This is a genomic window from Rhizobium sp. NPDC090275 (assembly GCF_044772225.1).
Lineage (GTDB): Bacteria > Pseudomonadota > Alphaproteobacteria > Rhizobiales > Rhizobiaceae > Rhizobium.
Genome location: NZ_JBIVYL010000005.1, coordinates 221,086 through 331,767 on the forward strand (window position 1 = coordinate 221,086; position 110,682 = coordinate 331,767).

General features: G+C 63.2%; 113 protein-coding genes (2 of these 113 cut by a window edge). 53 read left to right on the forward strand and 60 right to left on the reverse strand.

The annotated features are described in order from the left end of the window. A protein-coding gene (locus ACIQUB_RS14920; protein WP_113235927.1) for an RsmB/NOP family class I SAM-dependent RNA methyltransferase crosses the window boundary here: on the forward strand, positions 1–34 show its end. Its footprint begins 1,256 nt before the window's first position; the window shows 34 of its 1,290 coding nt (coding positions 1,257–1,290); its start codon lies off the left edge, out of view; the stop codon is at positions 32–34. Between the two features lie 15 nt (positions 35–49). On the opposite strand, the gene ACIQUB_RS14925 is transcribed toward ACIQUB_RS14920, so the two are convergent. Next, complete coding sequence (locus ACIQUB_RS14925; protein ID WP_402930448.1) at positions 50–556, reverse strand: HPP family protein; 507 nt, start codon at positions 554–556, stop codon at positions 50–52. Between the two features lie 213 nt (positions 557–769). Here ACIQUB_RS14925 and ACIQUB_RS14930 point away from each other — a divergent pair, with 213 nt between their 5' ends. The 4 genes from ACIQUB_RS14930 to ACIQUB_RS14945 are packed head-to-tail and all read left to right on the forward strand — an operon-like array spanning position 770 to position 5,901. Continuing rightward, complete coding sequence (locus ACIQUB_RS14930; RefSeq protein ID WP_113235925.1) at positions 770–2,050, forward strand: imelysin family protein; 1,281 nt, start codon at positions 770–772, stop codon at positions 2,048–2,050. 47 nt (positions 2,051–2,097) lie between these two features. Further along, complete coding sequence (locus tag ACIQUB_RS14935; RefSeq protein ID WP_113235924.1) at positions 2,098–3,633, forward strand: di-heme oxidoredictase family protein; 1,536 nt, start codon at positions 2,098–2,100, stop codon at positions 3,631–3,633. After that, on the forward strand, positions 3,633–4,799 hold the full coding sequence (locus ACIQUB_RS14940) for an imelysin family protein (protein WP_113235923.1): 1,167 nt from the start codon (positions 3,633–3,635) through the stop codon (positions 4,797–4,799). The genes ACIQUB_RS14935 and ACIQUB_RS14940 overlap by 1 nt, the downstream gene beginning before the upstream one ends. Before the next feature lie 4 nt (positions 4,800–4,803). Beyond that, on the forward strand, positions 4,804–5,901 hold the full coding sequence (locus ACIQUB_RS14945; protein WP_113235922.1) for a DUF1513 domain-containing protein: 1,098 nt from the start codon (positions 4,804–4,806) through the stop codon (positions 5,899–5,901). Here the strand turns inward: ACIQUB_RS14945 and ACIQUB_RS14950 are convergent. Further along, a complete protein-coding gene (locus ACIQUB_RS14950) occupies positions 5,887–6,963 on the reverse strand; it encodes a DUF2252 family protein (RefSeq protein WP_113235921.1) in 1,077 nt (358 codons plus the stop codon). The two genes, ACIQUB_RS14945 and ACIQUB_RS14950, sit on opposite strands and share 15 nt — an antisense overlap. A 136-nt stretch (positions 6,964–7,099) precedes the next feature. Here ACIQUB_RS14950 and ACIQUB_RS14955 point away from each other — a divergent pair, with 136 nt between their 5' ends. After that, on the forward strand, positions 7,100–7,552 hold the full coding sequence (locus ACIQUB_RS14955; RefSeq protein ID WP_026283153.1) for a TspO/MBR family protein: 453 nt from the start codon (positions 7,100–7,102) through the stop codon (positions 7,550–7,552). 11 nt (positions 7,553–7,563) lie between these two features. Further along, on the forward strand, positions 7,564–8,196 hold the full coding sequence (locus ACIQUB_RS14960) for a nucleotidyltransferase domain-containing protein (RefSeq protein ID WP_113235920.1): 633 nt from the start codon (positions 7,564–7,566) through the stop codon (positions 8,194–8,196). On the opposite strand, the gene ACIQUB_RS14965 is transcribed toward ACIQUB_RS14960, so the two are convergent. Then, entirely contained in the window at positions 8,193–8,654 is a 462-nt protein-coding gene (locus tag ACIQUB_RS14965; protein ID WP_113235919.1) for a GNAT family N-acetyltransferase, read from the reverse strand. The two genes, ACIQUB_RS14960 and ACIQUB_RS14965, sit on opposite strands and share 4 nt — an antisense overlap. A gap of 141 nt (positions 8,655–8,795) precedes the next feature. Here ACIQUB_RS14965 and ACIQUB_RS14970 point away from each other — a divergent pair, with 141 nt between their 5' ends. From ACIQUB_RS14970 to guaA, 3 genes are all read left to right on the forward strand, one after another. Continuing rightward, on the forward strand, positions 8,796–9,245 hold the full coding sequence (locus ACIQUB_RS14970; RefSeq protein WP_026283151.1) for a PaaI family thioesterase: 450 nt from the start codon (positions 8,796–8,798) through the stop codon (positions 9,243–9,245). After that, positions 9,242–9,880 carry a 5'-methylthioadenosine/S-adenosylhomocysteine nucleosidase gene (locus tag ACIQUB_RS14975; RefSeq protein ID WP_113235918.1) on the forward strand — a complete coding sequence of 213 codons (639 nt, stop codon included), beginning with the start codon at positions 9,242–9,244 and terminating at the stop codon, positions 9,878–9,880. The genes ACIQUB_RS14970 and ACIQUB_RS14975 overlap by 4 nt, the downstream gene beginning before the upstream one ends. A gap of 124 nt (positions 9,881–10,004) precedes the next feature. Beyond that, entirely contained in the window at positions 10,005–11,567 is a 1,563-nt protein-coding gene (gene guaA / locus ACIQUB_RS14980) for a glutamine-hydrolyzing GMP synthase (protein ID WP_018899307.1), read from the forward strand. A gap of 82 nt (positions 11,568–11,649) precedes the next feature. Here the strand turns inward: guaA and ACIQUB_RS14985 are convergent, their stop codons facing one another. The 4 genes from ACIQUB_RS14985 to ACIQUB_RS15000 form a co-directional block, all read right to left on the reverse strand. Further along, positions 11,650–12,081, reverse strand: a complete 432-nt coding sequence (locus ACIQUB_RS14985; protein WP_113235917.1) for a type II toxin-antitoxin system VapC family toxin — start codon at positions 12,079–12,081, stop codon at positions 11,650–11,652. After that, complete coding sequence (locus ACIQUB_RS14990; protein WP_113235916.1) at positions 12,078–12,377, reverse strand: hypothetical protein; 300 nt, start codon at positions 12,375–12,377, stop codon at positions 12,078–12,080. Before ACIQUB_RS14990 ends, ACIQUB_RS14985 begins: the two co-directional genes overlap by 4 nt. A gap of 295 nt (positions 12,378–12,672) precedes the next feature. Then, positions 12,673–13,233, reverse strand: a complete 561-nt coding sequence (locus tag ACIQUB_RS14995; RefSeq protein WP_113235915.1) for a methylated-DNA--[protein]-cysteine S-methyltransferase — start codon at positions 13,231–13,233, stop codon at positions 12,673–12,675. 111 nt (positions 13,234–13,344) lie between these two features. Continuing rightward, entirely contained in the window at positions 13,345–14,574 is a 1,230-nt protein-coding gene (locus ACIQUB_RS15000) for a glycosyltransferase (RefSeq protein ID WP_113235914.1), read from the reverse strand. A 105-nt stretch (positions 14,575–14,679) separates the two neighbouring features. Here ACIQUB_RS15000 and ACIQUB_RS15005 point away from each other — a divergent pair, with 105 nt between their 5' ends. The 5 genes from ACIQUB_RS15005 to ACIQUB_RS15025 all read left to right on the forward strand — a co-directional run bounded on the left by ACIQUB_RS15005 (position 14,680) and on the right by ACIQUB_RS15025 (position 18,629). Continuing rightward, positions 14,680–15,315, forward strand: coding sequence for a 2'-5' RNA ligase family protein (locus ACIQUB_RS15005; RefSeq protein ID WP_402930454.1), 636 nt, complete (start codon positions 14,680–14,682; stop codon positions 15,313–15,315). 44 nt (positions 15,316–15,359) lie between these two features. Next, positions 15,360–16,439, forward strand: a complete 1,080-nt coding sequence (locus ACIQUB_RS15010) for a succinylglutamate desuccinylase/aspartoacylase family protein (RefSeq protein WP_402930456.1) — start codon at positions 15,360–15,362, stop codon at positions 16,437–16,439. 29 nt (positions 16,440–16,468) lie between these two features. Beyond that, positions 16,469–16,819 (forward strand): ArsC family reductase, encoded by a 351-nt coding sequence (locus ACIQUB_RS15015; RefSeq protein ID WP_113010919.1) that lies wholly within the window; start codon positions 16,469–16,471, stop codon positions 16,817–16,819. A gap of 4 nt (positions 16,820–16,823) precedes the next feature. Next, entirely contained in the window at positions 16,824–17,297 is a 474-nt protein-coding gene (gene ybaK, locus ACIQUB_RS15020; protein WP_113235911.1) for a Cys-tRNA(Pro) deacylase, read from the forward strand. Positions 17,298–17,375: 78 nt separating this feature from the next. Further along, positions 17,376–18,629: an aminopeptidase gene (locus tag ACIQUB_RS15025; protein WP_113235910.1), complete on the forward strand. Its 1,254-nt coding sequence runs from the start codon at positions 17,376–17,378 to the stop codon at positions 18,627–18,629. On the opposite strand, the gene ACIQUB_RS15030 is transcribed toward ACIQUB_RS15025, so the two are convergent. After that, positions 18,604–19,524: an EamA family transporter gene (locus tag ACIQUB_RS15030; RefSeq protein ID WP_113235909.1), complete on the reverse strand. Its 921-nt coding sequence runs from the start codon at positions 19,522–19,524 to the stop codon at positions 18,604–18,606. The genes ACIQUB_RS15025 and ACIQUB_RS15030 overlap by 26 nt on opposite strands. Positions 19,525–19,621: 97 nt before the next feature. Here ACIQUB_RS15030 and ACIQUB_RS15035 point away from each other — a divergent pair, with 97 nt between their 5' ends. After that, positions 19,622–20,104 carry a MarR family transcriptional regulator gene (locus ACIQUB_RS15035; protein WP_113235908.1) on the forward strand — a complete coding sequence of 161 codons (483 nt, stop codon included), beginning with the start codon at positions 19,622–19,624 and terminating at the stop codon, positions 20,102–20,104. A 21-nt stretch (positions 20,105–20,125) separates the two neighbouring features. Here the strand turns inward: ACIQUB_RS15035 and ACIQUB_RS15040 are convergent, their stop codons facing one another. Further along, entirely contained in the window at positions 20,126–20,479 is a 354-nt protein-coding gene (locus tag ACIQUB_RS15040) for a hypothetical protein (RefSeq protein ID WP_162737375.1), read from the reverse strand. A 186-nt stretch (positions 20,480–20,665) separates the two neighbouring features. After that, positions 20,666–22,270: an exodeoxyribonuclease VII large subunit gene (gene xseA / locus ACIQUB_RS15045; protein WP_113235906.1), complete on the reverse strand. Its 1,605-nt coding sequence runs from the start codon at positions 22,268–22,270 to the stop codon at positions 20,666–20,668. Positions 22,271–22,488: 218 nt separating this feature from the next. Between xseA and ACIQUB_RS15050 the strand changes: the two genes are divergently transcribed. Together ACIQUB_RS15050 and ACIQUB_RS15055 are read left to right on the forward strand one after the other, a co-directional pair. Continuing rightward, positions 22,489–22,752, forward strand: a complete 264-nt coding sequence (locus ACIQUB_RS15050; RefSeq protein WP_402930461.1) for a hypothetical protein — start codon at positions 22,489–22,491, stop codon at positions 22,750–22,752. A 115-nt stretch (positions 22,753–22,867) separates the two neighbouring features. Beyond that, positions 22,868–23,104, forward strand: a complete 237-nt coding sequence (locus ACIQUB_RS15055) for a hypothetical protein (RefSeq protein WP_113235905.1) — start codon at positions 22,868–22,870, stop codon at positions 23,102–23,104. Between the two features lie 22 nt (positions 23,105–23,126). Here the strand turns inward: ACIQUB_RS15055 and ACIQUB_RS15060 are convergent, their stop codons facing one another. After that, a complete protein-coding gene (locus tag ACIQUB_RS15060; RefSeq protein WP_113235904.1) occupies positions 23,127–24,968 on the reverse strand; it encodes a hypothetical protein in 1,842 nt (613 codons plus the stop codon). Positions 24,969–25,144: 176 nt separating this feature from the next. Between ACIQUB_RS15060 and ACIQUB_RS15065 the strand changes: the two genes are divergently transcribed. Genes ACIQUB_RS15065 through ACIQUB_RS15080 form a run of 4 tightly spaced genes read left to right on the forward strand, consistent with a single transcriptional unit; the run spans position 25,145 to position 27,641 of the window. Beyond that, positions 25,145–26,149: a glycosyltransferase gene (locus ACIQUB_RS15065; RefSeq protein WP_113235903.1), complete on the forward strand. Its 1,005-nt coding sequence runs from the start codon at positions 25,145–25,147 to the stop codon at positions 26,147–26,149. A 28-nt stretch (positions 26,150–26,177) separates the two neighbouring features. Next, positions 26,178–26,882, forward strand: a complete 705-nt coding sequence (locus ACIQUB_RS15070) for a class I SAM-dependent methyltransferase (protein WP_113235902.1) — start codon at positions 26,178–26,180, stop codon at positions 26,880–26,882. A gap of 11 nt (positions 26,883–26,893) precedes the next feature. Then, positions 26,894–27,256, forward strand: coding sequence for a transporter (locus ACIQUB_RS15075; RefSeq protein WP_113235954.1), 363 nt, complete (start codon positions 26,894–26,896; stop codon positions 27,254–27,256). Beyond that, positions 27,249–27,641: a GtrA family protein gene (locus tag ACIQUB_RS15080; protein ID WP_113235901.1), complete on the forward strand. Its 393-nt coding sequence runs from the start codon at positions 27,249–27,251 to the stop codon at positions 27,639–27,641. The genes ACIQUB_RS15075 and ACIQUB_RS15080 overlap by 8 nt, the downstream gene beginning before the upstream one ends. Here the strand turns inward: ACIQUB_RS15080 and ACIQUB_RS15085 are convergent, their stop codons facing one another. Beyond that, complete coding sequence (locus ACIQUB_RS15085) at positions 27,642–28,628, reverse strand: Gfo/Idh/MocA family protein (RefSeq protein WP_113235953.1); 987 nt, start codon at positions 28,626–28,628, stop codon at positions 27,642–27,644. A 193-nt stretch (positions 28,629–28,821) separates the two neighbouring features. On the opposite strand from ACIQUB_RS15085, the gene ACIQUB_RS15090 reads away from it, so the two are divergent. Further along, positions 28,822–29,772, forward strand: a complete 951-nt coding sequence (locus ACIQUB_RS15090; RefSeq protein WP_113235900.1) for an aldo/keto reductase — start codon at positions 28,822–28,824, stop codon at positions 29,770–29,772. 678 nt (positions 29,773–30,450) lie between these two features. Here the strand turns inward: ACIQUB_RS15090 and ACIQUB_RS15095 are convergent. Further along, positions 30,451–31,071, reverse strand: a complete 621-nt coding sequence (locus ACIQUB_RS15095) for a hypothetical protein (protein WP_113235899.1) — start codon at positions 31,069–31,071, stop codon at positions 30,451–30,453. A 77-nt stretch (positions 31,072–31,148) separates the two neighbouring features. Continuing rightward, entirely contained in the window at positions 31,149–32,039 is an 891-nt protein-coding gene (locus ACIQUB_RS15100) for a LysR family transcriptional regulator (RefSeq protein ID WP_113235898.1), read from the reverse strand. A 122-nt stretch (positions 32,040–32,161) separates the two neighbouring features. Between ACIQUB_RS15100 and ACIQUB_RS15105 the strand changes: the two genes are divergently transcribed. The 3 genes from ACIQUB_RS15105 to ACIQUB_RS15115 all read left to right on the forward strand — a co-directional run bounded on the left by ACIQUB_RS15105 (position 32,162) and on the right by ACIQUB_RS15115 (position 34,027). Further along, complete coding sequence (locus tag ACIQUB_RS15105) at positions 32,162–33,157, forward strand: aldo/keto reductase (RefSeq protein WP_113235897.1); 996 nt, start codon at positions 32,162–32,164, stop codon at positions 33,155–33,157. Between the two features lie 141 nt (positions 33,158–33,298). After that, the gene (locus ACIQUB_RS15110) at positions 33,299–33,586 is read left to right on the forward strand and encodes a hypothetical protein (protein ID WP_018899281.1); all 288 of its coding nucleotides are present in this window, start codon (positions 33,299–33,301) and stop codon (positions 33,584–33,586) included. Between the two features lie 81 nt (positions 33,587–33,667). Continuing rightward, positions 33,668–34,027 carry a nuclear transport factor 2 family protein gene (locus tag ACIQUB_RS15115; RefSeq protein ID WP_026283148.1) on the forward strand — a complete coding sequence of 120 codons (360 nt, stop codon included), beginning with the start codon at positions 33,668–33,670 and terminating at the stop codon, positions 34,025–34,027. A 214-nt stretch (positions 34,028–34,241) separates the two neighbouring features. Here the strand turns inward: ACIQUB_RS15115 and pheT are convergent, their stop codons facing one another. The 6 genes from pheT to infC form a co-directional block, all read right to left on the reverse strand. Beyond that, positions 34,242–36,677, reverse strand: coding sequence for a phenylalanine--tRNA ligase subunit beta (gene pheT, locus ACIQUB_RS15120; protein WP_113235896.1), 2,436 nt, complete (start codon positions 36,675–36,677; stop codon positions 34,242–34,244). Positions 36,678–36,692: 15 nt separating this feature from the next. Beyond that, positions 36,693–37,775, reverse strand: a complete 1,083-nt coding sequence (pheS, locus tag ACIQUB_RS15125) for a phenylalanine--tRNA ligase subunit alpha (protein WP_113235895.1) — start codon at positions 37,773–37,775, stop codon at positions 36,693–36,695. A 40-nt stretch (positions 37,776–37,815) separates the two neighbouring features. Beyond that, entirely contained in the window at positions 37,816–38,652 is an 837-nt protein-coding gene (locus ACIQUB_RS15130; RefSeq protein ID WP_402930466.1) for a serine/threonine protein phosphatase, read from the reverse strand. 114 nt (positions 38,653–38,766) lie between these two features. Continuing rightward, on the reverse strand, positions 38,767–39,171 hold the full coding sequence (gene rplT / locus ACIQUB_RS15135) for a 50S ribosomal protein L20 (protein ID WP_018899276.1): 405 nt from the start codon (positions 39,169–39,171) through the stop codon (positions 38,767–38,769). A gap of 38 nt (positions 39,172–39,209) precedes the next feature. Continuing rightward, positions 39,210–39,413: a 50S ribosomal protein L35 gene (gene rpmI / locus ACIQUB_RS15140; protein ID WP_007813308.1), complete on the reverse strand. Its 204-nt coding sequence runs from the start codon at positions 39,411–39,413 to the stop codon at positions 39,210–39,212. A gap of 356 nt (positions 39,414–39,769) precedes the next feature. Next, positions 39,770–40,306, reverse strand: coding sequence for a translation initiation factor IF-3 (infC, locus tag ACIQUB_RS15145; protein ID WP_037111403.1), 537 nt, complete (start codon positions 40,304–40,306; stop codon positions 39,770–39,772). A gap of 175 nt (positions 40,307–40,481) precedes the next feature. Between infC and ACIQUB_RS15150 the strand changes: the two genes are divergently transcribed. Together ACIQUB_RS15150 and ACIQUB_RS15155 are read left to right on the forward strand one after the other, a co-directional pair. Further along, positions 40,482–41,282, forward strand: coding sequence for an alpha/beta fold hydrolase (locus ACIQUB_RS15150; protein ID WP_113235893.1), 801 nt, complete (start codon positions 40,482–40,484; stop codon positions 41,280–41,282). A gap of 239 nt (positions 41,283–41,521) precedes the next feature. Next, positions 41,522–42,121: a transglutaminase-like cysteine peptidase gene (locus ACIQUB_RS15155; protein WP_113235952.1), complete on the forward strand. Its 600-nt coding sequence runs from the start codon at positions 41,522–41,524 to the stop codon at positions 42,119–42,121. 59 nt (positions 42,122–42,180) lie between these two features. Here the strand turns inward: ACIQUB_RS15155 and mbfA are convergent, their stop codons facing one another. Beyond that, positions 42,181–43,164 carry an iron exporter MbfA gene (gene mbfA / locus ACIQUB_RS15160; RefSeq protein WP_113009517.1) on the reverse strand — a complete coding sequence of 328 codons (984 nt, stop codon included), beginning with the start codon at positions 43,162–43,164 and terminating at the stop codon, positions 42,181–42,183. Positions 43,165–43,496: 332 nt separating this feature from the next. Here mbfA and ACIQUB_RS15165 point away from each other — a divergent pair, with 332 nt between their 5' ends. Beyond that, the gene (locus tag ACIQUB_RS15165) at positions 43,497–43,847 is read left to right on the forward strand and encodes a helix-turn-helix domain-containing protein (RefSeq protein ID WP_026283144.1); all 351 of its coding nucleotides are present in this window, start codon (positions 43,497–43,499) and stop codon (positions 43,845–43,847) included. Positions 43,848–43,877: 30 nt separating this feature from the next. Here the strand turns inward: ACIQUB_RS15165 and ACIQUB_RS15170 are convergent, their stop codons facing one another. From ACIQUB_RS15170 to ACIQUB_RS15190, 5 genes are all read right to left on the reverse strand, one after another. Next, positions 43,878–44,081 (reverse strand): hypothetical protein, encoded by a 204-nt coding sequence (locus ACIQUB_RS15170; protein ID WP_113235892.1) that lies wholly within the window; start codon positions 44,079–44,081, stop codon positions 43,878–43,880. A gap of 167 nt (positions 44,082–44,248) precedes the next feature. Then, entirely contained in the window at positions 44,249–46,144 is a 1,896-nt protein-coding gene (locus ACIQUB_RS15175) for an adenylate/guanylate cyclase domain-containing protein (RefSeq protein WP_113235891.1), read from the reverse strand. 209 nt (positions 46,145–46,353) lie between these two features. Beyond that, the gene (gene dnaJ / locus ACIQUB_RS15180; RefSeq protein ID WP_018899266.1) at positions 46,354–47,481 is read right to left on the reverse strand and encodes a molecular chaperone DnaJ; all 1,128 of its coding nucleotides are present in this window, start codon (positions 47,479–47,481) and stop codon (positions 46,354–46,356) included. A gap of 85 nt (positions 47,482–47,566) precedes the next feature. Further along, positions 47,567–49,483 carry a molecular chaperone DnaK gene (gene dnaK, locus ACIQUB_RS15185; protein WP_112981660.1) on the reverse strand — a complete coding sequence of 639 codons (1,917 nt, stop codon included), beginning with the start codon at positions 49,481–49,483 and terminating at the stop codon, positions 47,567–47,569. A 236-nt stretch (positions 49,484–49,719) separates the two neighbouring features. Next, positions 49,720–52,242: a transglycosylase domain-containing protein gene (locus tag ACIQUB_RS15190; RefSeq protein ID WP_113239409.1), complete on the reverse strand. Its 2,523-nt coding sequence runs from the start codon at positions 52,240–52,242 to the stop codon at positions 49,720–49,722. A 305-nt stretch (positions 52,243–52,547) separates the two neighbouring features. On the opposite strand from ACIQUB_RS15190, the gene ACIQUB_RS15195 reads away from it, so the two are divergent. Together ACIQUB_RS15195 and ACIQUB_RS15200 are read left to right on the forward strand one after the other, a co-directional pair. Then, on the forward strand, positions 52,548–52,871 hold the full coding sequence (locus tag ACIQUB_RS15195) for a GCG_CRPN prefix-to-repeats domain-containing protein (protein ID WP_112820452.1): 324 nt from the start codon (positions 52,548–52,550) through the stop codon (positions 52,869–52,871). Between the two features lie 198 nt (positions 52,872–53,069). Continuing rightward, positions 53,070–53,252, forward strand: coding sequence for a hypothetical protein (locus tag ACIQUB_RS15200; RefSeq protein ID WP_026283142.1), 183 nt, complete (start codon positions 53,070–53,072; stop codon positions 53,250–53,252). A 200-nt stretch (positions 53,253–53,452) separates the two neighbouring features. Here the strand turns inward: ACIQUB_RS15200 and ACIQUB_RS15205 are convergent, their stop codons facing one another. Further along, entirely contained in the window at positions 53,453–54,361 is a 909-nt protein-coding gene (locus ACIQUB_RS15205) for an SH3 domain-containing protein (protein WP_162737607.1), read from the reverse strand. A 479-nt stretch (positions 54,362–54,840) separates the two neighbouring features. Continuing rightward, positions 54,841–56,229 (reverse strand): dipeptidase, encoded by a 1,389-nt coding sequence (locus ACIQUB_RS15210; protein WP_113239482.1) that lies wholly within the window; start codon positions 56,227–56,229, stop codon positions 54,841–54,843. Between the two features lie 194 nt (positions 56,230–56,423). Here ACIQUB_RS15210 and ACIQUB_RS15215 point away from each other — a divergent pair, with 194 nt between their 5' ends. Continuing rightward, positions 56,424–58,814 carry an EAL domain-containing protein gene (locus ACIQUB_RS15215; RefSeq protein WP_113239410.1) on the forward strand — a complete coding sequence of 797 codons (2,391 nt, stop codon included), beginning with the start codon at positions 56,424–56,426 and terminating at the stop codon, positions 58,812–58,814. An 85-nt stretch (positions 58,815–58,899) separates the two neighbouring features. Continuing rightward, positions 58,900–59,439, forward strand: coding sequence for a ribonuclease H (locus ACIQUB_RS15220; protein WP_113239411.1), 540 nt, complete (start codon positions 58,900–58,902; stop codon positions 59,437–59,439). On the opposite strand, the gene greA is transcribed toward ACIQUB_RS15220, so the two are convergent. After that, positions 59,423–59,905, reverse strand: coding sequence for a transcription elongation factor GreA (greA, locus tag ACIQUB_RS15225; protein ID WP_113239412.1), 483 nt, complete (start codon positions 59,903–59,905; stop codon positions 59,423–59,425). The genes ACIQUB_RS15220 and greA overlap by 17 nt on opposite strands. A 110-nt stretch (positions 59,906–60,015) precedes the next feature. Beyond that, entirely contained in the window at positions 60,016–61,266 is a 1,251-nt protein-coding gene (locus ACIQUB_RS15230; RefSeq protein ID WP_113239414.1) for a D-arabinono-1,4-lactone oxidase, read from the reverse strand. A gap of 135 nt (positions 61,267–61,401) precedes the next feature. On the opposite strand from ACIQUB_RS15230, the gene ACIQUB_RS15235 reads away from it, so the two are divergent. The 4 genes from ACIQUB_RS15235 (at position 61,402) to ACIQUB_RS15250 (ending at position 64,249) form a co-directional block, all read left to right on the forward strand. Further along, positions 61,402–61,824, forward strand: a complete 423-nt coding sequence (locus tag ACIQUB_RS15235; RefSeq protein WP_113239415.1) for a DUF1801 domain-containing protein — start codon at positions 61,402–61,404, stop codon at positions 61,822–61,824. A 46-nt stretch (positions 61,825–61,870) separates the two neighbouring features. Continuing rightward, the gene (locus ACIQUB_RS15240) at positions 61,871–62,332 is read left to right on the forward strand and encodes a cupin domain-containing protein (RefSeq protein ID WP_113239416.1); all 462 of its coding nucleotides are present in this window, start codon (positions 61,871–61,873) and stop codon (positions 62,330–62,332) included. A 113-nt stretch (positions 62,333–62,445) separates the two neighbouring features. Then, complete coding sequence (locus ACIQUB_RS15245; protein WP_113239418.1) at positions 62,446–63,702, forward strand: sensor domain-containing diguanylate cyclase; 1,257 nt, start codon at positions 62,446–62,448, stop codon at positions 63,700–63,702. A gap of 145 nt (positions 63,703–63,847) precedes the next feature. Next, a complete protein-coding gene (locus tag ACIQUB_RS15250) occupies positions 63,848–64,249 on the forward strand; it encodes a hypothetical protein (protein WP_113239420.1) in 402 nt (133 codons plus the stop codon). Between the two features lie 54 nt (positions 64,250–64,303). Here ACIQUB_RS15250 and ACIQUB_RS15255 read toward each other — a convergent pair whose 3' ends face one another. Further along, the gene (locus ACIQUB_RS15255) at positions 64,304–64,720 is read right to left on the reverse strand and encodes a MarR family winged helix-turn-helix transcriptional regulator (protein ID WP_018899251.1); all 417 of its coding nucleotides are present in this window, start codon (positions 64,718–64,720) and stop codon (positions 64,304–64,306) included. A gap of 366 nt (positions 64,721–65,086) precedes the next feature. Further along, on the reverse strand, positions 65,087–65,527 hold the full coding sequence (locus ACIQUB_RS15260) for a hypothetical protein (protein ID WP_047506782.1): 441 nt from the start codon (positions 65,525–65,527) through the stop codon (positions 65,087–65,089). A 180-nt stretch (positions 65,528–65,707) separates the two neighbouring features. Between ACIQUB_RS15260 and polA the strand changes: the two genes are divergently transcribed. From polA to ACIQUB_RS15275, 3 genes are all read left to right on the forward strand, one after another. Beyond that, complete coding sequence (polA, locus tag ACIQUB_RS15265) at positions 65,708–68,707, forward strand: DNA polymerase I (RefSeq protein WP_113239422.1); 3,000 nt, start codon at positions 65,708–65,710, stop codon at positions 68,705–68,707. Between the two features lie 273 nt (positions 68,708–68,980). Beyond that, positions 68,981–71,683, forward strand: a complete 2,703-nt coding sequence (locus ACIQUB_RS15270) for a DNA translocase FtsK (protein WP_113239423.1) — start codon at positions 68,981–68,983, stop codon at positions 71,681–71,683. Between the two features lie 469 nt (positions 71,684–72,152). After that, complete coding sequence (locus ACIQUB_RS15275) at positions 72,153–73,523, forward strand: MATE family efflux transporter (protein WP_113239424.1); 1,371 nt, start codon at positions 72,153–72,155, stop codon at positions 73,521–73,523. Positions 73,524–73,589: 66 nt separating this feature from the next. On the opposite strand, the gene ACIQUB_RS15280 is transcribed toward ACIQUB_RS15275, so the two are convergent. Further along, a complete protein-coding gene (locus ACIQUB_RS15280; RefSeq protein ID WP_402930480.1) occupies positions 73,590–74,546 on the reverse strand; it encodes an AraC family transcriptional regulator in 957 nt (318 codons plus the stop codon). Between the two features lie 122 nt (positions 74,547–74,668). Here ACIQUB_RS15280 and ACIQUB_RS15285 point away from each other — a divergent pair, with 122 nt between their 5' ends. Further along, positions 74,669–75,706 carry an aldehyde reductase gene (locus tag ACIQUB_RS15285; protein ID WP_113239427.1) on the forward strand — a complete coding sequence of 346 codons (1,038 nt, stop codon included), beginning with the start codon at positions 74,669–74,671 and terminating at the stop codon, positions 75,704–75,706. 35 nt (positions 75,707–75,741) lie between these two features. On the opposite strand, the gene ACIQUB_RS15290 is transcribed toward ACIQUB_RS15285, so the two are convergent. From ACIQUB_RS15290 to rsgA, 11 genes are all read right to left on the reverse strand, one after another. Next, positions 75,742–76,224, reverse strand: coding sequence for a GFA family protein (locus tag ACIQUB_RS15290; RefSeq protein ID WP_113239429.1), 483 nt, complete (start codon positions 76,222–76,224; stop codon positions 75,742–75,744). A gap of 67 nt (positions 76,225–76,291) precedes the next feature. Then, entirely contained in the window at positions 76,292–76,822 is a 531-nt protein-coding gene (locus ACIQUB_RS15295) for an AAA family ATPase (RefSeq protein ID WP_113239431.1), read from the reverse strand. Between the two features lie 736 nt (positions 76,823–77,558). Further along, the gene (locus ACIQUB_RS15300) at positions 77,559–78,080 is read right to left on the reverse strand and encodes a GrpB family protein (RefSeq protein WP_113239432.1); all 522 of its coding nucleotides are present in this window, start codon (positions 78,078–78,080) and stop codon (positions 77,559–77,561) included. Between the two features lie 5 nt (positions 78,081–78,085). After that, entirely contained in the window at positions 78,086–78,700 is a 615-nt protein-coding gene (phnN, locus tag ACIQUB_RS15305; protein WP_112534993.1) for a phosphonate metabolism protein/1,5-bisphosphokinase (PRPP-forming) PhnN, read from the reverse strand. After that, positions 78,697–79,836, reverse strand: coding sequence for an alpha-D-ribose 1-methylphosphonate 5-triphosphate diphosphatase (locus ACIQUB_RS15310; RefSeq protein ID WP_018899243.1), 1,140 nt, complete (start codon positions 79,834–79,836; stop codon positions 78,697–78,699). The genes phnN and ACIQUB_RS15310 overlap by 4 nt, the downstream gene beginning before the upstream one ends. Before the next feature lie 14 nt (positions 79,837–79,850). Further along, complete coding sequence (locus ACIQUB_RS15315) at positions 79,851–80,546, reverse strand: DUF1045 domain-containing protein (RefSeq protein ID WP_113239434.1); 696 nt, start codon at positions 80,544–80,546, stop codon at positions 79,851–79,853. A 120-nt stretch (positions 80,547–80,666) separates the two neighbouring features. After that, positions 80,667–82,013, reverse strand: coding sequence for a phosphonate ABC transporter, permease protein PhnE (gene phnE / locus ACIQUB_RS15320; RefSeq protein WP_113239436.1), 1,347 nt, complete (start codon positions 82,011–82,013; stop codon positions 80,667–80,669). Next, positions 82,013–82,993 carry a phosphonate ABC transporter, permease protein PhnE gene (phnE, locus tag ACIQUB_RS15325; RefSeq protein WP_018899240.1) on the reverse strand — a complete coding sequence of 327 codons (981 nt, stop codon included), beginning with the start codon at positions 82,991–82,993 and terminating at the stop codon, positions 82,013–82,015. The genes phnE (ACIQUB_RS15320) and phnE (ACIQUB_RS15325) overlap by 1 nt, the downstream gene beginning before the upstream one ends. Positions 82,994–83,063: 70 nt before the next feature. Further along, positions 83,064–83,975, reverse strand: coding sequence for a phosphonate ABC transporter substrate-binding protein (gene phnD, locus ACIQUB_RS15330; RefSeq protein ID WP_018899239.1), 912 nt, complete (start codon positions 83,973–83,975; stop codon positions 83,064–83,066). A gap of 87 nt (positions 83,976–84,062) precedes the next feature. Next, positions 84,063–84,908 (reverse strand): phosphonate ABC transporter ATP-binding protein, encoded by an 846-nt coding sequence (gene phnC / locus ACIQUB_RS15335; protein ID WP_112534996.1) that lies wholly within the window; start codon positions 84,906–84,908, stop codon positions 84,063–84,065. 150 nt (positions 84,909–85,058) lie between these two features. Then, positions 85,059–86,078 (reverse strand): ribosome small subunit-dependent GTPase A, encoded by a 1,020-nt coding sequence (gene rsgA, locus ACIQUB_RS15340; RefSeq protein WP_113239437.1) that lies wholly within the window; start codon positions 86,076–86,078, stop codon positions 85,059–85,061. A gap of 259 nt (positions 86,079–86,337) precedes the next feature. Here rsgA and ACIQUB_RS15345 point away from each other — a divergent pair, with 259 nt between their 5' ends. Continuing rightward, a complete protein-coding gene (locus tag ACIQUB_RS15345; protein WP_113239438.1) occupies positions 86,338–87,261 on the forward strand; it encodes a DMT family transporter in 924 nt (307 codons plus the stop codon). Positions 87,262–87,323: 62 nt separating this feature from the next. On the opposite strand, the gene ACIQUB_RS15350 is transcribed toward ACIQUB_RS15345, so the two are convergent. The 7 genes from ACIQUB_RS15350 to phnG all read right to left on the reverse strand — a co-directional run bounded on the left by ACIQUB_RS15350 (position 87,324) and on the right by phnG (position 92,843). Next, positions 87,324–87,944 (reverse strand): DapH/DapD/GlmU-related protein, encoded by a 621-nt coding sequence (locus ACIQUB_RS15350; protein ID WP_113239439.1) that lies wholly within the window; start codon positions 87,942–87,944, stop codon positions 87,324–87,326. Beyond that, positions 87,941–88,651: a phosphonate C-P lyase system protein PhnL gene (gene phnL / locus ACIQUB_RS15355; protein ID WP_018899233.1), complete on the reverse strand. Its 711-nt coding sequence runs from the start codon at positions 88,649–88,651 to the stop codon at positions 87,941–87,943. The genes ACIQUB_RS15350 and phnL overlap by 4 nt, the downstream gene beginning before the upstream one ends. Positions 88,652–88,716: 65 nt before the next feature. Continuing rightward, the gene (gene phnK, locus ACIQUB_RS15360) at positions 88,717–89,493 is read right to left on the reverse strand and encodes a phosphonate C-P lyase system protein PhnK (RefSeq protein ID WP_113239440.1); all 777 of its coding nucleotides are present in this window, start codon (positions 89,491–89,493) and stop codon (positions 88,717–88,719) included. A 235-nt stretch (positions 89,494–89,728) separates the two neighbouring features. After that, positions 89,729–90,610, reverse strand: a complete 882-nt coding sequence (locus tag ACIQUB_RS15365) for an alpha-D-ribose 1-methylphosphonate 5-phosphate C-P-lyase PhnJ (RefSeq protein WP_018899231.1) — start codon at positions 90,608–90,610, stop codon at positions 89,729–89,731. After that, positions 90,607–91,716, reverse strand: coding sequence for a carbon-phosphorus lyase complex subunit PhnI (locus ACIQUB_RS15370; protein WP_113239441.1), 1,110 nt, complete (start codon positions 91,714–91,716; stop codon positions 90,607–90,609). The genes ACIQUB_RS15365 and ACIQUB_RS15370 overlap by 4 nt, the downstream gene beginning before the upstream one ends. A 3-nt stretch (positions 91,717–91,719) precedes the next feature. Continuing rightward, on the reverse strand, positions 91,720–92,358 hold the full coding sequence (phnH, locus tag ACIQUB_RS15375; protein WP_113239442.1) for a phosphonate C-P lyase system protein PhnH: 639 nt from the start codon (positions 92,356–92,358) through the stop codon (positions 91,720–91,722). Continuing rightward, the gene (gene phnG, locus ACIQUB_RS15380; RefSeq protein WP_113239443.1) at positions 92,358–92,843 is read right to left on the reverse strand and encodes a phosphonate C-P lyase system protein PhnG; all 486 of its coding nucleotides are present in this window, start codon (positions 92,841–92,843) and stop codon (positions 92,358–92,360) included. The genes phnH and phnG overlap by 1 nt, the downstream gene beginning before the upstream one ends. Before the next feature lie 116 nt (positions 92,844–92,959). On the opposite strand from phnG, the gene phnF reads away from it, so the two are divergent. Beyond that, the gene (phnF, locus tag ACIQUB_RS15385) at positions 92,960–93,691 is read left to right on the forward strand and encodes a phosphonate metabolism transcriptional regulator PhnF (RefSeq protein WP_113239444.1); all 732 of its coding nucleotides are present in this window, start codon (positions 92,960–92,962) and stop codon (positions 93,689–93,691) included. Positions 93,692–93,699: 8 nt separating this feature from the next. Here phnF and ACIQUB_RS15390 read toward each other — a convergent pair whose 3' ends face one another. Beyond that, positions 93,700–93,858 carry a hypothetical protein gene (locus ACIQUB_RS15390; RefSeq protein WP_402930489.1) on the reverse strand — a complete coding sequence of 53 codons (159 nt, stop codon included), beginning with the start codon at positions 93,856–93,858 and terminating at the stop codon, positions 93,700–93,702. A gap of 82 nt (positions 93,859–93,940) precedes the next feature. Further along, positions 93,941–94,807, reverse strand: a complete 867-nt coding sequence (locus tag ACIQUB_RS15395) for an oxidoreductase (RefSeq protein WP_113239445.1) — start codon at positions 94,805–94,807, stop codon at positions 93,941–93,943. A gap of 87 nt (positions 94,808–94,894) precedes the next feature. Between ACIQUB_RS15395 and ACIQUB_RS15400 the strand changes: the two genes are divergently transcribed. Next, positions 94,895–95,308, forward strand: coding sequence for a helix-turn-helix domain-containing protein (locus ACIQUB_RS15400; RefSeq protein ID WP_112945178.1), 414 nt, complete (start codon positions 94,895–94,897; stop codon positions 95,306–95,308). Positions 95,309–95,370: 62 nt separating this feature from the next. Here the strand turns inward: ACIQUB_RS15400 and ACIQUB_RS15405 are convergent, their stop codons facing one another. The 7 genes from ACIQUB_RS15405 to ACIQUB_RS15435 all read right to left on the reverse strand — a co-directional run bounded on the left by ACIQUB_RS15405 (position 95,371) and on the right by ACIQUB_RS15435 (position 102,109). Then, positions 95,371–96,006 (reverse strand): 2,3-bisphosphoglycerate-dependent phosphoglycerate mutase, encoded by a 636-nt coding sequence (locus ACIQUB_RS15405; RefSeq protein ID WP_018899221.1) that lies wholly within the window; start codon positions 96,004–96,006, stop codon positions 95,371–95,373. A gap of 21 nt (positions 96,007–96,027) precedes the next feature. Then, positions 96,028–96,852, reverse strand: coding sequence for a 4-hydroxy-tetrahydrodipicolinate reductase (gene dapB, locus ACIQUB_RS15410; RefSeq protein ID WP_113239446.1), 825 nt, complete (start codon positions 96,850–96,852; stop codon positions 96,028–96,030). A 23-nt stretch (positions 96,853–96,875) separates the two neighbouring features. Continuing rightward, the gene (locus tag ACIQUB_RS15415; protein WP_111563123.1) at positions 96,876–98,663 is read right to left on the reverse strand and encodes an ABC transporter ATP-binding protein; all 1,788 of its coding nucleotides are present in this window, start codon (positions 98,661–98,663) and stop codon (positions 96,876–96,878) included. Between the two features lie 116 nt (positions 98,664–98,779). Continuing rightward, a complete protein-coding gene (locus tag ACIQUB_RS15420) occupies positions 98,780–99,811 on the reverse strand; it encodes a glucokinase (protein WP_113239447.1) in 1,032 nt (343 codons plus the stop codon). Between the two features lie 33 nt (positions 99,812–99,844). Continuing rightward, a complete protein-coding gene (locus tag ACIQUB_RS15425; protein WP_047506724.1) occupies positions 99,845–100,228 on the reverse strand; it encodes a methylglyoxal synthase in 384 nt (127 codons plus the stop codon). A 105-nt stretch (positions 100,229–100,333) separates the two neighbouring features. Beyond that, the gene (gene mepA, locus ACIQUB_RS15430) at positions 100,334–101,407 is read right to left on the reverse strand and encodes a penicillin-insensitive murein endopeptidase (protein ID WP_113239448.1); all 1,074 of its coding nucleotides are present in this window, start codon (positions 101,405–101,407) and stop codon (positions 100,334–100,336) included. Positions 101,408–101,536: 129 nt separating this feature from the next. Continuing rightward, complete coding sequence (locus ACIQUB_RS15435) at positions 101,537–102,109, reverse strand: hydrolase (RefSeq protein ID WP_113239484.1); 573 nt, start codon at positions 102,107–102,109, stop codon at positions 101,537–101,539. A 51-nt stretch (positions 102,110–102,160) separates the two neighbouring features. Here ACIQUB_RS15435 and ACIQUB_RS15440 point away from each other — a divergent pair, with 51 nt between their 5' ends. From ACIQUB_RS15440 to ACIQUB_RS15480, 9 genes are all read left to right on the forward strand, one after another. Next, positions 102,161–102,775: a TetR/AcrR family transcriptional regulator gene (locus ACIQUB_RS15440; RefSeq protein ID WP_113239449.1), complete on the forward strand. Its 615-nt coding sequence runs from the start codon at positions 102,161–102,163 to the stop codon at positions 102,773–102,775. 114 nt (positions 102,776–102,889) lie between these two features. Then, a complete protein-coding gene (locus ACIQUB_RS15445) occupies positions 102,890–104,728 on the forward strand; it encodes an extracellular solute-binding protein (protein WP_113239450.1) in 1,839 nt (612 codons plus the stop codon). Between the two features lie 158 nt (positions 104,729–104,886). Beyond that, positions 104,887–105,978 (forward strand): microcin C ABC transporter permease YejB, encoded by a 1,092-nt coding sequence (locus ACIQUB_RS15450; RefSeq protein WP_113239451.1) that lies wholly within the window; start codon positions 104,887–104,889, stop codon positions 105,976–105,978. Then, a complete protein-coding gene (locus tag ACIQUB_RS15455; RefSeq protein WP_113239452.1) occupies positions 105,978–107,126 on the forward strand; it encodes an ABC transporter permease in 1,149 nt (382 codons plus the stop codon). Before ACIQUB_RS15450 ends, ACIQUB_RS15455 begins: the two co-directional genes overlap by 1 nt. Positions 107,127–107,196: 70 nt before the next feature. Next, on the forward strand, positions 107,197–107,475 hold the full coding sequence (locus tag ACIQUB_RS15460) for a hypothetical protein (RefSeq protein ID WP_113239453.1): 279 nt from the start codon (positions 107,197–107,199) through the stop codon (positions 107,473–107,475). Then, positions 107,475–107,942 carry a type II toxin-antitoxin system VapC family toxin gene (locus ACIQUB_RS15465; protein WP_113239454.1) on the forward strand — a complete coding sequence of 156 codons (468 nt, stop codon included), beginning with the start codon at positions 107,475–107,477 and terminating at the stop codon, positions 107,940–107,942. Before ACIQUB_RS15460 ends, ACIQUB_RS15465 begins: the two co-directional genes overlap by 1 nt. Continuing rightward, positions 107,942–109,570 carry an ABC transporter ATP-binding protein gene (locus ACIQUB_RS15470; protein WP_113239455.1) on the forward strand — a complete coding sequence of 543 codons (1,629 nt, stop codon included), beginning with the start codon at positions 107,942–107,944 and terminating at the stop codon, positions 109,568–109,570. The genes ACIQUB_RS15465 and ACIQUB_RS15470 overlap by 1 nt, the downstream gene beginning before the upstream one ends. 21 nt (positions 109,571–109,591) lie before the next feature. After that, positions 109,592–110,545: a glyoxylate/hydroxypyruvate reductase A gene (locus ACIQUB_RS15475; protein ID WP_113239456.1), complete on the forward strand. Its 954-nt coding sequence runs from the start codon at positions 109,592–109,594 to the stop codon at positions 110,543–110,545. A gap of 85 nt (positions 110,546–110,630) precedes the next feature. Continuing rightward, positions 110,631–110,682: the beginning of a hypothetical protein gene (locus ACIQUB_RS15480; RefSeq protein ID WP_113239457.1), read on the forward strand. 260 nt of this gene lie beyond the right edge of the window; 52 of the gene's 312 nt are visible here — the first part of the coding sequence; it begins with the start codon at positions 110,631–110,633; the stop codon falls past the right edge of the window.

The window sequence follows — 110,682 nt, forward strand, 5'->3', positions numbered from 1 at the left end:
CTTCTTCTTCTGCCGGATGAAGCGCAAGAGCTAATTCAAAAAGCCGGGATCAGTTGGGCGCCCGCAGCGGATATTGATGCCGCGGCGGGATGAAGTGATGCAGCACTGCAATCGCGATCAGCAGCGCGCTGCCGAAACCGACGATCAGAAACAGCATCGGTCCGCCCATATGCGAGCCGAACGCCACCAGCGGCACGGCGCCGGCCGGCGGATGGGTGACGCGCAGCATCAGCATGCCGGCGATCGTCAGCCCGACAGCGATCGCGCCGACCCACCAAAGCCCCGGAAACAGGAAGACCGCCAGGCCGCCGATCAGCGCCGCCAGAAGGTAGCCGCCGATGACATTGGCCGGCTGCGCGAGCGGGCTCTTCGGCTGACCGAAGATCAGAACCGCCGTGGCGCCAAAGGGCGCGATCAGCAGCGGAATGCCGGTGAAAACGGTGAGCGCGCCGACCGAGTCCATACCGATCATGGCGCCGATGCCGGATTTCAGATGGAGATGAACGGTCCCCTTCGGCTCATGGCGGTGGGTGAAATGCTTGAGATGTCGGCGCATACGCGGTCAATCCGGACAATGTTTATGCAGTTGCACAGTGATTACTCATATATCGCCCATTTTCCAAGCAATTCGATTTCGATTTCATGGCCTTTCGGCGGAATTCGTTTCCTTAAAACCATTCCAAACTAGAGTGTTTGACACCAGTTTGCTTTTGGGCGAAGACATTTTCGCCGGGTGTCATACGGGATGCCCGTCACAGGAGAGGATCCCATGAAACTCAACAAAAATTTCTGCGCAGCCCTGGCGCTGGCGGTGGCCCCAACCGCTCTGTCCGCCATTCCCGCTTACGCGGCCCCGGATGCTGCTGCCGTTGTGAAATATTACACCGAACTCGGCCATGCGAAGTATGAAGACGCGCTGACCACGGCGAAGGCTCTCGACGCGGCGATCGACGCCTTCTTGAAGGAGCCGACGGACAAGACGCTGGAAGCCGCGCGCGCCGCCTGGATCAAGGCTCGCGTTCCCTACCAGCAGACGGAAGTCTATCGCTTCGGCAACCCGATCGTCGATGACTGGGAAGGCAAGGTCAACGCCTGGCCGCTCGACGAAGGCCTGATCGACTATGTCGACGCCTCCTACGGCACCGAGAGCGACGAGAACTCGCTTTACGTCGCCAACGTGATCGCCAACAAGACGATCAAGATCGACGGCAAGGATGTCGATGCTTCGAAGCTGACGCCCGAATTCCTCTCCGGCACGCTGGCGGAAGCCGGCGGCGTGGAAGCCAATGTCGCGACCGGCTATCACGCCATCGAATTCCTGCTCTGGGGCCAGGACCTGAACGGCACCGGCCCAGGCGCCGGCAACCGCCCGGCCACCGATTACGACCTGAAGAATTGCACGCACGGCAATTGCGACCGCCGCGCCGAATACCTGAAGTCGGCATCGACGCTTCTGGTCTCCGACCTGCAGGAAATGACCGACAACTGGAAGCCGGATGGCGAAGCCACGAAGCATGTCGAAGCCGATCCGAAGGCCGGCCTCGTCGCCATCCTGACCGGCATGGGCTCGCTCTCCTATGGCGAACTCGCCGGCGAGCGCATGAAGCTCGGCCTGATCCTGCACGATCCGGAAGAAGAGCATGATTGCTTCTCCGACAACACCTACAACTCGCACCTCAACGACGCTGTCGGCATCGCTGCCGCCTATACGGGCAACTACACCCGCGTCGACGGTACGAAGATGAAGGGTCCGTCGCTGCACGATCTCGTCGCCGCCAAGGACAAGAAGCTCGACAAGGAAATGCAGGGCAAGCTCGACGCGACGCTGAAGGCGATGGCGATCATGGCCAAGCGCGGCCAGAACGTCGAGAAGTACGACCAGATGATCGCCGAGGGCAACAAGAAGGGCAACGCTGTTGTCCAGGCTGCCATCGACGGCCTCGTCGACCAGACGAAATCGGTGCAGCGCGTGATCGCAGCCCTTGATCTCGGCACGGTCAAGCTTGAAGGTTCCGACAGCTTGGATAATCCTGGCGCGGTCTTCAAATAAGTGAAAAGGCGGGCCGCTTCGTTTCCCGAGGCGGCCCGAACTCCGAAATGTCGCCTTTCCCGGCCCGTCGTCTTCTCTTCAGCGCAACCATATGCGCCACGATCGCCGGCCTTTCCGCCGCCCTTGCGGATAATTTCGACCTTCCCACCAAGCGCACCGATCTCACGGAAGCCGACGCCAAGCGCGTCGCCGATGTGACGCGGCCGACCACCGATTTTTCCAAGGCCGAGCAATACGAGGCCATGCAGGCGGGCGGCGCGACGTCGATCGATCCGGTGACGAAGAATTCCTTCTCGCATATCTCCGCGAATATCCCTTTCGAGGAGGAGCAGCCGTTCAAGCTCGGCAATGCGCTCTTCAAGAAGCTCTGGGTCTCCGCCCCTTCCTCGACGCAAGCCTCCGACGGGCTGGGACCGCTTTTCAACGCGCGCTCCTGCATGAACTGCCACCTCAATGACGGGCGCGGCAAGCCGGAGCCCGACGCCAGCACCAGCTCGATGTTTCTCAGACTGGCGCGGACGGCCAAGACGCCCGACGAGGAGCGCGCCGTCGCCAATGCCGAGACCATCAACTTCCCCGATCCCGTGTACGGCCACCAGCTGCAGGATCGCGCGGTACCCGGCCTTCCCGCCGAGGGGAAGATGACGGTCGAATACACCGAGGAGCCGGTGACGCTCGCCGGTGGCGAGACCGTCTCGTTGCGGCGGCCGCGCTACGCGATCGACGACCTCGGTTACGGCCCGCTCGATCCAGCAACGACGATCTCGCCGCGCGTGGCGCCGGCGATGATCGGGCTGGGGCTGATCGAAGCCATTCCCGAGGCCGATATCCTCGCGCATGCCGACGCGGACGACAAGGACGGCGATGGCATCCACGGCAAGGCGGCGATCGTGCGCGACCACCGCACCGGAAAGATCGCGCTTGGCCGCTTCGGCTGGAAGGCGCAGAATTCAAGCGTTCGCGACCAGAGCGCCGACGCGTTCCTGAACGACATCGGCATCTCCACTCCCGACCAGCCCGACCCGCATGGCGATTGCACCGAGGCGCAGACCAAGTGCAAGGCGATGCCAACGGGCGTGCAGAAGCGGCTTGGAAACGAGGAAGCGCCAGGGCCGATCCTCGACCTCGTGACCTTCTATTCCGCCAATCTGGCCGTGCCGGCGCGGCGCAAGGCGAGCTTTCCCGAGACGCTGAAGGGCAAACAGGTTTTCTACGAGAGCGGCTGCACGGCCTGCCATGTTCCGAAGTATGTGACGCGGCGCGACAGCCTCGACAAGGCGCAGTCCTTCCAGCTGATCTGGCCCTATTCCGACTTCCTGCTGCACGACATGGGCGACGGGCTGGCGGACGGACAACAGGTTGGACTTGCAAGCGGACGTGAATGGCGCACGCCGCCGCTATGGGGTATAGGTCTCACCAAGACTGTCAGCGGACATAGCTTTTTCCTTCATGACGGCCGGGCCAGAAACCTCACCGAGGCGATCCTCTGGCATGGCGGCGAAGCACAAAAGTCGCGCGACGCATTTGCCTCCCTGCCTGCGGATAACAGGCAGGCACTGATTACGTTTTTGGAGTCTCTTTGATGCGCCTTTGGTACCCTCTGGTTCTCTCCCTTGCCCTTGCCTCCCATGCCGTGGCGCAGACGGCCGCTCCGCAGGCGGGGCAGACCCCAGCACCGGCGGGTCAGGCTGGCCAGGCTGCCGCTCCGGCCGGCCAGGCTAGCGCCCAGCCGGGATTGAACGAGGAGGCCGTGCCCGCCGTCATGCAGCGCGCTGTCGACGAGGTGATCCGCCCGGGTTACCGCAACGCCCAGCAATCCGCGGCGCGACTGACCACGGCGATGAAGGATCTCTGCGACAAGGGCACGCCCGGCAGCCTCGACAAGGCGAAGTCGGCCTTCGACGACATCATCCGCTACTGGTCAGCGATCGAAATGGTGCAGGTCGGCCCGGTCATCCAGGACAATCTCTTCGAGCACATCCTGTTCTACCCGGATCGCAAGGGCGTGGGCCTGAGACAGGTGCAGACGCTGATCGCCAAGGCCGATCCCAAGGACACGACGGTCGATGCAATCGCCTCCAAGAGCGTTGCCCTGCAGGGCCTGACGGCGCTCGAATACGTGCTCTATGGGACGGGATCGGAAGACCTCACCAACCAGAAGAGCGGTTTCCGCTGCCTCTATGGTGCGGCCGTGGCCGGCAACATCCAGCGCGAGGCAGCCGAAGTGGTCGCCGCCTGGGAAAAGCCTGACGGCATCCAGGCGAGCTGGAAGCATCCCGGCCCGCAAAGCGCCGATTTCATGGACAACAAGGAAGCCGTGACCGCGCTGCTCGGCACTCTCGTGCATGGCGCCGAGAATGTCCGCGATCAGCGCCTCGAGCAATTCTACAAGGGCAAGGACACGACGCCGCGCCCAAAGATGGCGATTTACTGGCGCTCCAAGAACACCTGGAAGTCGATGACATCCAATCTGGAGGGGCTGCGCAACCTTTGGCAGAAGGCCGAAATGGCCGACCTCTTGCCTGCGGACAAGAAGCCGGTTGCCGACGCGATCGACGCCAAGCTGAAGTCACTTCTGGAAACGGTGCCCAAGCTCAACCCCGATATCGAGGTCGCCACCAGCGATGCCGAAAAGGCAAAGCTTGACCAGCTGCTGGTCGATACGCGCGACCTCGTGACCATGATCAGCGACAACTATGGTGCTGCGATCGGCCTCTCGGCCGGCTTCTCCTTCTCCGACGGCGACTGAGCCGATGATCAGGAGTGCCGCGATCAACCGGCGCAGCTTCGTCAAGGCGGCCGGGCTGACCTTCCTGGCCGCCCTGCAGCCGCGTGCGCTGATGGCGCTCGAGCGCGCCGACGCCGTCTATGCCTCCGGCGTGCGGCAGGCCAATGGATCCTTCGCGGTCGCGACCGTTTCCGAGCGCGGCGAGATCATCGATCAGGTGGCTCTGCCGGCACGCTCGCACGGCATGGCCTTCAGCGCCGCCACGGGCAAGACCGTCGCCTTCGCGCGTCGGCCCGGCACCTATGCGATGATCTTCGACCCGCACGGAAAAGCCAAGCCGATCGTGATCACGGCCGCCGAGAACCGGCATTTCTACGGCCACGGCGCGTTTTCGCCCGATGGGCGCATCCTTTACGCCAGCGAGAACGATTTCGACGGCAATCGCGGCATGATCGGGCTCTACGACGCCACCCATCGCTTCGAGCGGATCGGCGAATTCGAGACCTATGGCGTCGGCCCGCACGACATGACCGTCAGCGACGACGGGCACATGCTCATCATTGCCAATGGGGGGATCGAGACGCATCCGGATTTCGGGCGCACCAAGCTGAACCTCGGCAACATGCAGCCCTCGCTGACGATCGTGGATGCCGCAACCGGCGCTCTGATCGAGAAGCACACGCTGCCCGCCGAATGGGCGCAGGTTTCGACGCGCCATGTCGATGTCGACGACAGCGGCCGCATCTGGTTTGCCTGCCAGTATGAAGGACGCCGCAACGATCTGCCGCCGCTGGTCGGCTCCTTCGCCAAGGGCGAGGATCTGCGCTTCGTCGACCTGCCCGAAGAGACCACCCGAAGGCTCGCCAACTATGTCGGCGCCATTGCAGTCAACCGCAAGGACGGGCTGGTGGGCGTGACTTCGCCCAAGGGCGGGGCCTCGGTGACGATCGATGCCATAAGCGGCCGGGTGCTGCGCGAGGAGATCGTGCCCGAGGCGGCCGGCATCGCGCCCGCGAGCACCGGCTTTGCCGTTTCCTCCTATGACGGCGATTTCCTTGGCAAGCGCAGCAGCGTGGCCTGGGACCAGCACATCGTCAGGATCGCGCCCTCACGACGCGTGTGACCATGTTTTCTGCTCGGCGCCGATCTGCGCCGCCGCAGCCTTCGCGTCTTCCACCAGCCAGCCCGGCTTGCGCGCCTTGAGGTCGCGCAGGATCGCATCAACGGCTGCGGGATCATTGGCGTGGCAGTTGCCGATCTCGAAGCCCATCAGGTCAAGCATATCCGGCGAGAGCAGCAAATCGGAATTGCCGTCGATCTCGATCTTGGTGCTGCTCGGCGACAGCCGCCGCACCAGAACCGAGCCGATCAGCCGGTAGTGCGGATCGGGAGACCGCATGTGGCCTGTCGCGATCTCGACGGCATGGATGGTGCGATCATCTGGCGCGTGGGCGAGCGACCATGCCGATTGCAGCATGGCCTTGGCCTCGCGCAGCACCGGCCCGCCCCGCCAATCCGTGTAAGCGATGAAGCGCGGACGCCCGAGGCTGCCGGTGCCCGCGGTGCGCGGCTTCGGAACATAAGCGGCATGGCCCGGCGGCAAGGACGCGTCGAGCGCTTCGGCATAGGCTGACGGCGCAGGCTTTTCGCCCGGCGCCAGGCTCGCGAATTTATCCCAGAAGGCGCGGCGCTCGCTATCGGGCAGGGTCAGCGCCTTGCGCAGCCATTTGTGATCGCGCTCGAGAATGACGGGCGTGGGCGTCTGTAGCGCCCTCAGATAGCCCGTCAGCACCGAGGCCGCGATCGTCTGGGCCGGCGGGCCGCTCTCGGTGACCGCCAGGAGCGCGCTTGCCGTCAGCCGGATGAGATCGAGCGCATAGGACATGACTGCCGCGTCGTCGAAATCATTGGCGCCCCATACGAGGCGTCCCTCGACATCGCGCCAGGTACCGAAATTTTCGAGATGCGTGTCGCCGATCGCCAGAACCTTTGGCGCGGCGGCAGCGTCGGGGCAGATATCGAGGATGGTTTCCGCAAAGCGCCAATAGGTGGCGCGCAGGAATGAAAAGCTGCTTGATCGCATCTTCATGTGCTTGCGCAGGAGGTCGCCTTCGACCAGATCGGCCCCGAGCTGGCCGCGAAGCCAGCTTTCGTAGGCCTGTGTGGACTGCACGATACCGGCCATTTCGAAGCACTCCAATTTCCTGCTTCGCCAAGCATATCCCGAAGCGCATGGCGGGCAATCGGGATCATTGCACGATCATTTGAATCGTATGCGATATGGCTCTGGCGAGGCGAACGCCGCGCCCTATCTCCGCCGCATGAGCAAAGCCCTGACCTACATCATCTTCGTTGCGATCGTGCTTGGCGGCGGTCTTGTGATCGGCGTCAACAATCTTCCGGGCGAGTGGTATCAATCGCTCGCCAAGCCGCCCTTCAATCCGCCGAATTGGGTGTTCGGGCCGGCCTGGACCATTCTCTACGTGCTGATCGGGCTTGCCGGCGCGCGCACCTGGATGCGCGGGCATCTCTCCGTGGGGATGCTGATCTGGGCGGGACAGATGGTGGCGAATTTTCTCTGGTCGCCGTTCTTCTTCGGCCTGCAGGTGCCGACGGTAGCGTTGATCGTGATCCTCGCGCTCCTCGCGCTGATCATCGCCTTCATCCTCAACCGCTGGAATGCCGACCGCATCGCCGCGCTGCTCTTCCTGCCCTATCTCGCCTGGGTTTCCTTCGCGACGCTGCTCAACGCCTCCATCGTCTATCTCAACTGAGATTGCCCTTGATGCCGCGCCCCGCTAACACGGGCCGCATGGAGACACGACCGATCCCCGATCACGGCGCATGGGACGCTTGGCAGCCTACGGAACTCGCCTTGCGGCTCGGCGGGATTGCGAAGCCATGGTGCGTGGTCGGCGGCTGGGCGCTCGATCTCTGGCATGGAGAGAAGACGCGCGATCACGAGGACCTGGAGTTCACCGTGCTGCGCGACGACGTCGCGATGTTTCGCGCGGCGCTCGGCGACATGGACTTTTACGCCGTCGGGAGCGGCGTGGTCTCGCCCCTTCCGGCTGATGCAGCGCCGCCCGCCGGGATCGCGCAGATATGGTGCCATGATCGCGCCGCCGGCCGCTGGCGCGTCGACATGATGATCGAGGAGGGAACGGCCGATCGCTGGGTCTACAAGCGCGATCCCTCGATTGCGTTTCCTCGCGCCGAGATGATCGCGACCACCGCCGACGGCATACCCTATCTCAGGCCGGCGGGCGTGCTGTTGTTCAAGGCCAAATACCTGCGCGACAAGGACGAGATGGACTTTGCCAAGGCGCTGCCGAAGCTTGCAGCTTCGGAGCGTGACTGGCTGAAGGCCATGCTGGGACAAGCGCACCCCGGCCATGCCTGGCAGGAGCGGCTCTAGAGAAATTTCTCCATGCGGAAATTGGTGAGGCGCTGGCCGCGCTTCTCGACGCTCTGGCGTGCGATGACAGTGAAGCCGCGACGCTCGAAGAACGGCCGCGCGGTGAGGCTTGCCTCGGTGAAGATGCGGCCGATACCCTGCTTTTTCGCTTCCTCCTCGACCATCGCGAGCAGCAGGCTGGCGACGCCGATGCCCTGATGAGCGGGGTGGACGAACATCATGTCGAGGTGACCGTCGGGTTCCAGATCGGAAAAGCCGATCGCGCGTCCCGCGTGTTCGGCGACGAAGGTTGGCCGGCTGGCGCGGCGTTTCGCCCAGGCGGCGCGATCCTCGACCTTCGCCCAGGCTTCGATTTCAGCCGGGCTGTAATCGCGCGACGCCACCTCGCGGATCGCCGCCAAGAAGATCGCGATCGTGTCGTCGCAATCATCAGCCGTGTAACGCCTCACCTGCAGCACGCCGACCTCCCCTTCATCTCAACCCCGATCTAGCATGTCCCGCCGCCAGCGTTGAGTGCACAATCGTACCGGCCATTCCGCCATTGCGCTTGTGTGGCGCGGCGACGCATGGCACTTTCCGGCTCGCACGAGGGCAGACAGATGACCAATACCGATAGCGGCGATTTCCGCGATCGCATCCAGACCAATTTTTCGCGCCAGGCGGCGCTGCACACGATCGGCGCAGAACTCACCCGCGTGGAGCGGGCGATGGTGGAGATCGAGCTTCCGTTCGACGTGAAGCTGACGCAGCAGCACGGCATCCTGCATGCCGGCATCATTTCGGCGGTGCTGGATTCGGCCTGCGGCTTTGCCGCCTACAGCGTCATCGACCCCGACGCCTCGGTGCTGACCATCGAGTTCAAGGTGAACCTGCTCTCGCCCGGGCGCGGCGAGCGCTTCCTGTTTCGCGGCGAGATCACCAAGCCCGGCACCAATATCATCGTCGCCGACGGGCGCGGCTACGCCATCAGCGACGGCCCGGCCAAGCTGATCGCCTCGATGACCAGCACCATGATGATCATACGCGGCAGAGAGGGCATTACTGGATGACGTTCGAACTGAAATCGGTCGCGGGAAAATCCATCCTGTTCGTGATGGCCGCCGAGGCCGAGTACGGCCCCTTCTTGCGCTCGCGCTTCGAGCCGCTGATGACAGGCGTCGGCCCGGTCGAGGCCGCCGTGGTGCTGACGCGCACGCTGGCGGCCCTTGAGCACCAGGGAGAGCTGCCGCAGCTCGTGGTCTCTCTCGGTTCGGCAGGCTCCGCCAAGCTCGAGCAGACGGCGGTCTATCAGGTGACGTCGGTTTCCTATCGCGACATGGATGCCTCGCCGCTCGGCTTCGAGAAGGGGCGCACGCCGTTTCTCGACCTGCCTGCGGTGATCGACCTACCGCTGCGCATTCCCAGTGTTCCCGAAGCGACGCTGTCGACGGGTGCCAACATCGTGTCGGGCGCTGCCTATGCCGGCATCGATGCCGATATGGTCGACATGGAGACCTTCGCCATCCTGCGCGCCTGCCAGGCCTATAATCTGCCGCTGATCGGCCTGCGCGGAATTTCCGACGGCGCCGAAGAGCTGCAGCACATCTCCGGCTGGACCGAATATCTGCATGTGATCGACCGCAAGCTATCGGATGCCACCGACAGCCTGTTCACCGCGCTGGAAGATGGGGTATTCTGGTTCTAGCGCTCTCGGCGCCCAAGAAAACCAGCTTCAGGCCCTGCGAAAGCGGGACAATCGATGCAATAAAATCCCGCGGCGGCGGATTTCCCGCATTGCAAGACCGGGTGCTTTTCATTAAAGGCTCGCCATGACCCAGACAGCACATCCCGACAGCGTTCTCATCGTCGATTTCGGCAGCCAGGTAACCCAGCTGATCGCGCGCCGCGTGCGCGAAGCGGGCGTCTACTGCGAGATCGTCCCCTTCCAGTCCGCCGAAGAAGGCTTCAACAGCCTGAAGCCGAAGGCCGTGATCCTGTCCGGCAGCCCGGCCTCGACGGTCGATGAGGGTTCGCCCCGCGCCCCCCAGATCATCTTCGACAGCGGCCTTCCCGTTTTCGGCATCTGCTACGGCCAGCAGACGATGTGCATGCAGCTCGGCGGCAAGGTTGAGAGCGGCCATCATCGCGAATTCGGCCGCGCCTTCCTCGAAGTCGACGAAGACAGCGAATTGTTCGAAGGCCTCTGGTCGAAGGGTTCGCGCCACCAGGTGTGGATGAGCCATGGCGACCGCGTCACCGCGCTTCCCGAAGGCTTCAAGGTCGTCGCCACTTCGCCGAACGCACCCTATGCCTTCATCGCCGACGAGAAGCGCAAGTATTACGGCGTGCAGTTCCACCCCGAGGTGGTCCACACGCCCGATGGCGCCAAGCTGATCGGCAACTTCATTCACAACATCGCCGGCATCAAGGGCGACTGGTCGATGTCTGCCTACCGCCAGAAGGCGGTCGAAGAAATCCGCAAGCAGGTCGGCGACAAGCGCGTGCTTTGCGCTCTTTCCGGCGGCGTCGACAGCTCGGTCGCGGCTCTGCTGATCCACGAGGCAATCGGCGACAAGCTCACCTGCGTGCTCGTCGACCACGGCCTGATGCGCAAGGACGAGGCGGCCAATGTCGTCGCCATGTTCCGCGAACATTACAATCTGCACCTGATCCACGTGGATGCGGCCGACAAGTTCATCGGCGAGCTCGAAGGTGTTTCCGATCCCGAGACCAAGCGCAAGATCATCGGCCGCCTGTTCATCGAGACCTTCGAGGAAGAGGCCAAGAAGCTCGGCGGCGCCGATTTCCTCGGCCAGGGTACGCTCTATCCCGACGTAATCGAAAGCGTTTCCTTCACCGGCGGCCCGTCGGTGACCATCAAGTCGCACCACAATGTCGGTGGCCTGCCTGAACGCATGAACATGCAGCTCGTCGAGCCGCTGCGCGAACTCTTCAAGGACGAAGTGCGCGTGCTCGGCAAGGAGCTCGGCCTGCCTGACTCGTTCATCGGCCGCCACCCCTTCCCGGGCCCCGGCCTCGCGATCCGCTGCCCGGGCGGCATCACCCGCGAAAAGCTGGAGATTCTCCGCGAAGCCGACGCCATCTATCTCGACGAAATCCGCAAGGCCGGTCTCTACGACGCGATCTGGCAGGCGTTTGCCGTCCTGCTCCCGGTACAGACCGTCGGCGTCATGGGCGACGGCCGCACCTACGAATTCGTCTGCGCCCTGCGCGCCGTGACCTCCGTCGACGGCATGACGGCGGATTTTTACCACTACGACATGGAATTCCTCGGCCGCGCCGCCACCCGCATCATCAACGAGGTGCGCGGGATCAACCGCGTGGTGTATGATGTGACGAGCAAGCCGCCGGGCACGATCGAGTGGGAGTGAAGGTTCGGGGCTGATTGCCTTGCGCTGACAATGATGCCGCCGGCGTGATGCGCCTGGCGGCATTTTTGTTTGTGGGGTGGTGTCAGACGGTGCCGCGCATCGGATTGATGTAGTCGATCCCGTCGAAGTCGCGCTCGTTGTCGGTGACGACGATGCAGCCGTTGGCCTCGGCGATGGCGGCGACAATCATGTCGAGAGCACTGCGCGGCCGCCCCCTCGCCTTACCCTCGGCCATCAGCCGCCCCCAAACCAGGCTTGCCGCCTCATCGAAGGGCAGAATGCGGCCGGAGAAGAGCGACATGGGCCCTTCCGGCCCCGCGAACCATGTTTCCAATTGGTCGCGTTTCTTTCCCGCTGGCTTTTCCAGGACGCCTTTGCGGATCTCTGCGATCGTCAGCGACGCGATGAAGAGATCGTCGTCCATTTGCGCCGACATCCATTCCAGCAGAGCCTGCGATGGCATCGGCTTGGTGATGTTGCTGATGATGTTGGTGTCGAGCAGGAAACGGGTCAAATATCGACCTCTCGCCCTTCTTCACGGGGACGATCGAGATCAAGTTCGGCACCCACCAGAGGCGAGCGCCTCAGCGCTGCCAATATGCCGCCCTTTGCCGGCGGCTCGCCCGATATGGATCGGCTGACAGTCGCACGCAGATCCGAGGCCTCAGGCGTGTCTTCGGCAAGACGGCGGGCGAGCGAGCGTATCAGATCGCGATCCTCATCACGCCCGAGCACCTCGAAGCGCGACAGGCCGCGCTCGCTAAGGCGCGAGCGGTAATTCTGGATGGCGCGTTTCTGCGAGCTGCTCATGAGAGGCCTCCCGATATTTCCAGTAATATAGCCGGAATGGTGAGCGCGCTCAAGAGTGCCTGAGGATACCGTCACGCCAAGCGTCCATTCATGTTGAGCCAGCTGAGGCGTGCGCAGATGCTCGGCACAAGACCGAGCATGACGGTGGAGTGTGTGCGCGCCATACGTCTCAATGGGTTACGCGCGTTTCCGCCTACTCAGCCGTCATACTCGGGCTTGTCCCGAGTATCTAAGCACGCCTCAAGAGGTTCAACGTGCATGGCTGAAGCGGGTAGCCGGAACTAGCCACCGCTCCTCAAAACAACGACTGCTGCACCGGCTTCGGCGGCGCCAGCTTGACACCTTCCAGTTCCAGCATCCTTGCCTTCGACACCGAGCCGCCCGGTGCCGAGAAGCCGCCGATCTTGTTGCCGGCTGCGAGAACGCGGTGGCAGGGGATGATCAGCGCGACGGGGTTTTTGGCCATCGCCTGGCCGACGTCGCGGGCGGCTTCATGGCCATGGCCGAGCTCTTTGGCGAGCGCGCCGTAGGTGGTCGTTTCGCCCCAGCGGAGGCGGCGGGCGGCGGCGTAGATGTCGCGGAAGAAGTCGTCCTGGCCGGCGAGATCGAGCGCGAGATCGGAGAAGTCGATCGGCTCGCCGGCGAAGTAGCGTTTTACGGCGGCGATGGCTTGCGCGATGTCAGGCGTCGGGGATGCCGGCTCGGCATCGGGGACGCGGCGCAGCAGCAGGCGTTCGGTTCCGTCCGCGTTTGATGTCGGCAGCTGGAAGCGGGTGATGCCGATGGCGTTCCATGCGATGCCGCAGAAACCGCCCGCGGTTTCGAAGATGGCGTAATGCTGTGCTTGTTGGGCCATGGGTCTCGCCTCCCGATATCGAAGCTTGCCGACCTCAAGATCGGCCTCACCCGAAAATCGTGCCTGCCGGCCAAGAATTCAACCCGTTTCTTGCGCGTGGCGAACTGGCGGTCAGCCGTGTGCCTGGCGAGGTTCGGCGTCTTCCTGCGGTGGCTTTGCCAGATCCGGGCGCAGCTTGGCGAAAACGACGTCGAAGCCGGCGGCGATCTTTTGCGGCTCGTAGCGGCGCGCGGCCTCTAACGCTGCGCGCGACAGCGCGGGAATGGCCTCTGGTTTCGCCGCCATGGATGCGATCTCGGCGGCCAGCGCCTTGTCGTCGCCGGGGTCGAAGAGATAGCCGTCCTTTCCCGGATCGATCGATTCCGGAATGCCGCCGGAGCGGGCGCCGATGACGGGGACGCCCTGCGCGAAGGCTTCGATCACCACGCGGCCGAAGGGCTCGCGGAAGAGCGAGGGCACCACGAGCACGTCGATCTGAGGGAAGAAATCCTCGGGCTTGGTCCAGCCGAGGAACTTCGTGTTCTCGCCGGGAAACTTCTGCGGCAGCGACTTCGAATAATCGCTCTTGGCGCTGCCGGCGATGACGAAGCGGACGTTCTGGTCATTCACCAGCCGATGGGCGGCGCTGGCCAGCGTATCGAGGCCCTTCACCGGATCATGCACGCCGATGAAGCCGAAGCGCATCGGCCCCTCGGGTGCCTTGCGCGGTTCGCTGCGGGCAGCCGGCAATACGGCGCCGGGCACGCGGTGGGTGCTGGCATTGGGGAAATAATCATGCTCGGTGTGGCGGCCGATGATGAAATCGGTTTCGCCGATCACGGCATCGACATAGCGCGAGAAGAACTTCTTGCCGTAGGACGAAACCTGGCAGGAGGAACAGGCGCGCACGCAATTGTCGTCGCCGCGCCGCATGCTGGCCTTCCAGCACAAGAGGAAGGCGCTGCGCAGGATATGGCAGACCGGCACGCCTGAACGCTTGGCCGCCGCCCAGGTGGCGACGTTGATGTTTTCGATGCTGTCGGTCAGCACGATATCCGGCTTGAAGCGGCGGATTTCGCGGCGCATGACGAGGTAGGCGCGCGGATTGAAATTCTCCAGCGCGTGCCAGATCAGCTTCTTCCAGCCCGGCCGGGGAAGCCGGTAGTTCCAGTCGATATTGAGCGTCTTCAGGCGGTGCACGGGCACGCCGTCATAGACCTCGTGCCTGTCTTCGCCCGAGACGTTGACGACTTCGAGGTCGTGACCAGCCGCGATCAGGAGCTTGGCGACCATCATCGCCGAGATCGGGCCGCCGCCATCGATAAAGGGCGGAAAGGCCGCGCAGGCCATCAGGATACGCATGAACAAACTCCCGGCATCGATATTGAATGTTCTTCTTTTGTTCTTGATTTCCTCAATTCACCTGCTACCATCCCTGCGTTCCCTGGATAGACAGAGGCGGGGCGGATGCTCCGGTGGTTGGTCATGCACGAACAGAACACGCAATCGTCCTTCGATTTCGCAAGCCGCACGATGCGCCCGAAATCGTCAAGATTTGGCAAAGAAACCCTGTTTTTCGCGATCCTGCCGGATCCCGAAGCGCGACAATCCTGTATGGAGATACAGACCCGCCTGCAGAGGGAGCACGACGGGCTGCTCTCGCCCATGACGCCCGAGCGGTTGCACGTTTCGCTCTATGGAGTCGCCAGCGCCGAGAAGATCAAGGACGAGATGATCTTCGCGGCTTGCCAGGCAGCGTCGGCGGTCGATGCCTGCCGGTTCGATCTCAGCTTCGACCATGTCGCGACGTTCAGGACGGCGTCGCGCAACGCCATCGTGCTCTCGGGCAATGGCGGTCGGGAACTGTTGCGACAGCTGCATATCCAGATCGGTATCGAGATGCATGCGATCGGCTGCGACCCGCATGTGAAAGCCGATTTCCAGCCGCATGCGACGCTGTTTTACGCCGACGAGACGGTGGCAAAGACGACGCTTGCGACGCCGGTCGTCATGCCCGCGCGGGAGTTCGTGCTCCTGCACAAGCGGCCGGGTGAGCCGACTTACGAGCATGTGGAAAGCTGGCCGCTCAGCGAACGCGGCTGACACCTTGCCTCATGCATCGGAACGCGCTTAAAGCTGCTGCAGCAATGACAGCAGCAGCGGAGACAAAGATGGATAGGTCCGAGATCATCATTTCAGGCGATACGGCGGGAATGGAGTGGCGGCTGCCGGTGCTGCGCTTCAAGGGTAGCGACCCGAAGGCGCCGAAGATCTATATCCAGGCGGCTCTGCATGCCAACGAGCTGCCGGGCACTGCGCTGGTGCATTTCCTCTGCGAGAAACTGCGCGCGGCTGAGAGCGCCGGCGAAATCCGCAGCGATATCACGATCGTTCCACACGCCAATCCTGTTGGTGCGGCGCAATCGCATTTCGGCGAGCTGCAGGGCCGGTTCGATCTTGGGACGCGCACCAATTTCAACCGCGAGTTCCCGCTGATCTCGGTCAAGGATCGCGACGGGCTGGTGGCCGAGCTCGACCGCTACAACGCCGTCGATCGGCTGAAGCGGCAGCTGATGCATATGGCGCTCGAAGCGGATCTGGTGATCGACCTGCATTGCGACGATGAATCGCTGCAATATGCCTATATCGACGAGGCCTTCTGGCCGGAAGCGGCCGATCTCGCAGCAGCACTCGACATGGAAGCGGTGCTCCTGTCGGATGGCGAAAGCTCGGCCTTCGAAGAGGCGATCGGCTATGCCTGGAAGCACGAAACGCAGGAAAAGAAGACGCGGCTGCCGGGCAAGCTATCGGTCACCGTCGAGCTTCGCGGCATGCGCGACGTCTATCCCGAGATGGCGAAGAAGGATGCCGAGGGGCTGTTCAACTTCCTCGCCGCACGCGGCGCCATCGCTCATCAGGTTACGCTTGCGCCCTTCACCGGCCCTGCCGTGCCGCTCGACAATATCGAGATGATCCGCGCGCCTGAGGCCGGCACTGTCCTGTTCCATCGCAACATCGGCGAGGAGATCAAGGAAGGCGATCTCTTGGCGACCATCCTCACCCGGCCGGGCATGGCCGATGGCGCGATCGACGTGCGCGCGCCGCAGGCGGGTCTGATCGTCACCCGCACCTCGTCGCGCCTGGTGCGCCGCCGCGCCGACCTGATGAAGATCGCCTGTGGGGCGGCCAGCAAGGTCGTGCGCAAGCCGGGCGCGCTGGAAAACTGAACGCCTTAGAACCGATTGGGAAGAACCGAATGACCGTCACCATCTATGGCATCAAGAACTGCGACACGATGAAGAAGGCCCGCACCTGGCTGGAAGAGCACGACGTCGCCTATGATTTCCACGACTACAAGGCTTCAGGTATCGACCGGGCGCATCTGGAAAAGTGGACGCAGGAAGCGGGCTGGGAAACGGTGCTCAACCGCGCCGGCACGACCTTCCGCAAGCTGCCGGATGACGCCCGCGAAAACCTTGATCGCGAGAAGGCGATCGCCCTGATGCTGGAGCAGCCGTCGATGATCAAGCGGCCTGTTGTCGAGGCCGACGGCAAGCTTCTGGTCGGCTTCAAACCGGAGATCTATGGCGGGTTCTTCAAGGGCTGATCGGATGTCGAAGACGACGCGGGCAACACAGGTTCTGGAGAAGGCCAAGGTGGCCTTCACCGTCCACACCTATGAGTACGATCCGAACGCCGAGCGGATCGGTCTGCAGGCGGCCGAAGCGATCGGCGAGGAGCCACACCGCGTGTTGAAGACGCTGATGGCAGAGGTGGACGGCAAAGCAGTCTGCGTCGTCGTCCCCTCCGATCGCGAGGTCAGCATGAAAAAGCTCGCCGCTGCCTTCAAGGGCAAGTCGGCGAACATGATGAAGCCGGCGGATGCCGAGCGACTGACCGGCTACCATGTCGGCGGCATCAGCCCGTTCGGCCAGAAGAAGCTCGTGCCGACGGCGATCGAGGAAGCGGCAATGACTGAAGCCCTCGTCTACATGAATGGCGGGCAGCGCGGATTGCAGGTGCGGCTCGCGCCGAAGGATGCGCTCGACGTGTTGAAAGCGACGGCCGCGGCGCTCGTCGCCTGATTGTCTTCGAGCTTCAATTTCGCCGCAAAGGGGTCTAAGTCTGATGCCCTGTCCGTTCGTTTCAGAAGGTGATCGATCATGAACTACATGCCGCAGGGCGATAACGCCGTGGACCCCATCAAGCTCGACAAGCTCGCCGAAGTCGCCGTCAAGGTCGGGCTGCAGCTTCAGAGCGGCCAGGATCTCGTGATCACCGCGCCGGTCGTGGCGCTGCCGCTGGTGCGGCAGATCACCAAGCATGCCTATATGGCGGGCGCGGGTCTGGTCAGCGCGTTCTATTCCGACGAGGAATCGACGCTGGCGCGCTATCAATATGCCAATGACGCGAGCTTCGACCGGGCGTCCAGCTGGCTCTACGAGGGCATGGCGAAGGCCTATGCGAACGGGGCGGCGCGGCTCGCGGTTGCCGGCGACAATCCGATGATGCTCTCCGAGCAGGACCCCGCCAAGGTCGGCCGCGCCAACCGGGCGATGTCGACGGCCTACAAGCCGGCGCTCGAGAAGATCTCCAACTTCGACATCAACTGGAACATCGTCTCCTATCCGAACCCGGCCTGGGCAAAGCTGGTGTTCCCCAACGATCCCGAGCCGATTGCGGTCGCCAAGCTCGCCAAGGCGATTTTCGCCGCCTCGCGCGTCGACGTCGAGGACCCGATCGCCGCCTGGGCGGAGCATAACGCCAATCTCAGGAAGCGCTCCAGCTGGCTGAATGGCGAGCGCTTCTCGGCACTGCATTTCACCGGCCCGGGCACGGATTTGACGGTCGGGCTCGCCGATGGCCACGAGTGGCACGGCGGCGCCTCGACCGCCAAGAACGGCATTACCTGCAACCCGAATATCCCGACCGAAGAAGTGTTCACGACGCCGCATGCGCTGCGCGTCGAGGGTTATGTGTCGAGCACCAAGCCGCTGTCTCACCAGGGCACGCTGATCGACAACATCCGCGTGAAGTTCGAGGGCGGCCGGATCGTCGAGGCGAAGGCGTCGCGCGGCGAGGAAGTGCTGAACAAGGTGCTCGATACCGATGAAGGCGCGCGCCGGCTCGGCGAAGTGGCGCTGGTGCCGCATTCCTCGCCGATTTCGGCCAGCGGCATCTTGTTCTACAACACGCTGTTCGACGAAAACGCCTCGTGCCACATCGCGCTCGGCCAGTGCTATTCCAAGTGCTTCCTCGATGGCGCCAACCTCAGCCAGGAGCAGATCAAGGCGCAGGGCGGTAATTACAGCCTGATCCACATCGACTGGATGATCGGCTCCGACAAGGTCGATGTTGACGGCATCAGAGCCGATGGCTCGAAGGTTCCCGTCATGCGGCAGGGCGAGTGGGCGTAACAGCCGGCTCGACAACCGATTTGGCTTCCAACCTGGCGGGCATCGAGACCCGCTGACTGAACCAGACGCTCGCCAGCACCATTGCGAAACCGCAAAGCTGGGCGGGCGTCAGCACCTGGCCGAGCGCCAGCCAGCCTAGAAGAGTGGCGACGACGGGGCTCAAGAAGCCCAGTGAGGATGCCGCCGACGGCTCGATGCGGGCGAGACCGCGAAACCACAGAATATATGTCAGCGCGGCGCCGATCAGGCCGAGCCAGGCCATGCCGAGCACGTTTTCGAGCGTCGGCTGCGGCAGAGCGGGCTCGGCGATCAGCGCCACCGGCACCAGCAGCAGGCCGCCCGCCGTCAGCTGCCAGGCGGTGAAGGTGAGGCTTGATACCGGTGGTGTCCAGCGGCGGGTGAGCACCGTGCCGCAGGCCATGGAGATGGCGCCGGCAAGACCCGCAAGAACCCCGACCGGATCCAGTGCGGCGCCCGGCGTCAGCACCAGCAGCCCCACACCCGCCATGCCGACAAGGCCGGCTAGAACCGCCAGCGCCTTGATCGGCCGGCCAAGCACGAGGCGCGAGAGCAGGATGACGATCAGCGGCTGGATGGCACCAACGGTCGCGGCGACGCCGCCGGGCAGCCGATACGCCGAGACGAAGAGCATGGCCCAGAAGAACGAGAAGTTCAGCGCGCCGAGCACGAAGGCATGAAGCCACCAGATACCCTGAGGCAGCCTGCGAACGGCCGCGAGCAGCAACAGCCCCGCCGGCAGCGCGCGCAGCATGGCAACGGTCAGCGGATAGCCATGCGGAAGATAGGACGTGGTGACGAAATAGGTGCTGCCCCAGATAGCCGGAGCGAGCGCGGTGGCCAACACATCGGCGGCGTATGTCGTGTTTTTCTTCATATCAAGTATCTCTACCTCAAGATAAATCCAGCCTACGCCGATTTATCTTGACGTCAAGACATATTGCGGTAGAGCTCAATCAGCATGGAGTGAGCCGATGGACCGCGTCGACAGGATATTGCAGCAATGGGCCCGCGAGCGGCCTGAACTCGACACCCAGGCGATGGGCCTGCTCGGGCGCATGAAGCGGTTGGCGACGCATCTCGGGCGCGAGGTGGAGCAGGTGCTGCAGAGCCACGGCCTGTCGTCATCTTCCTTCGACGTGCTGGCGACGCTGCGCCGCTGCGGCGCGCCCTACCAGATGTCGCCGGGCGATCTGCTTGAAATGACGATGGTGAGTTCCGGCACGATGACCAACCGCATCGACCAGCTGGAGAAATCAGGCCTGGTGGAGCGTGTGGTCAATCCGCATGACCGGCGTAGCGTGCTGATCGCGCTGACCGGCAAGGGGCTGAGCCTCGTCAACGAAGCTGTCGGCGCGCATGTCGCCAACCAGCAGCGGCTGACGGAGACGCTTGATCAGGACGAGAAGGCAGCGCTCGATGCGCTGCTCCGGAAGTTCCTGGCGGCGTTCGAATAAAACGCCGCCCTCGCTTGGTGATCAGCGGTAGTAGATCACGTGGCCGCCGTTGAGCGCCCGCTGCACCTGGATGACATTCTTCAGCGCGATACCACGATCGGCGATCGCCTGCATCAGATGCCTGTCGGCGCTGACGGTTGCCTGCGCCTCGCGGATGCCTGATGGCATGGGGTGGCGCAGCGAAAGCGGCAGGGATTGCTCGCGCTGGGACAGCGAGGTGATGCGGATGGCGGTGACGCTGTCGTTGTAAGCCTTGCCGAAGATGACCTCGGACACTTTCGACTGACCCGCCAGCGCCGGCGCGGCAGGCAAAGCGCCGGAGAGCGCACCGGCAAGGGCGCTAACCATCAGAAGAGCGGGCAACATTCTTTTCAAGGTATTTCTCCAGTCTCAAATATCAGAGCGGCCGCCATGGGCGGGCCATATCAAACGCGCGACGCACCGAAAGGTGGCCGCCTCAGCATCCAGATAAGCACTTTGCGGCAATTTTTAAACGCCGAGAAATGGGGCGCGGCCACGATTTGGTGATCGCCCAATGTCGCCTCAAAGAAGGGTCAATGATCAGAACAGGCTGCCCTGCTTCGGCGGCGCTGCGGGATCGGCTGCCTTGGGCTCCGAGGCTTTGGTGCCGCGCTTTCTGGCGCCGGCTGGCGGCTCGCCGCCCTCGGTGGTGATCGCGCCGATGCGGCCATCGGAAAATTCGATCGAGATGCCTGAGCCCGCCGACAGCATCGCCGCCTCGGATACCGGGCGGTTGTCCTCGTCGCGAATGACGGCATAGCCGCGCTTCAGGACATTCTTGTAGGAGAGCGATTGCAGCATGCGCTCTTGCGCCGAAAGCTCGCCGCGCGCCCGCACCAGCTGGTGGCGCACCGCCGTGTCGGCGCTGCGCGAGAGATTGGCGAGGCGGTCGCGCATGCGCGACGTCTGGCTCTTCAGCCGCGATGGCAGCGAGGCGAGTGCGGCGTCGGCGCGGCCGATGCGCGATTTCGAGCGATCGATCAGCCGCTCGACGGTGCGCTCGGCCCGTGTCATGCGTTCAGCCAGCATCTGGCGGCGCTCGGCGATCCGGTTCGACAGCATGTCGGGGCGCAGATGCGCCGCCGTACGCTCGAAGCTGCGGCGCTTGTTCAAGGTGTTGAGCTCAAGGCCACGGCCAAGGCCTGACGCGGCCTCGTCGAAACGGCGGCGCGGCAAAGCCAGGAGCTGGTCGAGTGAGGGTAGTGCGCGCATCAGCGCTCGCACCTGCTGCCGGCGCTGGTCCATCTGCCTCAGCGTGCTGCCCTGCAGGCGGGCGGCGAGACCCGAAAGCTGCGCCTCAAGCTCGGCCTTGACCGGCACGGCCATTTCGGCGGCCCCCGTCGGCGTCGGGGCGCGAAAGTCGGCGGCGTAGTCGATCAGCGTCCAGTCGGTCTCGTGGCCGACGGCCGAGATCAGCGGGATCCGGCTTTCGGCGGCGGCCCGCACCACGATCTCGTCGTTGAAGCTCCAGAGGTCCTCAAGGCTGCCGCCGCCGCGCGCGACGATCAGGACGTCGGGACGCGGTGTCGGCCCATTGGGCTCGAAACTATTGAAGCCGCGAATGGCGTTCGCCACTTCCTCGCCCGAGCCCTCGCCCTGCACCTTCACCGGCCAGACGACGACATGCACGGGGAAGCGATCGGATATGCGATGCAGGATATCGCGGATGACGGCGCCTGTCGGCGAGGTCACGACGCCGATCACCTGGGGCATGAAGGGCAGCGGCCGCTTGCGGGCGGGATCGAACAGGCCCTCGGCGCCGAGCTTGCGCTTGCGCTCCTCGATCAGCGCCATCAACGCGCCGGCGCCGGCCGGCTCCAGCGTCTCGATGACGATCTGATATTTGGAAGAGCCCGGGAAGGTGGTGATCTTGCCTGTTGCGATCACCTCCATCCCCTCTTCGGGGCGAACCTTCAGGCGCGAAAAGCTCGTCTTCCAGACCACGGCGTCGATGCGGGCGCGATCGTCCTTCAGTGAGAAATAGGCGTGTCCCGACGAGTGCGGGCCGCGATAGCCGGAGATCTCGCCGCGCACGCGCACCTGATCGAAGGCCGTCTCGACGGTCCGCTTGATCGAACCCGACAGTTCCGACACCGAATATTCGGTGAGATTGCTCGGCGAATCATTGTCGAAGAAGCTGCTCATGGCGCTGTTCTAGCTGAAGAAGCGAGTAAAGGCAGCCCCACGGGCGGGGAGGTTTTTTGTTCGTCGGCGCTGTTCGATGCGCCATTTCGATGAAAACAATATCGCTGTTTCAATAACTTGATGGATCAGCATGGCCGTACCGCACGTCAACGCCGCTCGTGATTTTCCCCGTTTTGCGTGATGGCAGCATGATTGCGCAAGCAACCAAGGAGCTTCCCATGTCCGATCGCTTTGCATCCCACACCCCCTCGCTCACAGGCCCGGCCAGTGGCGGCTTTCCGATCACGCCCGACGACACCATGGCGCTGCCGGAAACCACGCGCGCGCTTTATGTCGGCGGCGGCGGCAGTCTTGCGGTGGAGATGGCGTCTGGCGCGGTGCTGACCTTCGAGGGCGTGGCCGACGGCATGCTTTTGCCGCTGCGGGTGTCGCGCGTTCGCGCATCGGGCACCACGGCCAGCGGTATCATCGGTCTCGTTTGAGTTTTCCGGTGATGTTTTTCGCGCAAGCCAAATATATGGAACCGCGAATATTGCCGGTGCGTTAATTGTTCGTCAAAGCCAGCGGACGTATAGTGAGGTGATTCGGGAGACCCTGATGATTGCTCTGACCGCAACAGCAATTGGCATCGCAACCGCGCCGATGCGCAACATATTTTCCATGGTTCTCGTGGGCTTGCTCATCTGCGGAAGCTATATCTGTGCGGCGCTTTTCGGGCCGACCTCGATCATCGATCTCGCCGTCGCCATCGTCTTCTACAACATCAGCCTGCTTGCCTGCCTTGTCGGGCTGCACCTGATCGGGCGCGCCCGCAAGAGAGCGCGCCTCGTTTAATCCGCTCACAATCCGCCGATAATCACGATCCGCTCGGCACGTAGCGGAAGAACTGCACTGGCGAGCCCTCGGGCTTGGGCAGCGGCTGCAGGTAAGATGGGACGTTGCCCTTTTCCAGCTGCGCGTAGAGGCCATCCGGCTTGAGTTTCGCGATCTCCAGTGTCATCGGAAAATCCCGGCAGAAGGCGAGCGTCGTCACACCGGTTCCACGGATAAAAGCTTCCGCATCCGCCGGCGTCGCAAGGCCGATATGTATCTCGGTCAGCATGCCACCCTGGTTTCGGTGGTATGGCGCAGCCAGAACCCGGTTCTGGGTGAAGCGCAGGATCGAAACACCCATGTCCGAGGGCGCTGAGACGAGGCCTGGCGGCAGGGATGCCAGCGGCGCGATCATCTCGGGCGAGGCGCAGCCGGGCTTCTCCTTTGCCTCGGCCAACTCGGCCTGGCTGTTGTCGATCCGCGAGCCGATAAAGCCGCCGACCAGACCCCACACAGAGGCGACGCTCAGGAGCACGGTGAGGATGTAACTCAGCGCGGCGGCGCCATTTTCGGTATCGGCGTTGGACACGCGGCGCATGTCGATGATCAGCAGCGCCAGAGGAAAGATGGCAAGCTGATTGGCGAAGGTCGAGCCGCGGATCTGGAAGGCGGCGATGGCCCAGCTGAGGCCGAGCAGGCACAAGAGAATGAGATGAATACGCACGCGATCGGCATGGAGAAGCCGGAAGATGCAGACGGCAATGCCGAACAATCCCGTCGCGTAGAAGAAGCCGAGCGTATAGGGATCCTGATGCATCGCACCGACGATGGATTGCGCCTCCTGGATATTGTTCAGCCAGAGATCGATCAGCATCGGGTCGAGATCGGACAGCGGGTTGTGCAGGCATTGTGGCGCAATGACGATTGCCGACGCCGCCACCGCCACGCCGATACCGCCAAGGGCAACGAAGCGCAGGGCGCGGCTGACACCGCTGGCGAAAGCCGCCGCGAACAGGAGCAGGCCGCCGCCAATCGCCGCAAGGCTGTAATAACCGAGCGAGAGGTTGTCGCAGGTGACGGCTCCGTAGAGCCTTGGCGGCACCGTGCCGAAGAAGAAGAGGCTGATCGACAGCGCCAGCGTCAGCCCGAATGCCTTGGCGGCGGGCGCGAAAGGCTTGCCATCCCAGGCCCACGCCAATGAGACGATGAGGCAGACGCAGGCGACGAAAGGCGTCGTCTCGACGCCGATCGCAATGGCAAGTGCGGCCAGGAAACCCGCGACCGCGTAGCTGATTGGACGATGATCCTCATCGAGCAGCATGGCCGTCATGATCGCCACCAGGGCGAACTGAACGTTGTGATGATCGATGGAGCCCGGCAGAAAGCGGTTGCTGGCAACCAGCAGGAAGACGGTGAACCCCAGCGCGATATGCATGCCGAGCACGCCGCCGATACGCCGGCCGGCAAGGCCCATGCCCCAAAGGCTCGGGATGACGAGCGAGAGCGGCCAGATGAGCAGCGCCACCGCTTCAGCCCGCTGTTCGGGCAGGAAGAGCGAAAAGAACCTGATGAGCGAGGCGATGGGGAGGTCGATCAGCCGCGACCAGTGCATCATCGTGCCGGCACCGAGGCCCATGCGATACTGCATGAGATCGAACCAGCTCTGCCCGTTCAGGAAGTCGCGCACTTCCACAAGCCGCATACCGTCGTCATTGTCGGCACCGACATAATCCTTGGCGTTCGGCAGGTACATCACGACGATCGCGATAATCAGCAGCACGCTGTAGAAGAAAACGGAAGGCCAGAGCCGCATCGCCTGCAGTTGCAGCTTTTCGCGGAGGGACATGGATGTTGGTTCACCAGTCATCGGGGCAACAGTCGACATGAAGCATATCTCGTCATTGAGTGCGGCGAGACTCTACGATCTGCGTATCAAGAAAGCGTAAAGTAGCGGCGCGGACTTACCTTCTCCGCCGCGACCGTGATCCTCGCCCTCGTCATAGGCACTTGTTAACGGCCCTGCTTTAGACTTGCCGCAAACTCCTCCTGACTGGTGTGATCATGACCGGATCGCGTATCGACAATCTGAGCATCGCCGTATTGCTTCCCTGCTATAACGAGGCGGCAACGATCGGCGCTGTCGTGCGCGGCTTCAAGGCTGCGTTGCCGGATGCCATGATCCACGTCTACGACAACAACTCCACCGATGGCACCGCGCTGCATGCGATGCTGGCGGGCGCCCATGTCGTGCGCGAGCGGCGCCAGGGCAAGGGCCATGTGGTGCGCCGCATGTTCGCCGATATCGACGCCGACATCTACATCATGGCCGATGGCGACGGCACCTATGCACCCGAGGACGCGGAGGAGCTGATACGCACGCTGCTGTCCGAGCGCGCCGACATGGTCGTCGGTACCCGCCGCGGCGTGCACGACGACGCCGGCCGCCACGGCCACGCCTTCGGCAATCGCATATTCAACATCTTGTACCGCACGATCTTCGGGCCCGATTTCACCGATATCTTCTCCGGCTACCGGGTGTTCTCACGCCGCTTCGTCAAGAGCTTTCCGGCAGTCTCCGCCGGCTTCGAGATCGAGACCGAGATGTCGGTGCACGCTTCGAGGCTGAAGCTGCCCGTGAGCGAGCTGGAGCTCGATTACGGCCGCCGGCCGGAGGGCTCGCACTCGAAACTCTCGACCTTCAAGGATGGCGCCAAGATCCTCTGGATGTTCGCGATGCTGATGAAGGAAACGCGCCCCTTCGCCTTCTTCGGCATCCTCAGCGGCCTGTTCATGGCAGCGAGCCTCGGCTTCATGACGCCGGTTCTCGCCGAGTATTTCGCCACCGGGCTCGTCAACCGCATGCCGACCTGGGTGCTTTCGATGGCGCTGATGATGATCTCCTTCATGGTGTTCACGGCCGGCCTGATCCTCGATTCGCTCGCGCGCTCGCGCGCCGAGCAGATGCGCATCCACTATCTCAACGTCGTCGTTCGCCCCTATGAGGCGTCGATATCGACCGCCGCCGAGATCGTCCGCCGCCGCGACGGGACCGCCCGTTTCCAGTGATTGGTTCCGCCAAAGGGGACACAGCTTCATGAACAGAGAGACCACCAACCGGATCCGCTTCGTGCTGGAAGACATCCTGCCGCCGATCCTGCGCGATTCCGGCGCTTTCCGCTGGGCCGCGCAGCGGGTGTGGGGCGATCATATCAGCCACCTCGCACGCTTTCGCGAGCGCGCGCCGTTTCTCTCCGCGGAGGAATATGCCGACCTCTATCGCAACCATCCGCGCGTTCACGAGGGAACGGATAATTCCGCCGCCTGCATCGAGCGCATTCTCGCAACGATCGAGGGCGACAGCGTCTGTGATATCGGGTGCGGCACGGGCGCGCTTCTCAGCCGCATCCAGTCCACACATCCGCACCTTAGCCGGCTAACCGGCGTCGATTTCGTCATCGACGACGCATCGCGGCTAGAAGGCATCGAATATGTGGCAGCCAAGGTCGAGACCCTACCCTTTGCCGACGGCGAATTCGACACCGTCATCTGCACGCATGTGATCGAGCATATTCTCGAATACCGCCAGGCGATCGCCGAGCTGCGCCGCATCGCCAGAAAGCGCCTGATCATCGTCGTGCCCAGGGAGCGCGAGTACCGCTACACGTTCAATCCGCATTTCAACTTCTTCCCCTACACCCACTCGTTCCTGCGCGCGGTTCATCCGGTGCCGCCGGTCCATGAATGCGAGGATATCGGCCGCGACATCTTCTACAGCGAAAAGCCGGACGCACTCGCTTGAAGGACGGTTCGATGCTCTCCACCTTTTCGCTCGGCACCTGGATTGGCCTGATCGGAACGCCGCTTTTGATCGCCTCCGGGCAGGTTCTCTTCAAGCTGACGAGTGCGACTGCCGGTACGTTCAGCCTGCGCAACGTTCTGGCGCTGCTTCTGAACCCCGTGCTTCTGGCGGCGTTGCTGCTCTACGGCCTCGGCACGATCATCTGGATCTATGTGCTGAAGGCCGTGCCGCTGACGATCGCCTATTCCTTCATGGGTCTGACCTTCTGCTTCGTGCCGCTTTTAGCGCAGCTCTTTCTCGGCGAGCAGCTGACCTTGCGCTATGTCATCGGCGCCGTCTTCATCGTGGCCGGGATGATCGCGATCAATGGCTGACGACCGGCCTGCACGAGGCGCGCCGCTCCTGCGCTTTGCGGCGCTTTTGCTTGCGGGGCTCACGGTTGACGCGGCGTTGACATGGCTGCTTCTCGACCTGACGCCATGGCCCGGTCTCGCGCGAACAGTCGGCCTCGCTGCCGCGCTTGCGACACAGCTGATCCTCCTGCGCTTTATCGACGTGACCGCGCAGGGCCGTCTTTCGATCGGCCGGACAGGCATCACCGCGATCATCGTGATCGCGATCGTCGTCAATATCGGGCTCTACGCCGCGCTGACCGCGACCCTGGGCGATCTGCAGCCGATGGCAGCGACGGTGTTTGCCGCCATCGCCGCGATGTTCTTTGCCCTAATCGGCTATGCTCGTTTCGCCTTCAGGGCCTGATCACACCGTCTCCCAGCCGTCCTTCTCGCTGGCGCGATAGATCGCGTCGATGAATGCCTGGCTGAGCCTGGAGCTCTCGAGCGACACGATCTCCTGCGCCTCACCCTTGGCGGCGCGCGCGAAAGCTTCGGCCTCGCGCTTGTACTGGCGGCTGTCGGGGAAGCGGAAGGTGGTGGATTCGTTGTGGCTGCGGTTGCTGAGTTCGATCTCTTCGGCGCCCCAGCGGTCGGCATTGAAGGGCGACTTCACCTCGATGAAGCCTTCGCTGCCGTGGAACACCATGACCTGGCGGTTCGCCATCTGGGTGGAGATGTAGAAGCTGAGCTCGAAGCCGCCGAAATCCGCCTTGACGCTAGAATAGATGTCGGTGCCGAAATCAGGATCGCGGCGGGTGACGGCCTGCACGCGGCGCGGCTCCTCGCCGGTAACGAAGCGGGTGGTGATGGTCGGGTAGACGCCGATATCGGGCAGTGCGCCGCCGCCGAGTGCGGGAATATTGCGCATGTTGCCGGGGTCGCGGTTGAAGTAGGTGAACGCGCCCTGCACATGCAGCAGCGTGCCGATGGCGCCGTCCTTGATCAGCTGGCGCACCTTCAGCCACACCGGCGCGTAGGTGACCATGTAGGCCTCCGTCACCAGCACCTTGTTGCGGTCGCGCGCGGCAATCAGGCTGTCGATCTCGTCCGCCTTCAGCGCGATCGGCTTTTCGCAGAGCACATGCTTGCCGGCATCCGCCGCCTTGATCGTCCATTCCACATGCTGGGCGGTCGGCAGCGGGATATAGACGGCGTCGATCTTGTCGGAGGCCAGCATCTCCTCGTAGGAGCCGAAGGCGTGCGGCACCGAGAAACGGTCGGCCATCTCCCTTGCCTTGCCGAGATCGCGGCTGGCGATTGCCGTGACGACGCAGTTTTCCGCATCCTGGATGGCCGGAACCACGAGCTCGCGGCCGATCTTGGCGGTCGACATGATACCGAAGCGCAGCATGGTCATTTCCTCTCCTCTACTGATTTTGAGGGGAGATTAGAGACGGCGGCCCCGCGGCGCAATGGCGCGATCACAATTCGCGGCGCTGGTTGCGGCGCAGGTTTCCATCCGTCCTGATGCGCACTAGGTTACATCAAAGCGGCGTCCTGCCGTGGTCCGAATTTCACCAGATTGAAGATTTCAGGAGTATCTCATGGAATTGCGTCGCCTTGGAAAAACCGGCCTTTCGGTCGCGCCGATCGTGTTCGGCGGCAATGTGTTTGGCTGGACGGCCGACGAGAAAACCTCTTTCGACATCCTCGACGCCTTCTTCGACGCCGGCTTCAACACCATCGACACCGCGGATGTCTATTCGGCCTGGGTGCCCGGCAACAAGGGCGGCGATAGCGAAGAGATCATCGGCAAGTGGCTGAAGCAGAACAAGGTCGCCCGCGACAAGGCCGTGATCATCACCAAGGTCGGCTCCGAGATGGGTCCGGGCAAGAAGGGGCTGAAGGAGCAGTACATCCTTGAGGCAGTCGAGGCCTCGCTGAAGCGGCTGCAGACCGATTATGTCGACCTCTACCTCTCGCACTGGCCGGATGCCGAGACGCCTTACGAAGAAACGCTCGGCGCCTTCGCCAAGCTGAAGCAGCAGGGCAAGATCCGCGCCATCGGCTGCTCCAACCTCGACGCCACGCAGCTGCAGGCCTCCTTTGACGCCGCCGAGAAAGCCGGTCTGCCGCGCTATGATGTGATCCAGCCGGAATATAACCTCTACGACCGCGCTCCCTTCGAGGGACCGCTGGCCGATCTCTGCGTGAAGGAAGATATCGGCGTCATCACCTATTTCAGCCTCGCGGCCGGCTTCCTGTCGGGCAAGTACCGCAGCAAGGCCGATACGGAAGGCAAGGCACGCGGCGGCAAGGCGGCCGGCTATCTCGACGACAAGGGCCTGAAGATCCTTGCGGCGCTCGACACGGTCGCCACCGAGACCGGCGCAAAGCCGGCCGAGATCGCGCTTGCCTGGCTTCTGCGCAAGAAGGGCGTCACCGCCCCGATCGCCAGCGCCACCAGCCTTTCGCAGCTCGACAGCCTGACGAAATCGGCGACACTTTCGCTCAGCGACGAAGCGATGGCGCTGCTCGACAAGGCTGGCGCCTGAGGGGAGGATCGGGGGGCACGCTGGCCTCATCGGTGGCGAGCGCCCCTATTCTCGACGTCATGCTCGGGCTCGTCCCGAGCATCTAAGCACGCCTCGACTGGCTCAACGTGCGTGGATTACTCGCCAACGCAGGGTCCATGACCGTTGCATTCCGGGCAACGTACTTAGATCCTCGGGACGAGCCCGAGGATGACGCCGCGTGCGGAGTTAGCGGCGTCGTTTCAATGACTTAGAAGGGAGCAGAGTCTCGGTGGCACCATGCGCGTTCCAAGCTCACATTCAAACCAGGCTCACATCACCACTCTGCGGACACCCCACCCTCGACGTCATGCTCGGGCTCGTCCCGAGCATCTAAGCACGCCTCGGCTGGCTCAACGTGCGTGGATTACTCGCCAACGCAGGGTCCATGACCGTTGCATTCCAGGCAACGTGGTTAGATCCTCGGGACGAGCCCGAGGATGACGCCGCGTGCGGATTTAACTTTTTCGTTTCAATGGCTTAGCAGGAGAAAATCTCTGTGGCGCCATGCGCGTTCCAAGCTCACACTCAAACCAGGCTCACATCACCACCCTGCGGACACCCCACCCTCGACGTCATGCTCGGGCTCGTCCCGAGCATCTAAGCACCCCTCGGCCGGCTCAACGCGAGTGGATCGCCTTCCCCTGAACAATCCCACCCTCAAACACCCCGCAATAGAGGAAAACCCTCGTACCACTTAGAATGCTCGCCCTCCCAATTCTCCATCCCCGGCTTGGTCAATATGCCGCGCCGGCTGACATAGCTCTGGATCACCCGGCGCGGGCGTTCGTGCCACTGGATGTTGAAGGCCCATAATTTCGGGAAGAAGCAGAGCGAGGCGTAGGGCAGATGGTCGTGGATCCACCAGGCGAGCCGCTGCCAATCTTCCAGCGCGTGATAGCGATCAACCACCCAGGGAACGACGACGCAGGCCGCGGCACCCATGTAGCCATCTGCATCGCGCATGTCCCAGATGTGGTGGGCTGCGGTCGATGCGTTGGTGGAGCAGTTGAGCTTGTTCTGGTTGCCGAAGCGGTTGACCTCGGGCGAGCGGTAGCCGGAGCGGATGTGCAGGCGGCCGAAGGTCTCCTGCAGGGGTTCCAGCAACTCCTCGCAAAGCCTCCTGCCGGTTTCGATGGCGAGATCCGGGTCGTCAGGGATATTCGGGATGCGATAGAAATCGGCGATTTCGGAATGCAGGAAATCGCGCAGGAAGAAATTCTTCGACAACCGCGCCCGACCCAGATCCTCCAGTGCTTTCATCGATCCCGGCTTTTTCATAAGCGACCTCCCTGCCCTGCTGACAACTTTTGCAGCATCTTCCGGAAATCGCCACCCGAAATGAATGCCGGATCGCCTCAGCCCGAGTAACGGAAGAAATCGATGAAGGCGCGCAAGGCCGGGCGCATCTGGCGGCGGCTTGGATAGTAGATGAACGGGCCAGGATAGGGCGCGCACCAATCCTCCAGCACCCGCACCAGCTTGCCGCTTGCAAGCTCATCCTCGACGCGCAGGTCAAAGAGATAGGCGAGGCCGACGCCGTTCAGCGCCGCGATCAGCGCCAGCCTGTCCTCGCTGACGATCAAGGGGCCATCGACGGGCACGACCAGTTCCCGGCCATCCTTCTCGAACTCCCAGCGGTAGATCGTGCCATTGGTGAAGCGCCGCTTGATGCAGCGGTGGTTGACGAGGTCGGAGGGATGCAGCGGCTTGGGGTGGCGTTTGAAATAATCCGGCGAAGCGGCGATCACGGTCGTGAGATTCGGCGAGGCGCGCACCGCGATCATGTCGACCTCGAGGCTTTCCTCCAGCCGGATGCCGGCGTCGAAGCCCTCGCGGACGATGTCGATGAAGCCATCCTCGTTGGCGATTTCGAGCGTGATATCGGGATAGCGGTTGTGGAATTCGCCGAGGCGCGGCGCGAGCAGGATATCGGAGGCGAAGCGCGGTGCGGTCACCCGCAGCGTGCCGGCCGGCCTGCCGCCCGCCTCGCTGACGGCTTCGAGCGCGATGCCGATCTCATCCAGCGCCGGCTTCAGCCGCTGCAGAAGCAGTCTCCCCTCCTCCGTTGGCGCGACGCTTCGCGTCGTTCGCGCCAGAAGGCGGATGCCCAGGCTCTCCTCGAGGCTGGAAACGGCATGGCTCACAGCCGAGGGCGCGATTTCCAGCTCCTTGGCGGCGGCGCGGAAGCTGCGGCGCTCGGCGACAGTGGCGAGAACGGCGAGTTGGGCGAGCTGGGTCCTGTTCATTGATCTATTTGTTAGAACAGCCTGTGCCGCATTGCACGTATTTTTTGAAAGCTCCCGGCGCGCTAGGTTTGCCTCGTGCCGCTCAAAGGGCGGCCTCACTATTTGCTCGAAGGGAGCCAGACATGAAAACCCGCACACTCGGACAGGACCTCGAAGTCTCCGCCGTCGGCCTCGGCTGCATGGGCATGAGCTTTGCTTACGGCGCCAGCGACGAGAACGAGTCGATCCGCACGCTTCACCGCGCCGTCGATCTCGGCATCACCTTCTTCGACACGGCCGAAATGTACGGCCCCTACACCAACGAGCAACTGCTCGGCCGCGCCCTGAAGGCGGTGCGCGACCGCGTTGTCATCGCCACCAAGTTCGGCTTCAAGTTCGACCCTTCGAAATCCGGCGCGGCGGCGCTGACGGGCGTCGACAGCCGGCCGGAGAATGTGAAGCGCGTGGCGGAAGCGTCGCTGAAGCGGCTCGGCACCGATGTCATCGACCTCTATTATCAGCACCGCGTCGATCCCAGCGTTCCGATCGAGGAGACCGTCGGCGCCATGGCGGAGCTGGTGCGCGAGGGCAAGGTGCGGGCGCTGGGCTTGTCGGAGGCCGGCAGCGCCACGATCCGGCGGGCTCATAAGGTGCATCCGATTGCGGCCGTGCAGAGCGAATATTCGCTCTGGTCGCGCGATCCGGAGCATGACGTGCTCGCCACCTGCCGGGAGCTCAAGATCGGCTTCGTGCCCTACAGCCCGCTCGGCCGCGGCTTCCTGACGGGGGCGATCCGCAAGCCTGATGATCTCGGCGCCGACGATTTCCGCAGCCAGCTCCCGCGCTTCCAGGCCGACAATTTCGATGCCAATGCCGCCCTTGTGGCCAAGCTCGAGGCGCTGGCGAAAGACAAGGGCGTGACCACGGCGCAGTTGGCGCTCGCCTGGGTTCTGCATCAGGGCGAGGACATCGTGCCGATCCCGGGCGCCCGCAAGGTCAACCATCTCGAGCAGAACGCGGCCGCCGCCGATATCGCGCTCTCGGCCAGGGAGCTCGCCGAGCTCAGCGCAATCATGCCGCTCGAAGAGATCGCCGGCAAGCGCTACTCCGAGGCATCGCTGGCGATGACCAATCTCTGATGAGCGATAGCCGCCCCGAGGCACCGCACCGGGGCGGTCCGACCACAGATCAGAAAAGAGATTTGGCTTTGTTCAACTTTGGGTCTTCTCCTCGCGCATATTAGCACTAGGTAAACTTTCCGTTGAGAGGAAGGGAACCCCATGCCAGATGCCAAGGACAAAGGGCCGGCCGATCCAGGCCTGTCCGACATAAGAGGACGCATGCTTGTGCTTGAAGTGGTGGCGATGACCTCGCTGGCACTGGTTCTGGACACATCCGGCGAGGATGGTGGGAAGATGGGGCGGGGTATCCTGCACCTCATCCGCGAGGCCGTCGGCAACAAGTGCGACGAGATGGGTCTGTCCGACAACGCCTCATCGACCGCGCAGGCCTATGCCGAGGAACTGATCGGTACCGCCCTGGCCACGCTCTACCCATCCACCCATTAAAGCAGGCACAGTCCCGCAACGACTTTGCGCGTCGCGCGCTCCGCGCTATACTTCAGCATCGACACGATCGAGGTACGGACCATGACGGACCGGCAGGCGATAGAGGCAGTCGTGCATCTCTATGTCGAAGGCATGACCTTCGCCAACGAGGCGGCGCTGCGCAAGGCGTTTCATCCAAAATGCGCTGTCATCGGGCATTACGAGAGTGCGGTTGAGTGGTCGACCCGCGACGAGTTCATCGCCGCCATCGTGGCCGAGGGCTCGGCCCCGCCGGGCACGCAGCCGCATATGGACATCCAGACCCTTGATGTCATCGGTGATGCCGCCAGCGTCAAGGTGAGCGACGACTTCGCCGGCATGCGTTTCACCGATTATCTCTCGATGCTGAAGATCGAGGGGCGGTGGACGATCGTGAATAAGGTTTATTATCTGCACGATTGATGGGGGTCATTCACTCTCCTCATTCCTTTGCCCAGGCTTCGCCCGTGCGACGTGACAGGAATCCAGCCACGGCGCGTCCGCGCCGTGAATGACCGTTCAGATCATGTCAGCAAAAAGAGTCTCTCCGCCGCGCGTCGGCTGGATCCCCGCCACGAGGGCGAGGATGAGGGAGAGTGGCGTGCGACTGCCGAGGCAGATCGACCCGCCGATTTCATCAGCCGCGCAGGACGCCGCCCGTGGCCTTGGTGACGCTGGCGACGATCTTCTGCGTCAGGGCCTCGAAATCCTCGTCGGTCAGCGTGCGCTCGACCGGCTGGATCTGCACCTCGATGGCGACCGACTTCTTGCCCTCGCCGACCGAGGCGCCCTCGAAGATATCGAAGACGTTGACACCGGCGACCAGCTTGCGGTCGGCACCGGTGGCGGCCTTGATGATGGCGCCGGCTTCGACCGCCTTGTCGACGACGAAGGCGAAGTCGCGCTTGACGGCCTGGAACTGCGACAGCTCCAGCGCCGGCTTGGTGCGGGTCGCCTTCTTCTTCGGCTCGGGCATGGCGTCGAGATAGACCTCGAAGCCCGCGAGTGCGCCGGAGACGTCGAGCGCCTCCAACGTCGAGGGGTGGAACTCGCCGAAATAGCCGAGCACGACCTTCGGGCCCATCTTGATGGTGCCGGAGCGGCCGGGGTGGTACCATTCCGGACCGCCCTGCTCGACCTGGATGTTGGTCATCGGCAGGCCGCAGGCCTCGATCACGGCAAGCGCATCGGCCTTGGCGTCGAAGACGTCGACCGGCTTGCCGCCGCCCTTGGACGCGTTCGACCACATGCGGCCGGAGCCTGCCATCGAGGCGGTACCGCGACGGATGCCGCCGGCAACGCGGCGCTGGCCTTCCGGCCTGTCGTTCTCATAGGTGCCGGAGACTTCGAAGATCGCGACGTCACCATAGCCTTTGTCGGCATTGCGCTGGGCAGCCGTGAGAAGACCCGGCAGCAGCGAGGGGCGCATGTCGGACATTTCGGCTGCGATCGGGTTCGCCAGCTTCAGAGCCGGCGAACCGCCGCCGAAGAGCTTCGCCTGATCTTCCGAAATGAAGGACCAGGTGACGGCTTCCAGCATGCCGCGCGAGGCAAGCGCGCGCTTGGCGGTGCGGGTGCGGATCTGCAGCGTGGTCAGGATGCGGCCGTTGACTTCGGTGTGGCTTTCCAGCGGCGCCGGCTTGATGTTGTCGACGCCATGGATGCGCATGACCTCTTCGACGAGATCGGCCTTGCCATCGACATCGGGACGCCAGGAGGGGACGGCGACCGAAACGCGCTCGCCTGAACCGGTGACCTTGAAACCGAGGCGGGTCAGGATCTCGACGCTCTCCTCGGTGGAGACTTCGAGGCCGGTCAGGCGCTTCACTTCCGAGAAGGGGAAGTCGACGACCTTGGGGTCGTAGCCCTTGTAACCCACGATCTCGGCCTTGGCGGCCGTGCCGCCGCAGAATTCGAGCACCAGCTCGGTGGTACGCTCGAGGCCGGGGACCATGTATTCGGGATCGACGCCGCGCTCGAAGCGATAGCGGGCATCGGTGATGATGCCGAGGCCACGACCTGATTTGGCGATGTTCATGGGGTCCCACAGAGCCGATTCGATCAAGACGTCGGTGGTGTTTTCATCGCAGCCAGAATGCTCTCCGCCCATGATGCCGCCGATCGACTCGATGCCGTTTTCGTCAACGATGACGACGTTGTTCGGGCCGAGCTTGTATTCGCGCTGGTCGAGCGCCAGCACCGTCTCGCCGTCTTTCGCGCGGCGAACGGTGAGGTTTCCCTTCACCTTGGCGGCGTCGAAGACGTGCATCGGCCGACCCTGGTCGAAGGTCATGTAGTTGGTGATGTCGACGAGCGCGTTGATCGGACGCAGGCCGATCGCCGTCAGGCGCTGCTGCACCCACTTGGGGCTCGGGCCGTTCTTGACGCCGCGCACCAGGCGCAGGCCGAAGCCCGGGCAGAGCTTGTCGTCATCGAGATCGAGCGTCAGCTTGACCGGCGTATGGCCTTCGACGGCGAAAGACGGCGCGGCGCGCGTCTTCAGCGTGCCGAGGCCGGAAGCGGCCAGATCGCGGGCGATGCCATAGATCGAGGTGCAATCCGGACGGTTCGGCGTCAGGTTGATCTCGATCATGGGATCGTCGAGATGGGCGTAGGCGGCAAACGAGGTGCCGACAGGGGCATCCTCGGGCAGGTCGATGATGCCGTCGTGGCTGTCGGACATGTTGAGCTCCTTTTCGGAGCACATCATGCCGTGGCTTTCGACGCCACGGATCTTGCCGACGCCGAGCGTGACATCGATACCCGGCACATAATCGCCCGGCCGCGCCAGCGCGCCAACCAGGCCGGCGCGCGCATTCGGCGCACCGCAGACGATCTGCAGCGGCTTGCCGCCGTTGATATCGGGGCCGGCATCGACCGACAGAACCTTCAGGCGATCGGCTTCCGGGTGCTTTTCGGCCGAAAGCACGCGCGCGATGACGAAGGGCTTGTAGGCCGCCTTGTCGTCGACATCCTCGACCTCAAGGCCGATCTCAGTCAGGCGCTTGCAGATTTCATCCAGTGTGGCGTCGGTCTCAAGATGATCCTTGAGCCAGGAAAGCGTGAATTTCATGATCTTTATCCTCCCTTACGCGCTCAACCCGCCGAACAGCGTCGGCATGTCGAGTGGGCGGAAGCCGTAGTGGGTCATCCAGCGGACGTCGGCGTTGAAGAAGTCGCGCAGGTCGGGCATGCCGTATTTCAGCATGGCGATGCGGTCGAGGCCCATGCCCCAGGCAAAGCCCTGGTACTCGTCGGGATCGAGGCCGCCCGCGCGCAGCACGTTCGGGTGCACCATGCCGCAGCCCAAAATCTCCATCCAGTCGGTGCCTTCGCCGAACTTGACGATCGGGCCGGAGCGGTCGCACTGGATGTCGACCTCGAAGGACGGCTCCGTGAAAGGGAAGAAGGACGGGCGGAAGCGCATGGTGACGCTGTCGACCTCGAAGAAGGTCTTGCAGAACTCTTCCAGCACCCAGCGGATGTTGGCGACATTGGCCTTCTTGTCGACGACGAGGCCCTCGACCTGGTGGAACATCGGCGAGTGCGTCGCGTCCGAGTCCTGGCGATAGGTCTTGCCGGGGATGATGATGCGGATCGGCGGCTTCTGCGCTTCCATGGTGCGCACCTGCACCGGCGAGGTGTGCGTGCGCAGCACCTTGCGCTCGCCGTTCTCATCCGGATTGAAGAAGAAGGTGTCGTGCATCTCGCGGGCCGGATGGCCCTCGGGGAAATTCAGCGCCGTGAAGTTATAATAGTCGGTCTCGACATCGGGACCTTCGGCGATCGAGAAGCCCATGTCGGCGAAGATCGCGGTGATCTCGTCGACGATCTGGCTGATCGGATGGATGCGGCCACGCTCGGCGGGCGAGGAGCGGACGGGGAGCGAGACGTCGACCGTCTCGGCCTTCAGCCGGGCATCGATCGCCGCCTTCTTGAGATCGGCCTTGCGGGCGTTGATCGCGTCGGTCACGACCGTCTTCAGCGCGTTGATCGCCGCACCGCGCGTCTGGCGCTCTTCAGGGGTCATCGAGCCCAGCGTCTTCAGGAGTTCGGAGACCGACCCCTTCTTGCCAAGGGCCGCGACGCGCACGGCTTCGATCGCCGGTTCATCGGCGGCGGCCGCGACATCGGACAGGAGTTGCTTTTCCAGGGTTGCGAGTTCGGTCATCTTTTCCTGCCTTCAGGGCGTCCAGTCTTTGAGGGACACTTCACGAAACATGCTTCAGATAGCTGGTCGCCACGATGAAACGTCGCAGATCACTACCCATGTGTACGCGGCCAATCAACCGGGCAGCCGACAAAAAGCCGCCGAGGAAGCCGGTAAGCTTGCGCAGTTCGGCAACGGCTGCCGGTGGCGCCACTTCGGCCCAGGCCTTGTAGGCCCGGTCGTGCGTTTCGCCGCCAAGCTTGGCGCGGGTCGCGACCTGCAAAAAGAGCAGCCAGATATCGCGCGCCTGGGCGACTTCCAGCGGCATCACCCGGTCGGGCTCTTCCTCGAAATCCATGAAACCGACGCGGCCGTCCTTCAAAAACATGTCGCGCGGATAAGGCCGGCCATGGCACAGGCCCTTTGCATGCAGCCGTCCGAGTTCGCCGGCGCAATGGACGAGCATGTTGTCGTGGGCGACCGGATCGTTGTTCAGCACGTGATAGAGCTGGCGATCGACGGTTTCGCCGGCATCGCTGAAGACGACCGCGGCACCCGAGGAATAGATGACACGGGCCGTCGGCACGTCTTGGGCTGAAAACTGGGCGATGCGGCGGATTTCGCGCGCAGCCATGCCCTCGTCGGCCAAAAGCGGCGACGGACGCAGGAAGGGCGCGCGGATGAGATTGGCGAGCATGCGCTGCAGCACCATCCAGCGCGAGGCGCGCTCGGTGCCATAGCGCTTGATCCAGACCGCACCGCTGGAGAGCGCAACACGCTCGACGCGCTTGGAGCCGCGCAGCAATGCCGCGAGCAGAACCGGAACGTCCTCCTCGCCCAGCCCGCCTTCGGCAAGCAGGTCGCGATCCGTCGTCGAATGTCCCAGATCTTTCGCCAAATCGTGTTCGTTCGCCACTTCAGGCGTCCCTATCCCGGTAAAACGAAGAAACCCGCGCAAGCCTTGCCAGCGCGGGTTTCAAATCATCGAAGCGAAGGTTCGAATAGCGCCGCCTTAGTTGACGGCTGCTTCAAACTCGTTCTTCGTGCCGGCGTCCTTCAGGTACTCGAGTGCCTTCTTGGAGGCAGCAACGAGCGCACCGAATGCTTCCGGCTCATGGATCGCCATGTCGGAGAGAACCTTACGGTCAACTTCGATGCCAGCCTTGTTCAGGCCGTCGATGAAGCGGCCGTAGGTCAGGCCGAATTCGCGGACAGCAGCGTTGATACGCTGGATCCAGAGTGCGCGGAAGTTACGCTTGTTGATCTTGCGGTCGCGGTAAGCGTACTGCTTCGAACGATCGACAGCAGCCTTGGCGGCGCGGATGGTGTTCTTGCGGCGGCCGTAGAAGCCCTTGGCCTGCTTCAGAACCTTCTTGTGCTTGGCGTGGGCGGTAACGCCTCTCTTTACACGTGCCATTTCATGATCTCCTTAATCTATACGTTCGCGGAATAGTCTTAGAGACCGTTCGGCAGGTAATTCTTCACGACCTTGCGGCCATCCGGTTCTGCCAGAACCATGGTGCCACGTGCATCGCGAATGAACTTGTTGGAACGCTTGATCATGCCATGGCGCTTGCCAGCGGCTGCAGCCTTGACCTTGCCGGTCGCGGTGATCTTGAACCGCTTCTTGGCGGAGGACTTCGTCTTCATCTTGGGCATTTTGCTACTCCGTTTCTGATCCCCCCACTTGGCCAAAGCGGCGCGCTTCAAAAGAAGCCTTCTTACGATGCCCGGTTGCCCGGTCGTCGCAACAAGTGCGGGAGCGTTTGTTGTTGATCTGCGGTCACGGTGACGAACCGTGCCGCAAGCATTCGAAACTGCCACGGCATGCCCTGCCGGTCAGTTCGGACGCGCGCTTATAACCGCAGTGTCATGAAAGTGCAACGGGGCGAGGAAGGAATCTTCCAGAACCGCTTCGGACCCTGCCCCTCGGGCACCGATCGCCCTTTGTAGCAGGGCGGAAATACAAAAGCCGCCCTCGCGGACGGCTTTGATACGAACGGTGGCGACGCGCCTTATTTCGGCGCGAGCACCATCATCATCTGGCGACCTTCCAGCTTGGGCTCGGCTTCGACCTTGGCGAACTCCAGCGTGTCGGCCTTGACCTGCTGCAGGAGCTTCATGCCGAGTTCCTGGTGGGCCATTTCGCGGCCGCGGAACTTCAGGGTCACCTTGACCTTGTCGCCTTCTTCGAAGAAGCGGCCCATCGCCTTCATCTTCACGTCATAGTCATGCGTGTCGATATTCGGACGCATCTTGATTTCTTTGACTTCGACGATTTTCTGCTTCTTGCGCGCCTCGGCGGCCTTCTTCTGGTTGGCGTATTTCAGCTTGCCCAGATCGAGGATCTTGCACACAGGCGGTTCGGCGTTGGGGGAAATCTCAACGAGGTCGAGTCCGGCTTCTTCAGCCATTCTCAGGGCCTGGTCGGTCGCCACGACGCCCAAATTCTGTCCTTCAGCGTCGATCAGCTGAACTTTGGGAATGCGAATTTCCCTGTTCGAGCGCGGCCCATCCTTTACGGGCGCGTCGTTCTTAAACGGTCTGCGAATGGTCGTATTCTCCTCGCGTTGTTTCGGATTGCTGCAGCGGATCGCCTCTATATAAGGAAGACGACCGTGTTTCGCCATCGCTGCAACGAAGTCATTAGCACGCTTTAGCGGAAAAATCACCTGCTGTCAGCCTGTCAAGAATCTGTTTTATAGGCCGAAACAAAGGAGTTTCGCCATGTCCGACGCCAATATCGCCCCTCAGCACCAATTTCTGACCGTCGGCGAGGGAGCGGCAGCGCGAGAGATCGCCTATATCGCCCGGCCTGCCGCCGGCGACAAAGCGGGCCCGACGCTGGTCTGGCTATCCGGATACCGGTCGGACATGAGCGGCAGCAAGGCCGTCGAGCTCGATCGCATGGCTGAAGAGACCGGGCTTGCCTGCATCCGCCTCGATTATTCCGGCCACGGGATCTCGGGCGGCGAATTCCGCGACGGCACGATTTCGCGCTGGCTCGAGGAGGCGATGGCCGTCGTGCTTCATCTGAAGCCGGAACGCATCGTGGTCGTCGGGTCCTCGATGGGCGGCTGGATCGCGCTCCGCCTGGCGCAGGAGCTGGCAGCCAGAAACGGTGCGCCGAAACTTGAGGGTATGGTGTTGATCGCGCCGGCGCCGGATTTTACCGAAGTCCTGATCGAACCGAATCTCACCGAAAATGAGAAGGCATCGCTCGCCGAGCGCGGCTTCTTCGAGGAGCATTCGGAATATAGCCCCGAGCCCAATATCTATACCCGCGCGTTGATCGAGGACGGCCGCGACAACCGGGTTCTGACCGGGATGATCGAGACCGGATGCCCGGTTCACATCCTGCAGGGCATGAAGGATCCCGACGTTCCCTACACGCATGCGATGACCCTGATCGAGCACCTTCCCGCCGACGACGTGGTGCTGACATTTATTCGTGATGGCGACCACCGCCTGTCGCGTCCACAGGACATCGAGCGCATGCTTTCGGCGGTAAGATCGTTCGTCAGCTAAGGCGTTGATGGCGCAACCGCGTTGCCCCTGCCTAAAAATATGAATTTAATTCAATACGTTGGCGACATTTCGCTGCGCGTGCCGAGCGCGCGTGGCGCCACGCCTTGTGCCAAATCCTAACGCATTTTAACCATATTGACCGCTTCTCACCCCCTCCTCAGAAGTAGTGATTGACTCCAAGCAGCCCTCTCCGTTAACTTTTTGTTAATAAATCAAGGGCGATGCAAGGGACAGTGGGCGTGCGGATCAAGGGTTTCCTGGTGGCCATGATGGCCATGTTTGCAATGTCGACCTCGGCTACGCCGGCATCGACCAACACTCTTTCGATGGTCGTCGGCGCCACGACCTCGCAGCCGATCGGCCATTACGAGTTTTGCCAGTCGCATCGCGAAGAATGCGGTCCGAACCGCAACGTCGCCGTCATGGAAATGACCGATGCCAAGTGGGCGCTCGTCCGTTCGGTCAACGCAAGCGTCAACACCACGATCATCCCGATGACCGACATGGAAGTGTACGGCAAGGAAGAAGTCTGGGCCTATCCGACGACCGCCGGCGACTGTGAGGACTATGCGCTTTTGAAGCGCCGCATCCTGATCCAGCGCGGCTTCTCCGCCGCCAACCTTCTGATGACCGTCGTGCGCAAGCCTGACGGCGAAGGTCACGCGATCCTGACGCTGCGCACCACCAAGGGCGATTTCGTGCTCGACAATCTGGCCTCCACCGTGAAGCCCTGGTTCGACACCCCCTATTCCTTCATCAAGCGCCAGTCGAGCGCCAATGCCGGCCGCTGGGTCACCATCGAGAACGGCCGCGACGTTCTGGTCGGCGCGCTGAAGTAGGATTATCGAAGAGCGAAATGTTCAATGGCCGGCGCAAGCCGGCCATTTTCGTTTCCGGGTCAACCACTCCCGATCAATATCCCCGCGCCCAGCACCAGCCCGCCGCCGACGACGACCTGGAGGGCGGCGCGTAGGAAGGGGGTTTCCATGAAGCGGTTCTGGATGAAGGCGATGGCCCAGAGTTCGAAGATGGCGATGATGACCGCCAGCGTGGTGGCCGTCCAGAAATCGGAGATCAGGTAGGGCAGCGTGTGGCCGAGGCCGCCGAGTGCTGTCATGACGCCGCAGGAGAGGCCGCGCTTGATGGGGGAGCCGCGGCCGGAGATCTTGCCGTCGTCATGGGCGGCTTCGGTGAAGCCCATAGAGATGCCGGCGCCGACGGAGGCCGAGAGACCGACGAGGAAGGTCTGCCAGGTGTCCTGAGTGGCGAAGGCCGCGGCGAAGATCGGGGCGAGCGTCGAGACGGAGCCATCCATCAGGCCGGCGAGGCCGGGCTGCACATAGGTCAGCACGAATTGGCGGCGGTTCTTCTGGTCCTCTTCCTTGCGGACATCCTCGGGCGTGTGCTTGTCGCCGAGCATGCGGGTGATGTCCTCATGCCCCTGCTCGGCAAGCGCCAGATCGCCGAGCAATTGCCGCGTCGAGGCATCGCTGACGCGGCCGGCGGCCTCGATGTAGAAGCGGTAGGCCTGGTTCTCCATGGCCTCGGCTTCCTGGCGGATCTTCTCCAGCGACAGGTTGGCGCGCAGCCAGTCCGGCTTGCGTTCGTAGAAGCCCTCGACGTGCTCGCGGCGGATCAGCGTGATGCGCTCGCCGAAGCGCTCACGGTAGAGCGTGATCAGGGAATTGCGGTGGGTGTTTTCGACTTCCGCCATCTCCTCGAAAACCTTGGCCGAAGCCGGATAATCGTTGCGCAGGCGGTCGGCATAGGCGAAATAGATTCGCGCGTCGTCTTCCTCCGAGCCGATGGCGAGCGCCAGGATCTCCTGCTCGGACAGGCTGTCGAAAGAACGCTTGGGTGATCTGAAAATACGTTTGAGCATGCTGGCCTCTTTTAGAATAATTCTAAAATAGGCTTCGCGGACGTGGTGGTCAAGTCTTCGGCGCGGATGCGAGCGAATGACGCGCGCCGCCGATCCGGCGGTCATGTCTAGCGAGAGAGGAAAAATGCTTCCGCTAGTAACCGCAAGCACAGCTTCAAAATAGCTTTATGTATTTTATGCACGCCCAGGTATATTTCATCTTCTTTATTTACAAAAATGGTCTCAAAATCAGCCGAAAAGCTGGTTGAAATTTGCAACTCTCGGGTTGAGATATTTAAAAACCTCTGCATAGTGTTCAGATAAATTTAATGAAATGAACGGGAACTATCAAAGTGCCAGATCCGGTGGATATTATTGTCGGCCAGAATGTCAGGACGTTGCGCGCCAAGCGACGCATCTCCCAGCTGGAACTTGGAGAGGCGCTCGGGCTGACGTTTCAGCAGATCCAGAAGTATGAAAAGGGCACAAACCGCGTTTCGGCGAGCAAGCTGCACCAGATCGCGGTTTTTCTCGGCGTCGATATCTCGGCGCTGTTCGAGGGTGCGGATACGACGTCGCGGCCGGGCCTCAGCGCCGAGGCCTACGAGCTTGCCGTGACCTATGACAAGCTGCGCTCGACCGCCGGCAAGGAAGCCGTCATGACTATCGTGACGCTGATGTCGGGTGAAGACGTCTACGCCTGAGATTTCGGCGCGACGTGACCGTGCGAGCGGTTAGTGAATATCCGAATCGTGCAGAGCGACCAGCAGCTGATCCTGCGTCTGATGACCGGCATGATAGAGATCGATCGCGATATTGGCGATCGACAGGCCCTGCTGGCTCAGGAGCTTGATATTGCGCTCCGCGCACCAGGTGTACAGCGCGCCCGCGAGTACATCGACATCATCAGCATGCAAGGACAAAGCGGCTACCGTCATGGAAGTTGCTCTCGGTGTGTGAGTGTGTGTGTATTCCCCTTCGAGCATATTGATTATATTCGCGATCGCTGCAAAGCGGCTTTCATTGCTTGCGTTAACGCGAATATTGCGGCTGCCACACCCTGTCCCGGAATGAGGCGCCTGCGCGGTTGCATTCTACCTGCACGTTATTCCGACGCGACCCGGAACCCGTCCTGATGGAAGGTGCAGGCAGCGATGGCGTCGAGCATCGCCTGGAAACGCGGGTGGCCTCGCACCGCGTCTAGGTCGGAATCGTTGCTGAACCAGAGGATCTGGTAGCAGGATGATTGCGGCAGCAGCGCCTCGAGTATGTCGAGCGCCTTGTCGCATTCGCCGATCAGCGCGTGGACGCAGGCGACGTTGTACTGCGCGACGATATCATCGGGATCGAGCAGCTGGGCGCGCTTGACCCATTCGCGCGCCTCGTCGAAGCGGCCCATATGGGCGAGCGCCAGCGCGCCGCGATGCGCGGGGCCGGCGTTTTCGGGATGCAGCTCCAGCGCCCGCTCGGCGCGCTCCAGCCCGACCCTCGCCCAATGCTCGCTCTCGCGCGACAGTCCCAGCGAGCGGCAGGCGCTCGTCAGGTGAATCGGCGACAGATAATCGTCCGGCCGGATTTCGCTGGCACGGGTGAAGAAGGTGATGGCGCCCTCGAACTTGCCCTGCATGAACAGGAAGCGGCCGTAGTGGAAGTTCGCCTCGTAGAGATCAGGCTCCAGCGCCAGCGCTTTCTCGAACTCCACCAGCGCCTCGCCGTCGCGCCCATCCTGGTGCAGCGCCAGCCCGCGCGAGGCGTGGGCCTCAGCGAGATTGGGGTCGAGCGCCAACGCCTTGGCGGTGAGCTCCAGAATGCCCTTCAGCGTGTATTCGCCGGCGTGCCAGTCGCGCAGCGTCGATTCGCAATCGGCGATGCCGGCATAGGCCTGGGCGTAATTCGGGTCGAGCGCCACCGCCGTCGCAAACATGCGGCGCGCCATCAGCAGATAGTGGCGGGTCCAGGAGTGCGAAAACTGCCGGCCGCGCAGGTAATAGGTGTAGGCCTCGACGTTCGTCGTCGGCGCGGCGGCGATCGCTTCCTGCTCTTCCGGCAGCAGCTTGATCTTCAATTGGTCGACGATCGCATGGGTGATCTCATCCTGCACGGCGAAGATATCGGTCAGGTCGCGATCGAAACGGTCGGCCCAGAGATGGGCGCCGTTGCGCGCGTCGATCAGCTGGCCGGTGATGCGCACCCGCTGGCCGGCCTTGCGTACGCTGCCCTGCAGCACGAAATGGACGCCGAGCTCGGATGCCGCCTGCTTCACCTGCACCGACTTGCCCTTGTAGGTGAAGGCGGTGTTGCGGGCGACGACGTAGAGATTGGAGATCTTCGACAGATCCGTGATGATGTCCTCGGTGATGCCGTCGGAGAAATATTCCTGCTCGGGATCGCCGCTCATGTTGGAGAAGGGCAGCACCGCGACCAGCGGCTTCTGCTTCTCCTTGGCGGCTGCCAGGGCCGCCGCATTGACCTTCAGCGGCAGAGCGCGCTTTGCCGAGATGGCGTAGACCTGCACCGGCTGCTCGATGTTCTTCAGCGTGAAGAGGCCGAGATCCTGGAACGACAGGTCGAGCCGGCTGCCGACGTGATCGCGGGCGGACGCCGAGATCGCCACGCCGCCGGGCGCGCAGATCGCCTCGAGCCGGGCGGCGACATTGACGCCATCGCCGAAGATGTCGTTGTCCTCGACGATAACGTCGCCGAGGTGGATGCCCATGCGGAATTCGATGCGCCGCTCTTCAGGGAGCGCCGTGTTGCGCGCCGCCATCGCCTGCTGCACGTCGTTGGCGCAGGAGACCGCATTGACGATGCTGGAGAACTCCACGAGCATGCCATCGCCCGTGTGCTTGACCACACGGCCGCGGGCATTGGCGATCCTGGGATCGATGACCTCACCGCGGCAGAGCTTGACCGCATCCAAGGTCCCCCGCTCGTCGGCACCCATCATTCGGCTGTAGCCGACAATATCCACTGCGAGAATAGCTGCGAGACGGCGTTCCAAATCAACCTCGGGACAGGCTACCAAAGGGAATGCAAGTCTAGACCCTTTTCGAGGCCCAATACAGGAAGAATGCAACAAATCTAATAAAGAGACTAGCAATAGAATTGTCGAGTCTCTTCGACCACAAAAGATATGTTTATCCCTATGCAAAAACAGAAAAGCCCGGTTGCAAACAACCGGGCCCCTGAATTTTTACTGAAAGTCTTCGATCAGCCCTCGAAGAATTCCTTCATGCGGGCGAAGAAGCCGGTCGATTCCGGATTGTTCTCCTTCGACGACAGCTCCTCGAACTCCTGCAGCAGTTCGCGCTGGCGCTTGGAGAGCTTCTGAGGGGTCTCGATCTGGATCTGGATGTAGAGATCGCCGGTCTGGCTGGAGCGCAGCACCGGCATGCCCTTGCCCTTCAGGCGGAACTGCTTGCCGGCCTGGGTGCCCTCGGGAACCGTGACGCGCGACTTGGTGCCGTCGAGCGTGGCCACATCGAAGGTGCCGCCAAGGGCCGCCGTCGTCATCGAGATCGGGATGGCGCAGTAGAGATCGGCTCCATCGCGCTGGTAGAACTCGTGCGGCTTGACCGACAGGAAGATATAGAGATCGCCCGCCGGGCCACCGCGCATGCCGGCCTCGCCCTCGCCCTGCAGGCGGATGCGGGTGCCGTCCTCGATGCCAGCCGGAATGTTGACCGACAGCGAACGCTCTTCCGTGACGCGACCCTGGCCGTGGCACTTGGTGCAGGGATCGGGAATGATCTGGCCGCGCCCGTGGCAGGTCGGGCAGGTGCGCTCGACAGAGAAGAAGCCCTGGGCGGCGCGCACGCGGCCGGAGCCCTGGCAGGTGCCGCAGGTCTTCGGCTGGGTGCCGGGCTTGGCGCCGGAGCCGGAACAGACGTCGCAGGTGATCGAGGTCGGAACCCGGATTTGCGCCGTCTTGCCGGAGAAGGATTCCTCCAGCGAAATTTCCATGTTGTAGCGAAGATCGGCGCCGCGTTCGCGACCGCCGGACGAGCGCTGCCTTGCGCGGCCGCCGCCCATCATCTCGCCGAAAATATCCTCGAAGATATCGGAGAAGCCGCCGCCGGCGAAACCGCCGCCACCGCCGCCCATGCCGCCATGTTCGAAGGCCGCGTGACCGTAGCGGTCATAGGCCGCGCGCTTCTGCGGGTCCTTCAGCGTCTCGTAGGCTTCGTTGATTTCCTTGAACTTCTGCTCGGCGGTATGATCATCGGGATTCTTGTCCGGATGGTATTTCATCGCCAGCTTGCGGAAAGCGCTCTTCAGCTCTTTTTCGTCAGCCGTCTTGGCGACACCCAGCGTTTCGTAAAAATCGGCTTTTGCCATTAAGGATCAGACCCCGGAAATGGATTTCCGGCTGCCATGGTGAGCAGCCGGAATGTCAGTTTCAAACGTGACCGTTGCGAGCCGCTTACGCGGACTTCTTGCGGTCGTCGTCCTTGACTTCTTCGTAGTCGGCATCGACGACATTGTCATCGCCGGCTTCGGCGGAAGCGTCTTCCGCGCCACCTTCAGCCTGCTGCGCTTCGTAGATCGCCTGACCGAGCTTCATGGACACTTCCATGAGGGTCTGGGTCTTCGCCTTGATGTCCTCGGCGTCCGGCTCGGTTGCCTCGACAGAGGTCTTCAGAGCGGCGATCGCGTCGGAGATCGCGGTGCGATCGGCCTCGGTGACCTTGTCGCCGTAATCCTTCAGCGACTTCTCGCTGGAGTGGATCAGGCTTTCGGCCTGGTTCTTGGCTTCAACGCCTTCGCGACGCTTCTTGTCGGCTTCAGCATTGGCTTCGGCGTCCTTGACCATCTTTTCGATGTCGGCGTCGGAAAGACCACCAGAGGCCTGGATGCGGATCTGCTGTTCCTTGCCGGTGCCCTTGTCCTTGGCCGAAACCTGCACGATGCCGTTGGCGTCGATATCGAAGGTGACTTCGATCTGTGGAACGCCACGCGGTGCCGGCGGCAGGCCTACGAGGTCGAACTGGCCGAGCAGCTTGTTGTCGGCAGCCATTTCGCGCTCGCCCTGCGACACGCGGATGGTGACGGCGGACTGGTTGTCGTCGGCGGTCGAGAAGGTCTGCGACTTCTTCGTCGGGATCGTGGTGTTACGCTCGATCAGACGGGTGAAGACGCCACCCAGCGTTTCGATGCCGAGAGACAGCGGGGTTACGTCGAGAAGCAGAACGTCCTTGACGTCGCCCTGGAGAACGCCGGCCTGGATGGCGGCGCCGAGAGCGACGACTTCATCCGGGTTGACGCCCTTGTGCGGCTCCTTGCCGAACAGCTGCTTGACGACTTCCTGCACCTTCGGCATGCGGCTCATGCCACCGACCAGAACGACTTCGTCGATCTCGGCTGGCGTTACGCCGGCATCCTTGAGGGCTGCCTTGCACGGCGCGATGGTGCGCTGGACGAGATCGTCGACCAGGCTTTCGAGCTTGGCGCGGGTCAGCTTCAGCGTCAGGTGCTTCGGACCGGTGGCATCAGCCGTGATGAACGGCAGGTTGATTTCGGTCTGCTGCGACGAAGACAGTTCGATCTTGGCCTTTTCGGCAGCTTCCTTGAGGCGCTGCAGAGCAAGCTTGTCACCCTTGAGGTCGATGCCGTTGTCCTTCTTGAACTCGGCAACGAGATATTCGACGAGACGCATGTCGAAGTCTTCACCGCCGAGGAAGGTATCGCCGTTGGTGGACTTCACTTCGAAGACGCCGTCGCCGATTTCGAGGATCGAGATATCGAAGGTACCGCCACCCAAGTCGTAAACGGCGATCGTCTTGCCGTCCTTCTTGTCGAGACCGTAGGCCAGCGCTGCCGCCGTCGGCTCGTTGATGATGCGCAGAACTTCGAGGCCAGCGATACGGCCGGCATCCTTGGTTGCCTGGCGCTGTGCGTCGTTGAAGTATGCGGGAACGGTGATGACGGCCTTTTCGACCTTTTCACCGAGGTAGGATTCAGCGGTTTCCTTCATCTTCTGAAGGATCATCGCGGAGATCTGGGCAGGCGAATAGCCGGTGCCGCGGGCCTTGACCCATGCGTCGCCGTTGTCGCCCTTGGTGATCTCGAAGGGAACGAGGCCCTTGTCCTTTTCAACCGTCGGATCGTCGTAGCGGCGGCCGATGAGGCGCTTCACTGCGAACAGCGTGTCCGTGGGGTTGGTGACTGCCTGGCGCTTGGCCGGCTGACCGACGAGGCGCTCGCCATCTTCGGAAAATGCAACGATCGAAGGCGTGGTGCGCGCACCTTCGGCGTTCTCGATGACCTTTGCGTCCTTGCCGTCCATGACAGCGACGCAGGAATTTGTCGTTCCAAGGTCGATACCAATTACTTTTGCCATGTCATTTACTCCTTGAAGCAAGCTGTCTGAACCCCGGGAAGGCATTTCGATGACAGCCCCTTACGGGATGGGTCTCTACGTTTGACGCAATCGTGATTGCGGTGATGCGGCGTATATAAGGACGGGTTTTCGCGACTGCAAGGCGGGAAATGTCCTGAAAACCAGCAAAAGAAGCCAACAGCAATTAATTTTCGCCGCGCGCCCGAAGGCACGTTTTTTGTTGCGCGGCAAAGCGTTTACTCACCCATGATCAGGTCGAGAAGCGTGGTGCGGCGCGGCTGGTACGGCTGGTGCTGCGGACCACCCCCGACATCGCCCGGCGGCAGCGCATTTCCATAGCCATAACCCTCGTCTTGAGCGACGTCGGCAGGCGGTACCGGACCGCCATAAACCGGAGGCTGCTGCTGGCCGCCACGGCGCACCGGCGCCTGCGGATACTGGCTCCGCTGGTCGTTGCCGCCGCCACCGAAGACGCCCGAAATGATGCTGCCGATGGTGCCCTGCTCCTCGACGGGCGGCTGCATGCCGCCGGTGGAGCCGGTCATGTTGCCATTCATGTCGTTGGGCATTCCGCCCTGCATGTTTGGCTGCATGTTCGGATCGTTCGACGCCATCGGCTGGCCGTTATCGACAGGTGCCGCCGGATTGACGAACTGGCCGTTGCCGAAGAGCGGCGCGGGCGACAGGCCCTTGTGGGCGGCGACCATGAATTCCTGCCAGGCCTTGGCCGGAAGACCACCGCCGGTGACCTTCTTCATCGGCTTGCCGTCGTCGTTGCCGAACCAGACGCCCGTGGTCAGGTTGCTGGTGAAGCCGACGAAGAGGGCGTCGCGGGAGTTCTGCGTCGTTCCGCTCTTGCCGGCGACCTGCCAGCCGGGGATCTTCGCGGCCTTGCCCGTTCCCTGCTCGACGACGCCGATCATCATCGCGTTCATGTTGGCGGCGACCGCCTCGGAGAGAACGCGCGGCGGGTTGTCATAGGTGTTTTCGTAGAGAACCTTGCTGCCATCGGCCGTCGTCACGCGGCGAATGACATGCGGCGTCGCCTTGTAGCCGCCATTCATGAAGGCGGCGTAGGCGCCGGTGAGTTCCGTCAGCGACACTTCCGAGGTGCCGAGCGCGATCGAGGCGTTGGACTGCAGCTCGCTCTCGATGCCGAGGCGGTGGGCGAGCTTGATGACCTGATCGGGGCCATCATACATGACCAGCTGCGCGGCGACGGTGTTCAGCGATTTCGCAAGCGCCGTCGCCAGCGTCACCTCGCCATTGTACTTCTTCTCGTAATTCTCCGGCGTCCAGTCGCCGATGCGGATGGGCGCGTCGTTGAAGACGGAGAAGGGCGTCAGGCCTTTTTCGAGTGCTGCCGCATAGACGAAAGGCTTGAAGGAGGAGCCCGGCTGGCGCTTGGCCTTGACCGCGCGGTTGAACTGGCTGTCGGCATAATCGCGGCCGCCGACAAGGGCGCGGATCGCGCCGGTGCCGTCGATCGAGACGAGCGCTGCCTGCGAGGCATCGAGCTTGGCGCCATCCTTGCCGAGCACGTCGTTGAGCGACTGTTCGGCGCGCTTTTCCAGCGTCTTGTCGATGGTGGTATCGACAACGATGTCTTCCTTGACGTCGCCGATCAGCGCCGGAAGCTCGTCCATGACCATGTCGGCCACGTAATGGCCGGCGCCATCCCAATAGCGCTTCGCCTTAGCGGGTGTCTGCGACATCGCGGTCTTGACCTCGTCGTCGGAGATCATGCCCTGGTCGCGCATGGCCTGCAGCACCACCTGGGCGCGGTCGTTGGCGGCCTGCGGATCACGCGCCGGCGACAGGCGCGACGGCGCCTTGACAAGACCGGCGAGCAGTGCCGCTTCGCCGAGGTTCACATCGCGCGCCGACTTGTTGAAATAGCGCCGCGAGGCGGCTTCCACACCATAGGCGTTGGAGCCGAAGAAGACGCGGTTGAGATACATCGCAAGGATCTGGTCCTTGGTGTATTTCTGCTCGAGCCAGAAGGAGAGCAGCACTTCCTGGACTTTACGCTCTAAAGTGCGGTCGGGCGAGAGGAAGAGGTTCTTGGCGAGCTGCTGCGTCAGCGTCGAGCCGCCCTGCACCATGTGGCCCGAGGTCAGGTTGGTGACGAAGGCGCGGGCGAGGCCGAGCGGATCGACGCCATAATGCGAATAGAAGCGCCGGTCCTCGATGGCGACGATCGCTTCTGGAATATACGGCGACATGTTTTCCAGCGCCAAGGCTTCGCCGCCAGTGGCGCCGCGATTGGCAATCACGCTGCCATCGACAGAGGTGATCTTGACGTTGGGCGGACGAGCGGGAATTTCCCAGCTGCTGGCGCTCGGCATGCGCGAGCCATAATAGACGACCAGACCGGTTACCCCGATGCCGACCCATATGCCGAGCACGATGCACCAGTAGACCATGCGGCGGATGAGGCCAAAGAAGCCGAGGCCCTCGCGCTCCGGCCGCCGGCGCTTGCCGCCCCTGCCATCGTTGCCACCACCATTGCGGCGGCGCGGCGGCTCGCGGTAGCGCGGCTCGTCGTCGTAATCATCTTCATAGCGGGCGGAATCGGGTTCGCGCCTTGCGGGCGGGTCGCGGCGCGTGGAGGACTTCTGCGCCGTGCGCTTGACGGGGCGTCCGCCGCCGGCGACCCGGTCATCGGCGCCGAGCGCGAAATCATCGCCATCGTCGCGGCGCTCGCGGCCGCTGAAGGATGGTTCGATTCTATCGCCTGATCTGCCCCTGCCTGCCATATACGCCCGCTGAACCTCGCTTCAATCGCAAACCGAGGTTTGCCCCAACCCGCATTCCACCGGCTTCAAGCCCGATGGTTGCGACGGCCGCATCACGCTGGCCGCATCTTTACCCGGTTGAACTTTAAATGCGGCGATTTAAGGGGGAGTTAAGACCTCGTTAGCCAAAGGCAAACGCTTTTGAACACAGTGTTTTTACCCTGTGTCACCTGCCGCAATAATGCCTTGGTTGGTTCAGCTTCCATTCACCCGAACGGCCCTCTAATCCACGTGCAAGGGACTTGCATAAGGAATGAGGTGCAGAGATGCGCAAGACAATTATCGCGATCGCGATCGCACTGACCGGGCTTGGCGCCACGGTTGCCGAAGCCATGCCGATGGGCGCCGTTCAGAGCGGCGTCACCAACAATGTCGTCAAGGTCGACTATGCCTGCGGCCGTGGTTTCCACGTCACCCCCTGGGGCGATTGCCGCCCGAACTGGCGCCGCCCGCCGCCACCGCGCTACGAACGTCGCTACTACCGCGACTACGGCTGGGGCCACCGCCCGCCGCCGCGTTACGGCTGGCGCGACGATCGCGGCCATCGCCCGCCGCCATGGGCTCGCGACGGCTACGGCTATCGCTACTGAACGGCGAAACGATCGCACCGACCACTCGAAAGGCCCGCCCATCGCGGGCCTTTTTTCGTATGCGCGAGTCACTGGCGAAAGCGGTCGGGTTGCGCTGTTTTGGCGCGGCTGCCATTTGTTGCAGGCATCACAAATCCGACATATATCGCGGCCATTGCGCCCCTTACTCGCGCATCCAGCGCATCAAGTAGGCAGACAATGACCATCCATTCGGCAACAGCAGACGATTTCAGCCCCAGAGAGATCTGGAGCGTGCATGATTTCGCGCGCCGTCATCGGCTGTCGAAGATGGAGGAGAGCCGTCTGAAGATGCTGCACGGCCCCTATGCCGCGATGCGCGATCTGATGGCATCCGGCAAAAATACAGCTTCCGGCTGGTGACGCGGAACCATTTCCGCTTTCGCCCATTTCTACCCAAGCGAGGCAACACGCCTCGCGGCAGATCGGCCGTCTCCCCTCAACACGAGCCGATCGAATTCAGGCCCGGCGTCTCTCAGGAGCGTCGGGCTTTTCATTTCCTCCCGACAAACAGAAAGGGCGACCTTTCGATCGCCCTTCTCATAATCACCGTTGGTGCTTGATCACTGCTGGTTCTGGCCGCAGTTCGGATCGCCCGGCTGGCAGACCGGCGGACGGCGGCGGTCGTGATCGCGACGATCCGGGCCGCGATCGAAGCCCGGCTGTCCGGGTTGGCCTGGCTGACCTGGCTGGCCGGCCTGTCCTCCCTGGCCGCCTTGGCCACCCTCGCCACGCCGGCCGGGCTGACCCGGTTGACCTGGCATGCCTGGCTGGCCGGGCATGCCGGCGCGACCGGATTGATCATCAAACTGCGGCGGGCGGCCCGGACGGCCACCATTGTCCTGACGCGGATCGGGACCACGGCCAAAATCGGGACCGCGACCGGGGCCACGGTCGAAATTGGGCTGGCCATTGTCGAAGCCGGAACGCGGGCGATTGTTGTCGTAACCCGGGCGGTTGTAATCATAACCAGGGCGGGGTCCGCCATTGTCATAGCCGGGACGCGGACGGCCGGGATTGTCGAAGCCCGGGCCGGGCGGCGGGCGGACGGCTGCCGGGCGGTCATAGACCGGGTTACGGCGCCAGCGGTCGCGCTGACCGTAGAAGGACCGATCGCGGTAATAGCGATCCCAGTAATTGCCGACGCTGAAGACCACCGTCGGGATGCCGAGCGGGCGATAATATTGCGGATCGACATAGACGCGGCGCTGCTGATAGAGCGCCTGCACATAGCGGCCCGCGACCCAGCCGCGGCCGTTGTAGAACTCGACATCGCACCAGGGCACATCGGCAAGGCAGCCGTGGATTTCGACGGATTCGCCGGCGGGAATGACGGTTACGGCGGGATACTGCGTGCTCGGGCCGGCGCGCATGTTGACGTTGGCGGTCGCGAACCCTTCGGCGGCCTGAGCTGCCACCGGGGCCAGCAACAAGGCTGCGACGGCGGTGATCTTCATCAATGTGGTCTTCACGCTTGCACTCCCTAGATAGAGCGGCCGAAACGCCGCCCCTTCAGAAAACTTTCGGGCTTATCGCCTTATCAAGACAACAGTGAACAGCTTCCCGGCCAAAGTTTGGCGAGAGTGATTCAACTTTTCTTTCAATGACTTATAGCATCCGCTGATGAACGCAGCTTGAACGGTTCGAGCGCCAGGGCCTTGAAATGGGCCGGCGCAATCACGATATCCCGGTCATCGGATGCAGTCGTCGATCACCAAGCCGCACCATGGAGCGCATGGAGAATTGACCTGCCTATCGCGAGATTATCGTTAACGCTTCGTTAACCTTTCGCGGGCAGTCTGACTGCAATATTCGCTTTCACTTTGACCACGGATGTACTGGCACTGATGCGAAGCGAATGACGAAAGGCCGGTTTCAACCCGGCCTTTTTGTTCCTCTGGCGCCCCGATCTTTAAAAATCGGTGCGCCTTTTTCATTTCATCGACGCCGATTACGCCGCCAGCGCTTCCATGATGCGGATCCAGGAGCGGATGCCCTTGTGGTACGAGGTCAGCTCGTACTTCTCGTTCGGCGAATGGATGCGGTCGTCGCTGAGGCCGAAGCCGACCAGCAGCGATTCCATGCCGAGCATCTTCTGGAAATCGCCGACGATCGGGATCGAGCCACCCATGCCGATAACGACGGCGGGCTTCGGCCATTCGTCGGAGAGCGCCGTCTTCGCTTTCGTCAGAACAGGCGAATCATAGGAGAGGTGGATGGCCGGCGAGCCGCCATGCGGGTGGAACTCGACCGAGCAATCAGCGGGGAGTTGCGAGCGCACATAGGAGCGGAAGCTGTCGCGGATGGCGGCAGGGTCCTGCGTGCCGACGAGGCGGAAGGAGACCTTGGCCGACGCCTTTGCGGCGATCACGGTCTTGAAGCCTTCGCCGGTGTAGCCGCCCCAGATGCCGTTGACTTCAGCGGTCGGGCGGGCCCAGGTGAGCTCCAGCACCGAGCGGCCCTTCTCGCCAGAGGGAACCGACAGGCCGACCTCGCCGAGGAAGCTCTCGGTGGTGAGGCCGAGTGTTTCCCAGGAAGCCTTGATGTTCGCGGGGGTTTCCTCGACGCCGTTATAGAAGCCATCCAGCGTGATGCGGCCGGTGTCGTCGTGAAGGCCGGCGAGGATCTTCGTCAGGATATGGATCGGGTTGGCTGCCGCACCGCCGAAGAGGCCCGAATGCAGATCGCGGTCGGCAGCGGTGACGACCACTTCCTCACCGACGAGGCCGCGGAGCGCAGCGGCGATCGCCGGCGTGTCGCGGTCCCACATGCTGGTATCGCAGACCAGCGCATAGTCGGCCTTCAGCTCGGCGGCATTGGCCTCGAGGAATGGCTTCAGCGATGGTGAGCCGGATTCTTCCTCACCCTCGAACAGGATCGTGACGCGCACGGGCAGCGCGCCGTTGATTTCCTTATAGGCGCGGCAGGCTTCGACGAAGGTCATCAGCTGGCCCTTGTCGTCGGCGGTGCCGCGGCCGGTCAGGATCTTGCGGCCGCCGGCGGCTTCCTGCACGGAAGGCTCGAAGGGGTCGTTGTCCCAGAGATCGATCGGATCGACCGGCTGCACGTCGTAGTGGCCGTAGAACAGCACATGCGGAGCCGAAGAGTTGGCGCCATCGTGATGGGCGACGACCATCGGGTGGCCGGGCGTGGTGCGCACCGAGGCGTCGAAACCGATGTCGCGGAGATAGGCCACCAGCCACTCGGCTGCCTTGTGGCAATCATCCTTGTAGGCGGGATCGGTCGAGATCGACTTGATCCGCAACAGCTCGAACAGCTTGTCGAGGCTCGAGGGCAAATTCTGGTCCGCGCGCGCGAGAACCGGCATCAGGTCAGGCATTTCCGACTCCTTCTTGAATTTTTGCCGGACGATAGACCAAAGCATCAGCGCTTTCGAGGTGAAAAACGAAATAAGAGCACACGCCAGACTCTGCGAGAACGCACAGCCAGAGCATGGAAAAGTTGTAATTTGCAATTCATAGTTATTTAAGAAGACGCTTGATAACCTCCAGAGATTGGTGCTGGAGGTGACTGATGTTTACCGTGATCGCCTGTATTCGTGACAATCATGACTGGCGCTTGATCATTGCCGCCGTCGTCGTCTGTTTCATCGGAAACCTCACCGCCATGCTGCTGCTCTTCAGGGCGCAGCAATGCGATCGCGCCCAGCAGCGCAACTGGATCATGGCCTCGGCATTCGCCATCGGCGTCGGCATCTGGGCCACCCACTTCATTTCCATGCTCGCCTATGACGGCGGCTATTCGATCGCCTACGGGCTGGGGCTCACCACACTCTCGGTTGTGATCGCCATCGGCGTTTCCTATCTGGCGCTGCTTGTCGCCACCGAGGGCAGCAGCCGCTTCGCCTTCGCGCAGGGCGGCGCGCTGATGGCGCTGGGGATCACCGCCATGCACCTCACCGGCATGCAGGCGGTCGAGGGCCAGTTCAACATTCTCTTCAACGCGACGGCGACACTCTCGGCGCTTGTCATCAGCGCGGCACTTGCAAGCGTTGCCTTCCTGATCTTCCGTTCGCTATCCGGCTCCAAGCGCGTGCTGCTTTCCGCAACCGCAATGGTGCTGGCGATCGCCGCCGCGCATTTCGTGTCGATGAGCTTCATCACGTTGACCCCTGAGCCGGGACGGCAGATGACGGCTGCGATCGTGGAGCCGAAGGCGCTGGCGGGTGTCGTCATGGCGGTCTCGACGGCGCTCATTCTCGCATCGCTCGGCATGGTTTTCCTGGCGAGCCACCTCACCGACCTCAAGGGCCTGGCGAACGCCACGATGGAGGGGCTGCTGGTGCTTTACGAGGGGATGATCCTCGACGCCAACGAGCGATTCCTCGAAATGTCCGGCTGGCAGCTCAACGAATTGCGCGGCCAGAAACCGGACTTCCTGCTGCTGCCTCCGGGCGGGCTGCAATCCGGCGTGCATCATGAGACGCTTCTGACCACCCACGGCGAGACGGAACTGCCGGTCGAACTCATGCTCCGGCGGATGATCTATCGCGGCCGTAGCTGCGATATCCTGGCCGTACGCGATCTCACGGAGCGCAAGCGCGCCGAGCAGATGATCGAACACCTGGCCCAGCATGACGTGCTGACCGGGCTTCCGAACCGCTCTCTCTTCGACACGCGTCTCAGACAAGCAATCCAGGTGGCGCAGCGCAAGCGTGGACAGGTGGCGGTCTTCTATCTCGATCTCGATCGCTTCAAGGCCGTGAACGACCTGTTCGGCCATGCCGAGGGCGACCGGCTCCTGTGCAAGGTCTCCGCGATCCTGCAGCGCGTGGCCGACGACAGCGCCACCATCGCGCGGCTTGGCGGCGACGAGTTCGCCATCATCCAGAGCGGCAAGCCACAGCCCGATGGCGCGCGCGGCCTTGCCGACGCGATCCTTGCAGGCGTCGCCGCCGAAATGGACGTCGCCCGCGATCCGACCGCCGTCGGCGTCAGCATCGGCATTGCGGTCTACCCCGCCGATGGCGACACCGGCGAGCTTCTCTGCATCAACGCCGATACGGCGCTCTACCGCGCCAAGCATGCCGGCCGCGGCAAGGCCTGCTTCTTCGACGCGGAGATGGATGCCGCCGTCAAGGCGCGGCGCGAGATCGAAAACGAACTGCGCCACGCGATCACCCGCAACCAGCTTTTCGTCAACTATCAGCCGATCCTCGACAGCCGCACCGGCAGCATCAGCGGCTACGAGGCGCTGATGCGCTGGAACCGGCCGGGGCATGGAAGCTCCGAGCCCGACGTCTTCATCAAAATCGCCGAGGAGAGCGGGATCATCGTGCAGCTCGGCGAATGGGTGCTGCGCCAGGCCTGCACCGAGGCGGCGCGCTGGCCGCAGCCGCTGACGATCGCCGTCAACGTCTCGCCGGTGCAATTCATGCTGCCCAATCTCTACGACAGGGTGGCCGCCATCCTGCACGAAACCGGGCTTGCGCCGCAGCGGCTCGAGCTCGAAATCACCGAGGCCGCCTTCATCCGCGATCGCGTGGCGACGATCTCGACGCTGATGCGGCTGCATGGTCTCGGCGTTCGCATCGTCATGGACGATTTCGGCACCGGCTTCTCCTCGCTCTCCAACCTGCGCGCGCTGCCCTTCGACAAGATCAAGGTCGATCGCAGCTTTACCGGCATCCTCGAACACGACGCCGCCGCCCGCTCGATCGTGCGCGCCATCATCGGCCTCGGCCACAGCCTCGGGATACAGGTGGTGACGGAGGGCGTGGAGACCGAACTGCAGCGCCAGATCGTGACCAACGAGGGCTGCGAGCAGATGCAGGGGCTGCTTCTCGGCAAGCCGGATATCGAGCCCAGCGTGAAGATGGCGGCGCGAGAGAGCTATCTTTCCGCGCATGAGAAGCAGCAGAAGACGGTGTTGCTTTATCCGCAGGTGGTTTCGACGTCGAAATAGGCGGGCATTATCTGGGGCGGAAGACAGATCCGGGCGTTTCGGATAGGCTGCGCCTTCCCGCCGATTTGTCAAACGTTCCGCCGACATGACCGATAATTCCGACACTGCCCGCGCCGCCATCGATGCTCACGACACGCTTGAGATCTTCACCGACGGCTGCTGCGAGCCTAGCTCCAGCAATGGCGGTTGGGGCTTCGCCGTCTATCGCGATGGCGTCGAGATCGCATCCGGTTGCGGCGGCGCTGGCAAGACCGCCAACAATGCGATGGAGGCGACCGCCGTTCTGGAGGCCGCGCGATGGGTCAACGCCCACGCGGCGGCGGAGGCGGTGGTGACGATCTGGTCGGATTCGGTCTATGCCGTGAAGGGCTGCAACGAGTGGCGGCCGATCTGGCGCAACAACGGCTTCAAGAAGATCACCGCCAATAGCCGGCTCAGAAGCCGTGGCATCGCCGATGCCGATGTGTGGAGGGCGATCGACGCGGTACTCTCGGGATCAGCGACGATCACCGTTTCATGGTGCAAGGGCCATGCCGGCACCGAGGGAAACGAGCGAGCCGACAGGCTTGCGGATAGCGGGCGGCTGTCAATCGCGGTGAAAGCCCCGCTCAAGCGATCGCGATAATCTCCAGCTCCTGGCCACCGGCATCGACCACATCGCCGACGGCCTTGCCGATCAGCACACGCGCCACCGGCGAGACGTAGGAGATCGACCCGGCCTTCGGATCGGCCTCGTCCTCGCCGACGATGCGATAGGTCTGCACGCGCCCGTCCTCGCGCTCGAAGGTGACGAGGCTGCCGAACGCCACGGCATCGCTGAACGTAGGCGCGGGCATGAGCTGGGCAGTGCCGAGGCGGGCCGCGAAGTAGCGGGCATCACGCAACGGCGCGGCACCCTGGCGGCGGCGCTCGTTGATGTCGTCGATCCCCAACGTCGCCTCATAGGCTTCGCGCGCTTGGCTAAGATTGAGCTCCAGTGCCTTCAACCCAGCCTCGGTGACGAGGTTCGGATGCTGCGAGATCGGCCGATCGGGAATCAGCGTTTCCGATGCCGTCTCGAAGCTTTCTTCCTTGGTGAAGGCGACCGCCAATCTTTACTCCATACCGATATCAGGGATATCTTCGTCCCTTGCTTGTTCGCAACAGCATATACCGGCGCGGCGGCGAGCGCCAACGCCGGCAAGATGCCGCACGATCGCGCTTAGTTCGTCGTGCCGAAGACAACCTCTTCCAGCCATGGATTGGAGAATTTGCGTTCCGGGTCCATGCGTTCGCGAAGACGGGCGAAGTCGGGGAGCTTCGCGTAGTGCCTGCCGATATGTTGGCGGGTGAATACCTTGCCCCAGTGCGGCAAGGGCGAGAAGGGCGCCAGCGCCTGCTCGATCTCGGCGGCGGCGGCATCGACCGCAGCCTGGTCGCGAACCCAGGTGAAATGGATCGACAGCGTATCGCGATTGAACTGCGGGCTCAGCCACAGGCCGTCGGCGGCGACGGTGCGGAGTTCGCCTGATTGGACGAGATGCGCGAATTTCGGGCGGATCGACAAGAGCGCCTCGACGGCGGCGGCGCCATGCTTGCGGGGCACATGATATTCGGACTGGATCTCGGCGCCGCTGCTCGGCGTAAAACCCATCTTGAAATGCGGCAGCCGGTCCGACCAGCGGCCGAAGGCGCCCAGCTGCTCGGTGGCGTTTTCGGCGTCGAGGCCGATGATCGGATGGCGCTTGATGTCGGCATTGACCGCGCCGTGGAGGGCATCGGGATGATTGCCGCTCTTTTCCGTCTCCTTCAGCCAGACGGCCCCTGCCTTCTCGCCCCATTGGGTGAAGACGCTGACGCTATAGGCCGCCGCCATGATGGCATCGAGGTTGGACAAGAGCGCGTCCCAGCTCAGCCCCTCATAGACGTGCTGCGCGACCTGGAATTCCGGCTGAACATCCAGCGTCACGCGGGTGACGACGCCGAGCGCGCCCAGATGCACGACCATGCCTTCGAAATCTGCATCGCCGCGCTTTACCTTCACCAGGCTGCCATCGCCGGCGACGAATTCGAGGCCGGAGACCGCCGTGGCCAGGTTGCCGTTGCCGTCGCCCGAGCCGTGCGTCGCGGTGGCGATCGCGCCGGCGATCGAGATGTGCGGAAGGGATGCGAGATTGTGGATGGCGAGCTGGTGGCGCTGCAGGAAGAGCGCGAGCTCGCCATAGGTGCAGTGGCCGGCGACCGAGACCTGGCGGCCGCCGCTTTCGACGACAGGATCGATCGGCATCCGCTCGAGCGACATGGCAGAGCTGCCATCGACGATGGCGTTGAACGAGTGGCGCGAGCCGAGCGTCTTGACCGCTGCCGACCGCGCGACGATCGCGCTTATCTCCTCAAGCGAGGACGGATAATGGCAGTCCTTGAAACCATAGTGAAAGCTTTCCGCCCAATTGGCGGCAGGCACCTGCGTCATGAGTGAACCTCCTCGAATCCCGCAGGAGTGGTAGCACGACGATGGAGGCGGAGACAAAGGAAACCCTCTTCCCCTCGGCCGCGAATCTCCTAGATTGCGCAGTATTCGCATGAGCTTATCGACGGGGAGGATGGAATGGCGGAGAAGACAAAGGGTGCCACGGGCGAGGAAGCCGATGCATCAAAGCTGATCGACCAGCGGATCGCGGAGCTGACCGACTGGCGTGGCGCGATGCTGGCCAATGCGCGGCGCATCATCCGGGACGCCGATCCAGAGGTGATCGAGACGTGGAAGTGGCGCGGCGTTCCGGTGTGGGAGCGTTCCGGCATCATCTGCACCGGCGAGACCTACAAGACCGCCGTGAAGCTGACCTTCGCCAAGGGTGCATCGCTCGACGATCCCTCCGGCCTGTTCAACGCCAGCCTCGAGGGCAATGCCCGCCGCGCCATCGACTTTCACGAGGGAGATACGATCGACGCGCCGGCCCTTACGGCACTCGTGCGGGCGGCAATCGCGCTCAACATGACGAAGGCCACGAAGAAGCCGAAGGGCGGTTGAGCGGGCGGCGCACGCACGCCTAACCACCAATGCGGAGGATAGTCTGATGCCGAAGATCGACGTCGCCACCGTGCCCCGCGTCAAGGGCTCGCCTTACCCGGAGCCGCATGCGGCGGCCTGCGCCGAGCGGGTCCGCCAGCGGCTGGGTGACGCCGGCGGGCTTTCCGATTTCGGCATCAACCTCATGCACCTGCCGCCGGGAAACTGGTCGAGCCAGCGGCACTGGCACTCGCATGAGGACGAGTTCGTCTATGTGCTCTCGGGCGAGGTGGTGCTGGTCGAGGATGACGGCGAAACGCCGCTTCGCGCCGGCGATTGCGCCGCCTTTGCGAAGAACACCGGCAACGGCCATCACCTCATCAACCGGTCCGATGCGATGGCGATCTATCTGGAAATCGGCTCTCGTGACATGGCCGATCTCACCACCTGTTCCGACATCGACATGATGAGCGCAAACGCCGATGGCCGGTTCGTTCACAAGAATGGGAGCCCCTATCCGAAACCTTGACACCCCTGCCCCGCGACCTTCACCGATGAGAACCGGGGACGCATAATATTCATTTGTTCATGATTTTGTGCGAGGCATCTCATACACGGATTTAGGTGGGGAGCACGTTTGCAATGGCTGTTGCGCGCGCATTCGGTACATCTTCCGCGGATGTGAAACAGCGGGAACTCGAGCGCCTAGCGGCGCTGGAGCAGCTCGACCTGCTCGATTCGCCGCGCGATGAAGGCTTCGAGCGGATCGTTCGGCTGATCAAGGAAGTGTTCACCGTCGACATCGGCCTTGTCTCCCTGATCGACGCGCATCGCCAATGGTACAAGGCCTGCTCCGGCCTCTCGAACAGCGAAGTGCCGCGCGAGGATTCCTTCTGCCGCTTCGTGGTGGACCTCGACACGGCCGTGATCGTGCCCGACGCGACCCGCGACCCGCGCTTTGCCGCCCACCCCGCAGTAACAGGTGAAAACCATATCCGCTTTTATGCCGGCGTTCCGCTGCGCACCAAGAGCGGCCACACGGTCGGCACTGTCTGCGCCATCGATCGCACGGCGCGCTCCTTCGGGCGCAAGGATCTCACCATTCTCGAAGAGATCGCCGGCGTTGCCATGGACCGCATCGAACTGATGCAATCGGCGGCGACCGACAGCCTGACCGAGGGACTGACGCGCCGCGCCTTCAAGGAAGAGACCGACCAGCTGATCGGGGCTGCGCTGCGCAACCAGAAAAGCCTCGCCTGCATCGTGCTCGACATCGACCACTTCAAGACCGTCAACGACACGCATGGCCACGCGGCCGGCGACGAGGTGCTGAAGGCGGTGTCTTCGATCTGCCGCTCGGTGCTTCGAAGCGGCGACCTGTTCGGCCGGCTGGGCGGCGAGGAATTCGCGATCATCCTGCCCAATGTCGACCGCGAGGGCGCACTCGTCGTGGCCGAGAGACTGCGGGCGGCGATTTCGGCCGAGCCGATCGTCGGCGAGTTCGGCTCGCTCGAGGTGACGGCGAGCTTCGGGATTTCGGCGCTCTCGATTGTCTGCAAGGAGATCGACACGCTTCTCGCCCAGGCGGATGCCGCCATGTACGAGGCCAAGCGCAGCGGCCGCAACCGCTGCCTCTGCTGGCAATCGATCAGCTCGGATCAGCCGAGCGGCGCGCGCCGACGGGTGCTGAAGGCCGGCTCGATCCTCTTCAACGACCGCCGCTCGACGATCGACTGCACCATCCGCTCGCTCGGCGCCGACAGCGCCGCACTCTCGGTTTCGAGCTCAACGGGAATCCCGGCCGAGTTCGTATTGATGATCAAGGGCGAAGGCTTCGAGACGCACTGCCGGGTGGTCGCGCAGGACCGGCAAAACCTGGAAGTTGCGTTCCGGGGCTGAGCCGATGGCGCTCAAAGGGCGAAAAAGCGGCGAAATTCGTAAGAATTCGAAACAACTTGTGACTAAGTGGCTCCAAAAGCTGACCTTTTCGTCTTGAAGCTGAAACATAGATATCGGAGATTACGTGCACGTTAAGGAAGACGTCATGATCCGTATGATTGAAGATCCCGCCGAATTGGCCGGGGAAGACATCACCGGCAAGTATATCTTGCGGAAATTGAACTACCACTGGTTTGCCTATGGCAAGGCCGGCATCGTGACCGCGTGCAAGGGCACGATCCTTCATATCGATCGCGAAGAGACCGTCTATTCCGAGCGTTGGGGCCGCCGCGCCTACACCGGCAACGGCAAGCGCTATCCCGGCGGCGTCTGCCCGATATCGGCCATTGCCTGCGTCTGCGACACGCCGGACGAGGTGAACGCCGTCATTCAGCTCGATGTCGAGGCACAGGACGAGTTCTATCAGCTGATCGCCAAGACCGAAGCGCGCGTGCAGGCTCTGGCCGCATCCTCGCAGAACCAGATCTACCTCGCCGCCGCCGAATAAGGCGCCGGCACCTCTCCCTGATGGCGCGGCTCGCGCCGGGACCACACCCAAATCTCAGAGCTTCTTGGCGTTCTCCAGCAGGCGACGGATGTATTCGAGCGTCAGTTCGCGCTCGAATGTCTTGAAGCCATCGAACAAAGCGAGATCGGCCTCACGGGCGGCCAGCACCGCATCGTTTTCCATCGTTTTCGCGCGGTCGGTGAGGAACACCAGCTGGGCGCGCTTGTCGGAGGGATGCGGCCGGCGCTCGATCAGGCCATCGCGCTCCATGCGCGACAGCGTGTTGGCCATGGTCGCCTGTTCGATATCGACACGGGCGAGCAGCTGCTTCTGCGTCAGCCCGTCCTCGGCCCAAAGCTCCAGCAATATCGGAAACTGACCCGGCGAAAAACCCAACCTTGCCGCGCGCTGCTGCAGCGAGCGGGCAAAGCCCTTGGCCAGCTGGCTGGCGAGATAGGCTCCCGAGTCCATTCGTTCCGTTCCCATTTTTTCAGTTAGGCGCAAAACCCAGCCACGAGCAATGCAACAAATCGTATGCGATGCTTTGAAAGACAGACATTCATATTCATACAGCTGGAGATAGTGCAGAAAAACAAAGCCGCCATAGCCTGGAGGTAAGGCTATGGCGGCTTCAAATAGGGGACAAAGGCCCGGAGAGGGGATGAGGCCTTTGTCCAAGTCCAATGCGGCGGGGGACGAGCCGGCAATCAGACCCTCGACGTGATCAATGTCGCGTCGGTGATATTTATTTGTAGTTCCGAATGTGGCTTTTCAAGGGAAAGAAAAGAATTGACTATTACATTTTGGTAACAGTCCAGTGAGCGGCTTGTGCGAGACTCACGCAGCGGGCGGAAGGCGCGGGCCGATGAGGCGTTCGAGTTCGGCGAGGCGCTCCTCGATGTCGTTGACGGACATCCGGTTTTGATAACTATCCTGCACGGCATTGATCACTTCGTTGTACTGGCGCAGGCTGTCGGAACGCAGTTCCCGAATATGATCGACACTGTCATGCATGACGCTGTCCTGCAGATCCAATCGACGCAAGATCGCTTCCATCTGAAGATCAACGCGGGAACGAAACTGGTTCAGGTCTATTTTTATTTGCCCGAGCTCGGACTTCATTCCGCCGATCTCTATCCTGATCTTCGCGAACTCCTTGTCGTACCGACCCACCGCCTCGACCTGCCGACCGATCTGATTGTTCAACCCCTTCATGCCGTCGATCAGCATCGAGAGCTGATTGAAAAAATAACGCTGCGATTCGGGCTCTCCAGACATTGCGGACTCCCTTTGGCCATCGCCCAATGTACGGGCGAAAAACGCCTGAAACAAGCCGCAGCTATTGAGGGGTTATGGCCGTTTCCGCGCGTTTTCCAGCACTTCCCAAGCATGTGCGCAACGCGCCAGCACCCTAACTTTATATGGACCTCGCAGGGCCGGCGCGCTATCCATGCTGCCATGAAAAAAGGCGATCATCTCTTTCTTGTCGACGGCTCCGGATTCATCTTTCGAGCCTTCCATGCCCTGCCGCCGCTGACGCGCAAATCCGATGGGCTGCCTGTCGGCGCCGTCTCGGGTTTCTGCAACATGCTGTGGAAGCTTTTGACCGAGGCGCGCGACACGTCGGTCGGCGTGACGCCGACGCATCTGGCCGTCATCTTCGACTATTCGTCGAAGACCTTCCGCAAGGATCTCTATGACGCCTACAAGGCCAACCGCTCGGCACCACCCGAAGAGCTGATCCCGCAGTTCGGACTGATCCGCCAGGCGACGCGCGCCTTCAACCTGCCCTGCATCGAGACCGAGGGTTTTGAGGCCGACGACATCATCGCCACCTATGCCCGCCAGGCCGAAGCGCTCGGCGCGGACGTGACGATCGTCTCCTCCGACAAGGACCTGATGCAGCTCGTCACCGATAACGTCCACATGTACGACAGCATGAAGGACAAGCAGATCGGCATCCCTGACGTGATCGAGAAATGGGGCGTGCCGCCGGAAAAGATGATCGACCTGCAGGCGATGACCGGCGATTCCGTCGACAACGTGCCTGGTATTCCCGGTATCGGCCCGAAGACGGCGGCGACGCTGCTTGCCGAATATGGCGACCTCGACACGCTGCTTGAGCGCGCCACCGAGATCAAGCAGGAGAAGCGGCGGCAGACGATCATCGAGAACGCCGACAAGGCGCGGCTGTCGCGCGAACTCGTCAAGCTCCGCACCGACGTGCCGCTGGAGCTTGCCGTCGCCGACCTCATTCTCGAAGCGCAGGACGGACCGAAGCTGATCGGCTTCCTGAAGGCCATGCAGTTCACCAGCCTGACGCGGCGCGTGGCCGAGGCCTGCGAATGCGATGCGGGTGCCATCGACGCGGTCGACGTGCCGGTCGAGTGGGGCGCGAATGCGCATGGGCCTGATCTCGATGTGGCGGAGTCGGCGCCGGTTGCCGGCGGAACGCCTGAGGTCGTCGGCGATGCCGTCGCTGTTCCGACTAAAGTCAACGGCTCCGCCGCGCCCGAGGGCAGCTTCACGCCGTCCGATTTCGCCAGGTCGCGGGCCGACGCCTTCGCCAACCTGCCCTTCGACCATTCGCGTTATGTAGCGATCCGCGATGTCGCGACGCTCGACAAGTGGATCGCGGATGCGCGCGAGACAGGTGTGATCGGCTTCGACACCGAGACGACCTCGCTCGACGCCATGCAGGCCGAGCTCGTCGGCTTCTCGATGGCGATTGCCGATAATGCGAAGAGCCCCACGGGCGTCAACATCCGCGCCGCCTATGTGCCGCTCGGCCACAAGACCGGCGTCGGCGACCTGCTCGGCGGCGGCATGGCCGAGAACCAGATCCCGATGCGCGATGCGCTGCCGCGCCTGAAGGCGCTGCTTGAGGACCAGTCGGTGCTCAAGGTCGCGCAGAACCTGAAATACGACTACCTGCTGATGAAGCGCTACGGCGTCGAGACGAAGAACTTCGACGACACGATGCTGATCTCCTACGTGCTCGATGCAGGCACCGGCGCGCATGGCATGGATCCGCTGTCGGAGAAATTCCTCAACCACAAGCCGATCGCCTACAAGGACGTGGCCGGCAGCGGCAAGTCGAACATCTCCTTCGATCTCGTCGATATCGACCGCGCCACGCATTACGCGGCCGAGGATGCCGATGTGACGCTCAGGCTCTGGATGGTGCTGAAGCCGCGGCTGGCAGCCGAGAAGCTGACCTCCGTCTACGAGCGCCTGGAACGGCCGCTGCTGCCCGTGCTCGCGCATATGGAAGAACGCGGGATCACCGTCGACCGGCAGATCCTGTCGCGCCTTTCAGGCGAGCTGGCGCAGGGCGCGGCGCGGCTGGAGGACGAGATCTACCAGCTGGCCGGCGAGCGTTTCAACATCGGCTCGCCGAAGCAGCTGGGCGACATCCTGTTCGGCAAGATGGGCCTTGCCGGCGGCTCGAAGACGAAGACCGGGCAATGGTCGACCTCGGCCAGCGTGCTGGAAGACCTGGCGGCGGCCGGGCTGGAACTGCCGCGCAAGATCGTCGACTGGCGGCAGCTGACCAAGCTCAAGTCCACCTATACCGATGCGCTGCCGGGCTATGTGCACCCGCAGACGAAGCGGGTGCATACCTCCTATTCGCTGGCATCGACGACGACGGGGCGGCTATCCTCGTCGGAACCCAACCTGCAGAACATTCCGGTTCGTACCGCCGAAGGCCGCAAGATCCGCACCGCTTTCATCTCGACGCCGGGCCACAAGCTGATCTCGGCCGACTACAGCCAGATCGAGCTCCGCGTACTTGCCCATGTCGCCGAGATCCCGCAGCTGACGCAGGCCTTCGCCGACGGGATCGACATTCACGCGATGACGGCGTCCGAAATGTTCGGCGTTCCCGTCGAGGGCATGCCGTCCGAGGTGCGTCGTCGTGCCAAGGCGATCAACTTCGGCATCATCTACGGCATCTCGGCCTTCGGTCTTGCCAACCAGCTCTCCATCGAGCGCTCGGAAGCCAGCGACTACATCAAGCGCTATTTCGAGCGCTTCCCGGGCATTCGCGACTACATGGACGGCACCAAGCAGCAGGCGCGCGACAAGGGCTATGTCGAGACGATCTTCGGGCGGCGAATCAACTATCCGGAGATTCGCTCCTCCAATCCCTCGGTTCGCGCCTTCAACGAGCGCGCGGCGATCAACGCGCCGATCCAGGGCTCGGCCGCCGATGTGATCCGCCGGGCGATGATCAAGATGGAGCCGGCGTTATCAGAGGTCGGGCTTTCCGAGCGGGTGCGCATGCTGCTGCAGGTGCACGACGAACTGATCTTCGAGGTCGAAGACGAGGACGTCGACAAGGCGATGCCTGTCATCGTTTCGGTGATGGAAAACGCCACCATGCCGGCGCTCGAAATGCGTGTGCCGCTGAAGGTGGATGCGCGCGCGGCGACCAACTGGGACGAGGCGCATTAAGCGCCTCGCGTTCGCGCGAACGCACAAGAGACGCTCTAACTTTTTGCATCCACGCATCGGACTTTCCGAAAATCGATTTTGATTTTCGAGCCGATGCGCGGGCGCCTCATCGAAAAATCGCTAAAATTTTCTTTATCAAGCAAGCCACTGAAAACACTCGATTTACGCCTTGCTGCGGCTGTCGCGCAGAGGCGTCGAGAAGGAACTTATTAACCTTCATTTCCTAAGCCGGAAGAGGATAATAGTTGCTAATCATGAGTGAGTGGCTGTCGTATGCGCTTTCCTAGAACCAATCTGACGGATGCCGGCGAGGTTTCCGCCGACACCCAGGGCGAACAGCTGCAGGAACAGGCCGGCGAGAAGCCGGTGCCGCCGATCTGGCAGAATCACTTTTCGCTGGCGCCGAATGTCCGCTTTACCCGCACGCCGGAGAGCCAGATCAACCCGCGCAAGCAGCCGGCCGAGCCGGTGCAGCAGCGGGTGATGGAGCCGGAACAGGTCGTGGCAGCCGCACCGCAGCCCGCCCAAGTGGTGGCACCGGCGGCCGTGAAGGTGATGGCGCCGGTGGCCCAGCCGATCGTCGTGACGCCGCAGCCCGCCGCGCAGCCACGCCAGGGCTATGTCGCCCGCCAGGCCGCCATGCAGCCTGCCGTCACGCAGCCACAGCCGCACGTTCAGCAGCAGGCGCTGCGCAATGCCTATGCGCCGCAGCCGGCTGGCCCGCGCGCACCCTTGGTCACGCCCGGCGCGCCCGTAGTCACGCCTGGCGCGCCCGTGGTCAACGTGCCCTTCGACGTCTACCAACCGGCAGCCAATTGCGCCGCCGTCGAGGAAAACGCGATTGTCGTTGCCGAGACCGCCGACGAAGCGCAGTTCCACGCCGCGTCCAACCTTTCCTCGATCTCCGACTTCGCCTTCTGGGAAGTGATGTCATTCGAGGATGGCGAGGCGCCCGTCGAGCCGGTGGAAGCGGCATCGCAGGTGCAGATCGTCGCGCCGCAGACCGCCTCCGAGCCCCACTCGATCATCAGCCAGTTCCGCATCATGGAATGGCGCCCGGGCAAGCAGCCCGTCGTCGCCGCGCCCTATGCCGCGCCGCTGCCCGTTGCCGTTGCGCCCACTCCCGTCGTGGCCCCGATCACCGCGCCTGTCGTAACAGCTACGCCTGCCGCTTCCGTTGCAGCACCTGTTGTCGTGGCGCCTGCCCCGACCACCGGTCGCGCACCGATCCGCCAGCCGCTTGCCGTCAGGCTGAAGCAGCAGACAGCTGCCGCCGAGGCACTGGCGCCCGCCCCTGCCCCGCAGGTCGTGCAGCCCATCGCCATAGAGCCGCAGCCATCTGTAGCGCAGCCGATCGCGCCGATGCCCGTTCGCTCGCAGCCGGCAATCGCGCCGCTGGCGCCCGCCGCCCGCATGGTCGCGCACAAGTTCGTGCCGTCGAAGGTCGACGCCTCGGGCTATGAATTCCCCTCCAACTCGCTGTTGCAGGAGCCGCCGGAACGCATTGGCGAGATCATGTCGCAGGAAGCGCTGGAGCAGAATGCCGGGCTTCTGGAAAGCGTTCTCGAAGATTTCGGCATCAAGGGCGAGATCATCCATGTGCGCCCCGGCCCAGTCGTCACGCTCTATGAATTCGAGCCGGCGCCGGGCGTCAAATCCTCGCGCGTCATCGGCCTTGCCGACGATATCGCCCGCTCGATGTCGGCCCTTTCGGCGCGCGTCGCCGTGGTGCCCGGCCGCAATGTCATCGGCATCGAACTGCCGAACGCTCTGCGCGAAACCGTCTATTTCCGCGAGATGATCGAGAGCGCCGATTTCGAGAAGAGCAGCTACAAGCTGGCGCTCGGGCTCGGCAAGACGATCGGCGGCGAGCCTGTCATCGCCGAGCTTGCGAAGATGCCGCATCTGCTTGTTGCCGGCACCACCGGCTCGGGCAAGTCGGTCGCCGTCAACACGATGATCCTGTCGCTGCTCTACCGGATGACGCCGGAACAGTGCCGCCTGATCATGATCGACCCGAAGATGCTGGAACTGTCGATCTATGACGGCATCCCGCATCTGCTCACCCCCGTCGTGACCGACCCGAAGAAGGCCGTGATGGCGCTGAAGTGGGCGGTGCGCGAGATGGAAGAGCGCTACCGCAAGATGTCGCGCCTCGGCGTGCGCAATATCGACGGCTACAACAGCCGCGTGGCGCAGGCCAAGGAAAAGGGCGAGACGATCCACATCATGGTGCAGACCGGCTTCGACCGCAGCACCGGTGCGCCCATCGAGGAGCAACAGGAACTCGACCTGACGCCGATGCCTTACATCGTCGTCATCGTCGATGAGATGGCCGACTTGATGATGGTGGCCGGCAAGGAAATCGAAGGCGCGATCCAGAGATTGGCGCAGATGGCGCGCGCGGCCGGTATCCACCTGATCATGGCGACGCAGCGTCCCTCCGTCGACGTCATCACCGGCACGATCAAAGCCAACTTCCCGACGCGCATCTCCTTCCAGGTGACGTCCAAGATCGACAGCCGCACGATCCTTGGCGAACAGGGCGCCGAACAGCTGCTCGGCCAGGGCGACATGCTGCACATGCAGGGCGGCGGCCGCATCTCCCGCGTCCACGGCCCGTTCGTCTCCGACGCCGAGGTCGAGAAGGTCGTGGCGCATCTGAAGACGCAGGGGCGCCCGGAATATCTCGACACGGTCACCGCCGACGAAGAGGAAGATGGCGAGGAAGAAGACAGCGCCGTATTCGACAAGGGCGACATGGCGGCAGAGGACGGCAACGACCTCTACGACAAGGCCGTGAAGGTCGTGCTGCGCGACAAGAAGTGCTCGACCTCCTACATCCAGCGCCGCCTCGGCATCGGCTACAACCGCGCCGCCTCGCTGGTCGAGCGCATGGAGAAGGAAGGGCTCGTCGGCCCCGCCAACCATGTGGGCAAGCGCGAGATCGTCAATGGGCGTGGCGAGGGGGATTGAGGTCTCTCGCCATGCCGACCGCACGGTGGTGCAGCTTTCACAGCCGTTAGCTGATTAGGCACACCACGAGGCTTATCCCCCTCTGCCTGCCGGCATCTCCCCCACAAGTGGGGAGATCGACTCGTTGAAACGTCTCGCCCAGCAATAACAGTGCCGGAGCGTAGCGAGGCGATGAGGGGGTGGAGCGGGAGCGACGCCCTGAGCGGCAAGCGAAGGGCACTCCTCTCTCAATTCTTCTCTTCTCAAACCCCATCTCCACCAACCGCCACTCCGTTGCCCGCGCAACGGTTTTCGAATTGACAGATCCGCGTCAAAATGATTGATCCGGTGCAGGTTTCGAGTGCCTGCCGCCTGCGGACGCAAGTCACGGTAAAAGCTCGACGTGGATATCGTCTCACCCTCGAAGCATTTCGTTGGTGGCAATGCAGGCTCCCTCCTCAATCGAAATGCCTCATGTGAGGAGTGCGTGATGTCTGCGAGACAATCACCCGACAATCGATTCCTGACCGCGCCCGTGGGCCGGATTTTTGCCACGACCGCCTTGCCGATGGTGGCCATCATGACGATGAACGGCCTGCTCGGTATCGTCGATGCCGCCTTTCTTGGACGCTTTGTCGGGGAAGAGGCCATAGCGGCCATCAGTATCGCGTTTCCCATACTGCTTGTGACCATCGCGCTTTCGACGCTTGTCGGCAGCGGCATGTCCAGCCTGCTTGCCAGACAACTCGGCGCCGGTGCGCGCGAAGAGGCGGGCGCGGCCTTTGCCCGGGCGCATGGCCTGGCGATCATGATCGGCCTGGCGCTGATCCTGCTCTTCCTTATCGGTGGCTGGACGTTTGCGACGCGGATGGCCGGAGCTGCGGAGCCTATCGCCAGGATGGCGTGGGTTTTCCTGATGATCACTCTTTTCGGCACGCCGCTGCAGTTCCTGCTCGGCATCCATGCGGATGCCTGGCGCAACGAAGGCCGGGCGGGCAGCATGGCACTGATGTCTCTCGGCGTGACATCGATCAACATCCTCTTCAACTACATCCTGATCGTGCCGCTTGAAATGGGCGTTGCGGGGTCGGCATTGAGCACCGTTTTGGCGCAAGGGGCGGGCCTTGCTCTCCTCGTCGAGGGCCGGCGGCGGTCCCGGGGCATGATGCCGCTTGGCGTCTTGCGGCGGAACGCATGGCATGGGCAATGGGGGCAGATCGCGGCACTCGGCGCTCCCGTCAGCCTCACGTTCCTGGGGATGGCGCTGACGGCGACCTGCGTGGTTCTTGCGCTGCCGTCGTCGGGCGAAGGCCATTCGCAGGCTGTCGCGGCCTATGGCATCATCACGCGCATCCTCGGTTTTGCCTTCCTGCCGCCGATGGCCGCAGCACTCGCCATGCAGAGCATCGTCGGCAACAATGTCGGAGCCGGGCGCTGGGATCGCGCCGATCAGGTCCTGCGGATCGCAGCAGGAACCGCCTTCATCTACGGCGCCGCCGTCGAACTGCTGCTTCTGACACAAGGCCGACTGATCGCTTCCGCCTTTATCGCCGATGCCGGCGTCATCGAGGAGGTCGCCAGAATTCTCAAACCGATGGCGGCGCTCTATCTGTTTTCGGGACCGGTGCTCGTGCTTGCGCTTTATTTCCAGGCGATTGGGAGACCTCTGCAGGCAGGACTTCTGACGCTGATGAAGTCGTTCGTGCTTGTTCCGGTCGCCATCACTGTCATCGCCGCGTTCCTGAACCGAACGGCCATCTGGTTTGCGTTTCCGATCGCTGACGGGCTGACCGTGGCGATCGCTGCGGTGGTTCTCGGCGCCGTCGCGATACGCGGCGGAGAGCGGATGAGACAGGGGTGATGGAGCCGGCGACCTGTCGGGCATGAAAGCGTGGGAGGCGCCCACCAATGGCGGCTCCTGCGGTATTTAGCCCGCAGATGCCAACTCACCCGCATCGCCGGCATCCAGCCCACTCACCGCCACCCGATAGGCCGAAGGCGATCTGCCGTTCACCCGCTTGAAGGCGTTGCTGAAGGCGCTTTCGGAGGTGTAGCCGAGCGAGCGGGCGACGGAGGCGATGGGGGTGCGGGCTTCGCGGAGCGCCCGTTCGGCAAGGCGCATGCGCCATTCCGTGAGATAGGCGAGCGGGGCGATACCCGAGACCGCTTTGAAATGGACGGCAAAGGAGGTGCGCGACATGGCACAGGCGCTGGCGAGTTCCTCCAGATGCCAGGCGCGCGCGGGTTCGCCATGCATCAGGCGCAGCGCCGGCGCGATCCTGGGTTCCGCCAGCGCCTTCAGCCAGCCGGCGGGCATGCGGTCGGCGGCGCTCAGGTGCGAGCGCAGGATCTCGATGAAGAGCAGCTGGGTCAGCTGCGCGGAGGCAAGGGCCGCGCCCGGCTGGCCGATATCGCGCTCCTCGATCAGCCGGTCGAGCAGCCAGCGGAAGATGGCGGCCTGCGGCGAGGCGGCGCGGGTGTGGATCCAGGTCGGCAGGATATCCGACAGCAGGCCGCCCCTCAGCGGATCGAGCGCGACATGGCCGCCGATATGGGCGAAATCTCTGCCATCGCCCAGCGTCATCAGCCGCCGTCCGGTGCCCGTGAAGATGCTCATGGCGTCGACGGGCTGAAGTGATGGATCGCTCGAGAGAACGAAGCTGCGCTTCTTGGCGAGCAGGCCGACATCGCCCTCCTCGAAGCGGATCGGCTCGGCCTCGCCTTCCAGCGTCACCCAGCAGCCGCCCTTCACCACCGCGAAGAACTTGATCTTGTCGCGCCCCGGAAAGGCGATCGACCAGGGGCCGCCAGCGGTAAAGCCACCGGTGACGATCGCCTCGGCTTTCGTCAGGCTCAGGACATCGGAGAAGGGATCAGTCAGCATTATCGAACTATCGCGCAAGTCATGCGGATTTTCAAGCATTCACAGTACAGACCTGGCTGCCTACCTTTCCGTCATCGAAGTTCGCCGCGATCCGATGCGGCGGCAGAAGCATGAGGCAGATTATGACGACTAATAGAAAAGACACGCTCGTTCTCGTCACCGGCGGCACCGGGTTCATCGCGCAATATTGCATGCTGGCGCTGCTGAAAGACGGTTGTCGCGTGCGCACCACCATCCGTTCACCCGGGCGGGAGGACGAGGTGCGCGCGCATCTCAAGGTAGGCGGTGTCGATGCCGGTGACCGGCTGTCCTTCGCGATCGCCGATCTCGATCATGACAAGGGCTGGGCGGAAGCGGTGGCCGGCTGTACCTATGTGATGCACGGCGCCTCGCCGACGCCATCGGGCGACCAGACGCGCGAGGAGGACTGGATCGAGCCCGCCGTCAACGGCAATCTCAGGGTGCTCAGGGCGGCACGCGATGCCGGCGTCAGCCGCGTGGTGCTGACCTCGGCCTTCGGCGCCATCGGCGTCGGCCACGGGCCGGACCACCGGCGGCCGTTCGACGAGACCGACTGGAGCAATCTTGAAGGCAATGTCGCGCCCTACCAGAAATCGAAGACGCTGTCGGAGCGCGCCGCCTGGGACTTCATCGCCCGCGAGGGCCAAGGCATGGAGCTTTCGGCGGTCAATCCGGTCGCGGTCTACGGCCCTGTTCTCGGCGCCGACTATTCGCACTCGATCCGGCTGATCGCCAACATGATGAAAGGGCAGCCGGGCTGCGTGAACGTCAATTCCTGCTGCGTCGACGTACGCGATGTGGCGGACCTGCACCTGCGCTGCATGACTAACCCCGCGGCTGCCGGCGAGCGCTTCCTCGCCACCGTCGGCGACAGCCTATGGATGGTCGAGGTCGCGGAACTGCTGCGGCAAAGGCTGGGTGATGCGGCGGCCAAGGTCTCGACCGATGTGTGGCCGGACGAGCAGGTGCGGATCGCCGGCGAGACGAATGCGCAGCTGAAGGCGGTGGTGCCGCTCCTCAACTACGACATGAACGCGACGGGGGAGAAGGCCGAACGCCTGCTCGGCTGGGCACCGCGCTTGCGGGAAGAGGCGATCGTTGCCTGCGCCGAGAGCTTGGTTCGGCTTGGGTTGGTATAGGGATTTGCGGGCCGTAGTGCCGGTGTCGATCGGCGTTACGCCTCGCCTCGGGTGAGCGCCATCACCGCGTCGGTGCTGGCCCCTCCCCATGGTTCACTCGAACGCTCGAACCTGAGCACACCAGCGACCTCTGACGTGCCGCCGGAATCGTTGGGGTGGGCGATGCCGTTCATGACCTTTACTTCGGCGAAATCGAAGGGGCTGACGCCTTCGATGACGGCGACGTTGATGCCGAACTGGCTGGTGTTGGAGCGGCGCTGGTGGTGGGTGTAGATGCCGCAGGTCTTGCAGAAGTAGTGCTTCGCCGTGCCGGTATGGAACTGGTAGAGCGTCAGATTGTCCTCGCCCTCGACGAACTCGATGTCATCGAGATTGGCGGAGGCGGCGATGGCGCCGCGCATGCGGCAATAGGAGCAGGTGCAGCGGCGGATGGTGTTGAACTCGTCCGTCAGCCGCACCTTGAACTTCACGGTGCCGCAATGGCAGGTGGCGTTACGCTGGGGTCTTGCGTCGGTCATGGGGCGTCCTTGTGATGTCGTGCAAGTGTTCGAGGCGGGTGTCGGCGCGGTATCGGATCGTCTATCGTTAGCCGGATGCAGCGCATCTCGCCAGGATGTCGTCGATAACAGACGCAAGCGGCGCGGTGGCGTCGATGACTGTGGCGGCGGAGGGGATATCCTCCTTGGTCGCGTGCAGCCGCAGGACAAGTTGCTGTTCGGCGGGGCTTGCGCCGAATTCGTCGTTTGGCCTGGTTGCTAGTCTCTTCATCAGCGTGTCCGCATCGATGTCGAGGACGAAAACGTGGTCGAAGAGATCGATGAAACGATCGAAATTCCTGGAGCCGCCACAGAAGAAGGAGATCGCGTTGCTTTGGTCATTGACCAGGGTTTTGACCTTATCGATGTCCCAGAGATGGTGCCGGTGACCAAAGGCGACATCAACCGGATTTTGCCGGGGCGTGGCATCGCTCAGGGGCTCGCCTGTCACCGGATCGCCTTTATAGGCGAGCTCGCGGTCGCCATGGACGACATGGTAGCCGCGCTGCTGCAAGCCTGACGCAACCGAGGTCTTGCCCGTGCCGGACACGCCTTCGATCAGAACGTTTCTGACGCCCATTTTGCTCTCATTGGATAGATCACAGGTATTGTTGGCGAGCACACAGACTAGCGGTGCCGGTGGTGCCTTCTAGCGTAGAATTCTATCATATTTTCGACAGTGAGATTGGGGCTTGGTGTTGGAATGGGGTCGTGCCGTGGGTTACCCCCCTCTGTCCTGCCGGACATCTCCCCCACAAGGGGGGAGATCGACTCGCGGTTAGGCTTTCGCCAGACAATGAAGGTTGGAACGAGCGGATGCGCCCAGCCGATCTCCCCCCTTGTGGGGGAGATGCCCGGCAGGGCAGAGGGGGGTATCACGCGGCAAAACCTGAATGAAAGGCGACGGCAGCAGGCGGAGTTCCTACCACACACCACAAAACTCCGCGCCGGAGACCTCTCCGCGACGGCATGGCAGGATGAGAATGGGCAGGCGGTGGTCGGTATAAGATGGGATTGTCAGGCAATATCGCCTGCCCGATCATATCAAGGTCTCCGGATATCCAGGCCGACAGGAGCGTCTCTCGGCCTTTCGCTTCCGGATGGATGGGAGGTCCTGACGACCAAATCATCCACCTTTCAACAACCATCATCGGACGCCGGGCTTGCGCCCTGATGTGTCAGATCCGGTTCGCGACCCGGCTCCCTGTCCAATGACGCCATCAGTATGAGAGCGACGATTGCGGCGGGGATGGATGGGGACGATAAAATCCGCAAGCGACTGATATCGCCGTGATTTCTTTCATCGCACTATAAATTTATCCCCGCATAGTGGCAATCTCGGCCTCGGCGCGGCGGAGCGTCTCGGCAACGAAGGCGCTCTTGCCGCCGGTATAGTGGTCCCAGTCGCCGGCGGCTTCCTCGGCGAGGCGCTGCTTCAGCGCCTGGTATTCGGCGGCGCGGTCCGGGTGGAGGCGGAGGTGGTCGCGGAAGAGGAGGCGGTCGTGGTGGGCGGGGTTGGCTTTAAGGCAGAGGTAGAGGCGCAGGCCGTAGCCTTCGTGCTCGCGGGTGAATGGCAGGCGGCCGTCGCCATGCGGGTCGCCGTGGGCGCGGAAGCCGGAGAGCGCGAGTGTCTCGGCGAGAGTGGCGAGTGCTGCGGCGTCGATCAGGACGGCGTCGAGGTCGATCTTCGGCTTGGCGGCGAGGCCGGGGACGGCGGTGCTGCCGATGTGTTCGACAGCAAGGATGAGGCCGGGCGCGAGCGAGAGGAGTTCATCGCGCGCGGCCTGGAAGAACGAGGGCCAACGCGGATCATACTGGATAACCCGGATCGGCCTCATCGTCGTCAGCCGATCTCTTGAAGGAAGCCCTCGAGGACTTCGACCATGCGGCGTTCGCCCTGTTCCAAGGACCCACTATTGTCGAGATCGACGACGTCGTAATCGCCGCGCACGGTGAGCGGGCCGCGGGCCAGGCGGGCCATGATGTCCTCGTGGGTCTCGCGGCCGCGGGCCTCCAGCCGGCTTGCCAGCACGTCGGCGCGGGCGGTGACGTTGATCACCTTCAGCCGCGGGAAGACGGCGTGGAAATGGTGCAGCGCCGAGCGTGAGCCGTTGGCGATGACGAGGCTTCCGGCTGACAGCGACACCGAGACTTCCGAGGGGATGCCGTATTTCAGGCCGTGGGCTTCCCACCAGACGGAGAAGCTGCCGGCCTGCTCCATCGAGGCGAAGCCCTGGGGCGAGACGGCGAGATGATCCTCGCCGCCGGCATCATGATCGCGGGTGATGACGCGGCGGACGAAATGGACGTCCTGCCGCTCCCGGAAATGCCGGGCGGCTGCCGCCATCAGCGTGTCCTTGCCGGCGCCGGAGGGGCCGACCACGACCACCATGATGCCGTGCTCGGTGCCGGGAACGACGTGGGGCTCGTGCGAGGGATGGGTTTCGTGCGCGGTCATGCGACCCGGCGCCCTTCGCGCCAGACGGAGCGGCTGACCGGAACGCCCTCGTCGCGGAAGACGCGGACGAGATCGGCGCGGAGCCCGGTTGCGATGCGGCCGCGATCGTTGAGGCTCACGGTGCGGGCCGGTGTCGACGTGACCATGGCGATCGCCTTCGGCAGCGAGATGCTCTCGACTTCATCGGCGATCAGGAAGGGTGCGTAGAGCAGGCTGAGCGGCACGTAATCGGAGGAGAGAACGTCGAGCACGCCGCGCTCGGCGAGATCGCGGGCCGCGATGTTGCCGGAGTGCGACTTGCCGCGCACGATATTGGGCGCACCCATGAGAACGCTCATGCCGTTTTCATGCGAGGCCTTGGCGGCGTCGAAGCTGGTCGGGAATTCGGCGAGACGGACGCCGTTTTCGATCGCCTCGTCGACATGGGCGAGCGTCGCGTCGTCGTGGCTGGCGACCGTGATGCCGCGCTCGGCGCAGACCTTCGAGATCGCGACGCGGTGCGGCGTCGAGTTGCGCTCGGATTCCGACACGCGGCGATCGACGAACTTGGCGAACTCGGCATCGGTGAGGCCGCGCTTCTTCTGATAATAGAAGATGTACTGGTCCATGGTCTGGAACTGGCGCTGGCCGGGCGCGTGGTCCATCAGCGAGACGAGGCGGACATAGGGGTCGTTTTCGAAATCGGCGAAGTGCTGCAGCACGTTGTCGGCGGAGACTTCGCAGCGCAGGTGGATGAGGTGCTCGGCGCGCAGGCGGCCTTCCTTCTCGGCCTTCTGGATGGCATCGGCCATGTCGCGCATCTCACCATGCTCGAAGCCGCCATCCTCGTCCGCGCCCATGCGCAGGCAATCGAAGACCGTGGTGATGCCTGACGTCACGATCTGGGCGTCGTGCGCCTGGATCGCCGCCGTCTTGTTCCAGCGCAGGCCGGGGCGCGGCGAATAGTGGCCTTCCAGATGGTCGGTGTGCAACTCGACCAGGCCGGGGATCAGGTAGTCACCTTCGAAATCCTCGCCGAGGCGGGAGCTGCCGCTTGCGATATCCTCGATCTTGCCGTCGCGAACGAGGACCGATCCTTCGACGATTTCATCCTCAAGGACGATGCGGGCGTTGGAGAAGACGGTTTCTTTGGTCATGGACATCAGATCTTTCAAGGTTTGGCGGCGGCAAGCGGCCACCAGGAATGGGCGGTAAACGGCGCGCCGCGCGTCTCTTCGACGAAAACGGCAAGGCCCGAAATCAAAAGCGGCCGGCCGGTGAAGGCGGCGAAACGCTCGGCGAGAATGGTCTTCATTACCTCGGCGCGCTCTTCCGGCACCTGGCCTGAGAGCGTCATGTGGAACCCGAAGTCATCCATCACGTAAGGATAGCCCCAGCGCAACAGATTGGCCCTCTGGCTTTCGCTGAGCCTGTCCGGATTGCGCCGGGCGATATCGGCCTCGGACAATGCCGCGCGGAAGGGTTCGAACGACTTTACCACGGAGGCCGCGAATTGCTGAAGCGGCGGATGCAGGGAGCCGGGCACGAGCGCGAAGAACCGGCCGAGCTGGCCGAGCACGAGCTCGGGGATCTCGAAGGCGGGTGTCCGTTCCGCGAAATCCTCGACCGCCTGGATGAGATCCTTCTCGGTGACAGAGGAGGCGAGATGAAACGGCGCCTTGATGGTGGCGTGGAAGGCATAGCGGCGCGGATCGGCGGTGAGCTCGAACTGCTCGGCGGCCGGCAGATCAGGATAATCGGGAGCCGGATAAGTTTCGCCGGTGAAGGCATCGCGGCCGAGCCAATGGGCAGCCGCCACGTTCAAGGGATCACCCTTCGGCGGCGTGAAATAGAGTGCGTATCGCAAGGCCAGTATCCCGGAAATCTATGTGGATGCGGGAGGCAGTCTGCCGTGATTTGACCGCCCGCCGCAAGCTTGCTTCCGGCTAAAAGATTTCCGTGACAGAATGATGATGATCAAGACCCATCAATGGGTCTTTTTGCCCATCACCCGCGAACGCAGCGCATTGGAGATATTGTCGAAGACGAAGACGACGAGGAGGATGAGGAGCACCATGTAGGCGACCTTGTCCCAATCGGAATTGGTCTTCATCGATTCCAGGAGTTTCAGACCGATACCGCCTGCGCCGACGGCGCCGATGACGGTGGCCGAGCGGGTATTGGATTCCCAGAAATAGAGCGACTGCGAGATGAAGATCGGCAGCACCTGCGGCACCACGCCGAAGCGCTGGACGACGACGGGGGATGCGCCCACCGACTTGACGCCCTCGCGCTGCTTGTCATCCACATTCTCCAGCGCCTCGGCATAGACCTTGCCCAGCGCGCCGGTGTCGGTGAAGAAGATGGCGGCGATGCCGGGGATCGGCCCGGGGCCGAAGGCGCGGGTGAAGAACAGCGCCCAGATCAGCATGTCGATGGAGCGCAGGAAATCGAAGAGGCGCTTCGTCGCCCAGTTGGCCGAGCGGTTGAGGGTGATGTTGCGCGCGGCGATGAAGGCCAGCGGAAAGGCGAAGAGCGAGCCGAGCAGCGTGCCGACGAAGGCCATGACCAGCGTCTGCATCAGCTTCGACAGGATATCGCCGTGCTGCCAGCTGGCATTGTTGAGGAAATTGTCGAGCACCAGCGAGGCGTTGGACTGCGCGGGATCGATGCGATCACCCGACAGCATGAGGCCGGCGACATCGACGAGGCTCTTGCCCCAGAAGGGCGACTGCGTGTCGAAGAAGAAATTGGCCCAGCCGAGGAAGCGGCGCTGCACATAGACCTGCGTCGAGCGGATTTCCGCCTGTCCCTCGAAGCCGAAGGAGACGGTGACCTTGCTGTCGTCCTGCTTCATGACGGCGGGCGCACCCGGCGGCAGGATGGCGCGATCCTTGGTGATCTCGACAGGATAGAGCTTGCCGCCGAGATAGACGTCGACGCGCTCGGGCGTCACTTCCATGCGGTCGGCATCGCTGCCGTAGGTGACGGTGTAGCCGCCGGCAGCCGTCGGCAGCATCCATGCGATGACCGCATCCTTCGGATACTGGCCGCGGCTGGTCCATTGCGGCACAACCTTGCCATCGACGAAGCGCAGGCGCGGCTGGGCGCGCCAGGAATACCAGTCCTGAACGTAGATCGAGGCGCGGTCCCAATTGCCGTTGACGAAGGTCGGGATGACCTTGAAGAAATTGAATGCGAGCGCGAGGTAGATGATGACGAGGCCGGCGATGAGGGCGAGACCCCAGCGCTGCATGAAGCTGCGGTGGAAGACTTCGGGATAGTTGTCCAGCAGGCGCTGGCGATCGGCGGCGTTGACTGTGAGCGACGACATCAGGCTGCTCCTCGGCCGAATTCGAAGGACTGCTTGCCGATCATGCGGCGGCGGAGCCAGGCGGAGAACTGGTCGACGCAGACGACGGTGATCAGAAGCAGGATGATGATGGCATAGGTCTTGGCGGCATGATCGCGGCCGATCGCCAGGCTGAAGACCTCGCCGATACCGCCGCCGCCGACGGCGCCGATGATGGTGGAGGCGCGCACGTTGATCTCGAGGCGCAGCAGCGTGTAGGAGACGAAATTCGGCATGACCTGCGGCAGGATGGCGAAGCGGACGCGCTCGAGCCAGCTGGCGCCGGATGCGCGCAGGCCCTCGTCCGGCTTCATGTCGGCATTCTCGACCACTTCGAAGAACAGCTTGCCGAGCGCGCCGATGGTGTGGATCGACACCGCGATGATGGCCGAGATCGGGCCGATCGACAGGATGGCGGCGAGCAGGCCGGCAATGACGATCTCCGGGAAGGCGCGCAGGATTTCCATGATGCGGCGCACGACCCAGCGGGTGGCACCGGCGCCGACCAGATTGGTCGAGGCGAAGAAGCAGAGCACGAAGGCGCCGGATGCGCCGAGGATGGTCGAGACGATGGCGACGTTGATGGTGATCGCCAGCTGGTAGAAGAAATTCGGGATATAGAAGCTGTCGGTGATGTAGACGCGGTCGCTGACGTAATCATACTTGATCGAACCATCGGCATAGGGCGACGGCAGGTCGAACATAGCGCGGAAGATCTCCAGCGGGCTGTCCGGCACGAAATGCTTCATGAAGTCGAAGAGGTAGGGAAGGCGCTCGAAGAACTTGCCCGAATTGGCGCTGTTGGCGAAATCGAGCGAGGCGCCGAGGACGATCAGAAACACAACGATCGAGATCACGGTATAGATACGCCGTGTCCGGACCTGTTGCTGGTAATGATCGAGAATTGTGCGGGAGCCTTGCTGCAGTCCGCCCATGTGGTCGGGTTCGGCCACGTGCGCCATGTTGAGCATCCTTGTTGAACGAACGGCGGCACCGTGATGATGCCGCCGCGAGTTTATTCAGAGGTTCGGATCAACCGCCGATAACCGACTTACGAGCGTCGATGATCGTCTGGTAGAAGGACTGGTCGACCGGCGACCAATCGACGTAACCACCGCCGGTGAAGCTGTCGAAGCAGCCCTTGTCGGTCTTCGGCAGTTCGGCGAAGTAGGCGGTGACCTTCTTCTGGATGTCAGCCGGCAGCTTGTTGGAAACCATCAGCGGGCCGTTCGGGATCAGCGGGGACTTCCAGACCTGGACGATATCGTCCATGTCGAGCAGGCCCTTGGTGACCATAATGTGCAGGTTGCCGGAGGTGTAGCCCTGGGCCCAATCGCCGGTGGCGGAACCGAAGGTGGTGCCGACATCGAACTTCTTGTCGAGAACGCCGAGGACGAGGTTCTCATGGCCGCCGCCGAAGCCGGTTTCGGAGAAGTACTGCTTGACCGGCATGCCGACATCCTTCGGCAGCGAGACGTTCGGGACGAGGTAGCCTGAGGTCGAATCCGGATCGGCGAAGCCGAGCTTCTTGCCCTTGGCGTCGGCGAGCGTCTTGATGCCCGAATCCTTGCGGGCGACCATGATCGAGTAGTAGCCGGTCGAGCCGTCTTCCTGCTTGGTGGTCAGAACCGGGGTAACGGCATTCGGATCCTTGAGGTAGATCGAGGCGTAGGAGGAGGCGCCCATGACAGCGAGGTCGATGGTGCCGCCCAGCAGGCCCTGGATGACGCCGTTATAGTTCGGCGACGGGAAGATCTGGACTTCCGAAACGCCGGTAGCGGCAACGAGGCCCGGCTTGACGCACTCGGTGCGGCGAACCTGGTCGGCTTCGTTTTCACCGCCGTCGAGGCCGATACGCAGGACCTTGACGTCCTGAGCGTAGGCCTGGCCTGCAACGGTGGCGATGGCGATCGTTGCCATCAGGATCTTGCGGAACGCAGACATGGTAGTCTCCTTTGGTGACGTTTTTCAGTGACTTTGAAGTACTGGGGATCGGTATTTTTCCGGCTTTGTCCCCCGGCCGGAAACTTGTCAGCGCATGACGGCGGAGGCGGCCATCACGCGGGATACGGCGTCCTGCTGCTTGCCCTTGATGTTATCCAGGCTGGTGGACGTCATGGATTCGTCGATGCCGGCGCCGTTCTTGTCGGTGCCGTAGATCTCGTTGACGGCATCGGCTGTCAGCTCGGACGGCTTGCCGTCGAAGACGACGCGGCCGCCGGCCATGCCGACGATGCGCTCGCAATAGCTGCGCGCGGTATCGAGAGTGTGCAGGTTGGTGATGACGGTGATGCCTTCGCGCTCGTTGATATCGCGCAGCGCGTCCATGACGATCTTGGCGTTCAGCGGGTCGAGCGAGGCGATCGGCTCGTCGGCAAGCAGCATCTTCGGCGCCTGCATGAGGGCGCGGGCGATCGCCACGCGCTGCTGCTGGCCGCCCGAGAGCGTGCCCGCCATCTGCAAGGCCGTCTGCTCGATGCCGAGACGCTCAAGGGCCGCGATCGCCTGCACGCGCTCTTCGCGGGTGAAGACGCCGAGCAGGCTAAGCACGGTGGAGCGATGGTTGAGACGGCCGAGAATGACATTGGTCATCACGTCGAGGCGCGGCACGAGATTGAACTGCTGGAAGATCATGGCGCAATCGCGCTGCCAGTTGCGCAGCGACTTGCCGCGCAGGCCCGACACTTCCGTACCGTTGAAATGGATCGAGCCGGAGCTCGGCTCCTGCAGGCGGTTGATCATGCGCAGAAGCGTGGACTTGCCGGCGCCCGAACGGCCGATAATGCCGACCATCTGGCCCTGAGGGATGTCAAGCGTCACGCTATCGACGGCGATCTTCTTGCCGAATTGACGGGTGACATTCTTCAGCTCGAACATCATGCTCTTCCTCATAGCCCAAACGCGATATGAGGGAGTGCATTAGGCCCGGTCCATGAAGCTCCAATGTCAGTTTTGTGTAAGTGCTGTCACAAACGGGGCTGTGGTGGATTCATTTGTGACAGCGCCGTTCATCTTGTTGTGACAGCGTCACCGCCGCTTCTGCAGCACCTTGTTGCCCTTCGGCCCGGTCATCTTCGGGGTGTTTTTGTCGTTCTCCTCGCGCAGCACCCGCCAGCGGGCGAGACGCTCGGGCGCCAGCGTGCCGGATTTGACAGCGGCCTGGACGGCGCAGCCGGGTTCGTGGTCGTGGGTGCAATCGCGAAAGCGGCAGTGCTCGGCAAGCTCGGTGATCTCGGAGAAGACCTGCTCGATGCCTTCCTGCACATCGCTGACGTGGAGCGTGCGCATGCCCGGCGTGTCGATGACCCAGCCGCCGCCGGCCATGGCGTGCAGCGAGCGGGCGGTCGTGGTGTGGCGGCCCTTGGCGTCGCGTTCGCGGATGCCGCCGGTTGCCTGCGAGCCCTCGCCGCTCAGCCCCGCCAGCGCATTGACCAATGTCGACTTGCCGACGCCGGAGGAGCCGATCAGCGCCAGCGTCTGGCCGAAGCCGCTCCATGGACCAAGCGCTGCAGCGGCATCCTCGCTCTTGGCGTTGAGGACCACCACCGCGAGATCGCGCTGCAGGGCCTTTGCCTGCGCTTCGTATTCCGCGACGTCGGGGGCGAGGTCGGCCTTGGTCAGCACGATGACGGGCGTCGTTTCGGCCTGGTTGGCGAGCGCCATGTAGCGCTCGAGGCGGGCGACGTTGAAATCGGCGTTGCAGGAGGTGACGATCAGAAGCGTATCGACATTGGCGGCGCCGAGCTGCTGGCCCTGGCGGCCTTCGACGCGACGCTGCAGCAGCGTGCGGCGCTCCAGCCGGCGCATTAGGCTGTCGTCCTCGGGATCGACCATGACCCAGTCACCGACGGCGAATTCGGACGTATTCAGCTGATGCGAGATCTTGAGCCGGATCAGGCCATCCAGCGATGTGACGCTCAGGCGGCTGCGATGCACTTCGGCGATGCGACGGGGGATGAGACCATGATCGTCATCCGTCAGCTGATCGGAAAAGAAGTCTGACCAGCCGAGCGAGGCCAGGAATGTCGCTTCGTGATCGGTCGTCAAAGGTTCACCGGGGACTGCGGCGTATGGGTCAAGGCTGGCTCCGTGAAGGGACGCGTGGTGACGCGGACATTAGCCGAAGCTTCGGCGGGAAGATATGGGGTTTGCACCATGAGAGATATCCGCGCTGGAAACGACAGCCGATCCTGATGCTATCGGAGCGACAAGTCACCGGCAGAGATTGGTGCCGTTCGCGCCTCATAGCATCTTGATTTCCCGCGAGACTTTCCTGAAAGCTGCGTTGCCCCTCAAGGAAATCTCCATGTTCGTCTCGGAAGCCTTCGCCATCGGTTCGGCCACCTGCATCGCGCTCAGCTCGATGTTCATCAACGAGCTCAACGGGCGGGTGCCGTTGATGCAGCTGGCGCGCTGGCAGCTGACCGCGGCCTTCGTGATGACGGCGGTGGCGGCGACTGTTGCCGGCGGGTGGGCGACGCTTGGGGCTTGGCAGCTCGGGTCGCTCTTAGCCTCCAGCGTGTTCGGGATCGTGATTGCCAGCACCACCTATTTCGCGGCTATCTATACGGCCGGGCCGCGCGTGACGGCGCTTCTGTTTTCGCTGGCCTCGCCATTCGCGCTGGTGCTCGGATATGTCGCGCTGGGCGAGACGATCGATCTGCGTCAGGGGTTCGGGGTCGTGCTCATTTTATGCGGCATCGTGATTGCCATCGGCTTTCGCCGGCGTCGGCCGGCGCCGATGATCCCGCTTGCCGACGGCGAGCCGATCGCGGAGCCGGCGCCGTCAACACCACCGGTGTCCATGCTTGGGATAACGCTTGGGGTCGTGACCGCGCTCGGGCAGGCGCTGGGGAGCCTGACGGCGCGGCCGGCGATGGCCGCTGGTGTCGAGCCATTCACGGCGATGGCGGTGCGCTCCGGGCTGGCGGTGATCTGCTTCTGGGCGCTTCTGGCGCTTCCCCGGGTGCGGGCGCAGGCGAACAGTTTTCGGGCGCGGGATTTCGGCCTTGCGGCCACCGCCGCCTTTTTCGGCACGGCGCTCGGGATGTCGCTTCTGATGGCGGCTCTGAAGACCGGCAATGTCGGGATCGTTTCGACGCTGTCTTCGATGACGCCTGTCGTCATCCTGCCGATGGTGTGGCTGCGCAGCGGGCAGATGCCGCGTGCGCATGCCTGGGGCGGGGCAGCACTTGCCATCGCCGGCACAGCGCTGATCAGCCTCGGCTAAGCCCCCGGCGCGAATGGCGGTCCATCCGCGCCGGATAGGTTTGATGCAGACGGATAGGCGGCTCAGGCCTCGTATCGCGCCAGGAAGTCCTCGGCGTTGAGCGCGCGGAAATCGGCGAGTGCGGTGCGCAGCCGGTCGTGCTCCCAATCCCACCAGGCAAGCCTGTCCATGCGCTCGCCGATCTCTTTGCCGAAGCGCTCGCGGATCAGCTTGGCGGGCACGCCGCCGACGATGGTGTAGGGTGCCACATCCTTGGAGACGACCGCGCCGGCGCCGATGACGGCGCCGTTGCCGACGCTGACGCCAGTGAGAATAGTTGCTCCGTGGCCGATCCACGTGTCGTGACCGATCGTGACTGTCCTTGCCCGACGGGCAGCGAAATATTCCGCCTCCTCCGGCTCCAGATCACCCCAATAATCACCGGGCCGATAGGTGAAGTGGTGCAGCGTCGCGCGTTCGACCGGATGGTTGGTGGCATTGATGCGCACGAAGGCCGCGATATTGGAGAATTTGCCAATTCGCACGTTCCACAGATGGCCATGTTCCATCACATAGGAATAGTCACCGATCTCGCTTTCCCGGATGCGGCAGAGTTCCGCAACCTTGGTGTAGCGGCCGAGTGTCGTGGTTTCCACCAACGCAGTGTCGTGGATCATCGGTTGCTCTGACAACAATCGGCTCATGCTGCGATCGGCCTCCGTGGCGAGAATTTCTGAACGTCGAGAATGCGGTCGGCGACGGCCTCGCGCACTTCCTCGTCGTGGAAGATGCCGAGCAGGCCGACGCCCTTCTGTTTCTTCTCGGCGATCATCTCGACGACGACGGCGCGGTTTTTCGCGTCGAGCGAGGCGGTCGGCTCGTCGAGCAGGAGGATGGTGTGGTCGGTGATGAAGCCGCGGGCGATATTGACGCGCTGCTGCTCGCCGCCGGAGAAGGTGGCGGGGGGGAGTTGCCAGAGCGCTTCCGGCAGGTTGAGCTTGGCGAGCAACTCGGCTGCCTTTTCGCGGGCAACATCCGCCTTCGTGCCACGGGCAACCAGCGGCTCGGCGACGACATCGATGGCCGCGACGCGCGGCACGGTGCGCAGGAACTGGCTGACATAACCCAGCGTCTGCCGGCGCACCTCGATGATGGTGCGCGGATCGGTGGTGGCGAGATCGACGATGCGATCCTGGTGCTTGACCAGGATCTGGCCGCTATCGACCGCGTAGTTGCCGTAGATCATCTTCAACAGCGAGCTCTTGCCGATGCCCGAAGGGCCGCCGAGCACGACGCATTCGCCCGAGGCGACGGAGAAGGAGACATCCGAGACGACAGGCAGCTTGATGCCGTCGCGCAGATGCATGGTGAAGCTCTTGGAGACTTCCGAAACAACGAGTGGCGTTGCCATGATTGACTTCCCTGGTTTCTGGCGACAATCCGTGAGCTTAGCCGGCTTACGGATTGCGCTCTCAACTATACCTGCAGGATCGAGGAGACGAGGAGCTGGGTGTAGGGCTCGCGGGGATCGTCGAGCACCCGGTCGGTCAGGCCATGCTCGATGACGTGGCCGTCCTTCATCACCATCATCCGGTGCGACAGCAGGCGGGCGACGGCGAGATCGTGGGTGACGATGATGGCCGCGAGGCCGAGATCGTTGACGAGGCCGCGAACGAGATCGAGCAGGCGGGCCTGGACGGAGACGTCGAGACCGCCGGTCGGCTCATCCATGAAGACGAGGCGCGGGCCGGTGACGAGGTTGCGGGCGATCTGCAGGCGCTGGCGCATGCCGCCGGAAAACGCGCGCGGCTGGTCGTCGATGCGGCTCTCGTCGATCTCGACGCGGCTCAGCCAATCGACTGCCGTGGCGCGGATATTGCCATAGTGCCGATCGCCGATCGCCATCAACCGCTCGCCGACATTGGCGCCGGCGGATACCGCCATGCGCAGACCGTCAGCCGGATTCTGATGCACGAAGCCCCAGTCGGTGCGCATCAGGAAACGGCGCTCGGCCTCGCTCATGTGGTAGAGATCGCGGTACTGGCCGTCACGCATGTGATACTCGACGCTTCCCGTCGTCGGCATCAGGCGGGTGGAGATGCAGTTCAAGAGCGTCGTCTTGCCGGAGCCGGATTCACCGACGATCGCCAAGACCTCGCCGGGCCAGAGCTCGAAGGAGACGTTCTTGCAGCCGATGCGGTTGCCGTAGAATTTCGAGACGTCGTTGACTTTGAGAAGGGGGGTGTCGGTCATGGCTATGCCTCCGCGGATGTGTATGTGAGGACATGGAGCGTGGCGGGTGGGTTACCCCCCTCTGTCCTGCCGGACATCTCCCCCACAAGGGGGGAGATCGACTCGTTGCTATGTTTACGCCAGCCAATGAATGTGGAACGAGCGGTTGCGCCCAGCCAATCTCCCCCCTTGTGGGGGAGATGCCCGGCAGGGCAGAGGGGGGTATCCCCGGCAGAACGCCAGCTTGAAAACTCCCTCATTCCGCCGCCTCCCTACCCTGCGCCAGCATCTCGCCGACATGGCCGTGCTCCCGCCGGTCCTCGCAGTGATCGGTGTCGGAGCAGACGAACATGCGGCCGCCCTTGTCGTCCAGGATCACCTCGTCGAGATAGACATCCTCGGCGCCGCAGAGCGCGCAGGGCTTGCCGAAGCGCTGGATCTCGAAGGGGTGATCCTCGAAATCGAGGCTGACGACTTCGGTGTAGGGCGGGACGGCGTAGATGCGTTTTTCGCGGCCGGCGCCGAAGAGCTGAAGCGCATCCGACATGTGCATTTTCGGATTGTCGAATTTCGGCGTCGGCGACGGGTCCATGACGTAGCGGCCGGCGACTTTCACCGGGTAGGCGTAGGTCTTGGAGATGCGGCCGTTATGGGCGATGTCCTCGTAGAGCTTGACGTGCATGAGGCCGTATTCCTCAAGCGCGTGCATCTTGCGGGTCTCGGTCTCGCGCGGCTCGAGGAAGCGCAGCGGCTCGGGGATCGGCACCTGGTAGACCAGAACCTGGCCGGCCCCGAGCTTTTCTTCCGGGATGCGGTGGCGGGTCTGGATGATGGTGGCATCCTTGGTGTGCGTGGTGACCGCGACATTGGCGACCTTCTGGAAGAAGGCGCGGATGGAGACGGCGTTGGTGGTGTCGTCGGCGCCCTGGTCGATGACCTTCAGCACGTCATCCGGGCCGATGATCGAGGCCGTGACCTGCACGCCGCCGGTGCCCCAGCCATAGGGCATCGGCATTTCGCGCGAGGCGAAGGGCACCTGATAGCCGGGGATGGCGATCGCCTTCAGGATAGCGCGGCGGATCATCCGCTTGGTCTGTTCGTCGAGATAGGCGAAGTTGTACGTGGCGAGATCGCTCATTCGGCTGCCTCCTTGAGATCGTCATCGCTGCCATTGCGGGCGGCGTCGAAGTCGTTTCGCATGCGGCGGACGAGATCGAGCTCGGCCTGGAAATCGACGTAGTGCGGCAGTTTCAGATGCTCGACGAAGCCGGTCGACTGGACGTTGTCGGCATGCGAGATGACGAATTCCTCATCCTGCGCGGGGGCGGTGATGTCCTCGCCGAGCTCGCCTGCCCGCAAGGCACGATCGACCAGCGACATGGACATGGCCTTGCGCTCGCTCTGGCCGAAGACCAGGCCGTAGCCACGGGTGAATTGCGGCGGCGCCTTGGAGGAGCCCTTGAACTGGTTGACCATCTGGCATTCGGTGACCTGGATGGAACCGAGTGAGACCGCGAAGCCGAGCTCGGGCACATCGAACTCCACCTCGACCTCACCGATGCGGATTTCGCCGGTGAAGGGGTGGTTGCGGCCATAGCCGCGCTGGGTGGAATAGCCGAGCGCCAGAAGGAAACCCTCGTCGCCACGGGCGAGTGCCTGCAGGCGCAGATCGCGGCTCATCGGGAATTCCATCGGCTCGCGGGTGAGATCGCCGATCTCGTGATCCTCCGGCATCTCGCCATCGCCCTCGATCAGGCCTTCATGGGCAAGGATCTCGGAGACGCGCATGACGCGGCCGGTTTCGGCCTCGCGCAGCACCGGCTCCTCGACGGCGCCATCCTCGAGCAGCGAGGGGTCAAGCAGACGGTGCGTGTAATCGAAGGTCGGGCCGAGCAGCTGGCCGCCGGGCAGGTCCTTGTAGGTGGCGGAGACGCGGCGCTCGATCTTCATTTGAGCCGTGTCGATCGGCTGCGAATAGCCGAAGCGCGGCAATGTCGTGCGGTAGGCGCGCAGCAGGAAGGTCGCCTCGATCATGTCGCCGCGCGACTGGCGCACGGCGAGTGCTGCCAGCGTGCGGTCGTAAAGCGAGGCTTCGGCCATGACGCGGTCGACGGCGAGCGTCAGCTGCGCGACGATCTGCTCGATGCCGATGGCGGGGAGCGCGCGATCACCACGACGGCGATCGGCGAGCAGGCGGTGGGCATTCGAAATGGCGGCCTCGCCACCTTTGACGGCAACATACATGGGTCACATCTCCGTTGCGGTGATCTTGGTGGTACGCGGCAGGCAGAGGAAACGGCTGCCGGAGGTGAGCACGATGTCGACGCCGCGCGGGAAGAGCGCGCGATTTTCCGTCCACAGATGCAGGAAGCGCTCGGGGAGCCCAAGCGGCGCGACGTCGGTGACGGTCTTGATGCCGGGGCCCATCAAAGCGAGCCGGCGGCCGCCTTCGAGATCAGGCAACTCGATGACGAGCGTCGTCGAACGATCGGGATATTCCTGGGTGCCGGAGGCAAACAGGCCGAAGGAGGAGAGCGTGGCACCCTCATCAACGAAGGCGAAACGGGCCTCGGCCTTTTCCGGCGTGACCGGCGCACCGGTGTGGAAGCCGAGCCATTGCGGCGTGGCGGACTTGGCCAAGGCAGGCGAAAGCCAGACGGGGGTGTCGTGATCGCACAGCGTCAGCGCGATGGCGCCGGCGGCAATGCCGAGCGGCGCCGGCGGCTCGGCATCGGGCGACACGGTCTGGATGGTGCCGGGGCGGGCCATGGCATCCATCATCAGCTTGAAGACGCTCTGGGCGTGGAACACCGGTTCGGCGAAGCCGCCCGACAGGGCATCTGCGCCGTGGGTTTGGGCGTTATGCGTTTCGGTCTTGAGTGGCATCAGTCGTCTCCGCGAACCATGGTGAAGAAATCGACGCGGGTGGCCGCGGTCTCGTCGGCCTTCTTGTTATCCGCATCGGCGACGCGGGCGGCGATTGGCGCAAGCAGGGTGGTTTCGACGATGTCGCGAGTGGCCGCTTCCTGCCAGAGCGCATCGAAGATCGCCGAGAGGCGGGCCTTTTCGCGATCGGTGCCGAGCGCCTGGGCATGGCCGATGGTGCCGGAAGCGAGGCGGATGGTGGCGCGGGTGACGGTGACCTCGCCGAGATTGAAGGCGGCACCGCCGCCGCCCATGCGGCCGCGCACCATGACGAGGCCGGTTTCGGGGCCGCGCACGGCTTGCGCCACCGGCTTTTCCGTCAATGCCTGCCAGGCCGCTTCCAGCTCCTGCCGCTCGGCGCGGGCCAGCAGATCGACGGTGCGCTTGCGCGCCCGGTCGCCCTCACTCAGCTCGGTCTTGCCTACCTTCTTTTCCGCTAAGGTCATCGCCACATCCTTTAAATGTCTATTGATATAGACAACCATACAAGCTATACCTAGACCTAAATCGCCGAGGTGACAAGCGTGTGACATTTCGGGGGCACATAAGATAAAGGGCTAAAATGGCTGGGCAGGTTCAGAGACAGACGGGCGTGGCACTGTGGCGGCAGATCGCCGACCGGATTCGCCAGGCGATCAGCGCCGGTGCCTACGACGAAACGGGCATGGTGCCGCCGGAGATGACGCTGGCTACGCAGTTCGGCGTCAACCGCCATACGGTGCGCAGCGCGCTGGCGGCACTGGCGCAGGAAGGGATCGTGCGCGCCGTGCAGGGTCGTGGCACGCTGATCGAGCGCAAGGAGCGGCTGAACTTTCCGATCAGCAAGCGGACGCGCTTCAACAGCGGCATCGGCGAGCAGGCGCGCGAGACGCGCGGGCTGCTGCTCGGCCATGGCGAGGAAGCGGCAAGCGACGAGGTGGCGCGCTGGCTGAAGCTTGCGCCGGGTACGAAAGTGATCCGGCTGGAGACGGTGCGCAAGGCGGATGGGCGGCCGGTCTCAAGCGCGACCTCGTGGTTTCCGGCAGACCGCTTCGCGGGCATGCGTGACGCCTATGAGACGACGGAATCGATCACCCGCGCCTTCGCCGAACTCGGCCTATCCGACTATGTCCGCGCCACCACCGAAATCACCGCCGCCCACGCCGAAGCCGCCGACCTCTCGGCGCTGGAGCTGACGCCGGGCGCGATCGTGCTGATCACCAAGGCGATGAACACCGATCTCGACGGCGTGCCGGTGCAATATTCGGTGACGCGCTTTGCGGCCGACCGGGTGCAGTTCACGATCGAGAATTGAGGGTTATCCTAGGACTTCGGCGTCATCATCGCCGGGGGCACCGTCAGGCATGCCTGATCGAAATCGCGCAGCATCGACTCATCTATGCCGCCGATCTTGAACAGCGCCTGCGCGGTAGCATGGATGGCCTCGAAGGCATCCGACTTGAACTTACGCCGGGTCGTCATGGTGCATCTCCCTACTCGGCCCTGAACGTAGCACCCAGTCCAATCGCTCTCAAGCCGGCGTGCTTGACGCTACTTTAGCCCCTCACCTCGCCTCCCACGGAAAGTGCCCCGCCCCATTGCCGGCGTCGAAGCCGGTGGAGAGGCTGAGGTCGCGCCAGGTGGCGTGTTCGGTGGCTCTGAGCACATCGTTCTGCTCGATGGCGCGGATGGCGTCGCTGCCGAGCGGAAGGCGCAGCGGCGGGTTGGCGAGGCTCGCGAGGTGGAGGATGGCGGCGGCGGCTTTTGCCGGATCGCCGGGCTGCCTGCCGTCATAATCGCGCTGGTAGCGGGCCATCTTGCCGACGGTTTCGTCATATTCGGGACGACCTTCGCGGAGCGTCGTGGAGGCGCCGGCGAAATCGGTGCGGAAACCGCCGGGCTCGACGATGCTGACCTTAACGCCGAGCGGGCCGACTTCGCAGCTCAAGGCCTCGGAGAAGCCTTCGACGCCCCATTTGGCCGCAGCATAGGGCGCACGACCGGCCGGGCCGATGCGGCCGCCGACGGAGGACACCTGGATGATGTGGCCGGCGCCCTGCTCGCGCATCAAAGGCAATGCCGCCTTGGTGACGATGATGGTGCCGAAGAGGTTGGTTTCGATCTGGGCGCGGAAGTCTGTGAGGCTGGTATCCTCGATCGATCCGACATCTCCGTAGCCGGCATTGTTGACGAGGACATCGAGCCGGCCGAAGCGCTCGACCGCGGCCTTGACCGCCTGCTCGGCCGATTGCTCGTCGGTCACATCAAGCGAAATCGTCAAGACACTCGAGGGATAGCGCTGCTTGATATCGTCGAGCTGGGCGGTATTGCGCGCTGTGGCGACCAGATTGTGCCCCTGAGCCAAAACCGCTTCCGCAAGCGCTCTGCCGAGACCACGCGAACTGCCTGTAATCAACCAAACCTGTGACATCCGAAATCTCCTTGATCCGTCGAAAGACCATATAGGCCTGACGGTATCTTCTTGAAAGAAGGCACCAGATGGATCTATACATACCTTATGGTAACTGAACTAAACGATGGTACATTCGACTTCTGCGAGACGCTGACGGATGCCGAGGATGCGCTTGCCCGCGAGATGCTGGAGCGCGCCAGCGCCAAGTGGCCGCTGCGCGTCATGCATATCCTGGCCGAGGCCAAGGGGCCGCTGCGGTTTTCACGTGTTCTGGAACGGGTGGAGGGCATCAGCCAGAAGGTGCTGACGCAGACATTGCGCACGCTGGAGGCCGATGGTCTGGTGACGCGCACGCTCTACCCGCAGGTGCCGCCGCGCGTGGAATACGAGCTGACGCCGCTGGGCGGGGAGCTTCTGGTGGAAGTGGTGGGGCTCTGGCAATGGATCGCCAACCGGCTGCCGGATTTCGAAGCGGCGCGGAAGCCGAAGGGTCAGACGGAAAACGGACCCGAAAACTAAGGAACTTTCCGGCCTATCCGGCGAGGCGCCGCGCATCGCAGAGACGCGCGGCGCGATGATATTTAGTGGGCGCCGGACATGTCGCCGAGGACTTCCTTGGAAGCGACGGTGGAGTCGGCGTTGAGCTTGTAGACCATGGGAACGCCGGTCGCGAGGTTGACGCCGAGGATCTGCTCCTTGGTAAGCTTGTCGAGCACCATGACCAGCGAGCGCAGCGAGTTGCCGTGGGCGGCGACGAGCACGGTTTCACCGCGGAGCACGCGGGGCAGGATTTCCGTCAGATAATACGGCCAGACGCGGGCGCCGGTGTCGCGCAGGCTTTCGCCACCCGGAGGCGGAACGTCGTAGGAGCGGCGCCAGATGTGGACCTGCTCTTCGCCCCACTTGGCGCGGGCGTCGTCCTTGTTGAGGCCGGAGAGATCGCCGTAGTCGCGCTCGTTCAGCGCCTGGTCCTTGATCGTCTCGAGGCCGGTCTGGCCGACGTTTTCAAGGATAATCTTCAGCGTGTCCTGGGCGCGCTTCAGGTCGGACGTGAAGGCGATGTCGAACTTGATGCCGGTTTCGGCGAGCGCCTTGCCGCCGGTGTTGGCTTCCTGAACGCCGAGCTCCGTGAGCTCCGGGTTCTTCCAGCCGGTGAAAAGGTTCTTCAGGTTCCAGTCGCTCTGGCCGTGGCGAACGAGGACGAGGGTACCGCTCATTATAAATTCCTCCTGATGAGATCAGTGTTGGGAGAGCCCGAGAACATCGAGCATGGAATAGAGACCCGGCTTCTTGTCGCGCGCCCAAAGGGCCGCCTTGACGGCGCCGCGCGCGAAGATCGACCGATCGCCGGCGCTGTGGGCCATGGAGACGCGCTCGCCTTCGCCGGCGAAGATGACGGAATGTTCGCCGATGACGGAGCCGCCGCGAAGCGTGGCAAAGCCGATCGTGCCCGCTTCGCGCGCGCCGGTGTGGCCATCGCGGACGCGGACGGAATGCGTTGCGAGATCGATGCCGCGGCCCTTGGCGGCGGCTTCGCCCAGCAGCAGCGCGGTGCCCGAGGGAGCGTCGACCTTGCGCTTGTGGTGCATTTCGAGGACCTCGATGTCCCAATCGGCGGGATCGAGCGCGCGCGCCGCCTGTTCAACCAGCACGCTGAGCAGATTGACGCCGAGGCCCATATTGCCAGACTTGACGATGCGGGCATGGCGGCCGGCGGCGGAAATCTTCTGTTCGTCCTCAACCGAGCAGCCTGTGGTGCCGATGATGTGGACGATGCGGGCCTGGGCGGCGAGTGCTGCGAATTCATTGGTGGTCGCCGGCGTGGTGAAATCGAGCACGCCATCGGCGTGCAAGAAGGCGGCCAGCGGATCGTCGGTGATCGCGATACCGTTGCGGCCGAGGCCTGCGATCTCGCCGGCATCCTTGCCGATGAAGGGAGAGCCGGGGCGGCCGACGGCTGCGTGCAGCGTAACACCTTCGATCTCGTGCACCATGCGGATGAGCGCCTGTCCCATGCGGCCCGCTGCACCAACCACCACCAGTTTCATCGCAGCATCGCTCATGTCAGGCGTCCATCATTCACGTATCAGAAAGTCTCGGAGGCCGCGGGCCTCTGAAGGTTGTTGAGGCGAGCGTAAAGACCGTCGCTGCGCTTCGCAAGCGTCTCGTGATTGCCCTCTTCGACGACGCGGCCCTGCTGCATGACGACGATCTTGTCGGCGCGCACCACGGTCGAAAGACGGTGGGCGATGACGACCACGGTGCGGCCGGTCATGGCTTCGTCGAGCGCCTTCTGGACGGCTGCTTCCGATTCGGTGTCGAGCGCGGAGGTCGCTTCGTCGAGCAGCAGGATCGGGGCGTTGCGCACCAGAGCGCGGGCGATCGACAGGCGCTGGCGCTGGCCGCCCGAAAGCGTCACGCCGTTTTCGCCGACCGGCGTGTCGTAGCCTTCCGGCTGGGCGAGAATGAAGTCGTGGGCGTAAGCGAGACGCGCTGCCTCCTCGACCTCGGCATCGCTGGCGTCGGGACGGCCATAGCGGATGTTGTCGCGGATCGAGCCTTCGAACAGATAGGGCTGCTGCGAGACATAGGCCAGCTGCTCGCGCAGCGACTTCTTGGTCACATGGGCGATGTCCTGGCCATCGATCAGGATCTGGCCGGCCTTCGGATCATAGAAGCGCGGGATGAGATTGATGATGGTCGACTTGCCGGCGCCGGAGGGGCCGACGAGCGCGGTGGTCTTGCCACCTTCGGCGACCATGTTGACGCCATCGAGCACATTGTCGTTGCCATAGGCGAAAGCGACATCCTTGAGCTCGATGCGGGCTTCGGTGACCACGAGGGGCTTGGCATCCGGCAGGTCGCGCTGGCGCGGCTCCATGTCGAGCAGTTCGTAGATCATCCGCGCGTTGACGGCGGCGCGCTCCATCTGCACCTGCAGCTTGGCAAGGCGACGGGCCGGATCATAGGCGAGCAGCAGCGCCGTGACGAAGGAGAAGAAGGCGCCGGGCGGCACGTTCTGATAAATCGAGCGGTAGGCGGCGTAGGCGAGAACGCTGGCAACGGCGAAACCGGCGAAGCTTTCTGTCATCGGCGCATTGCGCTCGGACAGCTTGGCAATCTTGTTGCCACGCTCTTCGGCGGCGACGATGATCTTGTTGATCTTCTGCTCGAGCTGCCGCTCCATCGTGAACGCCTTGACGATGGAGATGCCCTGAATGGTCTCCTGCATGGCGCCGAGCACGTGGCTGTTGAGATCGATCGCTTCCTTGGTGGCCTGTCGCAGGCGCTTGGAGAGATAGCGCAGCGCCAGAAGCAGCGGCGGCGCGAGAATGAGGACGGCGACGCTGAGCAGCGGGTCCTGATAGACCATGACGCCGAGCAGGGCGACGAAGGTCAGCAGGTCACGGGCGGTCGAGGTGATCGTCAGGTTGAGGACATCGCGGATGCCGCCGACATTCTGGCTGACCTGGGCGGCGATGCGGGCCGAGCGCGCCTCGTTGAAATAGCCGACCGACAGCGTCATCAGATGCACGTAAAGGCGGCTCTGGTAGCGGGCAACGATGTTGTTGCCGATCTTCGACAGCGCCACCGCCTGGCCATAGCTCGCGAAACCGCGAATGACGAAGGCTATGAAGATAGAGAGGCAGATGACCCAGACGACATCGGCGCGCCTGTTGGCGAAGGCCTCGTCGATGATCGAGCGCATGATCCAGGCGGTAAAGGCCGTCGATAGCGCGACGAGGACAAGACAGCTGATGGCGACGACGTAGCCCCAGATGTGCTCGCGGCCGTTTTCAGCGATGATGCGCTTCAAGACGGCGGTGACCGTGCCGCTGTCGACGGGGCGCTGCTGGGGATCGGATGAACGCAATAAAGACTTCCTGTCTCGTGACCATGCGAGCCGCTGCTGCGGCCCGCGCTCGAGCGGCTCTATAAAGAGTTGGCGCCCGTTTGGCTAGGTCTGTCCGGGCGCCGGACGCTGGGGGGCTATCGGCCCCAGCGGCGGCCATCGGTCGACACGCCGAAGGTGTCGGGCCGGCGGGCGTAGGACGAGAGGCCGGAGAGTGCGGCCAGCGGGTGGGTTACGACATAGGTCGGGATGGTCGAGAGCAGTGCCGTGTGCGGCGCCTTGTCCTCGAAACCGGCGCGAAACTCGGGCTTGCGCAGAGCGGCCAGGATCTTCTGGCTGATGCCGCCGGAGAGGAACACGCCACCGCGGGCCATGAAGATCATCGCCATGTCGCCGGCAACGCGGCCGAGATAGGTCGAAAACAGCGAGATGGTCTCGACTGCAACCGGGTCGCTTTCGGCCAGCGCATGCGAGGTGATATCAGCAGGGTCGCTGTACTTGGGCGCGATGCCATCGGCGGTGCAGATGGCGCGATAGAGGTTGACGATGCCGCGGCCGGAGAGGATCTGCTCGGCCGACACGCGGCCCTCGATCGTTTCGACATAAGGGAAGATTTCGAGATCGCGCTTGCTGCGCGGCCCGAGATCGACGTGGCCGCCCTCGCCCGGAACCGGGATCCAGACGCCGCGCGCATGCACGAGGCCGCCGACGCCGAGGCCGGTGCCCGGCCCGAGCACGACGCGGGAAGCGACCATGTCCTCATGGGCATCGGCATTGCCGAGGCGTTCGCGGTGTTCCGGCGCCAGGTCGGAGATGGCGAGCGCCTGGGCTTCGAAATCGTTGACGACCAGAACGTCCTCGAGCCCAAGATTTTCGATCATCGACTTCGGACGCACGACCCAATCGCAATTGGTCAGCGGGATTTCGTCGTCGCTGATCGGGCCGGCGACCGCGAGGATGGCGGAACGCGGCTTGATCGCGCTCTTTTCCAGGATGGTGGCGCGGATGGCGTCGTCGATGGTCTTGAAATCGGCGGTGCGCACGTTCGGGAAATTGACCTGTTCGGCGTCGGCCGTCTCGATGATGGCGAAACGGGCATTGGTTCCGCCGATATCGCCGATCAGGATCGGGAAGGGCATGGAGGCGTCGCTGGTATCGAGCTGGTGCATGGCAGGTTCCGTTGTTGCGCGTTCGCGCGCCGCTTATGCGTGAAGATTGGCGATCAGCCTGTCGGCCGTGGCCTCGTTGAGTGCCATTGGGATATCATAGACGATCGCAAGGCGCATCAAGGCCTTGACGTCGACGTCGTGGGGCATGGGGGTCAGCGGGTCGACGAAGAAGATCAGGGCATCGACCTCGCCGGTGGCAATCAGCGCGCCGATCTGCTGGTCACCGCCCAGCGGGCCGCTTTTCAACCGGGTGACATCGAGCGAGGGAGCAGCATCGAGAACGCGGCCGCCGGTCGTGCCGGTCGCGAAGATCGTCCAGTTCGCCTTGAGCGTCTCCTCGTTGCGGCGGGCGAATTCCGCCATGTCGTCCTTCTTCTGGTCATGCGCGATGAGCGCAAGGCACTTGCGGCCGGCCATCAGAAGCTCCCCCTCTAAATTCACTGGCATAATTCAATCGATTTGACCGCTTCTATACGAAGCGATCAGGGTTTTAAAGAGCGGTGTCGCGGTGTTCAACCGGCATCATTGCGCTGCGGGCTTGTCATCCGGGATCGGGCCGCGATCGGGCAGCTCGTCGTCATTGGCGGCGGGCGGCGCGTCAATGGGCTGAGCGCGGAGCACTTCGGCGGCCGAAGGGCCGCCATAGGTCGCGGCGCGCACGGAGGAGACCGAGGGCGCATCGAGAACCGCCTGGCAGGCCTTGGGCAGGTCCGACACCATGACCTCGCGCGGCTTGACCGGCTTGGCATCCGGCTTCGGCGGCTTGGGCTTGGCCCATGGCGCCGGGCTGAACCACCAGGCGAGCGACTTGTCGCAGCCATCGCCGGCCACCACGGGCGCCTGCGGCTTGCAATTGACGGCGCCCGGCGGGCACTTGATACGAATGTGGAAGTGGGAATCGTGGCCGTATTCCGGGCGCAGCTTGCCGAGATTGGTGCGATCGCCCGTCCAGGTGTCGCACATCTTCTTCTTGATCGCCGGATTGACGAAGATGCGCTCGACCTGCGGATAGCTCGCAGCGCGCATCAGGAGACGCGCATGGGCCGGCGTCCAGACATTCGGGTTGATCGTCAGGAAGGCGTTCTTCTGCAGCATGGTCGTGAAAGGCAGCGCCTCGCGCTGTTCCGCCGTCATGCGGAAGTTGGGCATCGGCGTCAGCCAGATATCGGCGTCGAGGCCAATCTGGTGCGAGGCGTGGCCGTTGAACATCGGACCGCCGCGCGGCTGGGCGATATCGCCGACCAACAGGCCGGGCCAGCCATCATATTTGGCGGCATCGCGCGACAGCTGCTCGATGGTGGAGAGCATGGCCGGATTGCCCCAGCGGCGATTGCGCGACAGGCGCATAGCCTGCCAGTTCGGACCATCGGTCGGAAGCGCCTCGGCGCCGGCCATGCAGCCCTTGGCGTAGAAGCCATAGGGTTGCGGAGCACCTTGTGTCGGAAGCTGAACGCCGCCGAAGATCGCCTTGGCGCTGCCGGGGCTCGGCTGCTTTTGCTGGGCGGCGACATCGCCGGCGATAAGGCTGGCGCCGATCGCAGTGGCCAGTGCCAGTTTACCGATTGAAGAGAGCGCCTGCGCGATGCGGAAAGCCATGCCGTATCCTGAACTACTGCCGACCAAGGTCGAGTGATTTGCACCCGTTTTACCGTGAAATGCGATTCTGGTGAATCGATGTTTTTCGCGGGCGATTGCGAGACATCGCGTCGGCCGGCAGCGCCGCACTCAGGTGTTGGCGAGGATGTCGGCGGTTTTGCGGACGCGCGACAGGCGCGGGAAGATGCGCTCGCAGGCGAAGGCGTGCATCTCGGCGGTGAACGTCGTCATCGCATCCTCGGCGGCGATGACCGCGTAATTATGGGCGAAGGCATCGCGGATCGTGGCCTCGACGCCGAAGTTGGTGGCGATACCGGTGAGAATGACCGTCCGGATGCCGCGGCGGCGCAGCTGCAGGTCGAGCTCGCTGCCATAAAAGGCGCTCCATTGATGCTTGGTGATGCGCACATCCGGCGTCAGGTCAGCGATCTCTGGCGGTTCGCGCAGCGCTTCGGCCGGCAAGCCACCCTGTGGGAAGGCGATCGGTTCGTCGGTCGGCTGGTTGACAGCATCGGCATAGTCCGCGGAAAATCCGATGGTGACGAAGACGGTCGTGCCGCCGGCCGCTTTCAGCGACTTGGCGATCGCGGCGGTATTTTCGATCACCTGCTGAGCGGAATGAGGCGCGACGGGCCGGGAAATGATAAAGCCCTGCAGATCGATGGAGATCAGGGCGGTGGTCTTGGGATCGTAGAGGGACATGGAAGGCTCCGGAATAAACATGAGGATATCCTCGCAATTGGAAATATGAGGATGCCCTCACAAAAATCAAGTGCCGATCCGATCGATCGTTCGCCGAAGCAGAAGCGCGGGCACGAGCGCGTTGCCATTCTGACCGAGGCGGCCGCCAAGGTTTTTCTTGAGAAGGGCTATGAGGCCGCGACGATGACGGAGATCGCCGCCGAGGCGAAATCCTCTATCGGCTCGCTCTACCAGTTCTTCCCGACCAAGCCAGTGCTGGCCGAAGCGCTGCATATCGAGCGGATGCGGCAGCTGAACGCCGCGCTGGTCGACCTGCAGAACGAGGTCGACGGCAAGCGGGCATCGGAGATCGGCGACGCGATCTTCGCGCGGCTTGGCAGCTTTCTCGAGGATTACCGCGAATTTCCGGTGCTGGCGGCGCGGCGCGATATCCCCAAGGAGCGCAAGGTGAAATCGCGGGCGGAACTGCGCGGTAATATCAAGGCGCTGCTGCAGAAGGCGAGCCCTTCTGTTGGCGACGATCTCGACCTTCTGTCGGCGCTGGTGCTCGAACTGCTGAGGATCATCGTGACGGCGGCGCACGATCCCGATATCGGCGGCGATCCCCGCATGGTGGCGGAGTTGCGGGGGATGCTGCGCAAAAGGCTGGAGGAAGCGACGGCCTGAGCAGCCGGGCTTGCGCTCACATTTGCGCGAAGCCGGACAAAAAAGGTTGCGTCACCTGTTTTTCGCCAGCATTTCGCCTATCCTCGAAAAAAGCGAAACAATTGGGGCTGGCGAATGGCGCGTGCGTGGTCGAGACTTGGTTTGGTGTTTTCTCTGTTGGGCGCTGCCGCCCTGCCCTTGCAGGCCGTCGCCCAGGAGCCGGCCTTCCGGATCGGAACCTCCACCATCGGCGAGCTGAAATACAAGCCGGGCTTCAAGCATTTCGACTACGTCAATCCGGATGCGCCGAAGGGCGGCAATCTGAGGCTTTCGGCATCCGGCACCTACGACACGTTCAATCCGCTGCTTTCCAAGGGCGAGGCCGCCGTCGGCCTGACGCTGCCGTTCGAGACGCTGATGAAATCGGCCGACGACGAGTTGCTCGCTTCCTACGGGCTGCTGGCGGAAGGGGTCTCCTATCCCGACGACGTCTCGAGCGCGACCTTCAGGCTGCGCGCCGAGGCGAAGTGGGCGGATGGCAAGCCCGTCACGCCGGATGACGTGATCTTCAGCTTCGACAAGGTGAAGGAGCTCAACCCGCTCGCCTCCAATTACTACAAGCACGTGGTGAAAGCCGAGAAATCAGGCGAGCGCGACGTGACCTTCACCTTCGACGAGAAGAACAACAAGGAACTGCCCAATATCCTCGGCCAGCTGGTGGTTGTGCCGAAGCACTGGTGGGAGGGCACCGGGCCTGACGGCAAGCCGCGCGATATCGCCAAGACCACGCTGGAACCTGTCATGGGCTCCGGCCCCTACAAGATCGCCGCCTTCACGGCCGGCGCCACGATCCGCTACGAGCTGCGCGACGACTATTGGGGCAAGGACCTCAACGTCAATGTCGGGCAGAACAATTTCGGCTCGATCACCTACAAGTATTACGGCGACCGGGACGTGGAGTTCGAGGCCTTCCGCGCCGGCAACAGCGACTTCTGGCAGGAGACGCAGGCGGCGCGTTGGGCGACCGGCTATGATTTCCCCGCTGTCAAGGAAGGCCGCGTGAAGAAGGAGGACGTGCCGAATGCGCTGCGCGCCACTGGCATCATGCAGGCGCTGGTGCCGAACACGCGCCGCGACATCTTCAAGGACGAGAAGGTGCGCGAGGCGCTGAACTACGGCTTCGACTTCGAGGAACTAAACCGCACCGTCGCCTTCAACAGCTACAAGCGCATCGACAGCTATTTCTGGAACACCGAGCTCGCCTCCTCCGGCCTGCCTGAGGGGCGCGAGCTGGAGATTCTCAACGGCCTCAAGGACAAGCTTTCGCCTTCAGTCTTCACCACGGCCTATTCCAACCCTGTCGGCGGCGACCCGCAGAAGAGCCGCGACAACCTGCGCACGGCGATCAAGCTGCTCAAGGAAGCGGGCTGGGAGATCAAGGGCAACCGCATGGTCAATACCGCGACCGGCAAGCCGATGAGCTTCGAGATCCTGCTTTCAAGCCCGATGCTCGAGCGCTGGGCCGTGCCCTATACCAACAATCTCAAGAAGATCGGCATCGATGCGCGGGTGCGCACAGTTGACGCCTCGCAATATACCAATCGCGTCCGCAGCTTCGACTACGACATGATCTGGAACGTGTGGGCGCAGACGATGAACCCCGGCAACGAGCAGGCCGACTACTGGGGCTCGGGTTCCGCCAACCAGCAGGGCTCGCGCAATTATTCCGGCATTTCCGACCCGGCGGTCGACGCGCTGACCCGCATGGTGATCTTCGCGCCCAACCGCGATGAGCAGGTGGCGTCGATCAAGGCGCTCGACCGCGTGCTGATGGCGGGACACTATGTGATCCCGCTGTTTTATCGTGGCACGCAGTCGATCACCTACTGGAACACGATCACCCGGCCGGCCGAATATCCGACCTATTCGACCGGTTTCCCCGACGTCTGGTGGTCGTCTTCCGCCAAGAAATGAGCGGACTTGCATTGGCCTGACGGCTGGGCTCCAAATGGGCCTACCGAATCACTTCGGACCATGATCAGCGCCGGTACGGACCGGCAGCGGGAGGCTTGACGATTGAGCGGCGATAGACTGGACAGCCTACGACAGAACTCCCCGGAGGCCGCTCGCTGATGGGAGCCTATATCCTTCGCCGCCTGCTTTTGATGATCCCGACCATTATCGGCATCATGGCCATCTCGTTCACCGTCATCCAGTTCGCGCCGGGCGGGCCGGTCGAGCAGGTGATCGCGCAGCTGACGGGCGATGCGCAGGGGGCCGACGCCCGCCTCTCGGGTGGCGGCGGCGACCTGATGGGATCGGGTATGGATGAAGGCGGCTCGAAATATCGCGGCGCGCAGGGGCTCGATCCGGAGCTGATCAAGAAGCTCGAGAAGCAGTTCGGCTTCGACAAGCCGCCGCTGACGCGTTTCGGCGAGATGATGTGGAATTATATCCGCCTCGATTTCGGCGAGAGCTTCTTCCGCAGCACGTCCGTTCTCGAGCTGATCAAGGAAAAGCTGCCGGTCTCGGCCTCGCTCGGCATCTGGATCATGATCTTCTCCTACGGCATCTCCATTCCGCTCGGCATCCGCAAGGCGGTGAAGGACGGCTCGACCTTCGACGTGTGGACCTCGGGCGTGATCATCATCGGCTATGCCGTTCCGAGCTTCCTGTTCGGTATCCTGCTGATCGTGCTCTTCGCCGGCGGATCCTTCTACGACTGGTTCCCCCAGCGCGGTCTCATCTCCGACAATTTCGACCAGCTTTCTTGGTGGCAGAAGCCGCTCGACTACTTCTGGCACCTGGCGCTGCCGCTGATCTCGTTGTCGCTGGCGGCGTTCGCCACCACGACGCTGCTCACCAAGAATTCCTTCATCGAGGAGATCAAGAAGCAGTATGTGGTGACGGCGCGGGCCAAGGGGCTGAACGAGCGCAAGGTGCTTTACGGCCACGTGTTCCGCAACGCCATGCTGATCATCATCGCCGGCTTTCCCGGCGCCTTCATCTCCGCCTTCTTCACCGGATCGCTGCTGATCGAGAACATCTTCTCGCTGGATGGGCTGGGGCGGCTCGGCTATCTCTCGGTGGTCAATCGTGACTATCCGATCGTGTTCGCGACGCTCTACATCTTCTCGCTGCTCGGCCTTTTCGTCAGCCTGATCTCCGACCTGATCTACACCTGGATCGATCCGCGCATCGACTTCGAGCGGAGGGACGTGTGATGGACACCGCCTCAAAGCCCGCGACCGCCACGCCCGTCAAGCCGCCACGCAAGGGGCTGCTCTCGCCCACCAACATAAGGCGCTGGAAGAACTTCAAGGCCAACCGGCGCGGCTACTGGTCGCTCTGGCTGTTCCTTCTCATCTTCGGGCTCAGCCTGTTTGCCGAATTCATCGCCAACGACCGGCCGATCATCGCCTCCTACAAGGGCGAGATTCTGTTTCCGGTTCTCGTCAATTATCCCGAGGAGAAGTTCGGCGGCTTCCTGGCAGAGACCGATTATCGGTCGGACGTGATCGCCGACGAGATCAAGGCCAATGGCTGGATGATCTGGCCGCCGATCCGCTATTCCTACCGCTCGGTGAACTCCAACATCCCGCACTCGGCGCCAACCGCGCCCTTCTGGATGATGAGCGAGCAGGAGCGCTGCTCGGGCTATCCCCAAGGGGTGGACGATCCCAACTGCACGTGGAGCAACCTCAACTGGCTGGGCACCGACGACCAGGCGCGCGACGTGCTTGCCCGCGTGATCTATGGCTTCCGGATCTCGGTGCTGTTCGGCCTTATCCTGACCATCTGCTCGGCGGTCGTCGGCGTCAGCGCCGGCGCCATCCAGGGCTATTACGGCGGCTGGACCGACCTTTTGCTGCAGCGCTTCATCGAGATCTGGTCGTCGATGCCGGTACTCTACATTCTCCTCATCATAGCCTCGCTACTGCCGCCTGGCTTCTTCGTGCTGCTCGGGATCATGCTGCTGTTCTCATGGGTCGGCTTCGTGGGCGTGGTGCGCGCGGAGTTTCTGAGAGCCCGCAATTTCGAATATGTCCGGGCAGCACGCGCGCTTGGCGTCGGCAACCGCACGATCATGTGGCGGCACCTTCTGCCGAACGCGATGGTGGCGACGCTGACCTTCCTTCCCTTCATCCTCTCCGGCTCGATCACGACGCTGACCTCGCTCGACTTCCTCGGCTTCGGCATGCCGCCCGGCTCACCCTCGCTCGGCGAGATGATCGCCCAGGGCAAGGCCAACCTGCAGGCACCATGGCTGGGCCTGACGGCCTTCTTCGCGATGTCGATCATGCTGTCGCTGCTGATCTTCATCGGCGAGGCGGTGCGCGATGCGTTCGATCCGAGAAAGACGTTCGGATGAGGGCGGCCTCGTCATGGCAGGGGTTTGCGGGTAGAGTTGATTTTAAAGCAACCTGCGGAGCACGGCTGTCATGAACAAGATTGTGCGTGATCATTATCCTGTCGCCAACCTTCCCGAGGATTTGAGGGAGGGATTGGGGGACGTGGCGACGGTGCGTGTGGTCGTCGAATCCGAGCCGCAGGCAAGTCGTGCGGCGCAGAACGACGATCCGCTGCTGCGCGACGGACCTATCGAGGCGCATGAACTGATGGCTCTGCGCGAGCGCTATCTTGCCCTGGGTCGTCCACGCGTTACCGAGGAAGAGGCTGTTGCCCGCATTCGTGAGCTTCGCGACGAGTGGGACTATTGATGGATCAGTTCGGTCGGATCTATCTCGACACCAACCTTTTCATTCTTGCGTTCGAGACGGAAAGCGACGTCGCGGTCAAGGCGACCTTGATAATGTCCAAAGCCAAAGCACAGAACCCGCCACGTTTCGTGACGAGTGAACTGACACTGGCCGAACTTCTGGTGCTGCCCTATCGCCAAAACAATGCCTGGCTGGTCGGCCTCTATCACCAAGTCTTCAGCGGCTCCTGGCTGGACATCCAGCCGGTCACCCGCGACATTCTTCTATCGGCCGCTCGGCACCGAGCTACCAATCCAGCCCGCAAGCTCCCCGACGCCGTTCACGTGGCGACGGCGATCGGCGGCGGCTGCACCCACCTCCTCTCTTCCGACAAGCGGATCGGACCGGGGCCGAACGAGGCCCTTCCCTTCGCCCTTGCCAAACCCGACGACGCCACCCTGACCTCCCTGATTGAGAGCCTGTCCTGATGTCCGAACCCTTGCTGTCCGTCCGCAATCTTTCCGTCGCCTTCCACCAGGGGGGCGCGACTTCAGTGGCTGTCGATGGCATTTCCTTCGATGTCAACAAGGGCGAGGTGGTAGCGCTGGTGGGAGAGTCCGGCTCGGGGAAATCGGTGTCGGCCAATTCCATCCTGCGATTGCTCCCCTACCCCTCGGCCAGCCATCCCTCCGGCGAAATCCTGTTCAAGGGCAAGGATCTCCTGAAGGCATCGGACAAGGTGCTGCGCGAGGTGCGCGGCAACGACATCACGATGATCTTCCAGGAGCCGATGACCTCGCTCAACCCGCTGCACAATATCGAGAAGCAGATCGCCGAGATCCTCGAACTGCACCAGGGAATCAAGGGACAGGCGGCGCGCACGCGGGTGCTGGAGCTGCTCAACCAGGTCGGTATCCGCGAGCCGGAGAAGCGGCTGAAGGCCTATCCGCACGAGCTCTCGGGCGGGCAGCGGCAGCGCGTGATGATCGCCATGGCGCTCGCCAATCGCCCGGAACTGCTGATCACCGACGAGCCGACGACGGCGCTCGATGTTACCGTGCAGGCGCAGATCCTCGAGCTCTTGCGACAGCTGAAGGGCCAGCACGGCATGTCGATGCTGTTCATCACCCACGACCTCGGCATCGTGCGCAAGTTCGCCGACCGGGTTTGCGTGATGACCAAGGGCAAGATCGTCGAGACCGGGACAGTCGAGGAGGTGTTCACCAATCCGCAGCATCAATATACGCGACACCTGCTGGCCTCCGAGCCGCGCGGCGAGCCGCCGCTTGCCGACAGTTCCAAGCCGATCGTGATGCAGGGATCGGACATCAAGGTCTGGTTCCCGATCAAGGCGGGGCTGATGCGCAAGGTGGTGGACCATGTGAAAGCGGTCGACGGGATCGATCTTTCGCTTCGCGCCGGGCAGACGCTGGGTGTGGTCGGCGAATCCGGATCGGGCAAGACGACGCTCGGGCTGGCGCTCACCCGGCTGATCTCTTCGCAGGGGCGGATCAGCTTTGTCGGCAAGGATATAGCCAGCTATTCGTTTACGGAGATGCGGCCGCTGCGCAACCAGTTGCAGGTGGTGTTCCAGGACCCTTACGGCTCGCTTAGCCCGCGCATGTCGGTGGGCGATATCATCGCCGAGGGGCTGAAGGTGCACGAGCGCGGGCTTTCCTACGAGGAGCGCGACCGGCGCGTTTGCTGGGCGCTGGAGGAGGTGGGGCTCGACCCGACTACCCGTTGGCGCTATCCGCACGAATTCTCCGGCGGCCAGCGGCAGCGTATCGCGATCGCCCGCGCCATGGTGCTGAAGCCGCGTTTCGTGATGCTCGACGAGCCGACATCGGCGCTCGACATGAGCGTGCAGGCGCAGGTGGTCGATCTCTTGCGCGACCTGCAACAGAAGCACGATCTGGCCTATCTCTTCATCAGCCACGATCTCAAGGTCGTGAAGGCGCTCGCCAACGAGGTGATCGTGATGCGCTTCGGCAAGGTGGTGGAACAGGGGCCATCGGCCGATATCTTCCGCGCGCCGAAGGACGATTACACCAAGGCGCTGATGGCGGCGGCCTTCAACATCGAGGCGCGGCCGACGCCTGCAGTGCAACACTAACGACATCAGAGCCCAGACAACATGCCAGCTCCCATTCTCGTCGATCTCAAGTTCAATCCCTATACCGTCGCGCGCATCCTCAAGACCGCTTTTCTCGATCGCGGCAGCATCAATATCGCCGATCCGGGCACGAAGGGCCGGGATCTATCCGATCTCGACTACGCGCTGCTTTGGAAGCCGGATGCGGATCTCTTCGAACGGGCGCCGAACCTGAAGGTCATCTTTTCCGGCGGCGCGGGGGTCGACAGCTTCATGAACCTGCCCGGCCTTCCGGATGTGCCGATCGTGCGCTTCGTCGACCATAGCCTGACGACGCGGATGAGCGAGTGGGTGGTGATGCAGTGCCTGATGCACCAGCGTGGGCAGGCGGAGCACGACCGGCTTCAGCGGAAGCGCGAATGGGGCAGCGACGTGGCGCCAGAGGCATCGGAGCTTACCGTCGGCGTCATGGGTCTCGGCGTGCTCGGCCAGGATGCCGTCAGGAAGCTGACGGTGATGGGCTTCAACGTCATCGGCTGGTCGCGCACGGCCAAAGAAATCGATGGCATCGAGACATTCGACGCAAGCGGGCTCGACGCCTTTCTTTCGAAGACCGATATCCTCGTCGGGCTGCTGCCGCTGACGCCCGAGACGACCAAATTCTACAATGCCGCGCTGTTTTCCAGGCTTCGCCAGGGCGGCGCGCTCGGAAAGCCGGTGTTCATCAATGCCGGGCGCGGCAAGAGCCAGGTCGAGGCCGATATCGTCTCGGCGATCGAAACCGGCGTGCTTGGCGGCGCTTCGCTCGATGTCTTCGAGGTCGAGCCGCTTCCTTCGGAAAGCCCGCTCTGGGACCTGCCTGGTGTCTTCATCACGCCGCATGATGCGGCGAGTTCGGAGGAGAATGCGCTGTTTCGCCATGTGGAGCGGCAGATCGCCCGCTTCGAGCAAGGCCAGCCGCTGCAATACGTGGTCGATCGCGACCGCGGTTACTGAGGCGGGAACCATCGTTGCCGGTGGCCGTTTCTTTTCCTGATGTTTGAAGGGCGGCCGATGCCGCCCGGTTTGGGAAGGGGCAGGCATGGTGGAGCGGATCGAGAGACCGTGGAGCGAAGACAACGGCCGCGAAGAGA

Bases quoted from the DNA above. Each gene is read 5' to 3' on its own strand.
- phnE (WP_018899240.1), bottom strand. From the start codon at position 82,993: ATGGCGCACGTGGCCGAACCCGACCACATGGGCGGACTGCAGCAAGGC.
- ACIQUB_RS15285 (WP_113239427.1), top strand. From the start codon at position 74,669: ATGACGACTAATAGAAAAGACACGCTCGTTCTCGTCACCGGCGGCACC.
- ACIQUB_RS15060 (WP_113235904.1), bottom strand. From the start codon at position 24,968: ATGTCGACTGTTGCCCCGATGACTGGTGAACCAACATCCATGTCCCTC.
- phnG (WP_113239443.1), bottom strand. From the start codon at position 92,843: ATGACCTTAGCGGAAAAGAAGGTAGGCAAGACCGAGCTGAGTGAGGGC.
- ACIQUB_RS15445 (WP_113239450.1), top strand. From the start codon at position 102,890: ATGGCGCGTGCGTGGTCGAGACTTGGTTTGGTGTTTTCTCTGTTGGGC.
- ACIQUB_RS15370 (WP_113239441.1), bottom strand. From the start codon at position 91,716: ATGTATGTTGCCGTCAAAGGTGGCGAGGCCGCCATTTCGAATGCCCAC.
- dapB (WP_113239446.1), bottom strand. From the start codon at position 96,852: ATGAGCGATGCTGCGATGAAACTGGTGGTGGTTGGTGCAGCGGGCCGC.
- ACIQUB_RS14955 (WP_026283153.1), top strand. From the start codon at position 7,100: ATGAGCAAAGCCCTGACCTACATCATCTTCGTTGCGATCGTGCTTGGC.
- ACIQUB_RS14950 (WP_113235921.1), bottom strand. From the start codon at position 6,963: ATGGCCGGTATCGTGCAGTCCACACAGGCCTACGAAAGCTGGCTTCGC.
- ACIQUB_RS15010 (WP_402930456.1), top strand. From the start codon at position 15,360: ATGACAGCAGCAGCGGAGACAAAGATGGATAGGTCCGAGATCATCATT.
- ACIQUB_RS15000 (WP_113235914.1), bottom strand. From the start codon at position 14,574: ATGCGTATCCTGATGGCCTGCGCGGCCTTTCCGCCCTTTATCGATGGC.
- ACIQUB_RS15310 (WP_018899243.1), bottom strand. From the start codon at position 79,836: ATGACCAAAGAAACCGTCTTCTCCAACGCCCGCATCGTCCTTGAGGAT.
- ACIQUB_RS15455 (WP_113239452.1), top strand. From the start codon at position 105,978: ATGGACACCGCCTCAAAGCCCGCGACCGCCACGCCCGTCAAGCCGCCA.
- ACIQUB_RS15115 (WP_026283148.1), top strand. From the start codon at position 33,668: ATGACGGACCGGCAGGCGATAGAGGCAGTCGTGCATCTCTATGTCGAA.
- ACIQUB_RS15235 (WP_113239415.1), top strand. From the start codon at position 61,402: ATGGCGGAGAAGACAAAGGGTGCCACGGGCGAGGAAGCCGATGCATCA.
- ACIQUB_RS14970 (WP_026283151.1), top strand. From the start codon at position 8,796: ATGACCAATACCGATAGCGGCGATTTCCGCGATCGCATCCAGACCAAT.
- ACIQUB_RS15105 (WP_113235897.1), top strand. From the start codon at position 32,162: ATGAAAACCCGCACACTCGGACAGGACCTCGAAGTCTCCGCCGTCGGC.
- ACIQUB_RS15275 (WP_113239424.1), top strand. From the start codon at position 72,153: ATGTCTGCGAGACAATCACCCGACAATCGATTCCTGACCGCGCCCGTG.
- ACIQUB_RS15400 (WP_112945178.1), top strand. From the start codon at position 94,895: ATGGTAACTGAACTAAACGATGGTACATTCGACTTCTGCGAGACGCTG.
- dnaK (WP_112981660.1), bottom strand. From the start codon at position 49,483: ATGGCAAAAGTAATTGGTATCGACCTTGGAACGACAAATTCCTGCGTC.
- ACIQUB_RS15390 (WP_402930489.1), bottom strand. From the start codon at position 93,858: ATGACGACCCGGCGTAAGTTCAAGTCGGATGCCTTCGAGGCCATCCAT.
- ACIQUB_RS15220 (WP_113239411.1), top strand. From the start codon at position 58,900: ATGACCGATAATTCCGACACTGCCCGCGCCGCCATCGATGCTCACGAC.
- ACIQUB_RS15405 (WP_018899221.1), bottom strand. From the start codon at position 96,006: ATGAGCGGTACCCTCGTCCTCGTTCGCCACGGCCAGAGCGACTGGAAC.
- ACIQUB_RS15070 (WP_113235902.1), top strand. From the start codon at position 26,178: ATGAACAGAGAGACCACCAACCGGATCCGCTTCGTGCTGGAAGACATC.
- ACIQUB_RS15215 (WP_113239410.1), top strand. From the start codon at position 56,424: ATGTTTACCGTGATCGCCTGTATTCGTGACAATCATGACTGGCGCTTG.
- ACIQUB_RS15435 (WP_113239484.1), bottom strand. From the start codon at position 102,109: ATGTCCCTCTACGATCCCAAGACCACCGCCCTGATCTCCATCGATCTG.
- mbfA (WP_113009517.1), bottom strand. From the start codon at position 43,164: ATGCTCAAACGTATTTTCAGATCACCCAAGCGTTCTTTCGACAGCCTG.
- pheS (WP_113235895.1), bottom strand. From the start codon at position 37,775: ATGACCGAACTCGCAACCCTGGAAAAGCAACTCCTGTCCGATGTCGCG.
- ACIQUB_RS14945 (WP_113235922.1), top strand. From the start codon at position 4,804: ATGATCAGGAGTGCCGCGATCAACCGGCGCAGCTTCGTCAAGGCGGCC.
- ACIQUB_RS15015 (WP_113010919.1), top strand. From the start codon at position 16,469: ATGACCGTCACCATCTATGGCATCAAGAACTGCGACACGATGAAGAAG.
- ACIQUB_RS15055 (WP_113235905.1), top strand. From the start codon at position 22,868: ATGATTGCTCTGACCGCAACAGCAATTGGCATCGCAACCGCGCCGATG.
- xseA (WP_113235906.1), bottom strand. From the start codon at position 22,270: ATGAGCAGCTTCTTCGACAATGATTCGCCGAGCAATCTCACCGAATAT.
- ACIQUB_RS15280 (WP_402930480.1), bottom strand. From the start codon at position 74,546: ATGCTGACTGATCCCTTCTCCGATGTCCTGAGCCTGACGAAAGCCGAG.
- phnN (WP_112534993.1), bottom strand. From the start codon at position 78,700: ATGACCGCGCACGAAACCCATCCCTCGCACGAGCCCCACGTCGTTCCC.
- pheT (WP_113235896.1), bottom strand. From the start codon at position 36,677: ATGAAATTCACGCTTTCCTGGCTCAAGGATCATCTTGAGACCGACGCC.
- ACIQUB_RS15075 (WP_113235954.1), top strand. From the start codon at position 26,894: ATGCTCTCCACCTTTTCGCTCGGCACCTGGATTGGCCTGATCGGAACG.
- ACIQUB_RS15300 (WP_113239432.1), bottom strand. From the start codon at position 78,080: ATGAGGCCGATCCGGGTTATCCAGTATGATCCGCGTTGGCCCTCGTTC.
- ACIQUB_RS15345 (WP_113239438.1), top strand. From the start codon at position 86,338: ATGTTCGTCTCGGAAGCCTTCGCCATCGGTTCGGCCACCTGCATCGCG.
- ACIQUB_RS15240 (WP_113239416.1), top strand. From the start codon at position 61,871: ATGCCGAAGATCGACGTCGCCACCGTGCCCCGCGTCAAGGGCTCGCCT.
- ACIQUB_RS14990 (WP_113235916.1), bottom strand. From the start codon at position 12,377: ATGAGCAGCTCGCAGAAACGCGCCATCCAGAATTACCGCTCGCGCCTT.
- ACIQUB_RS15005 (WP_402930454.1), top strand. From the start codon at position 14,680: ATGCTCCGGTGGTTGGTCATGCACGAACAGAACACGCAATCGTCCTTC.
- ACIQUB_RS15210 (WP_113239482.1), bottom strand. From the start codon at position 56,229: ATGCCTGACCTGATGCCGGTTCTCGCGCGCGCGGACCAGAATTTGCCC.
- ybaK (WP_113235911.1), top strand. From the start codon at position 16,824: ATGTCGAAGACGACGCGGGCAACACAGGTTCTGGAGAAGGCCAAGGTG.
- ACIQUB_RS15475 (WP_113239456.1), top strand. From the start codon at position 109,592: ATGCCAGCTCCCATTCTCGTCGATCTCAAGTTCAATCCCTATACCGTC.
- phnH (WP_113239442.1), bottom strand. From the start codon at position 92,358: ATGCCACTCAAGACCGAAACGCATAACGCCCAAACCCACGGCGCAGAT.
- ACIQUB_RS15470 (WP_113239455.1), top strand. From the start codon at position 107,942: ATGTCCGAACCCTTGCTGTCCGTCCGCAATCTTTCCGTCGCCTTCCAC.
- ACIQUB_RS15440 (WP_113239449.1), top strand. From the start codon at position 102,161: ATGCCCTCACAAAAATCAAGTGCCGATCCGATCGATCGTTCGCCGAAG.
- ACIQUB_RS15450 (WP_113239451.1), top strand. From the start codon at position 104,887: ATGGGAGCCTATATCCTTCGCCGCCTGCTTTTGATGATCCCGACCATT.
- phnE (WP_113239436.1), bottom strand. From the start codon at position 82,013: ATGTCGTCGCTCACAGTCAACGCCGCCGATCGCCAGCGCCTGCTGGAC.
- ACIQUB_RS14960 (WP_113235920.1), top strand. From the start codon at position 7,564: ATGCCGCGCCCCGCTAACACGGGCCGCATGGAGACACGACCGATCCCC.
- ACIQUB_RS15085 (WP_113235953.1), bottom strand. From the start codon at position 28,628: ATGCTGCGCTTCGGTATCATGTCGACCGCCAAGATCGGCCGCGAGCTC.
- ACIQUB_RS15250 (WP_113239420.1), top strand. From the start codon at position 63,848: ATGATCCGTATGATTGAAGATCCCGCCGAATTGGCCGGGGAAGACATC.
- ACIQUB_RS15255 (WP_018899251.1), bottom strand. From the start codon at position 64,720: ATGGACTCGGGAGCCTATCTCGCCAGCCAGCTGGCCAAGGGCTTTGCC.
- guaA (WP_018899307.1), top strand. From the start codon at position 10,005: ATGACCCAGACAGCACATCCCGACAGCGTTCTCATCGTCGATTTCGGC.
- phnK (WP_113239440.1), bottom strand. From the start codon at position 89,493: ATGACCGACACCCCCCTTCTCAAAGTCAACGACGTCTCGAAATTCTAC.
- rpmI (WP_007813308.1), bottom strand. From the start codon at position 39,413: ATGCCCAAGATGAAGACGAAGTCCTCCGCCAAGAAGCGGTTCAAGATC.
- ACIQUB_RS15200 (WP_026283142.1), top strand. From the start codon at position 53,070: ATGACCATCCATTCGGCAACAGCAGACGATTTCAGCCCCAGAGAGATC.
- ACIQUB_RS15170 (WP_113235892.1), bottom strand. From the start codon at position 44,081: ATGACGGTAGCCGCTTTGTCCTTGCATGCTGATGATGTCGATGTACTC.
- ACIQUB_RS15090 (WP_113235900.1), top strand. From the start codon at position 28,822: ATGGAATTGCGTCGCCTTGGAAAAACCGGCCTTTCGGTCGCGCCGATC.
- ACIQUB_RS14925 (WP_402930448.1), bottom strand. From the start codon at position 556: ATGCGCCGACATCTCAAGCATTTCACCCACCGCCATGAGCCGAAGGGG.
- phnL (WP_018899233.1), bottom strand. From the start codon at position 88,651: ATGGCAACGCCACTCGTTGTTTCGGAAGTCTCCAAGAGCTTCACCATG.
- ACIQUB_RS14975 (WP_113235918.1), top strand. From the start codon at position 9,242: ATGACGTTCGAACTGAAATCGGTCGCGGGAAAATCCATCCTGTTCGTG.
- ACIQUB_RS15350 (WP_113239439.1), bottom strand. From the start codon at position 87,944: ATGAGCCGATTGTTGTCAGAGCAACCGATGATCCACGACACTGCGTTG.
- ACIQUB_RS15365 (WP_018899231.1), bottom strand. From the start codon at position 90,610: ATGAGCGATCTCGCCACGTACAACTTCGCCTATCTCGACGAACAGACC.
- ACIQUB_RS15465 (WP_113239454.1), top strand. From the start codon at position 107,475: ATGGATCAGTTCGGTCGGATCTATCTCGACACCAACCTTTTCATTCTT.
- ACIQUB_RS15270 (WP_113239423.1), top strand. From the start codon at position 68,981: ATGCGCTTTCCTAGAACCAATCTGACGGATGCCGGCGAGGTTTCCGCC.
- dnaJ (WP_018899266.1), bottom strand. From the start codon at position 47,481: ATGGCAAAAGCCGATTTTTACGAAACGCTGGGTGTCGCCAAGACGGCT.
- ACIQUB_RS15025 (WP_113235910.1), top strand. From the start codon at position 17,376: ATGAACTACATGCCGCAGGGCGATAACGCCGTGGACCCCATCAAGCTC.
- ACIQUB_RS15150 (WP_113235893.1), top strand. From the start codon at position 40,482: ATGTCCGACGCCAATATCGCCCCTCAGCACCAATTTCTGACCGTCGGC.
- ACIQUB_RS15290 (WP_113239429.1), bottom strand. From the start codon at position 76,224: ATGACCGACGCAAGACCCCAGCGTAACGCCACCTGCCATTGCGGCACC.
- phnD (WP_018899239.1), bottom strand. From the start codon at position 83,975: ATGTCTGCGTTCCGCAAGATCCTGATGGCAACGATCGCCATCGCCACC.
- ACIQUB_RS15080 (WP_113235901.1), top strand. From the start codon at position 27,249: ATGGCTGACGACCGGCCTGCACGAGGCGCGCCGCTCCTGCGCTTTGCG.
- ACIQUB_RS15035 (WP_113235908.1), top strand. From the start codon at position 19,622: ATGGACCGCGTCGACAGGATATTGCAGCAATGGGCCCGCGAGCGGCCT.
- ACIQUB_RS15295 (WP_113239431.1), bottom strand. From the start codon at position 76,822: ATGGGCGTCAGAAACGTTCTGATCGAAGGCGTGTCCGGCACGGGCAAG.
- ACIQUB_RS15095 (WP_113235899.1), bottom strand. From the start codon at position 31,071: ATGAAAAAGCCGGGATCGATGAAAGCACTGGAGGATCTGGGTCGGGCG.
- polA (WP_113239422.1), top strand. From the start codon at position 65,708: ATGAAAAAAGGCGATCATCTCTTTCTTGTCGACGGCTCCGGATTCATC.
- ACIQUB_RS15420 (WP_113239447.1), bottom strand. From the start codon at position 99,811: ATGCACCAGCTCGATACCAGCGACGCCTCCATGCCCTTCCCGATCCTG.
- ACIQUB_RS15065 (WP_113235903.1), top strand. From the start codon at position 25,145: ATGACCGGATCGCGTATCGACAATCTGAGCATCGCCGTATTGCTTCCC.
- ACIQUB_RS14935 (WP_113235924.1), top strand. From the start codon at position 2,098: ATGTCGCCTTTCCCGGCCCGTCGTCTTCTCTTCAGCGCAACCATATGC.
- phnC (WP_112534996.1), bottom strand. From the start codon at position 84,908: ATGTTCGAGCTGAAGAATGTCACCCGTCAATTCGGCAAGAAGATCGCC.
- ACIQUB_RS15030 (WP_113235909.1), bottom strand. From the start codon at position 19,524: ATGAAGAAAAACACGACATACGCCGCCGATGTGTTGGCCACCGCGCTC.
- ACIQUB_RS15460 (WP_113239453.1), top strand. From the start codon at position 107,197: ATGAACAAGATTGTGCGTGATCATTATCCTGTCGCCAACCTTCCCGAG.
- ACIQUB_RS14930 (WP_113235925.1), top strand. From the start codon at position 770: ATGAAACTCAACAAAAATTTCTGCGCAGCCCTGGCGCTGGCGGTGGCC.
- ACIQUB_RS15425 (WP_047506724.1), bottom strand. From the start codon at position 100,228: ATGGCCGGCCGCAAGTGCCTTGCGCTCATCGCGCATGACCAGAAGAAG.
- ACIQUB_RS15260 (WP_047506782.1), bottom strand. From the start codon at position 65,527: ATGTCTGGAGAGCCCGAATCGCAGCGTTATTTTTTCAATCAGCTCTCG.
- ACIQUB_RS15110 (WP_018899281.1), top strand. From the start codon at position 33,299: ATGCCAGATGCCAAGGACAAAGGGCCGGCCGATCCAGGCCTGTCCGAC.
- ACIQUB_RS15195 (WP_112820452.1), top strand. From the start codon at position 52,548: ATGCGCAAGACAATTATCGCGATCGCGATCGCACTGACCGGGCTTGGC.
- rplT (WP_018899276.1), bottom strand. From the start codon at position 39,171: ATGGCACGTGTAAAGAGAGGCGTTACCGCCCACGCCAAGCACAAGAAG.
- ACIQUB_RS14940 (WP_113235923.1), top strand. From the start codon at position 3,633: ATGCGCCTTTGGTACCCTCTGGTTCTCTCCCTTGCCCTTGCCTCCCAT.
- mepA (WP_113239448.1), bottom strand. From the start codon at position 101,407: ATGGCTTTCCGCATCGCGCAGGCGCTCTCTTCAATCGGTAAACTGGCA.
- ACIQUB_RS14995 (WP_113235915.1), bottom strand. From the start codon at position 13,233: ATGGCCCAACAAGCACAGCATTACGCCATCTTCGAAACCGCGGGCGGT.
- ACIQUB_RS15100 (WP_113235898.1), bottom strand. From the start codon at position 32,039: ATGAACAGGACCCAGCTCGCCCAACTCGCCGTTCTCGCCACTGTCGCC.
- ACIQUB_RS15190 (WP_113239409.1), bottom strand. From the start codon at position 52,242: ATGGCAGGCAGGGGCAGATCAGGCGATAGAATCGAACCATCCTTCAGC.
- ACIQUB_RS15050 (WP_402930461.1), top strand. From the start codon at position 22,489: ATGTCCGATCGCTTTGCATCCCACACCCCCTCGCTCACAGGCCCGGCC.
- ACIQUB_RS15230 (WP_113239414.1), bottom strand. From the start codon at position 61,266: ATGACGCAGGTGCCTGCCGCCAATTGGGCGGAAAGCTTTCACTATGGT.
- ACIQUB_RS15395 (WP_113239445.1), bottom strand. From the start codon at position 94,807: ATGTCACAGGTTTGGTTGATTACAGGCAGTTCGCGTGGTCTCGGCAGA.
- ACIQUB_RS15245 (WP_113239418.1), top strand. From the start codon at position 62,446: ATGGCTGTTGCGCGCGCATTCGGTACATCTTCCGCGGATGTGAAACAG.
- phnF (WP_113239444.1), top strand. From the start codon at position 92,960: ATGGCTGGGCAGGTTCAGAGACAGACGGGCGTGGCACTGTGGCGGCAG.